The organism is Bosea sp. BIWAKO-01 (assembly GCF_001748145.1).
Taxonomy (GTDB): domain Bacteria; phylum Pseudomonadota; class Alphaproteobacteria; order Rhizobiales; family Beijerinckiaceae; genus Allobosea.
In genome coordinates this window covers 6,055,795-6,166,598 of the sequence record NZ_BCQA01000001.1, presented here as the reverse complement: position 1 = coordinate 6,166,598, position 110,804 = coordinate 6,055,795, and the positions used below count along the sequence as shown (strand labels likewise).

103 protein-coding genes, 6 pseudogenes and 1 riboswitch (1 of these 110 running past the window's edge) are annotated in these 110,804 nt (G+C 64.9%); of the genes and pseudogenes, 57 read left to right on the top strand and 52 right to left on the bottom strand.

The window, feature by feature from the left end:
- The 3 genes in view from BIWAKO_RS36885 to BIWAKO_RS28685 are tightly spaced (at most 30 nt apart) and all read left to right on the top strand, a layout consistent with a single transcriptional unit that may run on beyond the window.
- Positions 1-788, top strand: the 3' portion of a protein-coding gene (locus BIWAKO_RS36885) for a YdaU family protein (RefSeq protein ID WP_069881548.1). It extends 172 nt beyond the left edge of the window; 788 of the gene's 960 nt are visible here — the last part of the coding sequence; its start codon lies beyond the left edge, outside the window; the stop codon is at positions 786-788.
- Positions 785-1,072, top strand: coding sequence for a hypothetical protein (locus tag BIWAKO_RS28690; protein WP_069881547.1), 288 nt, complete (start codon positions 785-787; stop codon positions 1,070-1,072). The genes BIWAKO_RS36885 and BIWAKO_RS28690 overlap by 4 nt, the downstream gene beginning before the upstream one ends.
- Positions 1,073-1,102: 30 nt before the next feature.
- Complete coding sequence (locus BIWAKO_RS28685) at positions 1,103-1,723, top strand: WXG100 family type VII secretion target (RefSeq protein ID WP_069881546.1); 621 nt, start codon at positions 1,103-1,105, stop codon at positions 1,721-1,723.
- Positions 1,724-1,910: 187 nt separating this feature from the next.
- On the opposite strand, the gene BIWAKO_RS28680 is transcribed toward BIWAKO_RS28685, so the two are convergent.
- The 8 genes from BIWAKO_RS28680 to BIWAKO_RS28645 all read right to left on the bottom strand — a co-directional run bounded on the left by BIWAKO_RS28680 (position 1,911) and on the right by BIWAKO_RS28645 (position 9,486).
- Positions 1,911-2,192 (bottom strand): addiction module antidote protein, encoded by a 282-nt coding sequence (locus BIWAKO_RS28680; RefSeq protein WP_069881545.1) that lies wholly within the window; start codon positions 2,190-2,192, stop codon positions 1,911-1,913.
- Between the two features lie 3 nt (positions 2,193-2,195).
- Positions 2,196-2,486: a type II toxin-antitoxin system RelE/ParE family toxin gene (locus BIWAKO_RS28675; protein ID WP_069881544.1), complete on the bottom strand. Its 291-nt coding sequence runs from the start codon at positions 2,484-2,486 to the stop codon at positions 2,196-2,198.
- A 53-nt stretch (positions 2,487-2,539) separates the two neighbouring features.
- Positions 2,540-2,725, bottom strand: a complete 186-nt coding sequence (locus tag BIWAKO_RS28670) for a hypothetical protein (RefSeq protein ID WP_069881543.1) — start codon at positions 2,723-2,725, stop codon at positions 2,540-2,542.
- A gap of 41 nt (positions 2,726-2,766) precedes the next feature.
- Positions 2,767-3,024 (bottom strand): helix-turn-helix domain-containing protein, encoded by a 258-nt coding sequence (locus BIWAKO_RS28665; protein WP_069881542.1) that lies wholly within the window; start codon positions 3,022-3,024, stop codon positions 2,767-2,769.
- A gap of 205 nt (positions 3,025-3,229) precedes the next feature.
- The gene (locus BIWAKO_RS28660; RefSeq protein ID WP_069881541.1) at positions 3,230-4,723 is read right to left on the bottom strand and encodes a DASS family sodium-coupled anion symporter; all 1,494 of its coding nucleotides are present in this window, start codon (positions 4,721-4,723) and stop codon (positions 3,230-3,232) included.
- A gap of 167 nt (positions 4,724-4,890) precedes the next feature.
- Complete coding sequence (gene gltS, locus BIWAKO_RS28655; RefSeq protein ID WP_069881540.1) at positions 4,891-6,102, bottom strand: sodium/glutamate symporter; 1,212 nt, start codon at positions 6,100-6,102, stop codon at positions 4,891-4,893.
- A 463-nt stretch (positions 6,103-6,565) separates the two neighbouring features.
- On the bottom strand, positions 6,566-7,978 hold the full coding sequence (locus tag BIWAKO_RS28650; protein WP_069881539.1) for a DUF1254 domain-containing protein: 1,413 nt from the start codon (positions 7,976-7,978) through the stop codon (positions 6,566-6,568).
- 14 nt (positions 7,979-7,992) lie between these two features.
- Complete coding sequence (locus BIWAKO_RS28645) at positions 7,993-9,486, bottom strand: DUF1254 domain-containing protein (RefSeq protein ID WP_069881538.1); 1,494 nt, start codon at positions 9,484-9,486, stop codon at positions 7,993-7,995.
- Positions 9,487-9,724: 238 nt separating this feature from the next.
- On the opposite strand from BIWAKO_RS28645, the gene BIWAKO_RS28640 reads away from it, so the two are divergent.
- The 3 genes from BIWAKO_RS28640 (at position 9,725) to BIWAKO_RS28630 (ending at position 15,041) form a co-directional block, all read left to right on the top strand.
- A complete protein-coding gene (locus BIWAKO_RS28640) occupies positions 9,725-11,155 on the top strand; it encodes an IS1182 family transposase (RefSeq protein WP_069879486.1) in 1,431 nt (476 codons plus the stop codon).
- An 862-nt stretch (positions 11,156-12,017) separates the two neighbouring features.
- A complete protein-coding gene (locus tag BIWAKO_RS28635; protein ID WP_069882887.1) occupies positions 12,018-13,649 on the top strand; it encodes a Na+/H+ antiporter in 1,632 nt (543 codons plus the stop codon).
- 201 nt (positions 13,650-13,850) lie between these two features.
- Positions 13,851-15,041 (top strand): cupin domain-containing protein, encoded by a 1,191-nt coding sequence (locus tag BIWAKO_RS28630; protein ID WP_069881537.1) that lies wholly within the window; start codon positions 13,851-13,853, stop codon positions 15,039-15,041.
- Between the two features lie 72 nt (positions 15,042-15,113).
- Here the strand turns inward: BIWAKO_RS28630 and BIWAKO_RS28625 are convergent, their stop codons facing one another.
- The gene (locus tag BIWAKO_RS28625; RefSeq protein ID WP_069882886.1) at positions 15,114-16,211 is read right to left on the bottom strand and encodes a YeiH family protein; all 1,098 of its coding nucleotides are present in this window, start codon (positions 16,209-16,211) and stop codon (positions 15,114-15,116) included.
- A 143-nt stretch (positions 16,212-16,354) separates the two neighbouring features.
- On the opposite strand from BIWAKO_RS28625, the gene BIWAKO_RS28620 reads away from it, so the two are divergent.
- The 7 genes from BIWAKO_RS28620 (at position 16,355) to BIWAKO_RS28590 (ending at position 25,123) form a co-directional block, all read left to right on the top strand.
- Positions 16,355-17,269, top strand: coding sequence for a LysR family transcriptional regulator (locus tag BIWAKO_RS28620; protein ID WP_069881536.1), 915 nt, complete (start codon positions 16,355-16,357; stop codon positions 17,267-17,269).
- 74 nt (positions 17,270-17,343) lie between these two features.
- Positions 17,344-17,646 (top strand): hypothetical protein, encoded by a 303-nt coding sequence (locus BIWAKO_RS28615; protein WP_069881535.1) that lies wholly within the window; start codon positions 17,344-17,346, stop codon positions 17,644-17,646.
- 229 nt (positions 17,647-17,875) lie between these two features.
- The gene (locus BIWAKO_RS28610; RefSeq protein WP_201788661.1) at positions 17,876-18,346 is read left to right on the top strand and encodes a terminase small subunit-like protein; all 471 of its coding nucleotides are present in this window, start codon (positions 17,876-17,878) and stop codon (positions 18,344-18,346) included.
- Positions 18,309-19,619 (top strand): PBSX family phage terminase large subunit, encoded by a 1,311-nt coding sequence (locus BIWAKO_RS28605; RefSeq protein WP_069881534.1) that lies wholly within the window; start codon positions 18,309-18,311, stop codon positions 19,617-19,619. The genes BIWAKO_RS28610 and BIWAKO_RS28605 overlap by 38 nt, the downstream gene beginning before the upstream one ends.
- Entirely contained in the window at positions 19,616-21,877 is a 2,262-nt protein-coding gene (locus BIWAKO_RS28600; protein ID WP_176733427.1) for a portal protein, read from the top strand. Before BIWAKO_RS28605 ends, BIWAKO_RS28600 begins: the two co-directional genes overlap by 4 nt.
- Positions 21,878-22,151: 274 nt before the next feature.
- Positions 22,152-23,003 carry a HamA C-terminal domain-containing protein gene (locus BIWAKO_RS28595; protein ID WP_069881532.1) on the top strand — a complete coding sequence of 284 codons (852 nt, stop codon included), beginning with the start codon at positions 22,152-22,154 and terminating at the stop codon, positions 23,001-23,003.
- A complete protein-coding gene (locus BIWAKO_RS28590; protein WP_069881531.1) occupies positions 23,000-25,123 on the top strand; it encodes a DEAD/DEAH box helicase in 2,124 nt (707 codons plus the stop codon). The genes BIWAKO_RS28595 and BIWAKO_RS28590 overlap by 4 nt, the downstream gene beginning before the upstream one ends.
- A gap of 287 nt (positions 25,124-25,410) precedes the next feature.
- On the opposite strand, the gene BIWAKO_RS28585 is transcribed toward BIWAKO_RS28590, so the two are convergent.
- Entirely contained in the window at positions 25,411-25,839 is a 429-nt protein-coding gene (locus BIWAKO_RS28585; RefSeq protein ID WP_069881530.1) for a CBS domain-containing protein, read from the bottom strand.
- Positions 25,840-26,465: 626 nt separating this feature from the next.
- Positions 26,466-26,969 carry a GNAT family N-acetyltransferase gene (locus BIWAKO_RS28580; RefSeq protein WP_069881529.1) on the bottom strand — a complete coding sequence of 168 codons (504 nt, stop codon included), beginning with the start codon at positions 26,967-26,969 and terminating at the stop codon, positions 26,466-26,468.
- A gap of 242 nt (positions 26,970-27,211) precedes the next feature.
- Here BIWAKO_RS28580 and BIWAKO_RS28575 point away from each other — a divergent pair, with 242 nt between their 5' ends.
- Positions 27,212-27,790, top strand: a complete 579-nt coding sequence (locus tag BIWAKO_RS28575) for a cytochrome P460 family protein (protein ID WP_069882884.1) — start codon at positions 27,212-27,214, stop codon at positions 27,788-27,790.
- Here the strand turns inward: BIWAKO_RS28575 and BIWAKO_RS28570 are convergent.
- A complete protein-coding gene (locus tag BIWAKO_RS28570; protein WP_069881528.1) occupies positions 27,768-28,706 on the bottom strand; it encodes a glyoxalase superfamily protein in 939 nt (312 codons plus the stop codon). The genes BIWAKO_RS28575 and BIWAKO_RS28570 overlap by 23 nt on opposite strands.
- Before the next feature lie 297 nt (positions 28,707-29,003).
- Between BIWAKO_RS28570 and BIWAKO_RS28565 the strand changes: the two genes are divergently transcribed.
- From BIWAKO_RS28565 to BIWAKO_RS28550, 4 genes are all read left to right on the top strand, one after another.
- Positions 29,004-29,456 carry a GNAT family N-acetyltransferase gene (locus BIWAKO_RS28565; protein ID WP_069881527.1) on the top strand — a complete coding sequence of 151 codons (453 nt, stop codon included), beginning with the start codon at positions 29,004-29,006 and terminating at the stop codon, positions 29,454-29,456.
- A 4-nt stretch (positions 29,457-29,460) separates the two neighbouring features.
- A complete protein-coding gene (locus BIWAKO_RS28560; RefSeq protein WP_069881526.1) occupies positions 29,461-29,646 on the top strand; it encodes a hypothetical protein in 186 nt (61 codons plus the stop codon).
- Between the two features lie 131 nt (positions 29,647-29,777).
- Entirely contained in the window at positions 29,778-30,008 is a 231-nt protein-coding gene (locus BIWAKO_RS28555; protein WP_069881525.1) for a hypothetical protein, read from the top strand.
- Between the two features lie 156 nt (positions 30,009-30,164).
- Entirely contained in the window at positions 30,165-30,494 is a 330-nt protein-coding gene (locus BIWAKO_RS28550) for a hypothetical protein (RefSeq protein ID WP_069881524.1), read from the top strand.
- Between the two features lie 814 nt (positions 30,495-31,308).
- On the opposite strand, the gene BIWAKO_RS28540 is transcribed toward BIWAKO_RS28550, so the two are convergent.
- Together BIWAKO_RS28540 and BIWAKO_RS28535 are read right to left on the bottom strand one after the other, a co-directional pair.
- Complete coding sequence (locus BIWAKO_RS28540; protein ID WP_069881522.1) at positions 31,309-32,022, bottom strand: DJ-1/PfpI family protein; 714 nt, start codon at positions 32,020-32,022, stop codon at positions 31,309-31,311.
- 291 nt (positions 32,023-32,313) lie between these two features.
- Complete coding sequence (locus tag BIWAKO_RS28535) at positions 32,314-32,562, bottom strand: hypothetical protein (RefSeq protein WP_069881521.1); 249 nt, start codon at positions 32,560-32,562, stop codon at positions 32,314-32,316.
- Between the two features lie 231 nt (positions 32,563-32,793).
- Between BIWAKO_RS28535 and BIWAKO_RS28530 the strand changes: the two genes are divergently transcribed.
- The 5 genes from BIWAKO_RS28530 to BIWAKO_RS28510 all read left to right on the top strand — a co-directional run bounded on the left by BIWAKO_RS28530 (position 32,794) and on the right by BIWAKO_RS28510 (position 37,381).
- On the top strand, positions 32,794-33,654 hold the full coding sequence (locus tag BIWAKO_RS28530) for a hypothetical protein (protein WP_069881520.1): 861 nt from the start codon (positions 32,794-32,796) through the stop codon (positions 33,652-33,654).
- A 12-nt stretch (positions 33,655-33,666) separates the two neighbouring features.
- Positions 33,667-34,926: a P22 phage major capsid protein family protein gene (locus tag BIWAKO_RS28525; RefSeq protein WP_069881519.1), complete on the top strand. Its 1,260-nt coding sequence runs from the start codon at positions 33,667-33,669 to the stop codon at positions 34,924-34,926.
- A gap of 72 nt (positions 34,927-34,998) precedes the next feature.
- Positions 34,999-35,379, top strand: coding sequence for a hypothetical protein (locus BIWAKO_RS28520; RefSeq protein WP_069881518.1), 381 nt, complete (start codon positions 34,999-35,001; stop codon positions 35,377-35,379).
- A complete protein-coding gene (locus tag BIWAKO_RS28515; protein ID WP_069881517.1) occupies positions 35,379-36,755 on the top strand; it encodes a hypothetical protein in 1,377 nt (458 codons plus the stop codon). The genes BIWAKO_RS28520 and BIWAKO_RS28515 overlap by 1 nt, the downstream gene beginning before the upstream one ends.
- Positions 36,755-37,381, top strand: a complete 627-nt coding sequence (locus tag BIWAKO_RS28510; RefSeq protein ID WP_069881516.1) for a hypothetical protein — start codon at positions 36,755-36,757, stop codon at positions 37,379-37,381. The genes BIWAKO_RS28515 and BIWAKO_RS28510 overlap by 1 nt, the downstream gene beginning before the upstream one ends.
- 23 nt (positions 37,382-37,404) lie before the next feature.
- Here the strand turns inward: BIWAKO_RS28510 and BIWAKO_RS35610 are convergent.
- Together BIWAKO_RS35610 and BIWAKO_RS28500 are read right to left on the bottom strand one after the other, a co-directional pair.
- Positions 37,405-37,802 (bottom strand): annotated as a pseudogene (locus BIWAKO_RS35610) (transposase); the annotation flags it as partial.
- A gap of 28 nt (positions 37,803-37,830) precedes the next feature.
- Positions 37,831-38,610: a hypothetical protein gene (locus tag BIWAKO_RS28500; RefSeq protein WP_141740271.1), complete on the bottom strand. Its 780-nt coding sequence runs from the start codon at positions 38,608-38,610 to the stop codon at positions 37,831-37,833.
- A gap of 592 nt (positions 38,611-39,202) precedes the next feature.
- Here BIWAKO_RS28500 and BIWAKO_RS28495 point away from each other — a divergent pair.
- The 6 genes from BIWAKO_RS28495 (at position 39,203) to BIWAKO_RS28470 (ending at position 46,796) form a co-directional block, all read left to right on the top strand.
- A complete protein-coding gene (locus BIWAKO_RS28495) occupies positions 39,203-40,387 on the top strand; it encodes a MalY/PatB family protein (protein WP_069881514.1) in 1,185 nt (394 codons plus the stop codon).
- Positions 40,388-40,582: 195 nt separating this feature from the next.
- A complete protein-coding gene (locus tag BIWAKO_RS28490) occupies positions 40,583-40,975 on the top strand; it encodes a hypothetical protein (protein ID WP_069881513.1) in 393 nt (130 codons plus the stop codon).
- A gap of 619 nt (positions 40,976-41,594) precedes the next feature.
- Positions 41,595-44,414, top strand: a complete 2,820-nt coding sequence (locus BIWAKO_RS28485) for a coiled-coil domain-containing protein (protein ID WP_069881512.1) — start codon at positions 41,595-41,597, stop codon at positions 44,412-44,414.
- A 64-nt stretch (positions 44,415-44,478) separates the two neighbouring features.
- A complete protein-coding gene (locus tag BIWAKO_RS28480; RefSeq protein ID WP_141740270.1) occupies positions 44,479-45,519 on the top strand; it encodes a TAXI family TRAP transporter solute-binding subunit in 1,041 nt (346 codons plus the stop codon).
- The gene (locus tag BIWAKO_RS28475; RefSeq protein ID WP_074471625.1) at positions 45,516-46,172 is read left to right on the top strand and encodes a hypothetical protein; all 657 of its coding nucleotides are present in this window, start codon (positions 45,516-45,518) and stop codon (positions 46,170-46,172) included. The genes BIWAKO_RS28480 and BIWAKO_RS28475 overlap by 4 nt, the downstream gene beginning before the upstream one ends.
- Positions 46,173-46,295: 123 nt before the next feature.
- Complete coding sequence (locus BIWAKO_RS28470) at positions 46,296-46,796, top strand: DsrE family protein (protein ID WP_069882881.1); 501 nt, start codon at positions 46,296-46,298, stop codon at positions 46,794-46,796.
- Positions 46,797-47,025: 229 nt separating this feature from the next.
- Here the strand turns inward: BIWAKO_RS28470 and BIWAKO_RS28465 are convergent, their stop codons facing one another.
- Positions 47,026-47,766: a class I SAM-dependent methyltransferase gene (locus tag BIWAKO_RS28465; RefSeq protein ID WP_069882880.1), complete on the bottom strand. Its 741-nt coding sequence runs from the start codon at positions 47,764-47,766 to the stop codon at positions 47,026-47,028.
- Between the two features lie 391 nt (positions 47,767-48,157).
- Here BIWAKO_RS28465 and BIWAKO_RS28460 point away from each other — a divergent pair, with 391 nt between their 5' ends.
- Entirely contained in the window at positions 48,158-49,150 is a 993-nt protein-coding gene (locus tag BIWAKO_RS28460; RefSeq protein WP_069881511.1) for an Ldh family oxidoreductase, read from the top strand.
- On the opposite strand, the gene BIWAKO_RS28455 is transcribed toward BIWAKO_RS28460, so the two are convergent.
- The 5 genes from BIWAKO_RS28455 to BIWAKO_RS28435 form a co-directional block, all read right to left on the bottom strand.
- Positions 49,140-50,693, bottom strand: a complete 1,554-nt coding sequence (locus tag BIWAKO_RS28455) for a DHA2 family efflux MFS transporter permease subunit (protein ID WP_069881510.1) — start codon at positions 50,691-50,693, stop codon at positions 49,140-49,142. The genes BIWAKO_RS28460 and BIWAKO_RS28455 overlap by 11 nt on opposite strands.
- On the bottom strand, positions 50,686-51,936 hold the full coding sequence (locus tag BIWAKO_RS28450) for an HlyD family secretion protein (RefSeq protein ID WP_069881509.1): 1,251 nt from the start codon (positions 51,934-51,936) through the stop codon (positions 50,686-50,688). The genes BIWAKO_RS28455 and BIWAKO_RS28450 overlap by 8 nt, the downstream gene beginning before the upstream one ends.
- Complete coding sequence (locus BIWAKO_RS28445) at positions 51,929-52,429, bottom strand: MarR family winged helix-turn-helix transcriptional regulator (RefSeq protein WP_069881508.1); 501 nt, start codon at positions 52,427-52,429, stop codon at positions 51,929-51,931. Before BIWAKO_RS28445 ends, BIWAKO_RS28450 begins: the two co-directional genes overlap by 8 nt.
- Before the next feature lie 369 nt (positions 52,430-52,798).
- Positions 52,799-54,454, bottom strand: a complete 1,656-nt coding sequence (locus BIWAKO_RS28440; protein WP_069882879.1) for an arylsulfatase — start codon at positions 54,452-54,454, stop codon at positions 52,799-52,801.
- A gap of 285 nt (positions 54,455-54,739) precedes the next feature.
- Entirely contained in the window at positions 54,740-55,441 is a 702-nt protein-coding gene (locus BIWAKO_RS28435; RefSeq protein WP_084651952.1) for a helix-turn-helix transcriptional regulator, read from the bottom strand.
- Positions 55,442-55,520: 79 nt separating this feature from the next.
- Here BIWAKO_RS28435 and BIWAKO_RS28430 point away from each other — a divergent pair, with 79 nt between their 5' ends.
- On the top strand, positions 55,521-56,978 hold the full coding sequence (locus tag BIWAKO_RS28430) for an MFS transporter (protein WP_084651950.1): 1,458 nt from the start codon (positions 55,521-55,523) through the stop codon (positions 56,976-56,978).
- 146 nt (positions 56,979-57,124) lie between these two features.
- Positions 57,125-57,550 (top strand): two pore domain potassium channel family protein, encoded by a 426-nt coding sequence (locus BIWAKO_RS28425; protein ID WP_141740269.1) that lies wholly within the window; start codon positions 57,125-57,127, stop codon positions 57,548-57,550.
- A 181-nt stretch (positions 57,551-57,731) separates the two neighbouring features.
- Here the strand turns inward: BIWAKO_RS28425 and pdxR are convergent, their stop codons facing one another.
- A complete protein-coding gene (gene pdxR / locus BIWAKO_RS28420; RefSeq protein WP_069882877.1) occupies positions 57,732-59,153 on the bottom strand; it encodes a MocR-like pyridoxine biosynthesis transcription factor PdxR in 1,422 nt (473 codons plus the stop codon).
- Positions 59,154-59,230: 77 nt separating this feature from the next.
- Here pdxR and BIWAKO_RS28415 point away from each other — a divergent pair, with 77 nt between their 5' ends.
- The 5 genes from BIWAKO_RS28415 to BIWAKO_RS28395 all read left to right on the top strand — a co-directional run bounded on the left by BIWAKO_RS28415 (position 59,231) and on the right by BIWAKO_RS28395 (position 63,359).
- Positions 59,231-59,854 (top strand): FMN-binding negative transcriptional regulator, encoded by a 624-nt coding sequence (locus BIWAKO_RS28415; RefSeq protein WP_069881505.1) that lies wholly within the window; start codon positions 59,231-59,233, stop codon positions 59,852-59,854.
- A gap of 249 nt (positions 59,855-60,103) precedes the next feature.
- On the top strand, positions 60,104-60,259 hold the full coding sequence (locus BIWAKO_RS28410) for a hypothetical protein (protein ID WP_371332110.1): 156 nt from the start codon (positions 60,104-60,106) through the stop codon (positions 60,257-60,259).
- Between the two features lie 153 nt (positions 60,260-60,412).
- Positions 60,413-60,793 carry a hypothetical protein gene (locus BIWAKO_RS28405; RefSeq protein WP_069881503.1) on the top strand — a complete coding sequence of 127 codons (381 nt, stop codon included), beginning with the start codon at positions 60,413-60,415 and terminating at the stop codon, positions 60,791-60,793.
- 426 nt (positions 60,794-61,219) lie between these two features.
- On the top strand, positions 61,220-62,902 hold the full coding sequence (locus BIWAKO_RS28400; RefSeq protein ID WP_244523571.1) for a SulP family inorganic anion transporter: 1,683 nt from the start codon (positions 61,220-61,222) through the stop codon (positions 62,900-62,902).
- Positions 62,903-63,032: 130 nt separating this feature from the next.
- Positions 63,033-63,359, top strand: coding sequence for an ATPase inhibitor subunit zeta (locus tag BIWAKO_RS28395; RefSeq protein ID WP_069881501.1), 327 nt, complete (start codon positions 63,033-63,035; stop codon positions 63,357-63,359).
- A 144-nt stretch (positions 63,360-63,503) separates the two neighbouring features.
- On the opposite strand, the gene BIWAKO_RS28390 is transcribed toward BIWAKO_RS28395, so the two are convergent.
- The 10 genes from BIWAKO_RS28390 to BIWAKO_RS28345 form a co-directional block, all read right to left on the bottom strand.
- A complete protein-coding gene (locus BIWAKO_RS28390; protein WP_069881500.1) occupies positions 63,504-64,022 on the bottom strand; it encodes a chromate transporter in 519 nt (172 codons plus the stop codon).
- Positions 64,019-64,627: a chromate transporter gene (locus tag BIWAKO_RS28385; protein ID WP_141740268.1), complete on the bottom strand. Its 609-nt coding sequence runs from the start codon at positions 64,625-64,627 to the stop codon at positions 64,019-64,021. The genes BIWAKO_RS28390 and BIWAKO_RS28385 overlap by 4 nt, the downstream gene beginning before the upstream one ends.
- 8 nt (positions 64,628-64,635) lie before the next feature.
- Complete coding sequence (locus BIWAKO_RS28380) at positions 64,636-65,586, bottom strand: hypothetical protein (RefSeq protein WP_201788660.1); 951 nt, start codon at positions 65,584-65,586, stop codon at positions 64,636-64,638.
- Between the two features lie 66 nt (positions 65,587-65,652).
- The gene (locus BIWAKO_RS28375; protein ID WP_069881499.1) at positions 65,653-66,240 is read right to left on the bottom strand and encodes a hypothetical protein; all 588 of its coding nucleotides are present in this window, start codon (positions 66,238-66,240) and stop codon (positions 65,653-65,655) included.
- Positions 66,241-66,256: 16 nt separating this feature from the next.
- Positions 66,257-66,994 carry a carboxymuconolactone decarboxylase family protein gene (locus BIWAKO_RS28370; RefSeq protein WP_069882874.1) on the bottom strand — a complete coding sequence of 246 codons (738 nt, stop codon included), beginning with the start codon at positions 66,992-66,994 and terminating at the stop codon, positions 66,257-66,259.
- Between the two features lie 25 nt (positions 66,995-67,019).
- Complete coding sequence (locus BIWAKO_RS28365) at positions 67,020-67,445, bottom strand: VOC family protein (RefSeq protein ID WP_069881498.1); 426 nt, start codon at positions 67,443-67,445, stop codon at positions 67,020-67,022.
- An 83-nt stretch (positions 67,446-67,528) separates the two neighbouring features.
- Positions 67,529-68,698: a beta-keto acid cleavage family enzyme gene (locus tag BIWAKO_RS28360; RefSeq protein WP_176733425.1), complete on the bottom strand. Its 1,170-nt coding sequence runs from the start codon at positions 68,696-68,698 to the stop codon at positions 67,529-67,531.
- Positions 68,699-68,939: 241 nt separating this feature from the next.
- Positions 68,940-69,290, bottom strand: coding sequence for a hypothetical protein (locus tag BIWAKO_RS28355; protein ID WP_069881497.1), 351 nt, complete (start codon positions 69,288-69,290; stop codon positions 68,940-68,942).
- Positions 69,291-69,299: 9 nt separating this feature from the next.
- Positions 69,300-69,548, bottom strand: coding sequence for a hypothetical protein (locus tag BIWAKO_RS28350; protein WP_084651942.1), 249 nt, complete (start codon positions 69,546-69,548; stop codon positions 69,300-69,302).
- 368 nt (positions 69,549-69,916) lie between these two features.
- The gene (locus tag BIWAKO_RS28345) at positions 69,917-71,224 is read right to left on the bottom strand and encodes a TAXI family TRAP transporter solute-binding subunit (protein WP_069882871.1); all 1,308 of its coding nucleotides are present in this window, start codon (positions 71,222-71,224) and stop codon (positions 69,917-69,919) included.
- Between the two features lie 277 nt (positions 71,225-71,501).
- On the opposite strand from BIWAKO_RS28345, the gene BIWAKO_RS28340 reads away from it, so the two are divergent.
- From BIWAKO_RS28340 to BIWAKO_RS28330, 3 genes are all read left to right on the top strand, one after another.
- Entirely contained in the window at positions 71,502-73,307 is a 1,806-nt protein-coding gene (locus tag BIWAKO_RS28340) for an adenylate cyclase (RefSeq protein ID WP_069881496.1), read from the top strand.
- A gap of 395 nt (positions 73,308-73,702) precedes the next feature.
- The gene (locus BIWAKO_RS36880) at positions 73,703-74,713 is read left to right on the top strand and encodes a hypothetical protein (RefSeq protein WP_069881495.1); all 1,011 of its coding nucleotides are present in this window, start codon (positions 73,703-73,705) and stop codon (positions 74,711-74,713) included.
- Entirely contained in the window at positions 74,710-75,021 is a 312-nt protein-coding gene (locus tag BIWAKO_RS28330) for a response regulator transcription factor (RefSeq protein ID WP_069881494.1), read from the top strand. Before BIWAKO_RS36880 ends, BIWAKO_RS28330 begins: the two co-directional genes overlap by 4 nt.
- Positions 75,022-75,253: 232 nt before the next feature.
- Here the strand turns inward: BIWAKO_RS28330 and BIWAKO_RS28325 are convergent, their stop codons facing one another.
- Positions 75,254-75,757, bottom strand: a complete 504-nt coding sequence (locus BIWAKO_RS28325) for a MerR family transcriptional regulator (RefSeq protein WP_371332108.1) — start codon at positions 75,755-75,757, stop codon at positions 75,254-75,256.
- A 393-nt stretch (positions 75,758-76,150) separates the two neighbouring features.
- Between BIWAKO_RS28325 and BIWAKO_RS36875 the strand changes: the two genes are divergently transcribed.
- The gene (locus tag BIWAKO_RS36875; RefSeq protein ID WP_244523570.1) at positions 76,151-76,411 is read left to right on the top strand and encodes a GDCCVxC domain-containing (seleno)protein; all 261 of its coding nucleotides are present in this window, start codon (positions 76,151-76,153) and stop codon (positions 76,409-76,411) included.
- 797 nt (positions 76,412-77,208) lie between these two features.
- Here the strand turns inward: BIWAKO_RS36875 and BIWAKO_RS28315 are convergent.
- Positions 77,209-79,125, bottom strand: coding sequence for a diguanylate cyclase (locus BIWAKO_RS28315; RefSeq protein ID WP_069881492.1), 1,917 nt, complete (start codon positions 79,123-79,125; stop codon positions 77,209-77,211).
- Positions 79,116-79,412: pseudogene (locus BIWAKO_RS35020) on the bottom strand (efflux RND transporter permease subunit); the annotation flags it as partial. The gene BIWAKO_RS28315 and the pseudogene BIWAKO_RS35020, both read right to left, overlap by 10 nt.
- A gap of 560 nt (positions 79,413-79,972) precedes the next feature.
- On the opposite strand from BIWAKO_RS35020, the pseudogene BIWAKO_RS28300 reads away from it, so the two are divergent.
- Positions 79,973-81,036, top strand: a pseudogene (locus BIWAKO_RS28300) (class I SAM-dependent methyltransferase).
- Between the two features lie 29 nt (positions 81,037-81,065).
- Here the strand turns inward: BIWAKO_RS28300 and BIWAKO_RS28295 are convergent.
- Complete coding sequence (locus tag BIWAKO_RS28295; RefSeq protein ID WP_074471624.1) at positions 81,066-81,755, bottom strand: transposase; 690 nt, start codon at positions 81,753-81,755, stop codon at positions 81,066-81,068.
- A gap of 613 nt (positions 81,756-82,368) precedes the next feature.
- Here BIWAKO_RS28295 and BIWAKO_RS28290 point away from each other — a divergent pair.
- From BIWAKO_RS28290 to BIWAKO_RS28275, 5 genes and pseudogenes are all read left to right on the top strand, one after another.
- Positions 82,369-82,950: a lytic transglycosylase domain-containing protein gene (locus BIWAKO_RS28290; protein WP_069881488.1), complete on the top strand. Its 582-nt coding sequence runs from the start codon at positions 82,369-82,371 to the stop codon at positions 82,948-82,950.
- A gap of 104 nt (positions 82,951-83,054) precedes the next feature.
- Positions 83,055-83,183 (top strand): hypothetical protein, encoded by a 129-nt coding sequence (locus BIWAKO_RS37180; RefSeq protein ID WP_274533598.1) that lies wholly within the window; start codon positions 83,055-83,057, stop codon positions 83,181-83,183.
- A 152-nt stretch (positions 83,184-83,335) separates the two neighbouring features.
- Positions 83,336-83,935, top strand: a pseudogene (locus tag BIWAKO_RS28285) (transposase); the annotation flags it as partial.
- Positions 83,936-84,002: 67 nt separating this feature from the next.
- Complete coding sequence (locus BIWAKO_RS28280; protein ID WP_371332105.1) at positions 84,003-84,791, top strand: amidohydrolase family protein; 789 nt, start codon at positions 84,003-84,005, stop codon at positions 84,789-84,791.
- A gap of 190 nt (positions 84,792-84,981) precedes the next feature.
- Positions 84,982-86,412 carry an IS1182 family transposase gene (locus BIWAKO_RS28275; protein ID WP_069879486.1) on the top strand — a complete coding sequence of 477 codons (1,431 nt, stop codon included), beginning with the start codon at positions 84,982-84,984 and terminating at the stop codon, positions 86,410-86,412.
- Positions 86,413-86,641: 229 nt separating this feature from the next.
- Here the strand turns inward: BIWAKO_RS28275 and BIWAKO_RS28270 are convergent, their stop codons facing one another.
- Entirely contained in the window at positions 86,642-87,622 is a 981-nt protein-coding gene (locus BIWAKO_RS28270) for a LysR family transcriptional regulator (protein ID WP_069881486.1), read from the bottom strand.
- Positions 87,623-87,733: 111 nt separating this feature from the next.
- On the opposite strand from BIWAKO_RS28270, the gene BIWAKO_RS28265 reads away from it, so the two are divergent.
- Positions 87,734-88,129: a nuclear transport factor 2 family protein gene (locus BIWAKO_RS28265; RefSeq protein WP_069881485.1), complete on the top strand. Its 396-nt coding sequence runs from the start codon at positions 87,734-87,736 to the stop codon at positions 88,127-88,129.
- Positions 88,130-88,186: 57 nt separating this feature from the next.
- Here BIWAKO_RS28265 and BIWAKO_RS28260 read toward each other — a convergent pair.
- Positions 88,187-88,797: pseudogene (locus tag BIWAKO_RS28260) on the bottom strand (IS30 family transposase); the annotation flags it as partial.
- A gap of 226 nt (positions 88,798-89,023) precedes the next feature.
- Here BIWAKO_RS28260 and BIWAKO_RS28255 point away from each other — a divergent pair.
- Positions 89,024-89,410 carry a hypothetical protein gene (locus tag BIWAKO_RS28255; RefSeq protein ID WP_069881484.1) on the top strand — a complete coding sequence of 129 codons (387 nt, stop codon included), beginning with the start codon at positions 89,024-89,026 and terminating at the stop codon, positions 89,408-89,410.
- A 433-nt stretch (positions 89,411-89,843) separates the two neighbouring features.
- On the opposite strand, the gene BIWAKO_RS28250 is transcribed toward BIWAKO_RS28255, so the two are convergent.
- The 3 genes from BIWAKO_RS28250 to BIWAKO_RS28245 form a co-directional block, all read right to left on the bottom strand.
- Positions 89,844-90,233 carry a hypothetical protein gene (locus BIWAKO_RS28250; protein ID WP_069881483.1) on the bottom strand — a complete coding sequence of 130 codons (390 nt, stop codon included), beginning with the start codon at positions 90,231-90,233 and terminating at the stop codon, positions 89,844-89,846.
- A 317-nt stretch (positions 90,234-90,550) separates the two neighbouring features.
- On the bottom strand, positions 90,551-90,709 hold the full coding sequence (locus BIWAKO_RS36135; protein WP_176733424.1) for a hypothetical protein: 159 nt from the start codon (positions 90,707-90,709) through the stop codon (positions 90,551-90,553).
- A 124-nt stretch (positions 90,710-90,833) separates the two neighbouring features.
- On the bottom strand, positions 90,834-91,208 hold the full coding sequence (locus BIWAKO_RS28245) for a phasin family protein (protein WP_069881482.1): 375 nt from the start codon (positions 91,206-91,208) through the stop codon (positions 90,834-90,836).
- Between the two features lie 329 nt (positions 91,209-91,537).
- Here BIWAKO_RS28245 and BIWAKO_RS28240 point away from each other — a divergent pair, with 329 nt between their 5' ends.
- Positions 91,538-92,578 (top strand): DUF533 domain-containing protein, encoded by a 1,041-nt coding sequence (locus tag BIWAKO_RS28240; RefSeq protein ID WP_084651938.1) that lies wholly within the window; start codon positions 91,538-91,540, stop codon positions 92,576-92,578.
- A gap of 400 nt (positions 92,579-92,978) precedes the next feature.
- Here the strand turns inward: BIWAKO_RS28240 and BIWAKO_RS28235 are convergent, their stop codons facing one another.
- The 3 genes from BIWAKO_RS28235 to BIWAKO_RS28225 form a co-directional block, all read right to left on the bottom strand.
- Positions 92,979-93,377, bottom strand: a complete 399-nt coding sequence (locus BIWAKO_RS28235; protein WP_069881481.1) for a hypothetical protein — start codon at positions 93,375-93,377, stop codon at positions 92,979-92,981.
- 291 nt (positions 93,378-93,668) lie between these two features.
- Positions 93,669-95,192 (bottom strand): aldehyde dehydrogenase family protein, encoded by a 1,524-nt coding sequence (locus BIWAKO_RS28230; protein WP_201788659.1) that lies wholly within the window; start codon positions 95,190-95,192, stop codon positions 93,669-93,671.
- Between the two features lie 339 nt (positions 95,193-95,531).
- The gene (locus BIWAKO_RS28225) at positions 95,532-96,074 is read right to left on the bottom strand and encodes a hypothetical protein (RefSeq protein WP_069881480.1); all 543 of its coding nucleotides are present in this window, start codon (positions 96,072-96,074) and stop codon (positions 95,532-95,534) included.
- 475 nt (positions 96,075-96,549) lie between these two features.
- On the opposite strand from BIWAKO_RS28225, the gene motA reads away from it, so the two are divergent.
- Both motA and BIWAKO_RS28215 read left to right on the top strand, forming a co-directional pair.
- Positions 96,550-97,413, top strand: a complete 864-nt coding sequence (motA, locus tag BIWAKO_RS28220) for a flagellar motor stator protein MotA (RefSeq protein WP_069881479.1) — start codon at positions 96,550-96,552, stop codon at positions 97,411-97,413.
- 22 nt (positions 97,414-97,435) lie between these two features.
- Entirely contained in the window at positions 97,436-98,308 is an 873-nt protein-coding gene (locus BIWAKO_RS28215; RefSeq protein ID WP_069881478.1) for a flagellar motor protein MotB, read from the top strand.
- A 239-nt stretch (positions 98,309-98,547) separates the two neighbouring features.
- Here the strand turns inward: BIWAKO_RS28215 and BIWAKO_RS28210 are convergent, their stop codons facing one another.
- From BIWAKO_RS28210 to BIWAKO_RS28195, 3 genes are all read right to left on the bottom strand, one after another.
- Complete coding sequence (locus BIWAKO_RS28210) at positions 98,548-99,576, bottom strand: hypothetical protein (protein ID WP_141740263.1); 1,029 nt, start codon at positions 99,574-99,576, stop codon at positions 98,548-98,550.
- Positions 99,577-100,122: 546 nt separating this feature from the next.
- Positions 100,123-100,887, bottom strand: a complete 765-nt coding sequence (locus tag BIWAKO_RS28200) for a polysaccharide deacetylase family protein (protein ID WP_069881475.1) — start codon at positions 100,885-100,887, stop codon at positions 100,123-100,125.
- Entirely contained in the window at positions 100,884-101,729 is an 846-nt protein-coding gene (locus BIWAKO_RS28195; protein ID WP_069881474.1) for a polysaccharide deacetylase family protein, read from the bottom strand. The genes BIWAKO_RS28200 and BIWAKO_RS28195 overlap by 4 nt, the downstream gene beginning before the upstream one ends.
- Before the next feature lie 409 nt (positions 101,730-102,138).
- Here BIWAKO_RS28195 and BIWAKO_RS28190 point away from each other — a divergent pair, with 409 nt between their 5' ends.
- The 4 genes and pseudogenes from BIWAKO_RS28190 to crcB all read left to right on the top strand — a co-directional run bounded on the left by BIWAKO_RS28190 (position 102,139) and on the right by crcB (position 106,872).
- The gene (locus BIWAKO_RS28190; RefSeq protein ID WP_069881473.1) at positions 102,139-103,011 is read left to right on the top strand and encodes a PhzF family phenazine biosynthesis protein; all 873 of its coding nucleotides are present in this window, start codon (positions 102,139-102,141) and stop codon (positions 103,009-103,011) included.
- Positions 103,012-103,376: 365 nt separating this feature from the next.
- Entirely contained in the window at positions 103,377-105,812 is a 2,436-nt protein-coding gene (locus BIWAKO_RS28185) for an arylsulfatase (protein WP_069881472.1), read from the top strand.
- A gap of 24 nt (positions 105,813-105,836) precedes the next feature.
- Positions 105,837-106,164 (top strand): annotated as a pseudogene (locus BIWAKO_RS28180) (transposase family protein); the annotation flags it as partial.
- 128 nt (positions 106,165-106,292) lie between these two features.
- Positions 106,293-106,355: riboswitch (Fluoride riboswitch) on the top strand.
- 85 nt (positions 106,356-106,440) lie between these two features.
- Positions 106,441-106,872, top strand: a complete 432-nt coding sequence (gene crcB / locus BIWAKO_RS28175) for a fluoride efflux transporter CrcB (protein ID WP_069881471.1) — start codon at positions 106,441-106,443, stop codon at positions 106,870-106,872.
- 157 nt (positions 106,873-107,029) lie between these two features.
- Here the strand turns inward: crcB and BIWAKO_RS28170 are convergent, their stop codons facing one another.
- The 3 genes from BIWAKO_RS28170 to BIWAKO_RS28160 are packed head-to-tail and all read right to left on the bottom strand — an operon-like array spanning position 107,030 to position 110,128.
- Positions 107,030-108,589 (bottom strand): DHA2 family efflux MFS transporter permease subunit, encoded by a 1,560-nt coding sequence (locus BIWAKO_RS28170; RefSeq protein WP_069881470.1) that lies wholly within the window; start codon positions 108,587-108,589, stop codon positions 107,030-107,032.
- Positions 108,573-109,079 carry an isoprenylcysteine carboxyl methyltransferase family protein gene (locus tag BIWAKO_RS28165; RefSeq protein ID WP_069881469.1) on the bottom strand — a complete coding sequence of 169 codons (507 nt, stop codon included), beginning with the start codon at positions 109,077-109,079 and terminating at the stop codon, positions 108,573-108,575. The genes BIWAKO_RS28170 and BIWAKO_RS28165 overlap by 17 nt, the downstream gene beginning before the upstream one ends.
- Positions 109,076-110,128 (bottom strand): type III polyketide synthase, encoded by a 1,053-nt coding sequence (locus BIWAKO_RS28160; protein ID WP_069881468.1) that lies wholly within the window; start codon positions 110,126-110,128, stop codon positions 109,076-109,078. The genes BIWAKO_RS28165 and BIWAKO_RS28160 overlap by 4 nt, the downstream gene beginning before the upstream one ends.
- A gap of 167 nt (positions 110,129-110,295) precedes the next feature.
- Between BIWAKO_RS28160 and BIWAKO_RS28155 the strand changes: the two genes are divergently transcribed.
- A complete protein-coding gene (locus tag BIWAKO_RS28155) occupies positions 110,296-110,505 on the top strand; it encodes a hypothetical protein (protein ID WP_069881467.1) in 210 nt (69 codons plus the stop codon).
- Here the strand turns inward: BIWAKO_RS28155 and BIWAKO_RS28150 are convergent.
- The gene (locus BIWAKO_RS28150; protein ID WP_069881466.1) at positions 110,499-110,780 is read right to left on the bottom strand and encodes a hypothetical protein; all 282 of its coding nucleotides are present in this window, start codon (positions 110,778-110,780) and stop codon (positions 110,499-110,501) included. The genes BIWAKO_RS28155 and BIWAKO_RS28150 overlap by 7 nt on opposite strands.
- Positions 110,781-110,804 lie beyond the last annotated feature (24 nt).

The following is a 110,804-nucleotide window of genomic DNA, read 5'->3' as shown; positions in this document are numbered from 1 at the left end:
AGTGGGGCGAGAGCCGCGACGTGCTTGCCGACCTCTTCGCGGAGGGCTGGGTTCACAAGCGCATCGATGCCGAGCTGAAGGCCGCCGCCGAGGTCAGCGAGAAGGCGCGGGCCAAGGCCGTCCGGCGCTGGCAGGGCCAAGCGGCAGATGCAGGGGCAGATGCTGCAGCAGATGCCGGAGACGATGCTGCGCCTGATGCCGGGGCAATGCCGGGGCAGGTGCCGCAGCCATGCCAATCACAATCACAATCACAATCACAGTTACAATCAGAATTAGAGACCCTTGCAGGGTCGCTCGCACCTGCACCTCGACAATCACCCCCGGTCTCCCCGGGACCGGGGCGCGCCAGGGCGCCGGCCGAGCATCGGGAGATCGATGCTGCGCTGAGACGCGTGCTTTCGGAGGAGCGGGCGGCGGCCGTCATCGCCCATCGCCGGTCGCTGAAGAAGCCGCTGACGCTGCATGCCGCCAGGCTGCTGGCGAGCCAGCTCGCCTTGGCGGCCGAGCCGGACCGGGCCGCCGACCTGATGATTGTGCGGGGCTGGCAGGGCTTTGCGCCGGAATGGGGCGTCAATGCCGGGCTCGTGCTCGCCACCCCGCCGGTTCAGCCGGAAGGCGATGCCGCGCCCGGCGTCAGGATCTCGCCGATCGACGATCCCGAAGCCTGGGATGCGTGGCGGCAGGCGCGGGGCGGCAAGCCCCTTCCCACCGACAAGACAGGCTGGTGGACCGTGCCCACCCGTCTTCCCCCGACCACCACCCAACATGAGAGGGAGCAGGCAGCATGAAAGAGCGATCCCCCGTTGGCATACCCGACGAGGCCATCCTGAGCGGGCCGCAGCTCGACTGGCGCCATGTCGACGGCCCGGCGATGTGGTGGGACACGGATATCCACTGGCTCACCCGCTGGGAGTGCCTGAAGCTCTGGCTGCACCTGACCACCGCAGACGAACTCGCCTGCAGCTGGTGGCCGACATTGGCGCTGCGCCGCTTCGTGCTGCTGGCGCAGCGCGCAGCCGGCGAGGGCGCCCCGAACCCCGCAACCCCGAACACAAGCACCGGCGAAGCCTAAGCCAGGATCGCCGGCGTTTTGTCAGCGCGCGTGCCCGCCCGGCCGCGCGATGGCGGGCGGCTGCGCCGAAGTCCCGGCCAGCGGGCCTGCACCACCAAACCCAAAGCAGAGAAAGAAGACGAGATGGCACGCGCAGGACGCAAACCCCGCACGGATGTCGGCCGCTACAAGAACGGCCGGATCAGGAACGCGGAGCGGGGCGAACGCCCCGAGAAGATCATGGCGGTGGCGCTCGCGCAGCCGCACCGTCGGGGGAATGCCTCGCCCCTGGCCGGCTATGCCTTTGGCCGGATGTTCCTGGGCGGGATGATCGACCGGCGCCAGTTCGAGGCGGCCGAGACGGTGACGCGCCGCTTCGTGCGCTATCACCGCCACATCACCGACAGCCTGCCGCGGCTGCCGAGCATGGTCGCCGAGCTGGTGGCCGGCACGACCGGCGAGGCGGCCGAGCTCGACGTCGAGACGGTGGCCAAAATCCGCTCGGAGTATCGCGAGCTGCAGGATGCGCTCGCCGATGTCGGCCTGCACCATGACGGCAATGCGGTCCTGATGCGGGTCTGCGTGCTCGACCGCGACATCACCGACCACGCGACCATGGGCACCTTCCGCTGCGCGCTTAACGCCATCGCCCATCGGCTGCGGCTGAGCTGATACCGTAACTCGCGGCGGCGATATGCGCCCGGACCACACAGGGCCGGGCGCTTCTTCGTTCCGGCACGGCAAGGATGCCGCCGCTTCTCACGGAAGGCGCCCCGCAGGCGCAGGCTTCAACCCATGGCCATCCGCGACACGCTCATCGGGGGTGAGCCGATATCAGGCCCGGCCTCGTCGGCTCCGTTCACGCGGCAATCCGCAGCTTCAGCCCGAGCGCCTTCATCACGCCCATCAGGGTTGAAAGGCGGGGGTCTCCCTTCTCGCTCAGGGCACGATAAAGGGCTTCGCGGGTCACGCCCGCGTCCTTGGCCACCTGCGTCATGCCGCGCGCCCTCGCGACCTCGCCAAGAGCCTTGGCAAGAAACGCCGGGTCATCCTCATCGAGGGCAGCCTCGATATAGGCGACCTGCTGCTCAGGGGTTTTGAGATACTCCTGAATGTCGAATCTGGTCGTTTCGAGGGGCATGTCTCAGGCCTCCTGTGCCATGCGCTTGGCCTTGGCGATATCCGCCGATTGGGTGCTCTTGTCGCCGCCGCAGAGCAGGAGAACGATGGTCTTGCCCTGCTGCATGAAATAGGCTCGGTAACCCGGACCATAGTTGATCCGCATTTCGCTGACGCCTTCGCCGACCGGCTTCACGTCGCCGAAATTGCCGTCTTCCATCCGCTGGATGCGCGTCGCAATTCGCAACTGAGCGTTGGCGTCTCTGAGGCCGCCGAGCCAGCTGGAGAAGGCTCTGGTCTGGCGAACCTCGAACATACGTAACTTATAAGTTACGTACCATGCAGTGTCAATCGATCGTGAATTAAAAGTTACAAACCTGCCGCGCGTGAAGCGCCGGCGGTGCCTTTGGCCAGATGTTCCTGACCGGGATGATCGATCGGCGCCAGTGCGAGGCGGCCGAGACGGTGACGCGCCGCTTCGTGCGCCATCACCGCGACATCACCGACCACGCGACCATGGGCACGTTCCGCTGCGCGCTGAATACCATCGCCCATCGCCCATCGGCTGCGGCTGAGCTGATGCCGGAATTCGCGGTTCAGCCCCGGATCATCCAGGCGAGGTCGAGCGCATCCGAGCGCACCGAGGCCGCAGCCATCGTCGGGTTCTCCCTGCAGACGGCGCACTGCAGCGAAACGCGCTCCAGCGCCAGGGCGTGAACGGTGTTGACGTCCTCGTCATCTGCCCCCGTCTCGATCTCCTGCACGGCTCCCGGGCTCAGGCCGAACTCCAGGGCAAGATCGTCCTGGCTCAGCCCGCAGGCCTGGCGAAGGGCGGCGAACTCGGCACGGGTCATCGGGCAACCTCGCGTGGGGCGGCAGGTTCCGGGCTGCGTTGCAGCCGGGGAGGCGACGCCCGGCTAAAAGCAGCATACGAAAAAACCGACGATCCGTCAGGCGATCAAGCAGATCACGCGGAGCGACAGGAATGCGCGCTGGAGCGCGACAGGGCTTTTGCGCGCCGATGTCGGCCCCGCGCCCATCGCGGGGGGCTGGGCCAGATCACCAATAGCCCAGGAGCTTCCACCAGATGCCGCCGATGACGGCGAAGATGACCAGCTCGAACAGGCACATCACGAGGCCGACGGTCCACCAGCGGCCCATGCTGACATAGCCGCTGCCGAAGATGATCGGCGAGGTGCCGGTCGCATAATGGGTCAGCGTCATCATGATCGCCGAGGCCGCGATCATCATCAGCACGAAGAAGCCCTGATACGCGGGCGGGATCAGCGCGATGCCGACGGCCAGGAAAGCCAGCATCATTGCGCTGATATGCGCGGTGGTCGACGCGAAGGCGTAGTGGCTGAAGGTGAAGACCAGCACCAGAACCGCTGCGGTCAGCGCCCATCCGAGGCTCGCAGACGCGATCATGCCCTGCATCAGGCCGGAGAACCACGCGACAACGCCCAGGCTGTTCAATTGCCCGGCCAGCATGACGAGCGCCCCGAACCAGATCAGGGTGTCCCAGGCGCTGCGCTCGGCCAGGACGTCGTTCCAGCTGATCGTTCCGGAAATCAGCAGGACGAAGAGGCCGAGCAGCGCGACCGCCGTCGGATCGAGCTGGAAGGCCGGCCCGAGGATCATGGAAGGCACGTTCGCCCAGAGCAGCAGCAGCAGGGCGAAGGTCAGCAGCATCACGATCTCCTTCGGGTGCAGCGGCCCCATCGCGTGCAGTTCGCCCCGCGCGAAGGCGATCGCATCCGGCGTGTGCTTCAGCACGGGCGGCGAGACGAGGTAGATGACGAGCGGCATCAGGAGCAGGCAGACGAGCCCGGGCACCAGCATGGCGAGCGCCCACGCCCCCCAGGTGAGATCCACCGCGCCGCCGGTCGCCTCGGCCACGAAGCTGCGCACCAGCGGGTTCGGCGCGGTCGCAGTGATGAACATCGCCGAGGTGATCGGGTTGGCGTGATAATTGACCAGCGCCAGATAGGTGCCGACCTTGCCCTCGGTTCCTTTCTCAGGGTCTGAATCGAAGGCGCCGGCGATCGATTTCATGATCGGATGGATGATGCCGCCGCCCCGCGCGGTGTTGGACGGCGTCACCGGGGCAAGCATCAGCTCGCACAGGGCAAGCCCGTAGCCGATTCCGATCGTGCGCCTGCCGAGCGCCGCGATGAACATCATGCCGAGCCTGCGTCCCAGCCCCGTCGTCCGCAGGCCGATCGAGATCAGGATGGCGGTGACGATCAGCCAGATCAGCGGGCTGGAGAAGCTCGAGAGCGCGTCGGTGACCGCGCCGCTCGAATTCTCGGCGGTCACCTCCGAGAAGGTCAGGATGACCATGGCCATCAGGGCCATCACCCCGATCGGCATGACCTTCAGGATGATCGCGACGATGGTCGTGAGGAAGATGGCGAGCATCGCCTTGCCGTCGGGCGTGAGCCCCTGCGGCACCGGCAGGGCGAGCAGGATCACCAATACGGCGGTCGTGATGGCGGCCGGGACGATGCGGAACGGGATCGACTCCCGGAGATAGGCGAGGAAGTTCCCCATGCGCGTTCACGTCCGGTCCTGAGGGTCCCAATGCCAGGAATGCACCCGCCGCAACGCAGATTCAACGGGTGGTGGCAATGCCGCTGCGCATGCCACCGATGCGCGGGCGCAGGCGGCGCCCGGCGCCCCGGGACGTCAGGGCCTCAAGAACTCATCGTCCAAGGAACTCAGCGTCCAAGGAAGAACGTGATCGCGACGACGTTCACGAGGTCGACGAAAAACGCGGAGACCAGCGGCAGGATGATGAAGGCATTGGGCGAGGGCCCGTAATGCTTGGTCACCGCGGTCATGCTGGCGATCGCGGTCGGGGTCGCCCCGAGCGAAAGGCCGGTGAAGCCGGCGCTGAGCACGGCGGCCTGATAGTCGCGCCCGAGCAGCGGGAAGATCGCCAGCAGGATGAAGGCCACGGCGAGCACCGCCTGCATCGCGACGACGACGAGAAGCGGCCCGGCGATCTCCGCCAGCGTCCAGAGCTGCATGCTCATCAACGAGATCGCGAGGAAGATCGACAGCGCATAATCGGAGATCAGCGACAGCGAGGGCGAGCGCGCCGGCCAGGGCAGTTTCGGAAAGAGCAGGGGAATGGTGTTCGAAAGCACGATGCCCATGATCAGGCAGGGCACGAACAGAGGCAGCTTGATGCCCGTCGCCGTCAGGGGACCGTGAACGAGATAGCCGAGGATCACCGCGCTGTTCACCACCAGCAGGGACTGCATGATGCTGAACTTGTCGATCGGCGCCGCATCGGCCTCAGCGGCGATGCCGCCCTGGCCTGCATCGGTGGCCTCGGTGACGAGCTTGCCGCGTTCGATCAGGAATTTTGCGATCGGGCCGCCGAGCAGGCTGGCGGCGACCAGGCCAAGCGTCGCGACCGCGGTGCCGGTTTCCATGGCGGCCGGGAAGCCATGCTCGGCAGCAATCGCCGGCGCCCAGGCGATCGTCGTTCCGTGCCCGCCGACGAGCGCGACCGACCCCATGATCACGCCGGCGGCCGATGGCAGGCCAAACAGCGACGCGCCGAGCTGGCCCACCAGGTTCTGCAGGAACACGAAAAGCACCGTCAGCACGCACAGGATGATCAAGGTCCTGCCGCCGGCCAGCAGGTCCGACAGGCGCGCGTTGATGCCGACGGTGGCGAAGAAGATGACCAGCAGCCTGTCGCGCGTCACCATCTCGAAGATGAAATCGAAGCCGGTCGCCGCGTGGAGGGCCCAGATCGCGAGCGCGGCGAGGATGCCGCCGGTTACCGGCTCCGGAATGTTGTAGTCGCGCAGGAGCGCGACCCGGCGCGTCAGGAGCGCGCCGAGCAGGTAGACGACGATGCCAAGGGTCAGCGTCAGGAAATCCGGCGCCACGAGCGCGTGAGAGGTCTCTGTCATCGAGCGCGGCCTCCGCAGGGCGATTCAAGGCCGGGCATGCCTCGCGCGTGCTCCCTGCACAGCCCGGGACCTATCACCCGCGCGGCGGGAGGCAAAGGGGGCGGGGGCAAGGTCGGGGATGTTGACCGGAGCCGGACGCAAGCCGGCTGCAGCGTTAGGGATGGCCGCGAAGACCGCGCGGGTGCAGCGGCCGTAGCCTGTGGCGACGCGTCGACGCCCTCCGCGAAGGCACGTTTTCAGACCGTGCGACGGCCGGTCGCGACTGTCTGCGATGGGTGGGGAGCCGAAGTTCGCCGGCTCACTCGGTTTCTGCCGATCCGCGCCATTTGCGGACATAGGCGCATTGCCCAGAAGCAGATGCTCCGAGTGTGCTGGCCAGAGTTCCGCTCTCGACCCTTAGCCGCCGTTCGAGCAGCAGATGCGAATGTCCGAAAAGGTAGACACAAGCAGACACCGCCTCCGTCTACTGAACCTTTCGCATTTGCGGCAGTTGGTATGCTCCATTCAAGATGGCATCGCTGGGCTGATAGAGCCGCAGGATGACATAGAAGTTGCCTTTAGGGGCCGGAAGCCAATTCGCGGCAGCCGCCGCTTCCGGTTTCTCCGCCTGAACGGGGATCGTGATCGAACCATCGGAGGCCCGGACGAGGCCCTGCGTGTCGGTGCCGACCTTGTAGCGGGCGATCGGGTTCGCAACGAGCATCTTGTCGGCATCGTCGTACATAGTGAGGGACCAGAACGCGTTGACCGGCGGTTCGCGATCGAACTTGATGACGTACCGGTTGGCGCCGCTCAGCAGATTACCGTCCGCGTCCGTCGAGCGAAGCGGGTACATCGCTTCCTTCTCGCCGTTCCCGCCGAGATAGGAACCCGCAACCATTGCCCGCAACGGGTAGTTGAAGCCGAAGCTGTCGAGGCCCGTCGCCCAGGTCCAGCCGTTTCGGTTGACCGCCGTACTTGCGAGCGACGAGACAACAACGGCCGGCGCATCCTCCAGCGCACGCAGCAAGCCTTTGCGGGTTTGCTCCGACATCTTCGACGGATCGAAGCCCTTGGCCGTCAGGCCTATCCTGGCGAACTGCGCGAACAGGGCCTGATCGGCGGGCTTCACTGCGTTGTCCTTCAAGGCTGAGGCAAGGTGCGTGAAGAAGCCGAGGTCGTCACCCGAGATCGCAGGAAGCGGGGCCAATGAAGCCCCCTTGTCCTTTGCTGTCTCGCCGCCCAGCGGCTCAAGCCGGAACTGCTTCTGCAATGCCAGCACAGGGGCGGTTGGCTCGCCCTGAGCGATCCGCAGACGGCCCCATAGCCACACCTTGTCAGTCGTCACATCGAGACGCTTCACGCCCGCAGGGAGCTTTCCCTTCCATCCTGGGGGCACGATGGCGTAGCGACCCGCATTCGTTGAGGTCGTGCGCCGGCCAATATAGTGCTCAAGCTCCTGCCACATGTTGAAAACGTTCACGACATAATAGCGGTCGTGAGTGTCCGGCACTGACAGAATGTAGGGCCGATCCAACTTGACGACGGCGCTCATGTAGTAGGTGTCGTTATTGGCGGTCGGCATGTCCTTCGCGTCTGGCGTCGCGAGCTGCGATGCCCATCCGATCTGGTTCAGCGGGCCACGGTAGCTGGTTGCAGGCTTTGGCGACGGCACATCCGTGTATTGCCTGACCACGCGCTCCATGCGGACGAGCGGATAGCCCCACGCATATGCCGAGACGCCAAGCTGGTAGCCATCCGTTTCCTGCCCCTTCGCCATGACTCCCGGCGAGGTCGGTGTCGACAGAAGCGTATCTTCAAACGTCTCTGCTGCTGGGGCACCTTGGGCAAAGCATAGGGTCCAGAGCGCGGCGACAAGAACGGCAACGGACTTCATTCGGAACTCCGGGTTCAGGTAATCTCTTCAAAATCGGGCATGACGAATGTCTTGCGGTTGAGGGCTTCGGTGCCCCCGTAGAACCGCATCGTCGGCATCGGGCGCTTGCCCGAGGTCGGTATCCAGTTCGCCTCGAGACCCGCAGGCGGCTTCGGACCGACATAGATGGTCACGCCGCCGTCGGCGTTCTTCTTCAACTTGTCGAGATCGTAGGAGGACAGCGTCGTCCGATTGCTCTCGCTGTAGATGAAAGCGAAGGTCGCACGGTCATACACTGTGAGCGCCCAGAACTGCTTCACCGGCATGTTGGCGGGTACGTCCAGTTTATAGAGCTTTCCGGCCTCCAGCTTCATGCCGTCCTTGTCGGCCATCGCAATCAGATATTGCGTCGCAGGATCGTCGCTGAGCACCTTCGGCATATAGGTGCACCAGAAATACTCGGCGGCTCGCTCGATCAGGTCGATGCGGTCTTCATTCGTGAATGTGAAGGTGCGGTTCTGATCGGCTTGCAGCAGCGAAACGTAGTGTCGATCGGGCCAATAGGTCCGCCTTGCCAGGACCTCGTCAAACCACCCTTGCAGATAGAACCAGGCATCGATGGCGGCCTGCCGCATCGCTCTCTTGGTGACGCCATCAGGCGCGAACGGTTTGCCCTTCTCGATGCCGAGCGATAGCAGCATGCCCATCATGACCTTGTCTTGCTCCTTGACGGGCTCGACGCTGATGATGGCGTGCATGTCCTCGAAATGCCGCTCATCGTAGAACGGCAGCGTGGCGTAGCGCTTGTTGATCGGATCGATGAAGCGCTGCTGGGGCGGGCTGGCCGCTTCTGACAGCGAGTAGACGCGCAACCGCTTCGCGTAGGCATAGGCGTCTGCCACCGACTTACCCGTTGCTGGCACTGAGCGAAACGCGAAAGCGATGCGATAGTTGGGCGAAGCCACATGGATGTAGCCGTCAGGGATGGCTTCCTTGTAGCCGGGCGGCGTGAAAAGGAACCTGCCTCCCTTGCCTTGGTCGAGCCCGGCAGGACCGACATCGGCGATGGTGATCTGCCACGCATCGACGACCTGACCGTAGAGGCTGCCATCAGCGCCAGCCGGGGGGACATCAACGACCGTCGGTCCCTTCCGCAGGTCTGCGAACGCTGTAATGTAAGGCGTCGTACTGTTGGCCGTCAGTGCTTCGAGCTTAGGCGTTGCAGGCGCGGAATAAGCAATGACGTCGTGATCCTTGGCGCCCAGATCGTCGAATGCCGAGCGCCTGAACGAGTAGATCGCGATGGCCGGCATGTTCCACAGCACGGCTTCGAAGGCGCGCTGGTACTTGATCTGATAGTCGAAATCTTTGACCGAGGGCGCTGATCCAGGTGGCGGTCGCCCGCCGAGTGGTTCTTGGTTCGCCTGGGCCTGCACGTTTGAACCAGTGGCGACGGTAAGAATAGAACCGCTAAGCGTGCTGGCTACAATCCCTGCGGCAGTCGGTACGAGAAACTCTCGACGATTCATACTTCGCCTCCAGCAACTGGGTGCCGAAATCAGGTATTTCGTCTCAATTGAATTGGCTAAGTGCGCTTCGAACGGCTACCTGTGCGGCGGCGAATTGCTCCGCGAACCAACTGAGCATAGGTCCGTTTTGCTGGCAATTGCAGACCTTGCAATCGCATTCCCCCGCGTCCGCTATCCACCGAGGCTGTGTGGAAACGGGCTGATCTGGTAGGCTTTCTGGAGCGATCCGAGGGCTTGCATGGCGCGCTACATCGAAGGCGAGACCCGGCTGCAGAGACTGCTCCTGCCCGACTGTCTTGAGGACTACGTCAGCGAAGATAATCCGGTCCGGGTGGTGGATGTCTTCATCGACGAACTCGATCTGGGAACGATGGGCTTTGCCGGCCCGGCCTCGACGGGGCGGCCTGGATACCACCCCGCTACCCTTCTCAAGCTGTACCTCTACGGCTACCTCAACCAGGTTCAGTCGAGCCGCCGGCTGGAGCGCGAGGCCGGCCGCAACGTCGAGGTGATGTGGCTGACGGGCAAGCTTGCGCCCGACTTCAAGACCATCGCCGACTTTCGCCGTGACAATGGGGCTGCGATCCGGGCTGCCTGCGCGCAGTTCGTCGTGCTGTGCCGCCAACTCGGCCTTCTGGCAGGCGGCACCGTGGCCGTGGACGGCAGCCGGTTCAAGGCCGTCAACACGCGCGACAAGAACTTCACGCCCGGCGCGATCCGTCGCCGGATGGAGCAGGTGGAGGCAAGCATCGCACGCTATCTGTCGCTGCTCGATACGGCCGACCGGCAGGAGGATGACGTCGCGCAGATGCGCAGCATCCGCCTCAAGGACCGGCTTGATCGCCTGCGTCAGCAGATGCGTGACCTCCAGGCGATGGACCACGTCGTCGCGGTGGCGCCAGACCGTCAGGTCTCGCTGACCGATCCCGACGCCCGCGCCATGGCCACCAACGGCAAGGGCACTGGCCTCGTCGGCTACAACGTTCAGGCGGCGGTCGACGCCAAACATCATCTGATCGTGGCTCATGAGGTCACCAACATCGGCCACGACCGCAGCCAGCTCGCCAGCATGGGGCGTCAGGCAAAGGATGCGACAGGAGCCGGTGCGCTGACTGTGCTGGCCGATCGCGGCTACTTCTCAGGCGAGGAGGTCCTGGCCTGCGACGAGATCGGCATCTCCGCCATCGTCCCCAAGCCCCTGACATCAGGGGCCAAAGCCGACGGGCGCTGGGGCAAGCAGGACTTCACCTACGATGCTCCGAGCGACACCTATCGCTGTCCCGCCGGCGAGACGCTCACATGGCGCTTCTCATCGGTCGAGAAGGATCTGACACTCCATACCTACTGGGCCGACGGCTGCGGAGCCTGCCTGGTCAAAGACCAATGCACCACCGGCAAGCAGCGCCGCATCAAGCGCTGGGAGCACGAGGTGGTGATCGAGGCCATGCAGCGCCGGCTCGATCGCATGCCCGACGCCATGCGGATCCGAAGGCGCACGGTCGAGCACGTCTTCGGCACGATCAAGGACTGGATGGGCCGAAGTCACTTCCTGACCCGCCACCTCCCCAATGTCGGAACCGAGATGAGCCTCCATGTGCTGGCCTACAATCTCAAGCGGGCCATCGCCATCCTCGGCGCGGCGACGTTGATGAAGGCCATGAGAGCCTGACCCTCAGACCCTGTCGCATCGTCAGAGCACGACCCTGAAAGACGTTTCCACACGGCCTCCACCCGTTGCGGACATTTGGTGGGACCGCGACATTGCCCAGCACGTTGGAGCGCTGGCTGCAGCTTGACTTCTGATTGAAGTCGCGATCGAGCCGAAGTCCAAGGCTGACCAGGCGAAGCTGGGCCTCGTTCTGTCGACGCCCGATCCCAACGACCGCGGCCGGCTTCACCGCTGATCTGCCCTCGAAGGCGCGCGCGGCCGGGCCTTCCGCCCGACTTCATCAGGAGGCTGTCTACCCGAAGGTGAACACGACCCGACGCCGCCCGAATGTCGCGGTTCCGCCACTGCCTTTCCAGCCAGACGACACAAAGCTGAACGGAGCTCTGCGACCATCTTCGCAGTGGAGTGTGCCGGTGCCCTGCCGGAATGTCGTGTAAACGAATGTGCCACTGCACGCCGTCCTGTTGGACCGGACGGCAACATATCCCGTGTCGTTGAAGTTGCCGGTTGCCGTTCCAGCAAAGGTCTCGCCAGTGCCTTCGATCACGCCGTGGATCGGACGCGAAAGCGAGCAACCGCCAGCGGCGAGCAAAAGTGCAATTGCGGCGACTGATCTCATCTTAGCCTCCTCTTGCGCGACTGGAGCATTCTATCCCGCATGGCGGTCGGTCTCAGCCTGCCGCACGTCTCCGTCCAATGTCGGTCCCGCATGCGTGTTGGTGATCACCGCATGCTTTGCGGGCAAGCTTGATTTGCGACACTCGGATTGGCCAAGTCTTTGGCGCCAGCGGCCATGAGTCCGCCAACCTATCGCAGCACCGTCATCTGCGGCGGCTGGCCTAAAGGTTCGAGCGAGGACGTTGTGGAATCTGTTGTCACCATACTGACGTTGCTTTCGGCCGTGGTGGTGAGTGGATCACTGGCGCGTTGGACAAAGTTGCCGCTTCCGCTCGTTCAGATCGGGCTCGGAGCGATGATTGCGCTCTCCGTCGTGCCAACGGTCTATCTCGACCCGGATGTGTTCTTCCTGCTCTTCCTGCCGCCGTTGCTGTTTCTCGACGGATGGCGGATTCCGAAATCCGACCTGGTCCGAGACGGGCGCATCATCCTCGAACTGGCGCTGGGGCTTGTGCTGTTCACGGTCTTGGGGGTCGGGTTGTTGATCCACTGGCTCATCCCACCGATGCCCCTTGCCGTGGCCTTCGCGCTCGCAGCTATCGTCTCGCCCACCGATCCCATCGCCGTTTCAGCGATCGCGTCTCGCACCAGGATACCCAAGCGCCTGATGCATATCCTTGAAGGCGAAGCGCTGCTGAACGATGCCTCGGGACTTGTCTGCATGCGCTTTGCCGTTGCCGCGGTCCTGACGGGGGCATTTTCGCTTCAGGCCGCGCTCGTCACTTTCGCATGGCTCGCTATCGGTGGAATCCTCATCGGGGTCGGCCTGACCTGGGGCGTCTCGGCGGCAAAACTATGGATCACGCGCTTTGTCGGGGAGGACACGAGCTCGCAGATCCTGATCAGCCTGCTCATCCCGTTCGGCGCCTATCTCGTCGCGGAGCATTTCCACTGTTCCGGCATTCTGGCGGTCGTCGCGGCGGGAGTAACGATGAGCTTCATCGAAGGCACCGGCCAGGCCTTGGCTGTCACGCGCATTCGCCGGGCTGCCGTGTGGGACATGATTCAGTTCGCGGCCAACGGCGTCATCTTCGTTCTCCTGGGAGAGCAGATGCCGGGCATTTTTTCGGGCGCGGTCGAAGCCGTGAAAACGACCGGCCATCGCGAGCCCTGGCTGCTGACCTATTATGTTCTTGCGATCTCTCTCGCGCTTTGTGTGCTGCGCTTCATCTGGGTCTGGGTGTCGCTGCGCCTCACGATGTTCAGGGCGACGCGAAAGGGGGCTCCCGTTCCGCAAGTCGGATGGCGCCTCATCACGGCCACCTCCCTGGCTGGTGTCCGGGGCGCGATCACATTGGCTGGCGTGCTGACATTGCCATTTGCGCTTCGCGACGGCTCGCCATTTCCCGCGCGCGACCTGGCCATATTCCTGGCGGCAGGCGTCATCGTGGTTTCGCTGGTGCTCGCCAGTATCGCGCTCCCTCCGCTTTTGAAGGACCTGAAGCTTCCTCCCGAGGATTTCGATCAGGAGGAGATGGACAACGCGCGCGACAAGGCTGCCAGAGCCGCCATTCAGGCTATCGAGCAAACGCAGCATCAAATGGCGGCAGGGCGAGCGGACGCGGATCTGTTCGCGGAGGCGTCGTTGCGCGTGATGGAGGCTTACCGGCCGCGGCTCGAGGGGCGTCCCCAGAATGTCGAAGGCACCTTCCACGGACGGCGCCTGGAGGCGATCGAGCGGAAGCTTCGCATTGCCGCGCTGAGAGCTGAACGGAGCGAGATCTTCCGGCTGCGGCGACACCGGGAATTGAACGAGGAAGCCGCGCAAAGGCTGATCCGGGACATCGACCTGCTTGAGACGCGATATACGGGCTAGCGACGGCTGGAGACGCTATCGGCATGGCCCGGACACGGCGTCCGGGGCCCCTGTATCAGGCCGCTGCCGGCCGGCCTGATTAAGCCCGCATCATCCGGAGAGATGATGCCGGAAACCGCCGGTATGATAGAATTTCGAGGCACGGAACAGGAGGGACAGGCCGGCCGGCGGAGAGCCCGCTGGAAGCACAGGAGAGACGTCATGGATTCCATTTCACGTCGACAGATGCTCGCAGTGACCGCTGCGGGAGGCCTCCTGACGACAACGATCGCTGCGGACGCGCAGGCTCGCCTGGCGGCGTTCCAACCGGGGGATGGAGGATATGGGCGGCAGGCCGTCGAGCTGCCTCCGGGCGACAAGGTCGCCTATCACGATCCCAAGGACATCGGCGAGATGCCCGATTTCCGCTTCTCGCTCGACGGCAACACGCCCAAGGTGACGTCCGGTGGCTGGGCGAAGGAGGCGACCGTCCACCAGTTCCCGATCAGCAAGGGGATTGCCGGCGTGCACATGTTCCTCGAGCCCGGCGCCTCGCGCGAGCTGCACTGGCACGCGATCGCCGCCGAATGGGCCTATGTCATCGATGGCCGCTGCCAGACGGTGCTTCTCGACCCATCGGGAGCGAGCGAGATCAATAATTTCGAGCCGGGCGACCTCTGGTTCTTCCCGAAGGGCCATGGTCACGCGATCCAGACCATCGGCGACAAGCCCTGCCACTTCATCCTGTCCTTCGACAATGGCGCCTTTTCCGAGCACGGCACCTTCTCGATCACGGACTGGATCGACGTGACGCCCAAGGATTTTCTGGCGCTCAATTTCGGCGTGCCGAAGGATCTGTTCGACGCCTTTCCCAAGGGCGAGACCTATATCCAGGCGGGCCCCGTACTGCCGGTGGCAGACGCGCTCGATGCGCCCTGGCCGAAGGATTCGACGCATAAATTCGCCCTGCTGCGCGACAACCGGGCGGTGCGCGACTTCGACGGTGGCAGCTTCCGACTTGCGACGGTCGACGAATGGCCCGTCTCGAAGGCCATGTCGGGCGGCGTGCTGACCATCAAGCCCGGCGCCATGCGCAAGCTGCACTGGAACGTGAACGCGAACGAGTGGCACTACTACCTGCGCGGCAAGGGCCAGGTGGCGCTCTTCGGCTCCGGCGGGCGCGGCAAGGTGGCCGAGTTCAAGCCGGGCGACGTCGCCTATATCCCGCAGGGCTTCGGGCACGCGGTCAAGAATATCGGCGACGAGGATCTTGAGATCGTGATGACCTGGGACAATGGCAAGTTCGAGGAGATCGACCTCGACCGCTGGGTGCAGTCCAGCCCGCGCTATCTCCTGGCCAACAACTTCGCCGGGGTTCCCGCGGCAACGATCACCAAGCTGAAGCAGCGCTGAGCGGCGCTCCCGCCGCCAGGGTCCTGAACCCGCAAGCGGCCGAGCGCGGGCCACGACAGACGTCACGGCGCCTCACGGCACCCCGATCAGGTGGATGAGGCCAAGCGAGATCGCCCCGAGCGCCAGCAGCGAGAGGATGACCGCGGCTGCGACGCGGGGGCCGGCCCTGACGACGGAGCGAATGTCGACGCCGAGCCCGAGCGCCGCCATCGAGACGATGGTCAAAAGGTTCGCGATGGTGGCGAGCGGCGCAAGCAGGACCGCCGGAATCAGCCCGGCCGAGCGCAGCGCCGCCAGCACCAGGAAGCCGAGGATGAACCAGGGCACGATATGATGCGGCGCAATCCTGTGCGGGGCAGGGCGATCGCCAGCCGTCACATGGGGGGCGGGCGCGTCCGTTTGCGCGCGCAGCCGGCCAGACAGCAGCGAGAGCACGAGGATGACGGGGCCGAGCATCAGCACGCGCACCAGCTTGACCAGGGTCCCGAGCTGGATCGCCGCCTGGCCGGCCGGCGCGGTGGCCGCGATGACCTGGGGCACGGCATAGACCGTCAGGCCGGAGAGGATTCCGAACTGGTGGACGCTGAGGCCGAGCGCCGGGATCAGGAGCGGCAGGCACAGCACGACCGCGACCCCGAGCACCGCGGTAAACGCGATCGAAGCGGCGACGTCCTCGCCATCGGCGCCGATGACCGGCGCGGTGGCCGCGATGGCTGAATTTCCGCAGATCGAATTGCCGCAGGCGACGAGGATGGCCATGCGCTGCGGCAGCCCGAGCAGCCGGCCGATGCCGTAGCTCAGCCCGATCGCGACGAAGACCACGGCGGCGATGCCAAGCAGAAGCGGTGCGCCGGCGGAGGCGATCGTGGCGGCGCTCAGCGAGGCCCCGAGCAGCACGACCGCGACCTCCAGCAGCGTCTTCGCCGAGAACGAGATGCCGGCGCGCCAGCGGCTGGCGGGGCTCCAGAGCGACCGGACCAGGGTTCCGATGAGGATGGCCAGGACGAGCGCCTCGAGCCAGGCGCGCTGGAAGAGGGCGGTCTCCAGATGCTCGACGGCGAGAGCCGCTCCCGACACGGCCAGGCAGAGCAGAAGGCCAGGTCCAAGGCGCTTCAGGCTGCCGGGGATCCTGCTGGCCGAGCTCGTTTGATAATGGCTTTGCAGCGTCATGGCGGCACCTGGCAGTTCGATGCGCCGTGTCTGGGCTCTTTCGTCCGAGCAATCCAACATGTTGTTTGTCTCGTTTCGATCGATTAAATCGATCAATCCTGCCGCGGGCTCCTTTCGGGCCCCGCGCAACCCCCTGACGGCTCATGACGCTCGAACAGCTTCGCATCTTCGTCGCGGTCGCCGAGCGCGAGCACGTCACGCGCGCAGCCACGGAGCTGAACCTCACGCAATCGGCGGCGAGCGCCGCGATCGCGGCCCTCGAACATCGCCATGCCGTCAAACTGTTCGACCGTGTCGGACGCCGGATCGCGCTGACCGATGCAGGCCGGCTGTTCCTGGGCGAGGCGCGCGCGATCCTGGCGCGCTCCGCCGCGGGCGAGCAGGTCCTGGCGGATCTGGCCGGGTTGAAGCGCGGGCGGCTGTCGATCGCGGCGAGCCAGACCATCGGCAATTACTGGCTGCCGCGGCGGCTCGTGGCGTTTCGCGCCCGGCATCCCGGCATCGAGACGCCACTAGTGATCGGCAATACCGAGACGGTCGCTGCCGCCATCCACGACGGGCTTGCCGATATCGGCCTTGTCGAGGGCGAGATCGACGATCCGCATTTGGCGCAGGAGGTCGTTGCGGTGGACGAGATGACGATCGTCGTCGCGCCCGGTCATCCCTGGGCGGGGCGGGGCCGCGTCGACGCGGCGGCGCTCAGCGAAAGTGCCTGGGTCCTGCGCGAGCCGGGTTCAGGCACAAGGCAGCTTCTGGAGACCGTTCTCGCAGGCGCCGGACGCGCACTCGCCGAGATCGAGATCGTGCTGGAGCTGCCCGCCAACGAGGCCGTGCGCGCGGCCGTCGAAGCGGGCTCCGGCGCCAGCCTGATGTCGCGGCTCGTCGTCTCCAATGCCCTGCAATCGGGCGCGCTCGTTGAAGTCGCGGCGGAGATTCCCTCCCGCCGCTTCATCATGCTGCGGCACAAGGAGCGTTATTCCGGCCGGGCCGCGCAGGCCTTCCGCGCGCTTCTCGCAGAGGAGCCCGCCGCAACCGGGCGCGCGCAGCCGCAGGGATGACGGGGGGCCGAACCAGGGCGCCCGTTGAAAGCCCCTGCGGCCTATGCTCTGACTGGCGCAGCAGGGAGGGTTTCATGCTTCGCCATGGCGTAATCATCGTCTCGCTCGCACTCGCCGGGTGCCAGGCCGCGCGCGAGGCTTCGCCGGGGCCGCAGCGCCCCGCTCTCCGGCCGGGCGGCGGCAATGCGACGCTCGAGGCGCTGGCGAACAGGGACGCCGCCGCCTGCATCCGCGAATCCAACACGGCGAGCCTGTCGGCGAAACCGCTCGGTGGGGCGGGGGGCACAGACCAGGCGACCGCCCGCCGGAGCGACGCCGCGAAGGCCGTCTATGACGGCTGCATGGCCAGGCGCGGCCACGCCACGCCGCCGGCGTGACCGGAGCAGCCCGGTCGCTTTCCGGTGGCTCAGGCCGAAGGTGATACACAAAAATCGCATGTAGGGGGTTTACATGCGTTTTTTGTGCATGTATGCCTTTATTCAAGGTGGTGATTTGCGCCCGGGCCAGGGATGGCCGGGCGCTTCTGCGTTTCAGGGGCGCAGTTTCGGTCAACCACAGGCCAAACCCCTCACCATCTCCCACCCCGCGCCCCGAACGGGGTTTTTCATGTCCGGACCCGCTGCGATGGCGCGCTCCTGCCTGTTCACCCAAAAGCTTGCGGACCTGATCTGCGAGCGCATTGCCGATGGGCAGAGCCTGCGCGCGATCTGCGCGGAGGCCGGCATGCCGGCGACCGGCACGGTGTTCCGCTGGCTGGAGGCCCATGAGGATTTTCGCGGCCAATATGCCAGGGCGCGCGAGTTCCGGGCCGATACGCTGTTCGACGAGATCCTCGAGATTTCCGACATGCCCGCCGAGGCCGAGGCGGTGAGGGCCGGCAAGGCCGGCTCTGAGGCCGCCAAGAGCGTCGACCAGCGCAAGCTGCAGATCGAAACCCGCAAATGGATGGCCGCAAGGCTCCAGCCGCAGAAATACAGCGACAAGCCGCCGCCTGCCGCTGCCCCCGGCGCGGAGGGCGCCCGCATCGAGGCCATTCGCCGTGTCATCGTCGATCCATCTGGAGATTCCGACAGCTAGGGTCTTTGCCCCGCTGCTGGAACCGGCCCGCTACAAGGGCGCCCATGGCGGGCGCGGCTCCGGCAAATCGCATTTCTTCGCCGGCCTCCTGGTCGAGGACAGCCTGCGCGAGCGCGGGCTGCTTTCGGTCTGCATCCGCGAGGTCCAGAAGACGCTGAAACAGAGCGCCAAGCGCCTGATCGAGACAAAACTCGCGGAATTCGGGCTCGGCCCGGCCGAGGGCTTCAAGGTCTTTCGCGATACGATCCAGACCCCGGGCGACGGCGCCATCATCTTCCAGGGCATGCAGGACCACACGGCGGAATCGATCAAATCGCTGGAAGGGTTCAAGCGCGCCTGGATCGAGGAGGCGCAGACGATCTCGGCCCGCTCGCTCAGCCTGCTGCGCCCGACGCTCCGCGCGGAAGGCTCGGAGATCTGGTGCGGCTGGAACCCGCGCCGCCGGCAGGACCCGATCGACGGGATGTTGCGCGGCCCGGCTTTGCCAACCGGCGCCGTCGTCGTCCAGGCCAATTGGAGGCACAACCCATGGTTTCCGAGCCTGCTTGAGCGGGAGCGGCAGGACTGCCTGCGCGACAATGCCGAGCACTACGACCATATCTGGGAAGGCGGCTATGCCAGCGTCACCGTTGGCGCCTATTACGCGACGCAGCTCGCGGACATGCGGCGGCAGGGCAGGGTGGGCGCTGTCGGCCCCGACCCGCTGATGACGATCCGCGCGATCTGGGACATTGGCGGCACCGGCGCCAAGGCCGATGCCTGCGCCATCTGGATCATGCAGTTCGTCGGCCGCGAAATCCGCGTGCTGAACTATTACGAGGCGCAAGGCCAGCCGCTCGCCAGCCATGTCGCCTGGCTGCGCGCGAACGGCTACGCCAGCGCGCTCTGCATCCTGCCCCATGACGGGGCGAGCAACGACAAGGTCTACGACGTCTCCTATGAAAGCGCGCTCAGGGAAGCCGGTTTCGAGGTCACCGTCGTGCCGAACCAGGGCAAGGGGGCGGCCATGCAGCGCATCGAGGCCGCACGGCGCCTGTTCCCGGTGATCTGGGTCAACGAGGCGACGACCTTGGCCGGGCTCGAGGCGCTCGGCGCCTATCACCCCCGCAAGCACGAGGCGCGCGATATCGATCTCGGCCCCGAACATGACTGGGCCTCGCACGCGGCCGATGCTTTTGGGCTCGCCTGCGTCGTCTATGAGGAGCCGCGGATGGCGAAGCGCGACCGCAAGCTCAGGCTGGCCGGCAAGCCCGGCGGATGGATGGCGGCATGAGCATGAGCAGGGACAAGGCCGGGATCGGCCGGGATAGCGATCAGCAAGACGGCGACGAGATGGCCATCGACGACAAGGGCGCCGCGATGACGGCGGCCGACGACAAGGCCAGGATCGTGCGCGATGCGCTGAAGGTTTATGACGACTGGATGGAGCGCGAGCGGGCCAATATCGAGGCCGGCTATGACGATCTCGAATTCCGCGCCGGCAACCAGTGGCCTCCCGAGATCGAGGCCGCGCGCATCGAGGAAGGGCGCCCGGTCCAGACCATCAACCAGATCCCGCAATATGTCCGCCAGGTCACCGGCGACATGCGGCAGATGCGGCCGGCGATCAAGGTCATCCCCGTCGACGACCATGGCGACGAGGAGAAGGCCGACGCGCTCGCCGGCGTGATCCGCTATATCGAGAACCGCTCCGATGCGCCCGGCGTCTATTTTCAAGGCGCCGACAGCCAGGTCACCTGCGGCCTCGGCGCCTGGCGCGTGAAGACCGAATATGCCGGCGAGAGCACCTTCAACCAGGAAATCCGCATCGCGCCGATCGAGGATGCGCTGGGCGTGATGTTCGATATCGACGCGGTGCTGCCGACGCGCGAGGACGCGGTGAAATGCCTCGTGCCCTTCGACATGTCGCGCGAAAAGTTCAAGGCGCTCTATCCGCACGCGACGCTGACCGATTTCGCGCCTTCCGGGGCGGGACGCGCGGCGCGTGGCGACTGGATCGCGGCGGACACGATCCGCGTCGGCGAATACTGGTGCAAGACGCCGGTCAGGAAGACGCTGGCGCTGCTGGATGACGGCGCGATCGAGGATGTCTCGGGGGACGAGGCCCGCGCCGAGGCGCTGAAGGGGAGCGGCGTCCGCGTCGAAAAGCGCGAATCCTACAGGCTCCATCGCTCGCTCGTCACCGCCCATGAGGTGGTCGAGGGGCCGGAGCTCTGGCCGGGCTTGCATATCCCGATCGTCCCGGTGATCGGCGAGGAGGTCCGCATCGGCCGGCGCATCATGCGCCATGGCGTGGTGCGCTTCGCCAAGGACCCGCAGCGCAGCTACAACTACCTCTCATCGGCGCAGACCGAGGTGACGGCGCTGCAGCCAAAAGCGCCCTTCATCGGCACCGAGAAGAATTTTGAGCAGTACCAGGATGTCTGGGAGACGGCGAACCGCCGCAACCACGCCTATCTGCCCTATACGCCCGACGGCGCCAATGGCAGCATTCCGCCGCAGCGCGTGCAGCCGGCGGTCTCCTCGCAGGGGATTGCCGAGGGCATCGAGCGGGCGGCGCGCGACATGCAATCGGTCATCGGCATCTATAATTCTTCGCTCGGCGCGCGCTCGAACGAGACCAGCGGCAAGGCGATCCTGGCGCGCCAGCGCGAGGGCGATACCGGCACTTACGTCTATATCGACAACTGGGCCCGCGCGATCCGCCATACCGGCAAGATCCTGGTCGACCTGATCCCAAAAATCTACGACACGGCCCGCGTGCTGCGCATCATCGGCGAGGACGGCAAGACCGAGGAAATCCGCATCAACCAGCTCGGCGGCGTCGCCGCCGACGGCATGACGCCGCGGCTCTCGAACGACGTGACGACCGGGGCCTATGATGTCGCGCTGCAGATGGGGCCGAGCTATGCGACCAAGCGCGAGGAGGTCCGCGACGGCATGACGGCCTTCATCCAGGCGGCGCCGCAGACCGCGCCGCTGATCCTCGACCTCGTCGCAAAAGCCCAGGACTGGCAGCTCGCCGACGAGATCGGCGAGCGGCTGGAAACGGTGCTGCCACCCGAGATCCGCGCGCTGAAGGCGCAGAAGGCGGGCAAGCCGCTGCCGCTACAGATGCAGCCGCCACCGCCCGATCCGGCGCAGGACGCGGCCAGGCAAATGGAACTGGCGACGCGCGAGGCGGAGCTGGCTGGAAAGCAGGCCGAGGCCCGCCGCAAGCAGGCTGAAGCCGGCAAGGCCGAGCTCGAGCTTGAAGCCGCGATGGTCGCGCAGATGGTTTCGCGCGGAGCGGCGGGGCAGGCGGGCGAGCCGCAGGCCGACCCGGCGCTTGCGGGAATGGCGCAGGCGATCGTCGAGCTGCAGGGCGTGGTTGGCGAGATCATGCAGGCGTTGCAGGGACCTGCTGGGGAGGTGTTGCCGGAGGAGGCGCAGGGTTTTGGTGGGCCTGGGCCTCTTGTTGATCAGATGGCGGGCTTGATGGACCCGGTGCCGCCCGCCGAGCCGGGTTCTCCGGACCGAGCTAAGGGATAAGGCGATTGGCGCAACGATATTCGAGTGGGTGGGTAGTGGATCTTCGCTAAGGTCGCGCAGTGGACCCAAATCCGCTATAATCGGGCGTACTCTAACCTAGGGTAGTTTGGCGTCCAGTGCGGGAGTGCCAAAGGTTCGATGCCATCGCGAGCGAAACGTTTCACCCGAGCAAGACGTTTCACCTACAGTTTGAAATTGCAATTAGCTGCGATCTTGCGCAGTCTCTCAACGACCGTGGTTCCACCGCGGGTTGCCGTTGAGTGATTGACCTAAATTGAGCTCGTACGCCTCCAAGCCCAAGCGTCTTCTGACGCAAATCTCCTATACTACCCAAACTGTTCCTGCGGCCGGTTCTTACTGCGCCGGCTTCGAGCTCACGGTCTGGCGCTGCAATGCGCTCGCCGATCACCTGATCGAGTGGATCGCAGACTATGCGCTGCACGAGGACGAACTGCGCGTCCACCACGGCAACATGTATGTCCGGCTTCGCGAGGCGGCGGCGCGCATCTACACGAGCACCGAATACACTAAGCGCGGCGAAATCGGAGAGATCGTGCTTCACGCGATCTGTCGCGATTTCTTTGGTACTACCCCGTTCGCTCCGCGTGTCTTCTATCTCACTTCATCCAACGACGTGGTTAAGTCCTTTGACCTGGTCCACGTGCGCTATCCGGAAAGCGGCCCTGAGTTGTGGCTCGGCGAGGCAAAATTCTTCACTGATGGTGTCGAGGGGGCAAGGGCAGCTGTGAGGTCGCTGAATAGCCACCTCGACCAAGGCTTCCTGAGGCGCGAAAAGCTCATCCTCGGCCCGCAAGTATCGCGTTCAGTGCCGCGCTATCAAGAGATCCGCGACCTCCTCTCTGACCAGACGTCGCTTGACGAACTCTTTCGCACCGCAATCTTCCCGGTCGGCATCGTATGCGAGAGTGCGGCCGTCGCCACCACTGCCTCGATTTGCACTCAGTACACGTCGGCGTTGGAGGCGGAGTTCGCCCAGCTTTCGCAGGTGATCGCTGCTTCCGGCCTCCCGCAACGGGTTAGGCTAGTGCTGCTCCACCTCCCGCTTGGATCGAAACAGGAGCTCGCCGACAAATTCGACGCTCGGCTTCGAGGGCTCACACCATGACGATGGCAGAGATCAACTGGGATACGCTGGGCCGCATGTCCGGTCCCGAGCTGCTCCCAGCGGTGTTCCGCATTATGCAGGATGCATCGCTCGCCATCAACGCAGGGGAGCCGGACGACCCTCGACTGCTGCAGGTCATCCCGCGTCTAGCTGATTTGATTCCAGCGCGCGCCGAACTGAAACCGCTGCTTGAGCCGTTCAGCGCGCTCGCTCGTGCGACAGGCCTGTGGAACTACATCGACCGACAGTACGCTGACGAGGCGGACAGACTAGTTGCGGAGGCGGTGACCGCGCCGGAACTTGGTGGCATCACCTTTCACCGCGAGCAAATCACCGCGCTTAGCAAACTGCTGGCGGGGGAGAACCTGATCCTCAGCGCCCCCACAAGTTTCGGCAAGAGCCTACTAATTGACGCGCTGCTCGCGTCCGGAAAGTACGAGCGCGTGGCCGTTGTCCTTCCTACGATCGCGTTGCTCGATGAGTTCCGCCGCCGTCTCAAACGCCGCTTCTCAGAGCGTTTCGAGATACTTATGCACCCGACCGATACGGCGACGGGATCTCGGATAATTTTCCTTGGCACGCAGGAGCGGCTAATTGGCCGCGACGACCTCGGCTCGCTCGATCTGACGGTGGTGGATGAGTTTTACAAGCTCGACCCGAGCCGGCGGGACGAGCGGCACGTGACGCTGAACGCCGCCGTCTACCGCTTACTGCGCAGATCACGGCAATTCTTCTTCCTCGGCCCCAACATCGACAACGTGCACGTCGATGTCGAGGGCAGGTGGAACTTCCACTTCCTTAAAACGCGCTTCTCGACCGTGGCTGTTGACACGTTTGACTTGCGCCGTGTCGAGGACAAGGAGGAGCGGCTCATGGAAGAGCTCGGAGAAGAAAGGAACTGGCCAGCGCTCGTTTTCGTCTCCTCGCCAGATCGGGCAAACAAGTTGTCCGATGACGCTTCAAACAAGATGGCTGTGTCGGAAGAGACGGCAGATTTCGCCGCCTGGCTGCAGAACAACGTTGGGAAAGGTTGGCCTCTGGTGAAGTCGGTGGAGCAGGGCTTCGGAGTACACCACGCCCGCGTGCCACGCGCGATCGCATCGCATATGGTCCGCATGTTTAACCGGTCCGAACTACCGGTCCTCTTCTGCACGTCAACGCTGATTGAGGGCGTAAACACGGCTGCGCGGACGGTTCTCATCTACGACAAGAAGATCAGCCGGAAGGACTACGATTTCTTCACCTTCGCGAATATCCGCGGGCGCGCTGGCCGTTTAGGGCAGCATCATGTCGGCCAAGTCTACCTCTTCAACGAGCCTCCGGTGATAGAGGACACAGAGGTTTCGCCCACGCTCTTTGGAGATGACGAAGCCGCCTCCGACGACTACGTCGTCCACTTAGAGGAGGACGACACAAGCGCTGCCATCGACGACCGGGTGGCTGCATTGCGGCGCTCCCTCGACCTCTCAACGGCGCAGTTGCGGGTCGCGTCAGCGATAGGCCTGGACACTGCGCTCGCAATTAAGCAACACGTCCATGCCGCGTTGCGGACGAGCCACGGACTAGTTTGGGCTGGCTTACCCGACTTCAACGCGACGCTCGCCACCGTGGAGGTGATTTGCAAGGTAAAGCGCTCGCGCGAGTTCGGCGCATTCTCGGAGAGGCAACTCGCCTACCTCATCGGCAATCTGCGCAATGCTCGGACGCTGAAGGCGTTCTTACTAGAGCACGATCAAAATTTCCGCGGCGATAAGGCCGCCTATGACAATATCTTTAAGTTCCTCCGAAGCTGCGAGTACGGCCTGCCGCAGCTGTTCGCGATGGTCGAGATCTTCGTCGGGAAGCGCTTGCCAGGCGCGGACTATAGCTATTTCGTCAGAGAGTTGAGCCGATGGTTCCGTAACGAAGCATTGCGCAACCTCGACGAGGAAGGAATTCCCATCCAAATCTCGGAGCGCTTTCTCCAAGCGGGTGACAACCGTATCGGCCTCGCGCGCAGATTGACGCAGGCCGCGTTGACGGGCCATCCGCTGCTTACGCCATTCGAGCGGTCTTGGCTGCTCTCGGCACTGGATATCGACGAGGCGGGCCGCACCTTGTCTCCCAATGGCACCACTTAGGGCGCGTCCAAATTCCACACTTGGCTCAAGTGGCGTCCCTAAACAGCCCCAAGATCCAGCGCCATCAGAACACTGTCGCGATAGAGACCCTCGCGCGTCCAGTCGCGCCGGCGCCGTCCCTCGATCTGGAAGCCGAGCCGTTCATAGCGGGCGCGCGCTGGCTCGTTGTCGTGGAGAAACCAGGTTGTGAGCCGATGGCCCGCGTCGGGCGCTGGCTATAGCGAGGCACGGCGCTGAGAAGGGCCCTCTCAGGGGCCCTTGCTCGTTTCGCTGCGGCACCGATTGCGTCAGGCCGCGTGGGCGTGTCCGGGCACGACTACCGCAGACAGCGCGAGGCCGATGGCTTCCGGGTCGTCCTTCAGCGCGCCATCGGCCAGCGAGACGACGCCGACGAGGCGCTTGTCGCGGTTGACCACCGGCAGGCGCCGCACCTGGAGCTCGCCCATGTTCTGCGTGACATCGTCCATGTTCTCGTCGTCGAAGCAGTATTTCACGTCGCGCGTCATGATCTCGCGCACGAGCGTGTCATGGCCCCGCCCCTCGGCGACGGCGCGGATGACGATGTCGCGGTCGGTGATCATGCCGACCAGATGGTCGTTGTCACCGACAGGCATGAAACCGATATCTCCGGCTGCCATGCGTCGGGCCACCTGCAGCAAGGTTTCGTCCGGCCGGGCGATCTGGGCGCCCCTGGTCATCACATCCGATACGATCATGGTCTTAAACCTCCATTCCTTCCGGGATAGCGCCTTAAGGCCTCGGGTTGGCCGTTCGGCTGATCCTGATTGCGGGCGATGGCGCGGCGGGAACGAGGACAGGACGGGTTGCGAAGGCGATCCGCTTTGCGCATGTCCTGCTCCGGCGGCACTCCCCAAGCCAACGAAGAACGCGGGCGAGTGTTCCCGATGACGCCGTTAGAATATCGCGCAAGGAGATGGCCGCCTGAGCTGCCGCGTGCTTCTTGGCCGCGCTCCCCTGGCCGCGCTCCTTTGGCCGCGATGGCTTGCGGGCGGGCCATGCCGGGGCTCAGGAGTTGAAGCGACCCCGATAGACCTTGCGCGTCTCCTCGTGACCTGGCTGTGCAGCCGTGGCGCGAGAACGTCTCGCGAACCTGCGCTCGGCAACCGGAACAAAGCGAGAAACGGGGCTGCAGACGCCGACAAACGTCGCACGAATTAGGCGAGAAAGGGCCCGCCGGAGGGGGAATAGCGGGGAAGGAATGGCGAACAGGCCGCGATGTCTGGCCGCGAGACTGCCGGCGCCTCAAGCCGCGGAACCCGCGCGACGCCAGGGCGCCGCTGCATCTGCCCCCATCAGTCCCGCTGTCCGCCTGCGGCGAACCTCACCCTTGGCCGGCGCCGAGATCCAGCGCCATCAGGATGCTGTCGCGATAGACGCCGTCCCGCTTCCAGTCGCGCCGGCGCCGCCCTTCGATCTGGAAACCGAGCCGCTCATAGAGCGCGCGCGCCGGCTCGTTGTCGTGGAGAACCGAGAGCTCAATGCGCTCGAGGCCGCGCTGACGCGCCCGGTCGAGCGCGAGCGTGAGCAGGCGCCGGCCGAGCCCAAACGCGCGATAACTGGCGAGCAGGCCCATGCCGAGGTTGCCGACATGGGCGCGGACGGGCGAGGCATCGGGGGCGATGTCGCACCAGCCGACCACCTCGCGATCGACCGCCACGACCTGAGGCGCATTGGCCTCGCGCAGGCCGGCGACGAAGGCCGCGTAGCGCTCGATCGGCGGCGCGCTCAATCGTGAGAGCCAGCGCCCCTCGCGGGCGACGTCATCAAGACAGCGGTGACAGACGGCGAGATCGCTCGGCAAGGCATCGCGCAGTTCGATACTCATCCCGGTCCTCAAGCCCCCGCCCGCACGCGGCGAAAGTCTAGCGCCTCTGCCGCTAGGGAAGAAGGGCTGCGAACGCGCGCGTGGGCCTGCTCAATGGGACGGTTTCGAGCGTCTGTCATCATGGGGCGGTGCGCGCGGTGCAGCCGGGTCGAGGAAGGCTGGATCAAGGCAGGTTGGATCAAGGCAGGCATGGTATGGTGCACGCCGCGCATCGCTCCGAGCGCCTTCATCAGGAGGGAGCCATGTTTGAACAGCCTCGCTCGCCGTCCCGCACTCTGCCGCTCGCGTCCGCCGTCGCCTTTGGCGCGACGCTCGCCGTCCTTGGCGGCGTGGCGCTCGCCCAACAGGACAAATACGCGCTGAGAGTGCCGGGCGGCCTCGCGTTCTCCGAGTTCAGGGGATACGAAAGCTGGCAGGTCGTTGCCACCAGCCAGAACGACAAGCTGGTCGCCGTGATCCTCGCCAATCCCGTGATGATCGAGGCCTACCTGGCCGGCATTCCCGGAAACGGCAAACCCTTCCCCGATGGCGCAAAGATGGCGAAGATTCACTGGAACCCGGCAAAGAACCAGTATTTCCCGGACACAACGGTGCCGGGCACGCTCCATGACGTCGATTTCATGGTGAAGGACAGCACCAGGTTCGCAGATAGCGGCGGATGGGGATGGGCCGTGTTCAACCATGACGCCGCGGCCAACGTGTTCACACCTGGCACCCTGGCCGACCAGCCGCCGCAGGGGAACGACGCCAAGTGCGGGTTCTCTTGCCACACCGGAGTGAAAGCACGGGATTACGTTTTCACGGAGTATGGCAAGCGCTGAGGGGCGCAGGGTGAATGGACCCGATCAGGCTCAGCGATGGATGAGGACACGGGAGCTCCGTCTCCTGCGTGAGCGGCCAGCTCAACAGTTTGAGGAACTTTCCGCAACGACCGAATGGACGGGGCGAAAGCGGGCGCCCCGGTGACTGGCACAGACGAACGCGGCGGCCTCGGTGATGGAGAGCGACAATGCGCCCTCCATCGCCTGAGCGGCTAGCCTTTCCGGCCCTGCTGGAAGCGCAGATTGACCGGCTCCGGGGCAGGGCCCGCCTGGGCTTTACCGGGGTAATCTCGGTGGTCGGCAGCGCGGCATCGACCGGCTCCAGATCGAAGATGCGGGCGCGCATCTGCCCGTGTCCCTTCAGGAAGAAGCCGTAATGCACGCTCGCGGCTTCCGCGGGAATATCGAGAACGATCGTGCGGCTGATCCACTCGGTGGTGCCCGAGATCGGGCCGTCGCTCGTCCGCTCCAGCATGTTGTCGAAGCGTAGGACGGTGCCCGCGCCGTTGTCGACCCGCAGCCAAAGCGAGCCGAGCCCGGCTTCCTCGCCCCGGATCTGGGCCGAGAGTTTCAGCCTCTGCCCGCGATAGCGCTCGGCCGAGACGCTTTGCATCAGGCAACCGAACATCTCGGCCGCCCGAGCGTCCAGCGCCGGATCGGCCAGGCATTCGATCAGGGCGACGCCCGGGGAGCGCGGGTCGAGCCCCATCCTGAATTTGGTCGGATCGGTCATCCCGGTCGGGTGCCATCCATCCGCCGCCGGGAGCGGCTGCCGCCTCTCATCGATCCGGGTGATCAGCGCCGAGAGCGTATTCCAATCGGCCAATCCGAACTGCCTTGCGACGAGTTCGAGACAGGCGCCATGCGAGAGCACATGGCCTTTGGCTGCCAGGGCCTGCCTGAGGTCCCTCGCCATGGATTTCGAGTCCTGAAAACTGCGCATTGTTCAAGCCTTTCCGGGCGGAACGACAGGTCAGGGCTCGCATTGCTGACACACCACCCAGAAGGGGCAAGCCGAAAGGCCGGTTGCGCTTTCACCTTTCCCGGACGGGAGCGAGCGGCAGGCTGCGCAGGCCTTGGTGTCTGATTATCATGAGTCGGGCCTCCGTCCAGCGGGCGGCGAGGGCGCTTGGGCCAGTTGTCGAAAGGGGACGTTGGCCGCAAGCCGGATCGGCTGGTAGGTCTGGCCTTCCAGTGTTCGGAGAGGCGAGCGATGAGCATCCATATTCGCCCTGCGCGGCCGGACGACGCTGAGGCAATCAGCGCGGTGATCCTCGCCGCGCTGCGCGAGACCAATGCCAGGGACTACTCTCGCGACGTCATCGAGCGGGTGGAACGAAGCTTTGGCCCCGCTGCCGTGGCGGAGTTGCTGGCCAGGCGCACCGTGTTCGTTGCCATGGCCGCAGGAGAGCTTGTCGGCACGGCAAGCCTGGATGGGCGGGTGGTACGGAGCGTCTTCGTGCGCCCTGACCTTCAAGGCCAGGGTGTCAGCAAGCGTCTGATGGCTCAGATCGAACAGACGACCCGCGACAGGGGCGTCGCGGTCCTGGCCGTTCCGTCCTCCGTCACCGCGGAGCCATTTTATGCCAGGCTCGGCTTCACGGCGGTTCGCGACAGCTATCATGGCGAGGAACGCACCATCGTCATGGAGCGGAGCCTGGGCTGAAGAGATGAAGGGCGTTCTGGCGACCGTGGTGAGATGGGCGGCCATTGCCGCGCTCAAGCTGGCGATAGCGCTGGTCTTGCTCACCACCGTTGGAGGCTGGTGGGGCATCGTGATCATCATCGCGATCGCGACGATCTTGTATCTTACCGTGGACCCTCGACGCCCCCAGCGTGACGGGCTGAAGTTCTGATGCGGTCCTGACGGCGGCCCCGCTCCAGCGGGTTTTCGCGTGCAAATGGCGCTGCGCCTGCCATCAGATGTTCTTGCAGGTCTCACCGGAATATGGCCCCTTGAGGCACTACTCCCGGCTCAGGCTCAGCGATGTTCGGTCCCTTTCAGTTCTTGCAGGTGATCGCGTCGTTCGCCGGTGAGTACCTGCTTGATCGCCATCAGCTGGTCAGGCAGGAAGCCGGCGCGCTGATCAAGCGGGCAGGCCCTTCCGCCTTCGAGACCGCGCAGCAGATCGCCTTGCTTGCCCGGCAGCGCGGTGACAAGCGGGCCACGAAGCTGTGGCTGGATGTGGCCCGGGAGATTGCGCGCCGGGAGCGCTGAGGGGCGGCGGCGCTCCGGCCGCCATGCCCTGCCGCTTCGCGTGGCCGGCCAGTCCCGCCTTGAAAGACGGGCGACACAGGTGCAACCTGACGCTGCGGCCGGTCAGTCCCGCCGCCTTTGGCTAAAGCCAGAAACCGATTGGCTGGGAGTTTTGCGATGCGCCAGCACGTCCTCGCCGCTGCCGGATGCCTGATCGCCACGATGGCTGCTGCGCAGCAGGATGCGAAACAGGCGGTCGATAAATGGCGCGCCTGCGCGGATGCGACAGCGGCGCGATATGCCAAGAGCACGGAAAGCGCGCTGGTGGTCGCACGCCTGGCAGCACTCGCCTGCGCGCCTGAACGGAAACAGGCCGCACAGGCCGTGGCGATGCAGGATGGCGAGTCCTTTGCGGAGCAATATGTCGAGACGGTCGAGAAGTATTATGTCGACCGCCTCGCCGTGAAGGTCATCGAGATGCGCTTGCAAAGCCCGGAAAAGCGCTGAGCGTTCCAGCCGCAGGAGCGCCCCTGTGACATCCGCCCGCGCCGAAGACGCCGATTTTCGAGCGGCAGGAGTAGCGGACGCTTTATCGATCGGATTAACGCGGCAGCCATCAGCCTGTTGTAGATTCCTCGATGGTCTCGGCAGGGGTGGGAAATGTCGGAAGATAACATCAAAAGCGTTCACCCCCTGAAGCGCATAGATGACGCGGTTGGACGGTTTACCCGGCATGATGAGAAATACAGCGCCGTCGCTTGGTTGCTGAATCTGCCAATACTCTTGTTTCTGGTCTATTTGGCTATAGACGTCGTAACGTTTTCAGTTTGGATCTGCGCCATTCTGATTTTGGGTATCGGGACTACGACCCAGATCATGATAGCGCGATGGCTTCAGCGCAGGGCCTTGGAGCGAGACGGTGCCCGGCGTGAAGGTTGACGTTGGTGATCACCCGCAACGGCCTTGAAGGCGATGCGCGGAGCTGAAGCGCCTGGTGCGTTTCGAGTTCGAAGAAGCGCGGGTCAAAGATCGCGTTGGCAGCAGGGGGCAGGCGCTTGGTGCGATGAGGGGCTCAGTGGGCCGGAAACGCGGACGGTGCCCAAGTCACGATGGTATTGTCTGCAATCTCGCTGCAGGCTGACGCCGATGCGCCAGCTTTGGAATGAGTTTCTCGAAAACCCTATCTGGCTCGGTCTGCTCGCCATTACGGCTATCGGCGTCCTCATCATGGCGAGCTACGTCTGCGATGCTGCCTGGCGTATCTGGCACCGGATGCTTGGCATAAGGGACGACTAAGAGGAAACACGGCGCCCGCCGCAGCCTATGTCCCGATGACGTGGTCAGCGGAACCCTCCGCTCTCTCGCGCAGGCGGGCGGCGGCCTGTTCGGTCGCTAACCGCCGCCGGTCGATGAAGGGCGCGATCTTCTGGCGCGTTGCCTCGACCAGCGCGGCTGAGGCCGAACGCGGCGATCCGCCGTCGAAGGGGGGCTTTGGGTCATATTCCATCTGCAGCTGGATCTCCCGGGCGATATCCTCTCCCAGGAGATCGGCGACGACGGTGAGCGCAAAATCGATTCCCGACGTGACGCCCGCGCCGGTGATGCGGTTGCGGTCCTTCACGACACGCTCCGCGACCGGGATGGCGCCCAGCAAGGCAAGCTGGTCGATCGAGGACCAGTGCGAGGTCGCCCTGTAGCCATCGAGCAGGCCTGCAGCACCGAGCACCAGTGAACCGGTGCAGACCGAGGTCACCAGCTGACAGCCGGCTGCGATCCGCCTGAGAAAGCCAAGGGTCTCCTCGTCGCTCATCAGATCGATCTGGCCGGGGCCGCCGGGCACGCAGATCAGATCGAGCGCGGGGCAATCGTCAAAGCGCATCGTCGGCAGAATCGACAGTCCACGGTCGGAGGTAACCGGCTCCGTCGTCTTCCAAAGCAGATGCACCGTGGCCCCGGGCATGCGGTAAAACACCTCGGCCGGGCCCGTCAGGTCGAGTTGCGTCAATTTTGGAAAGAGAACCAAACCAATCTGCATCTCGTGATCCCTGCCGACGAATGGGGCCGCACTTATAGCGTGCAATGCGGCGAGCGCCACGGGCCGCGAGCTGACCAGCGGCTAGCTGACAGTGACGCCAGGGTTGGACCGATTGCGACCAAGTGGGGCGGTCTGTTCGCTACGAGCCATGCCTGCAGACTGCACGGAAGCCCCGAAAGTCCGGGGGGTGACGGCCTGGCTGGCCGATGTCCGCGCTGGCGCGCGAGCGCCTGCCAAGTCTCTGGCATCTCGCCCCGGGAGACCAGAGCTGCCGCAGCTCGCGCGCGTCGCTCAATGGGACGGTTTCGAGAGCCCGCGCGTGTCGTCATGGGCCAGATAGCTCAGCACGCTGACGATCGGCTGAAGCACCGAGATGCTGGCCGCGTTGCCCTTGGCATTCGCCAGGAGCTGGTCGTAGCGGGCCACGACCTCGCCGCGTTGAACAAGGCCCTTGTCGATCAACAGGTCGATCAGGGTTGTGACGATCAGGATCTGGCTGCTGCTCAGGTCTGCCAGGATGTCAGCGTCATCTTCGTGCATCGCTGCGTCTCCCTCGTGAGCGATCAGCTGAACACTTTGAGGACCCTGCCGCAACGACCGAGTGGATGAGACGGCTCCGCCTCGTCCGGTTTGGCCGGCGGCCTTTCCATTCCTGAGCTGCGGGGCCAACGCCCGCCGTTCCCACCGCTTCGGGCAGGCCTTCGCGTGAGGCGGAGGCCGCTGCGATGACCGCGCCGCCCCTGACCGGGCGGCTTTTTTCATGAGCAGAGCATGAGCGAGGATTTCAACCAGGCTGGCCCGGAGGCCGCGGACGGCGCGCTGTCGGAGACCTGGGACAAGGCTGCCCTTCCAGGGGCGGCGCCCGAGACGCAAGCGACCGAGACGGCCCTGCCGGAAGGCGAGGCAGGCGAGGGCGATGACGACGAGGGCCAGGAGGGCCAGGAGGGGCCAGAGAACGGCGACCAGAACCGGCCGCGCAAGAAATCGCGGTCCGAGCGCCTGAGACGGCAGAACGAGCGATTGCAGGCAGAGCTTGCCGCGCTGAAATCCGGGTCGGCTGCTGCAGCCGTACAGGATCAGGCCGGTTTCGAGGCCGCGGTCGCCCGCAAGGTCGGAGAGCCGCCGCGCGAGGCCGATTATGGCGGGGACTGGTTCGCCTATGAGCGCGCCATGACCGCCTATGAGGCCGACAGGCGGCAGGTCTCGCGGCAGGTGCTGGAAAGCGTGGAGCAGCATCACCACGCCGAACAGGCCCGCGTCTCCGAGATGCTCGACGATTATGTCGACCATTGCGAGGAGGTAGCGAAATCGATCCCCGACTTCAAGACGGTCGTGACCTCGCCGAGTTTCATGACCACCGACCTGGTCAAGCGTCTCATCCTCGATGCCGGCGATAAGGCCCCGCTGGTCGCCTATAACCTCGCGCAGAACCCCAAGCTTTGCGCCCGCATCAACGCGATGTCTCCGCTCGAGGCGGCGCGCGAGATCGGCCGCATCGAGGGGCGGGTTCTGCTCCCCCGCAACAATGCCACGCGCGCTGGCCCTCCGCTTTCGGCGGTCCGGGGCAGCGCTTCCCCCGCAATCCGCCTCGGCACGTCGATGAGCGACTACGAGCGCTGGCGCAATTCATAAGGAAAAGCCGCAATGGCCAATGATCTGAAGGTCCAGGACATCATCGTCCGGGAAGCGCAGTACCAGCTCAAGAACGCGCTGGTGCTCGGCAATCTCGTCTCCCGCGTCCATGAGGGCGAGTTCGCCTCCGATATCGACGGCTGGAAGAAGGGCGACAAGGTGCGCGTCAAGCGCCCCGAAAACTTCATCCCGGGCGAGGGCGCGACGCTCTCGGTCGCCGAGGCCGAGGAGGCGACGATGGATGTCGTCGTCGACACCCAGCTGAACAAGGGCCTGTCCTTCACCTCGAAGGAGCTGACCCTGTTCCTCTCGGGCCCCAAGGGCGCAAGGCGCATCGGCGAGGAGAAGATCAAGCCGCTGATGCATGCCTTCGCCAACCGGATCGATTCCGATCTCGCCGGGCTCTATCGCCATGTCCCGAACTATGTCGGCACGCCCGGCCTGACGATCGACGCCTATCCCGACTATCTCAAGGGCACCGAGCGCCTGAACGAGCTCGCCGTGCCGATGGATGCGCGCTACGGCCTGCTCAGCCCCGCCGATGACGCCGGCCTGAAGGGCGCCTTCAACAACTACCATGACGCGACGGTGGCGCGGAACGCCCTGCAGAAGGCCAAGCTGCCGATGCTGGATGGGTCCGACGTCTACATGTCGCAGAACGTCAAGACGCATGTCGTCGGTGTCGCTACCGGTACGCCGCTGGTCCAGGGCGCCGGCCAGGCCGTGACCTATGCGGCCTCCAAGGCGAGCTATACCCAGACCCTGAACACCGATGGATGGACGAATTCCACCACCGGCATCCTCCGGGGCGGCGACGTCTTCACCATTGCCGGCGTCTATGCGGTCAACCCGGTCGATGGCGACGTGCTGCCCTTCCTGCGCCAGTTCGTGGTCAGGGCCGACGCGGATTCCGGCGCCTCGACCGGCCCGGCGGCGCTGACGATCTCGCCGCCGATCATCACGTCGGGCCCCTACAAGACGGTGAGCGCGGCGCCTGCCGACAATGCGCCGATTACCGTGCTCGGCACCGGCGGCACCGGCTATCGCCAGCCGATGATCTTCCACAAGGACGCCTTCCATCTCGCGGTCGTGCCGATGGAGATGCCGGAGGGCGCGGCCTTCAAGGCGCGGATCAACGAGGATGGCATCTCGGTGCGCGTCGTCTCCGGCTACGGCATCACCGACGATATCAGCACCTGGCGCTTCGACGTGCTCTACGGCGTGACCCCGGTGCGGCCGAACCTCGCGGTCCGCCTGAACGGCACCGCCTGAGCCTCAACAGCATCACGACAACGACAGGGGCGGCTCGCACGGGCCGCCCCTTTTCCATTCCGAGGGCGCATCATGAGCCAGACCAAAGCCGATCTCGTCCGCGAGGTGCTGGGCGAGCTGTTCTCGCTTGCCTCCGGGCAAGCGCCCAATGCCGAGGACACAGCCTGGGTCGAGCAGCGGATCGAGCCGGCGCTTGCCCTGCTGGCGCGGAAGAACGTGATCTATATCGCCGATGCCGGCGCGATCGCAGACGAGGCCTTCGATCCGCTGGTCGCCTATCTCGCGCAGGTTTGCGGCCCGAAATTCGGGCGGCCGCGCGATTTTGCGGCGCGACAGGCGGCGGAGGAGGAGTTGCGGCTGGTCCAGCGCATCGGCACCGGCACGGGCGCGCTTCTGACCGTCGATCCGGGCCTGCGCCGGCGCCACCCGCGCTCCCTGACGGGGCAGATCTGATGGCGCCGCAACCCCTGCCTTTCCCGCAATCCTCGGCGCCGGGCGCACGGCCGGGCGAGGGCGAAGGCCGCTACATGAACTGCTATTCCGTGACCGAGGGCGGCCGCTCCTATGTCCGCCGCGTGCCGGGCCTGGCGCGGCTCGCTGCGACCGGCAAATCCGGCATTCGCGGCATGCTGGATGTGAACGGCGTCATCTATATCGTCTGGGAGGGGGCGGTCACGACCGTCTCCGGGGCGGTTGTGACGACGCTTTCAGGCACGGTTCCCGGCAGTGACGGCGTCACGCTGGCGCGCAACAACAAGGTCGCTGCGGGTGCGTCCGCGCCGGATGTCGTCGCGGTGCGCGAGAGCGGCGGGGCCTTCATCCTGAGTGCGACCACGGTCAGCGCCTATCCCGATGCGGACCTGCCGACGACGGTGAATTCCGTCGATTTTCTCGGGGGTTACTTCCTGTTCTCGAATCCGGATGGCAGGTTCTTCGCGAGCGAGTTGAACAGCACGGCGGTGAATGCGCTCTCCTTCACCTCGGCCGAAGCGCGGGCCGACGGCCTGCGCCGCGTCGTGGTTTCGGGCAGCCTGGCCTATGCGCTTGGCGGCAGCACGATCGAGCCCTATCAGAATGTCGGAACCTCGCCGTTCCCGCTGCAGCGCGCGCCGACCGTGCCGCCGGTCGGGCTGCTCACCACCATGGCGATCGCCGGCCATGAGGAGGCCTGGAACCACCCGCTCTATTTCGTCGCCTCCGACAAGACGGTGAAGGCCTTGAGCGGCTTTCGCGCCGAGACGGTCTCGACCGCCGATGTCGACCGCTTCATCGCGGCCTCGAGCGTCGCAACCATCGAGGCGCTGGTCTTCGTCGATGACGGCAGGCCCTATTTCGCCGTTTCCAGCGACGCCGGCACCTGGGTGCTCGATGTCGCGGCCAATGCCTGGAACGAGCGCCAGAGCACGGGCGCCACGCGCTGGCGGGCCTCGCGCTCGATCTATTCCGGCGATCGCTGGGTCTTTGGCGACAGGCTGAGCGGCGATCTGCTGGGGCTGTCCGATGTGCTGAAGGAGAATGGCGCCGATCTCGGCGGCTTCATCCAGTCCGGGCCGCTGAAGGCCTTTCCGGTGCGGGTGGCGACGAGCCTGCTCGCGGATTTTACAGAAGCCGATCTGACGATCCATGTCTCCTGGAGCCATGATGGCGGCAAGACCTGGTCGGCCGAGCTGCAGCGTTCGTTGGCCCGAGCCGATCGCTGGCCGCTCTGCGTCTCCAATACCGGGCTCTCCACCCAGCATGGCCTGATCGTCCGCTTCCGTTGGAGCGGGGAGGCGGATTTCTCATTCAGCGGCGCCTCGGTCGAGCGCCTCGATGCGAGGCTGAGCTGATGGCCGATTTCGACCCGCTGACCATTCCCGCGCCGCTGCCCGAAAGCGTGCCGCGCGTCGAGACGAACGGCCATCCGACGATCGAGCAGATGCAGCAGGAGATCGCCCAGACCGCCTGGATGCAATCGAATGTCGCAAGCACGAATACCCGGCTGAACCTCGTCACCGACGCGGTCGGCAGCGTCTCGGCTGCGGTCGAGACCGAGGCGGCGACAAGGGCGACCGCCGATACCGCGCTCGCGAGCACGATGACCACGGTCGAAGCCAAGACGAATGCCGCAACGGCGTCGGGCCAAGTCTACCTCGCCGCCAAGGCGGCGCCCAGCGGGGCGACCGCGGCCTATGGCTGGTATCTCACCGCGGGCGACGCCTATGCGGGGATGCAGGCCATGGCGCTGAGCGGCGGCGGCTCGGCCATCGGCTTTACCGCCAACCAGTTCTATTTCACCGATGCCGGCACCGCGCAGGCCGTGTTCAGCTATATCGGCGGCGGCAGATGGGTGCTGAACGGCGCGATGATCATCCGCTCCGGAGCGAGCGGCGAACGCGTCGAAATCACCAACCGGGGCGTCTACTGCTATGACGGCAACGGCGTGCTGCGTGTCGAAGTCGGGTTCCTGACATGACGGTCGGTTTTCGCGTGCGCGATGCCGGCGGAAACCTGCTGGTCGATACGCCGATGCTGCCCCAGGACCCGGCACGCCAGCCGCTCCGACACGCCAAACTTCATGATGGCGTGGTCGATGCAGCGTCGGCGGCGGGAGGGGCTCAGAAGTTTCCCGAGGCAGCCTCCTTGAGAATGAGCTTCTCAAGCGTCAGATCCGAGACAGCCTTCCGTAGCCGCTCGTTTTCCTTCTCCAGATCCTTGAGCCGTTTCACCTGGTCGGACTTCAGGCCGCCAAACTCCTTGCGCCAACGGTAATAGGTGAACGCCGTCACACTGATCGTTCGGATCGCTTCCGCGACTGGGCGCCCCTGGGACAACAGCACGTCGACCTGACGTAGCTTCGCGACGATCTCTTCAGGCTTATGTTTCTTCTGCGGCATCACGGGCATCCTCCAAAGGCTCGAAAGCCTACTTCAGGGAGGGCCACTTTTCAGGGGGCAGACCAGTGCTGCCGCTCGGGATCCGCGCGCCCGAGGCCGGATTGGCATCGGCGGCCGAGGTCGCGCTGGAACTGATCGTCGCGCCTGTCAGGGAAATCGACCCGCCCAGCTCCGCCCGCGCCGGGTTGCCGTTCACACCGCCCGTCGTGATCGCCGCGTTCTCGAACGTGATGCTGCTGCCGGTGCCCGATGCGAAAAGCGCGTGATTGTTCTGGCCCGTGGCGCCACCGAGCATCCGGACATTGGTATTGACGAGCGCAACCGTTCCGCCAGCGATCGCGTTGGCTCCGATCATGTTGCTGGCAACCGTGGTTCCGTTCGGCGGTCCGAGCGTCAGGCTGGCCCCCGTCGCACTCACCCGGCTGCCGCTGCCGCTGGCCTGGAGGCCGATTTGACCGGCCGATGTCGCGGTCGTGATTGCCGTGGTCGCAAGCGTGCTGCCGTCGAAGCTGATCGTTGCGCCGGCCAGGGCGCGTGCGCCGATCGTCGTGGCGGCGGCGAGATTGACGGTGATGCCGTTGGCGGTGATCGCGCCGCCCGGATTGGAGGCGTTCAGTCCGATCGCATTGGCGGGCGTGACGGTGACGATTGATCCGGGTGGGACCGTGCATGCCGTCCCCACCACGACAGCGGGCGTTGGACACACCTGGGAGAAGGCTGGGCTGCCAGGTCCCAGCACGGCCGCCCCTGCAAGCAGGCTCGGACCCCAGGGCCAGGATTGGGAAAGTCTCGCTTTCGATGCCGCCATCGCCCCCTCCCGTCACAGCGGCCGTTCGCCGGCCGCCTCATTGCGCCCGGTTTCGGGCGCATCAGGATTCAGATCAGTGCTCGCAGAAGTCCGGGCCTGGAGACGGCCGTGAAAGCCCGGATCCATGCCGCAATGCCGCTTTGCGTCCCGAGACGCGGTATCAAAAGGAAAAGTGGCTGCCGCCTCGCGCAGGAGGTCACAGCAATCATCGTCGTCATCCACACCCTCCGCCAGGGACCGTGAATACAGACGTCAGGCGCTGCTTGGCGCCACCGCGTCATGCTTCCCCGATTCGATGTTCCTGTCGAGCTTTGGTGCGTAACTTTCTGAATTCGATGGCGGGCGTGTCTAATAAGGCACAAGATCAAGGTTCAAATTTTGCTAGATGACTTTACGGAAATTTGTCGATACTGACTGACGCGCTCCTTGTTCAAGATGTCGACGCCGGAGCGTTGCCGGGATCTTTGCCGCAGCACGCACGCGCGCCGCGCTGGCATGGATTGCGCGCGTTCTGCTGGCGCTGGGCGCTCCGACGCGGCATTGCTTCTCCTTGAAACGGCCTCTCCGAATCGGCCCTTCATCGAGGACCCTGATGAACATCGCTCAGACATTCGACCAGTGGATCGACCGCCGCGGCACGCATTGCGCGAAATGGGACACGATGGAGACCCATTACGGGGTTTCGCCGTCCGGCGGGCTGGCCATGTGGGTGGCCGACATGGATTTCCGCCCGCCTGCCTGCGTGCAGGACGCGGTCGAGGCCATGGCCGCGCATGGCATCTACGGCTATTTCGGCGATGAGCAGGCCAGCAACGACGCCATCCGCTGGTGGATGAAGCACCGCCATGGCTGGGAATTCGATGAGAAGGCGATCTTCACCACGCATGGGCTGGTGAACGGCACGGCGCTCTGCGTCGATGCCTATACCAAGCCCGGTGACGGCGTCATCGTGATGACCCCGGTCTACCACGCCTTCGCCCGCATCATTAAGGCGGCGGGCCGGCAGGTCGTGGAATGCCGGCTTGCGAATGTCGACGGCCGCTATCTGCTCGATATCGCCGGCTGGGACGCGCAGATGACCGGCAACGAGCGCATGCTGCTGCTCTGCTCGCCGCATAATCCCGGCGGCCGGGTCTGGACCCGCGACGAGCTTCGGGAGATCGCGCAGTTCTGCGTGCGCCACGACCTGATCCTTGTCTCCGACGAGATCCACCATGACCTCGTCATGCCGGGCCACAAGCACCTGGCCATGCCCGTGGCGGCGCCGGAGATCAGCGACCGGCTGGTGATGATGACGGCGACGACCAAGACCTTCAACATCGCCGGCTGCCATTCCGGCAATGTCATCATTCCCGATGAGGCGCTGCGCGCTCCGTTCCGGGCGCGGATGAACGCGCTCGGCATCTCGCCGAATTCCTTCGGCATGGCGATGGCGACCGCCGCCTACAGCCCCGAGGGCGCGGCCTGGGTCGACGATCTCGTCTCCTATCTCGACGGCAATCGCCGGCTCTTCGACGAGGGCGTCGACAGCATCCCCGGTCTGCGCTCGATGCCGCTGGAGGCGACCTATCTCGCCTGGGTCGATTTCTCCGGCACCGGCATGGAGCCGGCCGAGTTCATCGCGCGGGTCGAGAAACAGGCGAAGATCGCGGCAAGCCATGGCGCGACCTTCGGCTCCGGCGGCGCGAGCTTCCTGCGCTTCAACCTGGCGACGCAGCGCGCCAATGTCGTGGAAGCCGTCTCACGCCTGAAGGATGCCTTCGCCGATATGCAGTAGCCGCTTCCCCCGGGGCCATGGCGCCGCGATGACCGGGCTGGTCATCGCGGCGCCCCGGCGCCGCTTCAGTCCTGCGGGCCGGGGATGTGGGGTTGCGCCAGCCGCGCTTTGAAAGCCGCAAGGGCTGGTCCATGGTTCGCCTCGCGCTGGGGAACGTCCAGGCGCGCAATCCCATCCGGGGCGGAGGAAAGACCGATGAAGCAATGTTCTTTGGCGGGGCTGGTGGTGTCCATCGGCCTGGCGCTGGCCGGCTGCCAGTCGACCACTGACGTCGTTCAGAACAAGGAAGACATGCTGTCGGCGGCGGGCTTCGTTCCCCAGCCGGCCAATACGCCGGAACGCCAGGCGACCTTGCGCAAGTTTCCGCCCAACAAGTTCGTCCAGCAGGTCAGCAACAACCAGATGGTCTATGTCTATGCCGACCCGATCGTCTGCCAATGCGTCTATTTCGGTAATCAGGCGGCCTATGCCCAGTTCCGCCAGATGGTCTTCGCCAAGAAGCTGGCCGACGAACGCCAGATGACCGCGGCAATGGCGCAGGATGCCTTCGATTTCGGACCGTGGGGCGGCCCGGGCTTCATGTTCTGAGCCAAGGCATCGGCCCGAAAAGTGGATTGCGGTTTTCGGGCAGGCCGATGCAAGCGAAGAAGATGAGCATCGGCCCGAAAAGTGGATTGCGGTTTTCGGGGCAAAGCCGATGCAAATACAGATGCTTAGATCATCGGGCCGGATGTGATATGCGGTCCGATGATCTAGGGGGGAGGGCGCCGATCTCCGTGCCGCCCTGTCGCTGACCGAAGCCGGGGTGCGGGCTCGCCCTGCGCCGCAATCAGCCGCTGCTGCCCCTGCGGGAAAGGGCATGCTCCGGGATGCTGGCCCCCTCCGTCCGATCCCGCCCCGCGGCCCGCGCCATGGCTGCGACGTGGCTCAGCGCCCGCTTCAGTCCGATGGGGCCCCTGCCATCGCACCGACCTGTATCGGTATCGTGAGGGTCGCGCCCGGTCCCGATGATGCGCAAACGCAGAAAAGAATTTTACGCGCAATACGTGCAAATACTGTCGGATTGCCCCCAGTGCCGGCACCTTGTGGCCTAGCTCCACAATATTGTGTAACCTTCGTGCAACCTGCCGGGGTGGATTGGCGTTTCCCTGCAGGTGAAGTCGAGACGTAATGGTCCGCTAAGACCGCCTGAACAGGCGTCTATTGAATGCGCAACGCGATCGAAACCGCACCGAAGGACGGGACATTCGTCATCCTCGAGGATGATTCGAGTGGAACCTATGACGTTGCTCACTGGCTGTCGGCGACAGGCCAGTGGATCGGCAAGGATAACGCGCCGATCACGATTACGCCGACGCATTGGCACCCGCTGGCCCATGACAATTACTTCCTTCTCGAAGACGAAGGACAAGATGATCGCGCCACGGAGCACCGGGCGAGGCGACGCCGCTATCTGCCGATCGCCGCCGCCGCGCTCATCGCTGCGGCGCTGCTGTTTTTCTATTGGATCGGCGGCCTGGTTCAGCGTGACGATGGCGGCAAGTCCGGGCCGCAGGTCGCGACGCGCGCCCCGTCGCCGGACCGGAACGCGGCGAGCCCGCCTCCAGCGCCGCGAACGGGCGAATCCAGCCGGGCCAGCGCGCCGGCTGACATCCGGCAGCTGACCACGGCGCCGGCGCCCGATGCGCAGAAGTCCCCGAATTCCGGTCAGCCTGAAACCAGGGTGGAAGATCCAGTCGAGGCCGGACGGGCCCTCGAACAGCTGGACGTGCTGCAATTGCGGGCGCAGGCGGCGAAAAGCACGGAAGCGCTCCGACGGGAGCGTGAACAGGCTGCAAATCTGACGCAACAGGTCGCTGCTGCGCGGCAGGAACTCACCGACAGCACTGCGCAATATCGTCAGGCCCTCGAAGGCGAACGGGCCCGCAGCGCCGCACTGGCGGGCGAACTGGCGAAGGCGCAGCGCGACGCCGGGATGCAGGCCGAGCAGATGCGCAGGGCCGGCGAAGACGCCGCGCAGCTGAAGCAGGCGGAGGTCGCAAGGGCCGCGGCCTCGCTTGGACAGGAGCGCGAGCAGGCGGCTGCGCTGGCGCGCGAGGTTGCCGCAGCGCGGGAGGCACTGAGCGCGGACACCGCGCAGCAGCGCCAGGCGCTCGAGGCGGAACATGCCCGCAGCAGCGCCTTGGCCGACGAGCTGGCGTCGGCGCAGCGCAATCTGGAGATGCAGGCGGCGCAGTTGCGCAAGGCGGGCGAAGAGGCCGAGCAGCTGAAGCTGGAGCGCGAGCGGGCGGCCGCACTCGCAGGTGAAGTCGCCGCGGTTCGGCAGGAGTTCGCTGCCGGCACGGCGCAGCATCGGCAGGCGCTCAACGAGGAGCGCGCCCGCAGCGCTGCGCTCACGGGCGCGTTGGCGAGGGCGCAGCGCGAGGCGCAATCGCAAGCAGCCGAGTTGCGCAAGGCGAGCGAGGAGGCAGCAGGGCTCAGGCAGGCAGAGGCTGCGAGGGCCGCCGATGCGGCCAGGACTGCGGATGCGCTGAAGCAGGAGCGTGAGCAGGCGGCCACTCTCTCCCAGCAGGTCGCCGCGGTTCGGCAGGAGTTCACTGCCGGCACGGCGCAGCAGCGCCAGGCGCTCGACGAGGAACGCGCCCGCAGCGCCGCGCTCGCGGGCGAGCTGGCGAAGTCGCGGCGCGAAACCGAGTTGCAGATCGCAGAGCTGACCAAGGCGAGCGACGAAGCGGCCAAGCTCAGGCAGGCAGAGGCGGCCCGGACTGCGGATGCCGCCAAGGCTGCGGACGCGCTGGAGCGGGAGCGTGAGCAGGCAGCCGCTCTCGTGCAGCAGGTGGCGGCGGCGCGGCAGGAACTTTCTGCCGGCACGGCGCAGCAGCGCCAGGCGCTCGACGAGGAACGCGCCCGCAGCGCCGCGCTCTCCGGCGAACTGGCGAAGGCGCAGCGCGAAATCGAAACGCAGGCGGCGCAGCTGAGCAAGGCGAACGCGGACGCCGTGCAGCTCAGGCAGGTCCATGCCGAAACCAATGCGGATGCGCAGGGACAGGAACGCGGGCAGGCGGCGGCGCTTGCAGTCGAGGTTGCAACTGCGCGCGAGGCCCTGGCCACGAGCACGGCGCAGCAGCGCCAGGCGCTGGAGGAGGAGCGCGCCCGCAGCGCCGCACTCGCGGGCGAACTGGCGAAGGCGCAACGCGAAGCCGGACTGCAGCTGGCGGAACTGCGCAAGGCGAACGAGGAGGCCGCAGGGCTCAGGCAGGCGGAGGCCGCCAGGACGGCAGACGCCTCCAAGACTGCGGACGCGCTGAGGCAGGAGCATGAGAGGGCGGCAGCTCTGGCGCTTCAGATCACGGCGGCCCGCGAGACATTGGCCACGAGCACGGCGCAGCAGCGCCAGGCGCTGGAGGAGGAGCGCGCCCGCAGCGCCGCACTCGCGGGCGAGCTGGCGAAGGCGCAGCGCGACGCCGGGGGGCAGGTCGCGGAGCTGCGCAAGGCGGGCGAGGAGGCGGGAAAGCTGAGGCAGGCGGCGGAGAGCACCGCGACGGAACTGCGCCAGGCGCTGCAGGACGAGCGCGGCAGGGCGGCTGCGCTGGCGCGGGATCTCGAGGCGGCGCGGCGCGCGGCGGTGGCGCGCGCCACGCCCGAGCCGGCCAATCAGGCCTCCAGCCAGGCCGCGAACCAGCTCACCAGGCCGGTCCCGTTGGCCGAGCCCGTTGCACCGCCCGCGCCGCCGCAGTCACCGCCGGTCGCCGGTGAGGCAGAGGCGGCACGGCTGATCGCGCGCGCCAGCGTCCTGATCGGGCAGGGCGATATCGCCTCGGCGCGGAGCGTGCTCGAGCGCGTCGCGGAAACCGGCAGCGCCCGGGCGTTCTTCATGCTCGCGGAAACCTATGACCCCGCCATCCTCTCGACCTGGCGGACCTATGGCATACGGGGCGAAGCGGCGAGGGCGCGCGAGCTTTATGCGAAGGCGCAGGCCGGCGGCATCCAGGAGGCGAAGGAGCGCTTGAACGGCTTGCGTCAGTAAAACGCCCGGGCGGGGGCGGAGACGGCCGAATGGCCGAATGGGGATGCCAAAGGGGAGTTCGGGAATGACGCTGTTTCCAGGACGATGCCTGTGCCTGCTCGCCGCCTTGACCCTGTTTGTCCCGGCGCTCCCGCCTGGCGACCTGCAGGCGCAGACCCCACGGCTGGAGGCCGTGCGCGGGGCTGCGCCGCGGCGTGCGCCTAGCTATGAGGCGGAAAAGGAGCGGATGAATGCCTGGACCGTCGGCCTCGCCGGTGGACTGATCGAGGGGGCGCCGCTGCGCTTCGCGGCCGAGATGGCGCGTGTCGTCGATGACGGGCCGAACCTGCATGTCCTGCCGATCGTGACCCGGGGCCCCACCGAGAACCTGAATTCGCTGCTCTATCTGCGCGGGATCGACACCGCGATCATCAATTCCGACGCGCTGGACGAATACCGGAACCAGATGCCGCAGATCCGGCGGCAGATCACCTATGTGCTCAATCTCTTCCCCTCCGAGCTGCACATCTTTGTCCGGCCGGAGATCCAGAGCCTGCAGGACCTCGCCGGCAAGAAGGTGAATTTCAACACGCTGGGCACGGCTGCCGCCTATTCCGGCCCGCTGATCTTCAGCCGCCTCGGCATCAATGCCGAGAAGACCTTCATCCCGCACCCGATCGCGCTGGAGCAGATGCGCAAGGGCGAGATGGCGGCGGTCGTCTTCATCACCTCGAAGCCGGTCGATGCCTTCGTGCGCGGCCGTTTCGAGCCGGGGTTCAAGTTCCTTTCCGTTCCCTATGACAGCAAGTTCGAGGATTATTATCTGCCGGCCGTGCTGGAGGCGGGCGAATATCCCGGACTGATCAAGGCCGGCGAGCGCGTCCCGACCATTTCGGTGCCGACTGCGCTCGTCGCCTTCAACTGGCAGCCCCAGACCAACCGCTATCAGCGCGTCGCCCGTTTCGTCGACACGCTGTTCAACCGGATCGACCAGCTCCAGGCGCCGGGCTTCGACCCGAAATGGAAGTCGATCAACCTGGCCGCGACCGTGCCCGGGCTCGACCGGTTCTCGGCGGCGCAGCAATGGCTCGATCGTCAGGCGCGCGCCCCGCGGGCGCTGCAATGAAGGCCTTCGCCCTCTCCGTCGCCTTGGCGGTCGCGAGCGGGGCCGCCCTGGCGCAAACCACGCCCGGTCCCACGCCCGCCCCTGCGCCCGATCCGATGACGCATCTGCGCTCCTGCTCCCTGATGGGCCCGGCCGAGCGGCTGGAATGCCTGGACAAGCTCTCGCGGCGTCTGGAGCCGGCGGCGGAGCGACCGGCGCCGGGCGGCGACAACTGGATCCTCAGCGAAACCACCTCGCCGGTGAACTATAGCCCGATCGTCACCGCCACCGCCTCGGCCCGCGGCGGTTCCGACGGCGCGCTGAGCCAGCTCGCCATCCATTGCCGCGGCGGCCGCACCGAGCTCGTCGTCACAGGCCCGGCGCTCGCCAAGGGCGGCACCGACTACACCATCTCCTACCGCGTCAATGACGGCCAGTCGGTGCAAGTGGCGGCCGCGCAGCCCTCGTTCGGCAGCGGCGTCTCCTTCCGGGGCGATGTCGCGCAGCTGCTGCTGGCGCTGCCCGATGAGGGTGACCTCGCCATTCGCCTTTCCGCGCGTGTCGGCCCCGCCCTTGACGGCTCCTTTGCGCTCGGCGGGCTGAAGCGGGTGCGGGAGAAGGTTGCCTCAGCCTGCAACTGGCCGGGCGCTATCGCCAGGCCACGGAGCCCTTAGTCCTCGCCCAAGCCCCTTTGCCCAAGCCCCTTTGCCCAAGCCCCTTTTGCCCAAGCCTTCTTGCCCAAGCCTTCTCGCCCAAGCCGTCGCCGAACTCGTCGCAAACCACGGGAGATGAAGACCATGACTGGATATGCCAAGGCCATGAGGGTCTCGCTGGCCGGCCTCGCAGCGTTGCTGATCGTGGTGCCGCCGGCGCTGGCGCAGCCGAAGAAGCAGGTGACGGCGCAGGCTGCAAAGCCCGCGGCGGAAAAGAAACCGCACCAGCTCATCCTGCAGGTCAACACCAACGAGCCGGCGACGATGAATCTCGCGCTCAACAACGCGACGAACGTGGCGCAATACTACAAGGACCTCGGCGAGAAGGTGGAGATCGAGATCGTCACCTTCGGCCCCGGCCTGCACATGCTGCGTGAGGATACTTCGCCGGTGAAGGCGCGGATCAAGGCGATCACGGCGAGCACGCCGTCGATCTCATTCAAGGCCTGCGGCAACACGCAGGAGAACATGAGCAAGACGGAAAACAAGGAGATCGGCCTGATCCCCGAGGCGACGCTCGTCAAATCCGGCGTGGTGCGGGTCATGGAGCTGCAGGAGAAGGGCTGGACCTATGTCAGGCCGTAGCGCGGCGCGCTAGAGCATCGGCCCGAAACGTGGATTGCGGTTTTTGATAAAAAGCCGACGCAAAGACAAAGGGTTAGATCATCGGACGGGTTTCGATATCCGGTCCGATGATCTGCCGGCCGGGCGCAATCGCGCATGGCTCGGTGCTGGACGCTCCCCGCATTCGTGACCATGTCCGCAACGGACTTCGCCCGGTGCGGACATGGTTTTGGCGGATGGCTGTTGCCGATCAGTCGCTCGCCGATCGCTCTGCCGAGATCAGCAGCATCATCGGCCGCTCGCATTCCTCCGCCAGACCAGGGTTCTCGTGGATCTGCTCCGCCGTGGGAGCGAATTCTTCGACATGGCGGATCGAGAAGCCTGCAGCGATCAGGCTATTGAGCGTCGTCGCGAGCGTCCGGTGATATTTGAGCACGCCGTCGGTGAACCAGTTGGTCCGGCGCTCGCCCTCGATCGCGTAGCGGTTCACAGGCCAGGTCTTGCGGCCGTCCTCGTCCGTCCACCAGCGTGGATGCGCAGCCGCCATGTAGATCGGGTGTTCGATCGTGAACACGAACTGCGAGCCTGGCGCAAGCGAGCGATGCACCATGCGCAGCAGGTGCCCGAAATCCGCGATATAGTGGAAGGTCAGTGCGCTGAAGGCGAAGTCGAATGCAGCCGGGGGCAGGTCGAGCAACTCGAGATCGGCGATGCGGTATGCGACGCCCGAGTCGGAGGTATCCGCGATCGCCCGGGCGATCATCTTCTCCGAGACGTCCAGCCCGAGCACCGATCTGGCGCCGTGCTCGCGCGCCCACCGGGAAAACCAGCCGAAGCCGCATCCCAGATCGACGACGCGCTTGCCCGTCAGGTCCGGCAGCATGGCGCGGATCGCGGGCCATTCCGGCGCGCCGGCGAGGCCATGGACCTGCCGGGGAAGCTGGCTGTAGCCGGCGAAGAATTCGGGGTTGTCATAGATGTTCTGTGCCAATGCATTCACTCCATCAACGTTCGATGGGACGAGGCACAGGCATGACAAAGGCCCCGTCCGTTTCCGGCGAGGCTGCAGGCGCGCGATACGCGTGAGTTAACGCGGCGATCGGCTGTCCTGCATCCCGCCTGTTGGGATGCCGGCAGCCCGGGCAACGATATGGGTATCCGTCTCGACCATGCCGGATTTATCGGGAACGGTGGGATTCCTGTCAATGTCGCAGCGCATTTCATGGGATGTCCGAAAGCCGGGAGCCTCACGCCGGTGCATTGTGCGGCAGCCATTTCAGTCCGGAGATCGTCCGCTCCAGTCGTTGACGTAACGCAAGGCTGGACTTAACCCCGCTCTTCCCCGGGATGGGGCCACAGCTTTTGCGGGGGCGGGGAGAGCGATGAGATTGACGATAGACGGCGCGCGCGAGATGGCGCGCCGGGCCGTTCTGGCCGCTGGAGGCAGCGACGCTGTCGCGGCAGCGCTCGCGGATGCGACGATTGCTGCGGAATTGTCGGGTCGTTCCTCTGTCGGGTTCGCGCATCTCCTGGACTATCTCGATGGCCTCGCGGCCGGACGGATCACGGGCTCCGCCACCCCGGAGATCAGCTTTCCGACCCCGGCCTCGATCCGGATCGAGGCCGGGGGAGGCATCGCCCAGCTCGGTTTCGATCTCGCCTTTGCCGAATTGCAGGCACGCGCCGGGCTCTACGGCCTCGCGCTGCTGATCCAGGCGAACAGCTACACGGTCGGCGAACTCGGCTACTACACCCGCCGTCTCGCCGAAGCGGGATTGATCGGGCTTGCCCTTGCCAATGGGCCGGCGCTGGTGGCGGTGGGCAAGAGCCAGCAGGCCGTCTACGGCACCAATCCGCTCTCCTTTGCCGCGCCCGTCGCCGGCGGCCAGCCTTTGGTCATCGACCAGTCCACGAGCGCGACGGCCTTCGTCACGATCAGGCAGGCCGCCGAAACCGGCGAGGCGATACCGCCGGGCTGGGCCGTGGATGGGGCCGGGCGCCCGACCACCGATCCGCGCGCGGCGCTCACCGGCGCGCTTCTCGCCTTCGGCGGCGAGCGCGGCGCCAATATCGCGCTGATCGTGGAAACCCTGGCAGCCGGCGTCACCGGCGCGAACTGGTCGCTCGATGCGCCGTCCTTCGCCGGAGGCAGCCGGTCCCCCGGCGTCGGGCTCCTGGTCGTCGCGCTGAAGCCGGAGCTCTTCGCTCCGGATTTTTCAGCCCGGCTGGTAGCCCATCTCGCGCGCCTGGCGGCGAAGGGCGTCCATATTCCCGGGCAAAGGCCGGCTCGCCAGGAGATCGAGCTGCCTGAGGCGCTGCTGGAGGCGATCGCGCGCTACTCCCGCGGGCAGAGCCAGCAGCGCGCTACTCCATGACCATCGGATGGTCATCCGACGGCGCCTTCTCCTGCTTCGGCGTGACCAGCAGGGCGAGGAACGGCATGGCCGCGAGGCACAGGATCATCAGCAGCTTGAAATCGTCGATATAGGCGATGATCATCGCCTGGCGGGTGATGACCTCGTCGAGTGCGGCGCGGCCGGCCAGCGTCAGCGGATCCCAGGCCTCCTTGATCGCTGGCATCTCGAAGATGCGGTTGAACGGCGTGACGTAGGTCGCGATCTCGGCGTGGTTCACCTGGACATTGCGGGTGAGCAGATAGCTCACGATCGAGATGCCGACGCTGGAGCCGATATTGCGTGACAGGTTGTAAAGGCCGGTGGCATCGCCGCGATCCTGCGGCTGCAGCGTGGCGAAGGTCACAGTGGTCAGCGGCACGAAGAGCAGGCCCAGGCCCGCACCTTGGATGAAGCCGGTGACGATGATCGTCTGCTGCGAGACGTCCGGGGTCCAGCCGGCCATGTCGTACATCGCCCAGGCGCTGACGGCCAGGCCGGCGCCGAGCAGGATGCGGATGTCCACCTTGCCGATCAGCCGCCCGACCAGGAACATGCAGAGCATCGTGCCCATGCCGCGCGGGCCCATGACGATGCCGGCGGTGACGACGGGATAGCCCATCAGCGTCTGCAGATAGGGCGTCATCAACGCCAGCGAAGCGAGATAGGTGATGCCGACGATGAAGATGAAGATCATGCCGACGCTGAAGTTGCGGTCGAGGAACAGGCGCGGCTTGATGAAGGAGTTCTCTGCCGTGAGGGTGTGGACCACAAGGATGTAGATCGCCGCGACGCAGACCGTCGCCTCGATGATGATCTCGAGCGACGAGAACCAGTCGAGCTGGGCGCCGCGGTCGAGGAAGAGCTGGAGCGAGGCGATGGCGAGGCTGAGCGCGCCGAAGCCGAGCCAGTCGAGCCTGGCCAGGGCGTTCGATTTCGTCTCGGTGACGAAGATCCCGACGCCCGCCAGGGCCAACGCGCCGAGCGGCAGGTTGATGTAGAAGACCCAGCGCCAGGAGATGTTCTCGGTCAGCCAGCCGCCGATGACGGGGCCGAGCACGGGGCCGACCATGACCGAGACGCCAAACAGCGCCATCGCCGAGCCACGCTCCTCCGGCGTGTAGATGTCGAGCAGGATGCTCTGGGACACCGGCACCAGGGCTGCGCCGAAGAAGCCCTGGAGCAGGCGGAAGCCGACGATCTGAGTCAGCGACTGCGCGGCGCCGCACAGCATCGAGGCGACGACGAAGCCGATGATCGCGACCGAGAGCACGCGCTTCCTGCCGAAGCGGGCGGCAAGGAAGCCCGATGGCGGCGTCATGATCGCGGCTGCGACGATATAGGAGGTCAGGACCCAGTTGATCTGGTCGGCGCTGGCCGAGACGCTGCCCTGGATATAGGGCAGCGCGACATTCGCGATCGTCGTGTCGAGAGCCTGCATGATCACGGCGAGGATCACGCAGACGGTGATGGCGCCGCGATTGGCGACCACGGGGGGCGCCGCCGTGGCGTCACCATCAGCCATTGTGGGTCTCGGTCTTGCCGAAGAGGTCCGAGACGAAGCTGGGCAGGCCGCGGGCGCGGCCGGTATCGACATCGAGCACGACGCTCATGCCGGCGCGCAAAAGCGGCTTGCCGGCGGGCGTGTCGATTTTGACGCGCATGGCGATGCGCTGGACGACCTTGACCCAGTTGCCGCTGGTGTTCTGGGCCGGCAGCAGCGAAAAGCTCGCCGCTGAGGCCGGGCTGATGCTGTCGACCGTGCCGGTCCATTCGGTGCCGGGATAGGTGTCGACATAGACCCTGGCCTTCTGTCCCGGGCGGACCCAGGTCAATTCGGTCTCCTTGGGGTTCGCCTGGATCCAGACATGGTCGGCCGAGACCAGGCTGAAGCCGACTGTCGCGTCGGCGAGGTACTGCCCCTTCTGCAGCGAGGGCACATTGGTGACGATGCCGTCCATCGGCGCCTTGACCACGGTGTGACCGAGTTGGCGGGCAGCCTCTGCCCGGGCCGCGACGCTGTCCTTGTAGCGAGGGTGGTCCTCGATCGGCGCATCGGGGTTGCCGTTCAGGCTGGCGGCAATCGCGATGAGCTGGCTCTGGAGCTGCGCGAGCTTCTGCACGGCGCTATCGAGATCGTGCCTGGCTGAATCATAGGTCACCTGCGAGGCGACCGCCTTGGTCGCGAGGTCCTGCTGACGCTTGAAGGCGGTGGTGTAGTAATCGATATCGGTCCTGGCCTGGGCGATCTGGCTCTGCATCGCCTTGTAGTTCGCCTTCTGCGCTTCAAGATCGTTGCGGACCACCCCGATCTGCGCGTTCGCCCGGTCGAGGGCGAAGCGGAACTGCGCGTCGTCGAGTTTGAACAGAACGTCCCCAGCCTTGACCTGCTGGTTGTCGCGCACGTCGATTTCGCCAACGATGCCGGCGACGTCGGTCGAGATGCCGACGATGTCGGCTTGCACATAGGCGTTGTCGGTCGACATGACCTGCCCGCCGACGACATACCAGTAGCTGGCCGCGGCAAGCGCGACGGGCAGCAATGCGAAGAGGATGGGGCGCTTCAGATTGCGCGGCCTGGCGCCGGGAGCGGCGCCGGCAGGGGCAATCGGCGCCTGCGCCGTGGTCTCGGGAGCCTTAGCGACAGGTACGGGCTGAGCCGAAGGCGTCCTCTGCTCCGGGCGGCGGATTTCGGTCACGTTGCTGGCCGGAGAAGGATCCGAGCCGTCGTTCCCGACGGGTTCGGGGTGTCTCGCTGCGTCATCCATCGGTCTTGCGTCCTTCGGCTGGCGGCATCGCACAGGCCGCCGAGAGGTTCCCACGCATCGTCGTGAGGAGGGCGAGGAGCGCCTCGCGCTCGGTTTCGGAGATTTCGGCGAAGGCCTCGGCGCGGGTAATCTCGCCGAGCTCGCGCATGGTCGCGAGGATCGGCCCTGCCTTTTCGGTAAGGGAGAGCCGCCAGACGCGCCGGTCCGTGGCGTCGTGCCGGCGCTCGATCAGCCCGCAGCTTTCGAGCTTGTCGAGGATGCGGCCAAGCGTGATCGGCTCGACCTCGAGCAACTCGGCGAGGCCGCCCTGCCGGATGCCCTCGTTCTTGTCGAGATAGGCCAGCACCTGCCATTGCGACCTGGTCAACTCCAATCCAAACCCGCGGGCATTCTGCTCGAAGCGCTTGCGCAGCAGTCGCGCGACATCGTGCAGGAGGAAGCCGACAGTGCGCGAGGGCTGCTCTTTGGTCAGGGTTTTAGGCGTGCTGTTCATAAGCACCCATATATTATTTTAGCTTAGGTTCTGCAATGCGCCCCCCGGCCCGGCGGGGCCGTTTCGATGCCGCGTTCGCCGCGCTGGGGCATCGATATGCGACCGCAGCTCAGCCTCGGATCAACGGGATTGACGGCTCTGAGGGGGGGGCATTCGGGAGCTGGCTGCAGAGAGCCACGGGAAGTCAGCGCCCCTCGCAGCGGCGATCGTCACCGCCTGATGCGCTGACGCATCGCCTCGATGGGGCAGGCGCCCCGAGCGGGCTGATACCTGTGCCTTCGCGCTCAGCCCCGCGGGAATGCCGGCATACAAGGCGGGCTTGCGCTGCCCTGGCGACGGACGCCGGGACAGCGCGAACCATGGGGTGTCTCAACGAGGCCGGAGCGCTTCCAGCTCCTTGAGGCGCTTCATCGCGGCCTGCTGGTTGAGCAGCCCGTAGTTGATGCCGCCGGCATTGAGCGAACTGCCGGACTGGTATGGATACTGGTCGAAGTCGGAGAAAAACTCCTTGATCTTCCCCTGTATGGGCACGAGCAGCCACATGTTCTGGGCCAGGAACTTCATGGCTTCGCCGCCTTCCTCGAGGCCGCGCTCATAAGGGTCCATGCGCAGGTTGGTGATCATCGCCCAGGCCGTGACCTCGCGTGTGCCGGTCGCGATATTGCCCTTCGCCTGGGCAAAGCTGAGCTTCCAGTCGTTCCAGCGGATCGCGTTGAGATTTCCGCCCTGATCGAAATACATCAAGGATTCGCGCGGGCCGGTTTTGACCTCGCCCCTGAAATAGGGCCCGAAATCAAAGCCATCGAGATGGACCTTGAAGGTCTTGGTTCCCGTGGTGAAGCCGGCCTTCATCTTTTCCTTGATATCTCCGGCCCCAGCGGCGGCGCAGAGTGTCGGGAACCAGTCGATCAGTGAAATGGTGTCGTTGTATTGCGTGCCGGGTTTGATCACGCCTGGCCAGCGCACCATCATGGGAATGCGCATGCCGCCTTCCCATGTCGTGCCCTTCTCGCTCTTGAACGGCGTCATCGCGCCGTCCGGCCAGAGCGCGATCTCGGCGCCGTTATCGGTGGTGTAGACCACGATCGTATTGTCGGCGATGCGCAGGTCGTCGAGCTGCTTCAGGAGCTCGCCGACCATGCCGTCATGCTCGACCATGCCGTCGGCATGAATGCCCTTGCCGGTCTTGCCCAGCGATTCCTTCTTCAAATGGGTGAAGACATGCATCCGCGTCGAATTGAACCAGAGGAAGAAGGGGCGGTTCGCCTTCACCTGCCGGTCGACGAAATCCTTGGCGCCGGCCAGGAATTCCTCGTCGACGGTTTCCATGCGCTTGGTGTTGAGCGGCCCGGTATCCTCGATCTTGCCATCGGCGGAGGACTTGATCACGCCGCGCGGGCCGAACTTGCGCTTGAACTCCGGGTCCTTCGGATAAAAGTAGCCCTCGGGCTCCTCCTCGGCATTGAGGTGGTAGAGATTGCCGAAGAACTCGTCGAAACCGTGCCGTGTCGGCAGGTGCTCGTCGCGGTCGCCGAGATGGTTCTTCCCGAATTGCCCGGTCGCGTAGCCTTGCGTCTTCATCACGTCGGCAATGGTCGGCATCCAGTCCTGGATGCCGTGCGGGTCGCCCGGCATACCGATGGTCAGAAGGCCGGTGCGGAACGGCTCCTGGCCGAGGATGAAGGAGGCGCGGCCGGCGGTGCAGCTCTGCTGGCCATAGCTGTCGGTGAAGATCGCGCCTTCCTGTGCGATGCGGTCGATATTGGGGGTGCGGTAGCCCATCATGCCCATGGTGTAGGCGCTGATCTGGGGAATGCCGATATCGTCGCCGAAGATCACGACGATGTTGGGCTTGCGCCCTGCGGAGCCCGCCGGTGCCGCGGGCGCCGGCTGCGCCTGGGCGATCGCGGCCGAGCCAGACAACCCCGCCGCGGCGAGCGCTGTGCCCCCGAGCAGGATGCTGCGGCGATCGACGATTTTTTCAGTATTTCCTGGGATTTCGACGGATGGCGCCTTCGGAGTCATAGCAAAACCCTTCATATCCAGCAGAAACGGCGGAAGGAGATGGCGTAGTCCAAGCAAAGGCACTGTGCCCGCAGGCCACTTCATGCGCAAGGAGGGGAGCCATTGCTCGTCCTGCGGAGGGTGAATACCAGCTGCGCTATCGCAGTGAGCGCGGCCGTGCCGGCGGAAGAATCCGGGGCCTCCACTCCTTTAGGGCAATCCGCGCCGCTGCGGCAGGAGCGTTGCCTCGCTTCGGGGCGCGCTGCCGTTCCGCCGGACTCGGGGCCGACAGAGAACCGGCCAGATTCAGGCCTGGATCAAGCGGACCCGATAGGCGCAGCGGCGGGCACCCGCCGGGATATGCTCGATGCGCTCGACCTCGACATCGGCCCCGAGAACGGCGCGGAAGATCGCCAGCTCCGACCGGCACAGGCCCTGGCAGGCGCTCGCCGCCGCGCAGATCGGGCAGTGGTTCTCGATGAACAGGAAGCGGCCGGGCTCCTCCTCGACAATCCCGGCCATATAGCCTTCGCGGCTGCGGATTTCGGCGAGCGCGTCCAGTTTGCGCCGAAGGGGACTGCCGTCACCGACATGCTCGCGATAGGCGGAGAGGCAGGCCTGTTCGCGGTGGGCGATCAACTGCTGCAGCCCGGGCTCGCCAAAGACAGTCCGGACGGACTGCAGCAGGTCGAGCGTCAGGTCGGAGTGACGGTCGGGAAACCGGTCATGTCCCTGCCGCGAGAGCTCCCAGTATTTCTTCGGCCGGCCACGCCCTTCCTGTCGGTCATGGCTGGTCACCAGGCCGTCCGCTTCAAGCTTCAGCAGATGCTGCCTTGCGCCGGCCGGCGTCATGTCGAGCCGCTCCGCGATCGCGGCCCCCATCTGCGCGCCGCGCGTCTTCAGATGGAACAGCATCCGCTCCCGGCTGCGCTCGTCGCCCTGGCCGTTCTTGCCGGGACTGTCCTGGCCGGCATTGTTCTGGCCTTGGCTGTCGCTGTCTTGACTCATGGCTCTCAATTTAGATAGCGATTGGTTTCTAAATTAAAGCGCCTTGCGAGTCGGCGCAAGGCCTGGCTCGGTGGAAGACATGGCGCGCCGCAGGCGGGGACAGACGAGCATGGAGCGGGACGCGTCTGCCACGCAATGGAGGGATCTTCTGGACTGGGCATGGCTGCCGACGCTCGCGATCCTGATGAGCGGCGTGCTGCTGCAGTCGATGAACTCCCTGCTGCTGACGACGGTGCTGCCTTCGATCGCCGCCGAACTCGGCGGCGCCGGCATGCTGAGCCTGCCCGCGACCGCCTATGTCGGCGCCTCGATCGTTGCGGCGAGCGGGGCGGGCCTGCTGACGACCCGATACGGCGTCCGGGACACATTATGCGTCGGGGTGGTGATCTTTGGCCTGGGAGCGCTGGTCTGTTCGTTCGCGGCGAGCATGGAATGGGTCGTCGGCGGGCGCCTTGTCCAGGGTTTTGGCGGCGGCCTCGAGGTCGGGGCGGCCTATACCGCGGTCCGGGCGATCTTCCCGCCAAGACTCTGGCCGCGGGTCATCGCGCTGATGGCGACGAGCTGGACGATTTCCGTCTTCGCCGGGCCGCTCATCGGCGGCTTGTTCGCACGCGCGGGACAGTGGCGCGGTGCCCTCATCGTGACGGTGGTCCTCTCGGCCATCCTGGCCGTCGCTGCCGGGCTCGTGCTGCCTGCGAACCGATCGGCCGAGCGCTCCGGCGGGACGCGCCTTCCGGCCGGGCGCATCGGGCTGATCTGTCTGGCCATCACGGCGATGTCGTCGGCATCGCTCGTCCAGGCGGCCAGCGCCAAGGCGGGCCTCATCCTCGTGGCGGTCGCAGCCCTGGCCCTGATGCTGCGGTTCGACCGCGAAGCATCGGTGCGCCTCCTGCCGCGCGATGCGTTCTCGTTCAGGACGCAGACCGGCATCGGCCTCTGGCTCGTCCTGCTGCTCTGCATCGCCTTCAGCCCGCTGCACATCTATCTGCCCATTTTCCTGCAAAGGCTGCGCGGCTTCGATCCGCTCGAAGCCGGGTTCATGGTTGCAAGCGGCTCGCTGGCCTGGACGATCGCCTCCGTGCTGGTCTCGGGCCTGACCGGCCCCTGGCCGAAGCGCCTGCTGCTCTCAGGCCCGGTCCTCATGGCCGGTGGCCTGATCGCGCTCGGCCTGCTCCTGCAGAGCCCGGCGCCGAGCTATGCCCTGATCCCCGCCGTCGTCCTGCTCGGTATCGGGATCGGCCAGGCCTGGCCCTTTGTCGGCCCGACGATCATGAACGGCGCGAAGCCGGGGGACGAGGCGGCGGCTGCCTCCGCCGTCCCGACCATCCAGCAGACCGGCCTGGCCCTTGGCGCGGCCTTGGCGGGCGTGGTCGCGAATGCCAGCGGCTTTGCCTCGGCCGTCTCCGAGGCCGAGATCGGGAATGCGGCCTTCTGGGTTCCGGCCTGTTTCGCCATCGCCGCCGGTCTTGCATGGCTGGCGAGCGTCCGTCTTTACCGGCAGCCGTGCGCCCGTGTCGGCTCGGGGGGCGGGTCGTAGAGCAGTCCTTGAGGCTGCGTTCCTCCTGGGGCGTGGAGCGGCATAACGGCTCAAGGCTCCGCCCGGCCGCCGCGATGTCACGCTGGAGCCGCATTTGGCCAACACAACCCGATGCGCAAGCGTACCTGCCAGGTCAGGACATCGTCATGTACTTGTTCTCCTTAGCTGCGGCCCTCTGCGCCATCGGCTGTATACTTGTCCATTACGAGTGCCTGCGTTTGATATCGGGCAGCGCGGCGCATCTTTCCGTCGCGCCAAGGCAGAGAATTGTCTACGTTGTTGCCGGAAGCCTGGTCAGTCATATCATCCAGATCCTGATCTTTGCACTGTTGCTTTGGCTACTCTCCGTCTCCGTGAACGAAGAGGTGTTCGGCACCGGCATTCCCGTGTCGTTCCAGCAATCGCTCTATGTCTCCTTTGAATCCTACGCCTCTCTCGGCAGCAGTAACGCACTGCCCTTCGGCCCCTTGCGGATCTTCATCGGCGTCGAGGGCCTGTCCGGGCTGGTGGTGATCGGCTGGACCTCCGCCTTCACCTATTGGTGCATGACGCAGTACTGGAACGACCACTGAACCCGGCCTTGTCGCCTGGCCGGCAAGGGCGATGACGCGGAGTCCGGTCCGATTTGGAAAGCCTCATCCTGGCAACGGCTTGGGCGGCCTGATTCGCGTGACACATGACATCCGGCCTGGTCGGGCGCTATCCGGGGCGGGCCTGGCGGCCTGACCGGGCGCGCTCGCCGTTGCCCGCGTCTCAGCGCTGTCCGGCCAGGAGAGGCGCCAGCAGCGCGATGCCCTTCTTCACGGCGTCGAGGTCGAGGCTGGCATAGCCCAGAATGAACCCGGCTTCGCGGGGCCGGGGGCCGGCTGGATCATAGAGCGGCGAGACCGGATAGAGCCCGACGCCAGCGGCGCGTGCGGCCGCGATGATCCCTGGCTCCCGCTCGGCCGCGACATCCCTGAGCCAGGCGACGACATGCAGGCCGGTATCGGCGCCTTCGACGCTCACCATCGGCCCGAGCTCCTCGGCGAGCGCCTGGAGCAGCACGGCCCGACGCGCGGCATTGGTCCTGCGGATGCTCCGGACATGGCGCTCATAAGCGCCCTCGCTCAGGAGTTCGGCCAGTGCTTCCTGCTCGAGCAGCGGCGTGTGCCGGTCGGTCAGGCGCTTCGCCTCGACAAAGGCGGGGGCGAGCGATGGCGGGACGACGAGATAGCCGAGGCGCAGCGCCGGCGAGAGCGTCTTGGAGAATGTCCCGACATAGATCACCGCCTCCGGGTCAAGCGTTTGCAAGGGCGGGATCGGCGCGACGTCATGCCGATACTCGCCGTCGTAATCATCCTCGATGATCGTGGCGCCGGTCTCTGTCGCCCAGGCCAGCAGCGCGCGCCTGCGCGTCGCCGAGAGAACGCTGCCGAGCGGAAACTGGTGCGAGGGCGTGACATAGGCGAGCCGTGCCGGGGGCAGGGCATCGGTCATGAGCCCGTCCCTGTCGACCGGAACGGGGCGGGCGACGCCGCCGGCTGCCGCGAAGGCGTGGCGGGCGAGCAGGTAGCCGGGGTTTTCGATCACGAAGGCGTCGCCGGGGTCGAGCAGCAGCCGCGCGCAGAGATCGAGCCCCTGCTGCGAGCCGCTGACGATGATGATCTGCTGCGCCGAGCAGGTGATGCCGCGGGCCCGCCAGAGATAGCCCTGCAGCGCAGCGCGAAGCGCGGGCGCTCCTTGCGGGTCGCCGTAGCGCAGCCGCTTCTTGCGTTGCAGGCTGACCCTGTTCACGGCCCGGCGCCAGGCGAGCACGGGAAAATCGGCGCCGGAAAGGTCGCCATAGCGAAAATCCGCGATCTGGGCCGGCTGCATCGCGGCCGGTCGGGGCAGGGCGAGCAAGCGCTGCGCGAAGCCTGAGAGATGCCGCGGCGGGGAGGCCTGTGACGGCGCGGGCACCGCCGCGCCAAGTCCCTTGGCCACGATCGGCCGCGCGCCGGCCCGGCTGATCAGGTAGCCCTCGGCGATCAGCTGGCCATAGGCGACCGTGACCGTCGTGCGCGACGCGCCCCATTCGGACGCAAAAGTCCGCGTCGACGGCAAGCGGTCGCCCGGCTGGTAGGCGCCGGCATGGATCTGCTCCTTGATTGCCGCGATGATCCGGCGCGCGACGCCATCAGTGAACTGGACCACATCAAATCCTTGGAACTGGCCGTTTCCAGAAAGCCAGATTGGGCGCATCTCTGCCGCCGACACAAGGAGTTCCAGAGATGTATACCCCGCCCGCCTTCCGCGACGACGACAGGGACAGCCTGCGGGCGACGATCCGCGCCGCCAGGCTCGCCACGCTCGTCACGGCCACAGCCGACGGCGTGCTGGCGACGCCCCTGCCGCTCATTCTCGATGAGAGCGAGGGCGAGCACGGCGTGCTCTATGGCCATCTTGCCAGGGCCAACGGCCAGGGCCGGGTCGCGGCGCTGGGCGAGGCGCTGGCGATCTTCATGGGCCCGGATGCCTATGTCACGCCCTCCTGGTACGAGACGAAGCAGGAGACCGGCAAGGTCGTGCCGACCTGGAACTATGTCGCGGTCCATGCCTACGGCCCGGTCGAGTTCTTCGACGATGCTACGCGCCTTCTCGCGGTCGTGACCCGCCTGACCAATCTCTACGAGGGCGAGCGCGCCAAGCCCTGGGCGGTGTCGGATGCTCCGCCCGATTTCGTGCAGGCGCAGCTGCGCGGCATCATTGGCCTGCGCCTGCCGATCACGAGGCTGGAGGGCAAGCGCAAGCTCAGCCAGAACCGCAGCCCGGCCGACCGCGCCAATGTCGCGGCTGGCCTGGCGGCAAGCGAGCGCGCCACGGACCGCGAGATCGCCGCGCTGATCCCGCTCTGAGGGGCGCCAGGCACGGCTTACGGCCCGAATTCGGGTACGCTGCTAGAGTGAAACGGACGCTTGGTACCCGCCCGAAATCGTCCTCACAGCGCGGGGAAGAGCGGTGCGGCCCTGCCCGATTGCGGACGTTCGGAAGGTCAAGGGCGGGTGGTCAGCGGATCATCGGGCCCGTCAAAGCGATCTCCAACATTCCCGCTGGTGCGGAGCGAGTTCACGAACCGGAAAACGCGTCTCGCGGCCGGCACCCGGATGCCGCAGATCAAGGACAATCTCGAAACTCGGCTCCTGCTGCTCCGCCGTCGGCTTGAAGAAAAACAGGCTGCCATCGGCATCGTTCGGGTCAGCCGGGGACGCGTTCGCCTGGAGACGGACGGATCGCTCGGACTCGATGCCGCACGGGAGTGACCTGATTGGCCTGAATGCGGCCTTATCCGCGGCGGCCAGGGCCCTTCACCTCGCGGCAAAAATTCCGTCCTATGACCTTGCGGAAGAGGTGCGCGGAATCCGCCGTCGCGCTTCAATGCTTGACAGAAGCAATGCCAGCCGGAGTGAACGGGAATGCTGCCACGCGGTGAATATGTCGCCTTGCCGGAAGAACACCCGACCGCGAACGAAACGATCGAGAAGATCGACATACCCCTGGGGCGGCCGATCGAGATCTCGGGCCATATCAAGGCTGCCGACACCATCAACTATCTCTTTCCGGCCGTGTCCTACGACACGGTGTGGATTTCCCTTTCGGCCAGCAGCAAGCGCTGCGCCTTCAACGTCTACAGCCCGGATGGCGAGGCCATCTATAATGGTTGGGCTGACGGGCCCGAATGGGGTGACAACCTCCATCGCACAGGCGAATTCCGGATCGAGGTCTATATCGGCTTCAAATCCGAGCGTGGCGAAGAGGCGTCCTTCACGCTGCGGATAGAGCGATCCGACGACTGAACACCTGCTCCGGCAGCCGGCGGCCGTTGCACCACTTGCCAAGCGAAACCCGCGCGGGAGGGCCGCGCGCGTCCGCTCGTGGGGGAGAATCCAACGCCTGGTAGCCGCCGCGACCGTTCTTCTCGCTCGCGGAAGGTCAGAGGCCTTACCCTTCGGCAGACGTTCCGCAGGTCGCAGGAGGGGGGCTTCCAGAGGTCGTGCGCATCGACACGGCCAGGCCCGGATCGCACCCGGAAGTGGAATTTGAGACCGTACCCGGACGCAGGCGTAAGCGGCTGGGCTGCCTGGCGTCCTGACCGGCCCAGTTCGGCCCTCCGTTCGTATGACTGGCCGGAGGCGGCTTTTGTCAGGAGACGTATCGCCCCCTTTGCATAGGCGGGGCCTCCGAGCTTACGTTCGGTGGCTGTGTCAATGCAGGCTGGTTCAATGCACGCGAACGACCAGAATGCCGGTGGGCTCCGCTTTGACGTCGTCGCGGGGCTTACGGCGGCCGCCGTCGTGCTGCCCAAGGCCATGGCATACGCCACTGTGGCGGGCCTGCCGGTGCAGGTTGGCCTCTACACCTCGCTTGTGCCAATGGCCGTCTACGGATTGCTCGGCTCCTCCTGCGTGCTCAGCGTCAGTTCCACCACCACGCTTGCAATCCTGACTGGCGCCCAGCTCGGTTCAGTCGTCCCGGACGGCGACCCGGCCAAGCTGCTCACGGCGACGGCGACGCTGACGGCCCTGGTTGGCGTCTTGTTGCTGCTCGCCAGGGTCCTGCGCCTGGGCTTCGTCGCCAATTTCATCTCGGCGCCGGTACTCACCGGCTTCAAGGCCGGCATCGGCCTCGTCATCCTGCTGGACCAGGCCCCCAAGCTCTTCGGAGTGCACATCACAAAACAGTCCTTCTTTGCAGACGTTCTGAGCGTCGTGCGCGCGCTTCCGGAGACGTCGCTGCTCACTGCCGCAGTGGCGGCGGCGACCGCGATCGTCCTGATCGGGATGGAGCGTCTCAAGCCGCATTCACCCGCCCCCCTCATCGCAGTGGCCGCCGCCATCGCAGCGTCATGGATCTTTCACCTGCGCGCGCAGGGTGTCTCGACCGTAGGGCATATACCGCAGGGCCTTCCGTCAGTGACGCTCCCCGATCTTGCGTTGGTGCAGCAACTGCTGCCGGGAGCGCTCGGGATTGCCCTGATGAGTTTCACCGAAACCATTGCGGCAGGCCGAGCTTTCGTTCGTCCTCGCGATCCTCCGATCGATGCCAATCGCGAGTTGGTGGCGACAGGCGCAGCCAACATTGCCGGCTCCTTGCTCGGCGCGATGCCGGGCGGCGGCGGCACGTCGCAAACGGGCGTTGTTCGCGCAGCGGGCGGGCGAACCCAGGCGGCCTCGCTGGTGACAGCGGCTGCGGCCCTTGCAACCATGCTCCTGTTCGCGCCTTTGCTCGGGCTCCTGCCGAATGCCACGCTGGCAGCCATCGTCATCGTCTACTCCATTCCGCTCATCCAGCCGGCGGAGTTCAACGCCATTCGCAAGGTGCGCAGGATGGAGTTCCGCTGGGCGATCGTCGCAACCATTGGCGTCCTGATCTTTGGAACCCTTCAGGGCATTGTCATCGCAATCATCCTGTCCCTGATTGGACTAGCCAGCCAGACTTTCCATCCCCACGTTGCGGTCATCGGCCGCCAGCGTGGATCGGATCTGCTCCGCCCTCTCGATCCTGAAAACCCTGATGACGAAACCTTCGAGGGGTTGTTGATCGTGCGGCCTGAAGGGCGGCTCTTCTTCGTCAATGCCCAGGATGTGGCTGACCAGATCTCCGTTCTTGTTGGTCAGCATAAGCCGCGGGTCCTCGCGCTCGACCTCAGCCGAATTGCAGACATCGAGTACTCGGCCCTCCAGATGCTGCTGGAAGGCGAGAAGCGCATGACAGAACGGGGTATCACGGTCTGGTTCGTGGACCTCAATCCTGGTCCGCTTGAGGTCATTCGCCATGCAGGTCTGGACACATTGCTCGGCCCGGACCGGTTACTCTCCAGCACACGCGCTGCCATCGAACGCTACACGGCGTTGAACGCGCTATCCGCAAACGCAACCGGATTGGGTCCTGACCAGAAAACGTGAGAGGCCGATTTCCAACTGGCTTTGTTGAGATACCATCCTGAACCTGCACCTGTTCCGATGATGCAATCCATCGGGACACGGAGCCAGTTGAGAAAGGCGCATTCAACGGCCGGCGATCGGAGGATTTTGAATGACCAGTTCAAACGATGTGCAGAGGACAATCATCCGCAACAAGCTCCTCGGCCGGTGGGCCGCTGAGAAATTGGCACTCACGGGCCGGGATGCCGATGCCTATGCAGACGACCTCGCCAGGGGCACGGTCGATCCCGAACGCAGTGACGTGTTCAGCAAGATCCGCGAGGACTTTGACGCCGCGGGCGTGGCCCAATCGGACGAGCAAATCCTGCGCGTCATGACCGAATTCATGCTCAAAGCCGGGAACGTCATGCCGACGACGCGGGGAGGTTCGGGCGATGCCGCAGCGGTGATGCTCGCGCGCAATCTCCTGTCGCGCTGAGGCCGGCTGTCGATTGCACGTATAGAGCGCTACCGGATGCGAGCGAGGTGAACGGAAGGGCGTGCCGACTGCGGGCCACTGAGCGCTTATGGCCAGGGCCAGCGAGATCCGTCAGGCGTTTCGGCATGGGCCGGCGCGGGTGCTTCAAAACGAAAGCAGCCCGACCAATGCCCCTCCCAGAACCAGCAGCGCCGGATTGACCTTGTATTGCAGAAGCATCAGGAGGACTCCGACAGCGATCGCTGCGGTCTCGAGCCCGAAGATCGCGCCCTTCGCCATGGTGAAGCATCCGGCCAGAAGTAGCCCGATCGAGACCGGCGCAAGTCCCTGCTGGATGGACCTCCGCCAGGGCCAGTTTTCGAGTTTCGCCCACCCGCGCCCGACGACGAAGGTGAGGAGGGAAGTCGGGCCGAAGAAGGCAAGGACCACCAGGATGGCCCCGAGTGGGCCGGCGGCCCAATCCCCGATGGGAACGATCATCATCATGTTGGGGCCGGGGGCCAATTGTCCCACGCTGTAGAGATGGACCAGCTGCGGGAAGGTGAGCCAGGCATGGACATCGACGGTCAGGTCCTTCAGCTCGGGAAAGGCGGCCATGCCGCCGCCGACCGTCAGGAGCGACAGATACGCAAACACGCGAAGGAGCGCCGGAATCTGGTTCATCGCGTCTCTCCATCTCTCCGGTCGCCCGAGGGCCGATGCCAGAGCACCGCCAGCAGGCCGACACCGATCAGCGCCCATGGCACCGGGATGTGAAGGCGGTTGACGGCAATCACGGTCAGGGCGACGAAGACGAAATCGATCCGCTGAACCAGCGACGTCCTGCCGAGCTGCACCACGGTGGAGAGCACCAGCCCGACCGACGCGGCGGCGACGCCCTTCAGCGCGGACGTGGCCCAGGCATGGTCGCCATGGGCCCGGTAGACGATTCCGACGATGAACATCAGGATGCCGCCAGGCAGGCAGATCCCGACCACGGCGGCGATGGCACCCCCGATTCCGCGCAGCTTTTGCCCCACCAGAATAGCCATGTTGGTGGCATTCAGGCCGGGCAGGGTCTGGCTGATCGACAGGAGCTCGACGAACTCCTTGTCGCCGAGCCATTTTCGCCGGGTGACGAGATGCTCGCGGAGATAGGGCACGACACCGCCGAAGCTGGTCGCACCGATGATCAGGAACGCCCAAAATATCGCGCCGAGCGAAACGACGCCCACGGCTGGGGCCGTGCCCTCAGGCTGCGATACCGGCTTTGCGACCATTTCGCTCATGGCCAACCTCACTCATGACTTTGTGGGCCGGCCCCTCGGAGCCGGTAGACCATCGCAGTCTTGGTCACGCCGAGAGCCAGCCAGTCCTCGACCTCTTCCTGCAACGCAAGATAGAATTCGGCCGCGCGCTTCTTCTGATGCTTGGCAACGTCTTCCTTGCGGTCGAACTTGAGCTGAAACGCAAACTCCCCGACGAGCGGCAGGTGTTCGCCACGGGTGCGCCAAAGGCCGATGTCGCATTTGCCGACCAGGCCCTTGCCGAAATCGAGCAGGCCGAGCGGTAGCAGCACCTCCTCGACAATGCCTTCGTTCACGAGCTTGATCTGCTCGTCGGCAGCGCGATCCAGCGTCTCCAGGGCCGGGAAGACCCGGCCCAGCGTCGCCATCGATGTCCTGTCCTGTTCATGGGCCTGGCTCAGGCCGAACTGGCAATTATGGGAGTAGAGAATGCGGTAGCCGCCGACCTTGTCCTTCAGCGGCAGCGCCTCCGCCTTGAACTTGATGCGGTGGTCGCCGGCAATCTTCGGACGCATGTCCAACGCGGCCGCCTGCTTCTCGTCCGGGTGCCGGAACTTGAACACGATCTCTGGATCGCCGACCGCGAAACCGTCGACATAGCTGACCCGCCGCCGCAGGATGAAGGCATTGCTGTAGAGTGCGAAATCGGGGGTATCGAGAAAGATGATCTCCCGGATCTGGGGGGCGAGATCGGCCTCCTCGCTCTTGGTGAAGCCGACACCGACCTGCTTTGCCGTGCGCCGCACGATCTTGCCGAACTCGCGAAAGCTGTCGACGGACGTGAACCGGTCCGGCTTGAGGATCAGCTTCGCCTCGAGATACTGCACGCGGTCGAATGGCTTGCTGTCGGCGTAGGCCTGCTGCGGCCCGGGCGTTCCGTCCTCGGGCTGGTCGACCGTCTTGGCGGCGCCTTTGTCCCTCTTCTCTGTCTTGTCGACCATGATCGGCTCCTGTTGGCAAAGAGCTCCTCGGCGTGGTGCGAGGACGACGACTGGAAGCGTGTGTCGCTACGGTTCCGTGGCGTTCCCCGCGGAGGCCCCGAAGAGCAGGGCGTTCATCCGGCCGGGGCCGAGCACCCGGCTGAAATTCCTGAAGGCGAAATAGGGGATCAGCGCGAAGAACAGGATCACCGCGACGCAGACCAGCCCGATGAAGCCGCCGCCGCCGATCGCGGGCACGCTGGCGCGCACGGTTTCGCCCTTGATCAGCCCGACGATCATGTCCTCGATCACGTGGAAGACGATGAAGAGGGCGGTGAAGAGCAGGGAGCCGTGAAGGATCGGCAGGATCAGCGGGCGTCGCTCCAGCCAGCGCCCGAGGTTCAGGTCTTCGGCCACCAGCATCACTTTCGCCAGGACGAGCGCGTTGAACAGGGCAAAGCCCTGCCCGGAAAAACCGATCCCCCTTTGATCAAGGATGATGCGCTCGTTGAGGACGAACAGGCCGAGCAGGACCCAGAGGTAGAGAAACAACACGAGGAACCGGCGCAGCTCGTCGAGCGCTCGCTGCTTCAGGCTGTGCGCGGGACGGCCGCCGGGATGGATGCCCTGCGCGGAGATCGATGGTTCTGGCTGCCTCGGGTCGAGATTGGTCATGGCCGGAACTCTGATTTCAGGTCGTCGAACGCTCCGCGAGTTCCTCCGCGAGGATCGGCACGGCGAGGTTGCAGGCCTGCACGCCCTGCGCCACGCAGAGCTTCAGAACCTCCATGATCTCTTCGACCGACGCCCCGAGCTTCAGCGCGGCCCGGATGTGCCGGCGCGTGCCCGGCGCGTACATATGCGTAAAGGACACGTCGAAGGCGATCGAGAGAAGCTCGACCAGCCTTGGCTCCATGAGCCCGCTGCCGTAGATATCGGCGCCTGCGGCCATGAACGCGTCGGTCCAGACCGGATCGAGCTCAAAAAACGGGTTCCAGGCCTCGTTCCATTGCCCGAGCGCGCGGATCTTGTCGCAGGCTGGCGTCGGCGTCGCCGCCCCGCGCCGCATTGCGGGCTTCACGCCGGCGTTCCCGGCTTCCTCGAGCAGGATGGGCGCGCCGAGGCTGCAGCTATGGATCGACAGGAGCGACGCCATCTTCACGACGGTCAGGATTTCGTCGCGGCTCGCCCCGGCTGCGAGCGCGGCGCGGATATGGCGCCGCGTCCCCTCCGGGTTGAGGTTCGTGCAGGCGGCGTTCAAGGCGACGCCGATCAGCTCGACGGTCTTGCGGGGAAGGACGCCCGACCTCCATGGATTCGTGGCCATTCTCCTGGACGCCTCGGCCCAGCCGGGGTCCCATCGCCGCAATCGTGCGAAGGCCTGCCCCCAGGGCCCGGCCTCGCGCGACCGATTAAGGGTTTCGGACATGGTCATGCTCCGGACAAGCGGTTCATCAGTCCGGCTCCGGTGGCGGAAACGCCAGCGCATCCGGCTGCCATATCGCAAAGAGGTTGCCGGCGGGGTCGGCGAGCACAGCATACCAGGCCGTCCGGGGAACCGCCGTCTTCTCCCGCAGGATCGTCGCGCCCATGCGTTCCGCGGTCGCGATCGTCTCGTCGAGCGAGGCGACATTGACATAGTGCAGCCAGGCGCGCGGCTCCAGGCCAGGCGGCCGCGCCAAGCCGCCGATGGCATGGCCATTCCGGGGCTCGCCGGCATCCTTGGCCTCGCCGGCATCCTGGGCCTCATCAGGATGGATCCGCCAGTAATCGACGCCTTCGGCGCGCTCGATCCGCCAGCCGAAGATCGCGCCGTAGAAGGCCGCAAGGTCTTCCGGCTGGTCGCCATAGATTTCGAAATGGGTTGCACGACCTGACACGTTCAGCTCCCGAATGACTGGCAAGAGCGGCCGGAACGAGGGGGGGGGCCCCGCCGGGAAGGACGGGGCCACGACGCAAGGGTCTAGGCTCTCGCGGCGGCGGTTGCAGCCGCGGCCAGAGCCGCTGCCGCAGGCGGGACCATGCAATAGGCCATGGGATGGGAATCCCCGGCTGTCTTGGCGATCGTCTTCCGGCCATCGGTCTCCCAGACCAGGAATCCGGGCTGGCCGTCCGCACGGTTCGGGGGCAGGCCGAGATGGTGCAGCGTCTCCTCGACGCTGTCGTACCAGACGCCGATCTTCATGATCGCGCGCGCTTCTTCGGCCGTCGCGACCTTGCGCCCGAACTCCCGGGACAGGCGCACCGCGCCTTCGATCTGCTGCACGGTGGTCCGGCGCTTCTTGTCCGGCCCCCACAGATTGTCCTCGTTGCCGACGCGCACATGCTGGCCAAGAACGATCGCCATCGCAGACAGCGAGATCAGCCCCCGCATGCTCGACCAGAATGTCGCTACGGCGCCCTGCGGCACGCGGCGAACCATATCCATCCAGTCGAACGGGTTCCGGCCAAGCGTGCCGCCGCCATAGCCGGCAATGGCGAGGTTCATCGGGCCCTTATAGACACCCGCGCGGATCAGCCGCTCGATGAGCTCGAGCTGATGGACATGGCCCGGAACGAAATAGGGCTGGATGCGATTCTTGCTCAGCCGCTTCAGGTGCTCGAGATAGAAGGCCGGTCCGGCATCGACCCACATGCCGGCCCAGGCGGCCTGGACCTTGGCGTCGTTTTCAAGATGGGTGCCCTTGATGTCGTCCGCAGACAACATCGACATGATGTCCCACTGGCCGGTCCCGACCGCGACGGTCACGCAATCCGGCTTCGGATCGAGCTCCGTCAGCATGTGCCGCGTGTCGTAGTCCAGCCATTTCGCCTTGGCGTCGGCCGATTTAGGCGAGAACGAGATCGATCCGCCCACCTGCAGGATCATCTTCGGCACGGCCTGCCTGAGCCGCCCGATGAAATAGTTGTACTGCTCGAAATCCACGGAGCCATGGCCCGTGGCGGGGTCGCGCACATGCACATGCAGCACGGTCGCGCCGGCATTGTAGCAATCCACCGCGGCTTGAACCTGCTCATCCCAGGTCACCGGGATGTCGGCGTCGCCCGGCAACCATTGCGGGCCGAATGGCGCTGCCGTGATGATCAGAGGCGCCATGTTCTCGGGAAGGATCGAGTCGTCTGTGTAATACATGGATTCCGCGCTCCCGTGCTGATGGAGCCGGCGGGTTTCGCCGGGCTCTCCCTTCTTCTTCGTCGGTCTTGCAAGGGTGCTGCGGGCGCGCCTTCGCCCGGATGCAAGATGTCATCTAAGAATTGAACGGTTGAGCCTGAAATAGATTTGTCGATATGGTCGATACTGTTCGATTGCGACCGACGTTATCCTGACGAATATTTGCGTTGACTCAGTCGACTGAAATTCACGACGACTCTTCTCAGGGGCGCGGCTGCAATCGGCGCGGACGAGAGTGTGCCGGGCTATTGGCGGCATACATCTCCAGGCAGGCAAGCAGTTCGACATAGCTCGGCGACCCGGCGATCCGTGTCTGTTCCGCGCAGATCTGGCGTTGCTGGCCATCGGCCGCTGCCCAGGTGGCAGGGAGCTGCGCCTGTGCGCCCGTCTCGTCCTGCACGCACCCGGCATAGGGATCGGTATCTTCAGCGCTCAGTGCCCGGGCCTGCCGGCAGCTCTTCTCAATGTCGATGCGCGGGATCTCCTGGGCAATAGCGGCCGAATACCAGAGCGCGGCTGCGACAAGTCCGAATTCCAACCAGGCGAGCCTCATGATGGCCTCCTATCGGTATGGCGGTCGCTCGAGCGCGGCCCTGATTTCCTCGGCCAGATCCGCCACCAGTGCGCGATACTCGCTGCATCGCGCCTCCCGGTCCGATGACGGCGAACAATCCCATCCGTTCAGGGCAACCTCTGCGTCGAAGAGATCGGCGCAAAGGGCCCGAAAATTCTCGTCCGCGCCGGCGAGCTCCGCGATGGCCCGTGATTGGTCCGGAAACCGGGCAATGGCAGCAAGCAGGCTCTGGTCCATGGCACTCACCCGGTGTGAGGGTGCGGAGTTAATGCCTTTCGTCGAACGAGGTTTGCCGATCGAGGGGTAACAGGGAAGTTGGATACGGTAGCAGAACGGCTGTTACCCCCTCTCGCGAGGGCAGGACAGGCGAGGGCAGGCGAGGGCAGGACAGGCGAGGGGAGGACAAGCGAGGCGAGGGCGGGCGGGAGAGCCTGGATTCTGCCGGTCGTCGGGAGGCCGTTCCGGCGCCGCATGCGGCTCGGCCCGGCAATGTCCCGGGCGCATAAACGCTGTCGGAGAGCGGTGAATTACGCGATGCGCTCCGGGTGCCCCTGCCGGCACCGCTGCGATCGCCCTCACGCTACCGAAGCCGTCAGGCGGGCTCGCTACACCGGCGCGGAAGACGGCATCGGGCTGCGCGCGCCAGGGGAACCCAGCACGGCCCGGCGTGCCGTTATCGAATAGCGGGCGTGGTTGATCGCGAGAACCATCGTGGAATGGTCCTCGGAATGGCCGGCGGACGCGACGGCCTCCTCGATCAGGTGATGAAGCGAGCGATTGAGCCCCTCCAGGGTCTCGGCATCGGCTTCCTGGGCCTGGGCGGCGATCTGGATGAACTGCCCGATCCGCTTCTGCTCCTGGCGCATCCGTCCGGTCTTCGCACGCCCCATGATGACTGTTGCGATCGAGCCCAGGATGCTGAGGACGGCGGCCGCCAGATAAAAATAGCCCTGCAGGGCATCGAAGAAGCTCTGTTCGCCGTTGCTGAGATAGTTGGCGACGCCGGGATGGATCGGCAGGACCGGGTTCTTTGCGTCGGGGTCCGGGGCTTCGATCTGGCTTGCCAGGGGCGTGAGCGCCGTCAGCTTGGTTTTCGACGTGAACAGGGTCCGGCCGACCGCTCCGGCGACGAGATTGAGCATGGTGTCGGGCGCAACCAGCCGATAGGTCACGGAAAGCGTGGTGACCGTGTCGTCGGGGGTCGCCGGGCGAGACCTGAAGGCACCTTCGGGCACATCATAGGACTCGAACGCCGGAAAGCGCCGATTGAAGGCATCCGCATCGGAAAATGCCAGGATCGTCGGCGTCCCCGACGTGCCCTTGGCCATGGCCGAGACCGCGCCGACGACTTCGCCGGGCCCGACCGGCCCCACGGCCAGGATCGCGGCGACATGGTGCTGGCGGACCGCCGCGACCATGTCGTCGGGCAGGAGGAACAGCCGCTTCACCTCATGCGGCGCGACATTGTAGTAACCCAGGATGACATCGAGCAACGCGGCGTTGACATCCTGCAGGCGCCCTTGCGGAATGGCGATCGTCTTGCCGGCAAGCTTGCCGATGCTGTCGATCGGCGATTTCGGCGGCAGCACGAAGGCGACGACATCGCGGCGCAGGATCGCGATGGTCTGGCCATTGGTCGGTGGCGACACGTCGCTGCGGATCAGGGCGAGATCGGCCGTGCCGGTCTCGAGCGCCTTTGAGCTGGCGGCCAGGTCGTTGACCTGAACCGGTTGCAGCCTGACGCGCGGATGATCCTGGGCGACCTCGGTGATCAGCGCGCCGATCAGGCGCTGGGCGTCCGTGCCGAAGGGGCCCGTCGTCACCCGCAAGGTCGCGTGCGGTGACCAGTAATGGATGGCGGCCGCCAGAGCGGCGACGACGAGGAGAGCCCCTGCCCAAAGGGCAAATCGCATCATCGTGTTCCCCGTCTTCGGCCCGCCGGGCCGGCGCTATCCTCTGCTGCCGGTGCGGGCTGAGCGGGGCGCCTGAGCCTTTTGGGGCAGCGCATCTCACTCATTTCAGAAGGATTTCGCTGTTTCGAATACTCACGCGCCGGAGCAGCGCCCCGCGCCGCGACAGATACAATCTTGTCATCTTCATTGCCTGGCGGAAATGTTGCCAGTATTTTACGGTTTCGAATAGTCCGATACGGTCCCGGCCTCACTCCGAATTCATCCTGCGAGGGTCGTCATGGCAGATGCGGGAGTCGAGTTGACGGCTGCCGAGGCCGACGCGCCCTCTGCGAGCGAGGTCCTGGCGCAGCTCGACAGGATCCTGTCGCACCCGGAGTTCTCCCGCTCGGCGCGCGGCTGCGAATTCCTGCGCTACATCGTCGAAGAGGCCCTCGCCGGGCGGGCCGACCGCATCAAGGCCTACTCGGTTGCGCTGGCGGTGTTCGGCCGTGGCGAGACCTTCGATCCGCAAGCCGACCCGCTGGTACGGATCGAGGCGGGCAGGCTGCGCCGGGCCGTGGAACGCTATTACCTCGTCGCCGGCCAATTGGACCCGTGCATCATTTCCATCCCGAAGGGAGGATATGTGCCGCGGTTCGAACGGAACATCCTGCACGCCGCAGGGGCATCCGCGCCGGCCGCTGCGCCCGCTGAACGTCCGGTCGCGGCGCCGGCTCCCCGGCGATGGCTTGCCCGGCTCGGCGCTGGCGCGGCTGTCCTGGCTGTGGCGCTCGGCGGCCTCGCCCTGTGGCAAGGCCTGCCCGGCCCGTTCAGGCGTGCCATTCCTGAACCGGCGGCGCCGACCCTGGTCGTCATGCCGTTCGTGAATCTGGGCGATATGCCCGAAGCGAAGATCTATGCCGACGGATTGACCGAGGAGGTCGTGAGCCAGCTTGCCCGCTTCAGGGAACTCTCCGTGCTTGGACGCGAGACCTCACGGAGCATCCGGCCGGGCGCGGATCTCGCCCGGATCCACCGGGAGCTCGGTGTCGGCTACCTCCTGGAGGGCAGCGTCCAGGCCGCAGCGAACCAGCTGCGCGTGACCGGCCGCCTGCTCGATGCGCAATCGGGCGCCGTGCTCTGGTCCCATACCTATGACAATGATCTGCGGGTTCGCGACCTCGTCACGATCCAGGACGATGTCGCACAGAAGGTCGCGACCGCCGTGGCGCAGCCCTATGGCATCATCTTCCGGGCCGGCGAGAGACGCGCCGGCTCCACGCCGCCCGATGATCTCGAGGCCTATGCCTGCACGTTGCGGTTCTACACCTATCGCTCCGCACCCTCGGCCGAGAGCCATGCGGCGATCCGCACCTGCCTCGAGCGCGCGGTCGCGACCTTTTCAAACTACGCGACCGCCTGGGCGATGCTGTCGATCCTGTATCTCGACGAGGATCGGTTCGAGTTCAATCCAAAGGGCGGCCCTCCGACCGCGATCCAGCGTTCCATCGAAGCCGCCCGCCGCGCGATCCGGCTCGATCCGGAGAATGTGCGCGCGCTCCAGGCGCTGATGATGGCCTTGTTCTTCTCGCAAAGGCCGGCGGAAGCGCTCGAGATCGGCGAACGGGCGGTGGCCTTGAACCCGAACGACACCGAGCTGCTCGCCGAATTCGGCATTCGCGTCGGCCAGGTCGGGGCCTGGGCGCGTGGCACCGCATTGCTGGAGCAGGCGCTCGCCCGCAACCCCGCGCACACTGATTTCTACAATGGAGCACTGGCGATTCACGCCTATATGCAGCGCGACTATCGCCGCGCCGAAGCCCTGATCAGCCAGGTCGATCTGGAGAAGTTCCCGCTCTACCATTTCATTGCCGCCATCATCTATGCCCAGCTCGACATGAAGCCGGAGACGGCGCAGGAGCGGGACCAGTTTCTGCGGATGCGGCCACGCTTCTTCGACAACTGGGATCAGGAGGCGGCCAAGCGCAATTACCGGCGCGAAGACGCCATCCATCTCGCGGACGGCGCGCGCAAGGCCGGCTTCCCCGTGCCGGACAGGACGGCGGCGGAAGCGGCTCCGACGGCGGATCTCCCGCAGCGCTGAACGCGGCTCTGTCGAGCCCACGACGACGTCGCAAGACTTTCGGCGGTTCCGATCGCGAAACGGGCGCCTCGTCGGCAACCCGACGCTCAGGACCACATCGGGCCATTCCTGCCAGTCACAATGACGCTTCAGGCGGCCGAGCCATCACGCTCGAGCAGTCAACGGGCGAAGGGATGCGGGCTTTCCCTCAAATGTAGAAAAAGGTCGTCAGCCAAATGTCAGCTTCATCGGCGTAGGGTCCGCCCGCTGTGGCATCTGGAACGCCACAACATCCTTGTAGTGGAGCGGTCTCCATACCGCTGTGCGGTCACCCAAGTCGAATTTGATCTTGGATGGAAATGACACCCTGTTTCGGGTGGGGCTGTCGATCGGCCAAAATTCCAGGGAGGATTACCATGTCTCCTCAACGTTATTTACCGTTTCTTTCTGTATCTCGGGCGATGATGCTTGCCGCCCTGCCGCTTAGTCTGGCGGCAGGCGGAGCCAATGCCGCATCGTCGGCCGGGTGCGAGGGGGGCGGGTTCTCGGTGCTCGGACGCACCCAGAATGCCACGATCCCCGCCAGCGCCCTTGGCACGAGTTTTCGCGTACAGGGCAAATATGCCCAGTTCGATGTCGACGCGGCGACCCTGGGCATTCGCAACTTCACGATGACCGGCGCGCCAAACCCGCTCGACATCACGGGCGGAGTGCCGACGCCAGTCTTCGCCAGCAAGCTCCCCGACCATCGCGGGCTGACACTGACAAGCTCACTCACCGTTGAGATCAAGGAAACCGAGATCGAGATCGGCCGCACGGGCAGCAACCTTGCCATGAAGATCCAGGCCAAGGACTGCGCCAATGGCGGCATCTTCCAGATGGAGGTGGAGCGCCAGGACGGCACGCCGACGCTGTTCACACACATCCTGGCGGAGGGACCCAACCCCCAACTGAAGGCGTTCTATTTCGACAATCGCAACTTCCGGAACCGGGAAGGCGACGAGGTTCCCTACAAGGACATCACGGTCATCGTCCCGGCCCGCGTCAATTTCGGCAATGACTTTTCCCGCAAGTTCGTCGGCAGGGACAGCCCACAGGTTGCCACGCGCCGGGCGGAGCCGGGCTGCGTGAACGAGATCGCCACCCGCGTTCCCAACAGCCCCGCGACCGTGCGTCATTGCGGCGGCGTCTCCCGCTGGGACGTGGCGAGTGGCGGCCGCATGGGCCAGGTGATGGGCGAGGATGCGGTCGAGGTCGCTCCGCCAGCCACGGAATGCGTCCAGAATTGCCAGGCGCAGAACCGGGTTCGCGGCCGGTCAACGGTCCTTGGCTTCCCCTTCCCGGTGAATGGGGCAGACCGACTCCAGCCGCGCTTCCCGCCACAGTCGACCGCCTCGTTGGGATCTGTCGCGAGCAATCCCCGATGAGCACCGCTTCGAACCTAACAGGGCCGCTCGGTGACAGACTCAGCGTCCGGGAGGAGCAGATCGTCAGGCTCCTGCTGCGCGGGAAGCGGAACAGCGAGATCGCCGACGAGTTGTCGCTCAGCGCCAAGACCGTCAAGGGCTACATGACCACCCTGATGGCCAAGCTGAATGTGCGCAATCGCCTGGAAGTGGTCCTTGCGGCGCTGACTTCAACAGCCGATCGAGCGCCACAAGCCGATGAGCGTGCCCCTGCACCCGTAGGGCTCCGCTCCTCTCACCGGTTGCGCTGTCGGCTCAGGAAAGGTTGAGCCGCGTGGCGTAATCCGCCGGTCGGCCTCCCAGTCGGCCGGTGCCTTTGCGGTGGTACACTCGCTTCTGGCGTTTCGGTCAGGTGGGGCCTCAAGCGTCGGCGGAGAACCTTTCGCGTAGCGCAGCACCAGATGCCGTTGCGCTCTCAAGGTCGAGGCCAACTCGGCCGGCGCCTGATTTTCCGAAGTCTCGTGTCCTGCGCGCACACAGAAGGCACAAGCTGTATCTTCGCTAGGGTTCAAGCATATCGAGCACCGGGCAATGCGCCGTTGGCTCGCTCGTGCAACGTGAGATCGTCGCGTCGAGAATACTCTCAAGCCTGGCGAGGTCGGCGATCTTGCTACGCACCTGCATCAAGTGCTTGAGCGCGATTTCCTTCACCTGCGCGCAAGCGGTGTGTTCCGGGTTGGTCAAGGCCAACAGCGCGCGAACATCCTCGATGGTGAAGCCCAGTTCGCGCGCCCGCCGAATGAAGGCAAGCCGTTTGGTATGGGCTTCATCATAGGAGCGGTGACCGCCTCGCGTGCGGGGTGGCTCAGGCATGAGCCCAATGTTTTCGTAGTAGCGGATCGTTTCGAGATTCACGCCGGCGGCTTTGGCTAGCTGGCCGGCGGTGATGCCTCGCATCGTCGTGGGCATTTTTCGCTTGATCCCGTAGTAGCTACGGGTGGCAGGGTGCCATGGATCGCGATGGAGGACTACCTTGACCAGCACGAAACTCGGAGCCTCGGCCACGCCGGAGCCCCTTTCGGCTCCGTCCGCGAGGCTGCTGGCAAGTGCTGGTGCCGTCATTGGGTTTGGCGCACTTGTCGCGTCCTCGTGTTGTGTCTTGCCAATGGCCCTCGCTGGGCTCGGCGTCACGGGGGCGGTCTTCAGCGGTTTGGCATTTCTTGCTGACATGCGCCTCCCGCTGCTCGGCGGAGCAACAATCATGTTGGCCTTGGGCTGGGGGGCATTCCTCTGGCAGAGGCGCAAACCCGTTTGTGACCGTGGTGGCGCTTGCGCCACGCCCCCTGAGTCAGCGCGTACCACGACCATGCTCGGGCTTGGCTCGGTTTTCGTCGGGCTGGCGTTCGCGTGGGGGCCCTATGCCGAACCGATCCTCCTCAAACTGATGCGATAGTGCAGATGCAACTTCAATCGACAATCACGTGCCCGCACTGTGCTCATGCTGTGACGGAAACGATGCCCACCGACGCTTGCCAGTATTTCTACGAATGCAAAGGATGCGGCGCGCTCCTGAGGCCGCTGGAAGGTGATTGCTGCGTGTACTGTTCCTATGGGTCCACGCCATGCCCACCAATCCAGGCCGCCGCGTGTGGCTCTCTCGAGGCAACTGGTTGCTGCGCTCCTTCGACCTCGCCGGGGCCGAGACGGGCGCTTCCTTGAAGACTTCCGCCTTCGAACCGCGAGGCTGGCACAGGAGGCGCTTCAGAGGCGGCTCGCCGATGCGGCGGTGCGGCCGCGTCGCGGTGATGAGCCGAAACATTCGATCGCCACCGCCAACGGGCCGGGGGGCGACCTCCCAGCACAAGCCGTCGGTCAACGCCGCAACATTCACTTGAGGGGCGGTCGGCGCGATTTGGCATAGGGACGCGACGCCAACACCATGGCGCGCCATGGCGCTCAGGTCCCGTTCGGCCCGCCGCTCTTGACCTCCCATGTCAGGATGGCGAGAGCCAGATTCTCCAGCTCAACCTCAGCCATCGGGTGGCGATCGGCTGCATGGAGTTCACAGGCACGTGCACAGGCTCGGATATAGTCCGTCTCCGAACTCAGCATGACGGAGCGCCGGCTTGGATACGCTGGCGCCCGGTTTCGCCTACGGTCTGGACGTTCTTCACGCATGCCAGGCTACCTTGCGTTGTGCGTCGGCTGATCTGTGCGATGGATTGCGAAGCCAAAATCGTCAAGCAAATCGCCGAGGGGGAAGCCTGGCATCGAAGCCGCGATGATGAGCAATCCCATCATGTCGCCCCCCAAGGAACGGAGGCGATATTGCTGCTCACGGTCGCCATCTTGGATAGCGGCAAAGGTCTCAGATCTTGACCCCTCTTTAGTATGGGTCAGGGCGTGATCTCATCCATCGGCATCAGCCAGAACGGAGAGAACCGACAGCTTGTCGGTCCAGGTTCGGGGGAATGCGCCGTACACCCAGTGTCCAGCGATCGCCGCTTTGCAATGCTTCATGCACTCTTGGCGCCCGACCAGCGCATCACCTTTCCTGCCATGATCAAGCGGTTTCGACCACCATTTTTGGCAGAATAGAGCGCTCGATCGGCCGCTTCGACCAATGAAGCGTGGTTGGTCGCGGTGGCGGCATTCGGCCAGATCGTTGCGCCGCCGAGACTTGCCGTGATGCGCCAGGCGGCGACACTCCCGTCTTCAGTCTGGATTTCACGCAGTGCTTCAAGAACCCTGGTCCCGACCTGCTCACAGCCGTCAGAATCCGTGTGGGGTAGGAGAAGCGCGAACTCTTCTCCGCCATATCGTGCGGCAAGATCGGCCGGTCTCAGGGCCTGGTCCGCAAGTACGCTCGCGATCGTCCGCAGGCAGCTATCGCCCGCTTGATGTCCGAACTGGTCATTGAACATCTTGAAATGGTCGATGTCGATCATCAGCAGGGAAATAGGGATGCCTTCCCTTCGTGACCTCGCCCATTCATGCTCAAGGCGTTCATCAAAACAGCGGCGGTTGGCGAGGCCAGTCAGCCCGTCGGAAGCGGCGAGAACGGCGAGTTTCGCCTCAAGATCCTTGTGCCGCGTCATATCGCGGGAGAGAGCGACGAAACCGTCGATAAGCCCTGTGTCGGGCTTCCTGGTTGCGCGCATTGTCGTCTCGACCCAGATCTCGGACTTCTCACGATGGCGATTGCGATAGAGGATTCGCGCTTCGTCGATCTCGCCACGCTTCAGCGTTGCAAGCGTTTGCTCGACGCGGGGTCGATCCTCCTGGTGCACGCCTGCCAAAGCCGGCGTTCCCACAAGTTTCTCGGCCGCCCAACCGAGTACCCGCGCTGAGGCCGGAGATGCATAGAGAATGCGTTCGTCGAAATCGATGCGGGTCACCAGGTCGCTGGACTCTTCTGCAAGGAGGCGAAAGTCGGCCTCTTTGGCCGCGATCGCGGCGTTCAGACGCTGGCGCGTGACGAGTTGGCGGACGAGATGCACGCCAAGGAGGGCTATGAACAGCGCCAGGCCAACAACGAAGGCTATCCTGGTGATGAGCCCCTCGCGCCAGCGTGCAAGCACATCGTGCTCCGCTTGTGTTGCGAGCAGAACGAACGGAAAGCGATCACTGACCTTGTAGAAGCTCAGCCGCGGCAATCCGTCCAGGGGCGAGCGAAAGTAGTAGATTCCCGATGACGCACGAGGAAGCTGGTCGCGAATGAGCTGGGTCGCGGACATGTCGCGGCCCACGTAGCTGCCATCGCCGGCACTTCGCGCAATCAGTATTCCATCGGTGCTGAGAAGTGACACGGCCCCGCTCGGTCCAATATCGAACTGCCGATAAAACGCCGCGAAGTAGTCGACGTCGATTGTCGCAAGGACTACGCCGGCAAAGCTGCCATCACTATGATTGAAGCGGCGCGACACCGTAACGATCCATTGACCGCCCGATCGGCTCTGCACGGGGTGACCCAAAAAGGCGCGGCGGTCATCGACGTCGCGATGATGTTGGAAATAGACGCGGTCGCTATTGTTGAGTCCGGATAGGTTGATGCTTTCCGTGGTCGCAAGCCACTGGCCGGTCTCGTCGTAAACAAAGAGACCGCGGATGCGGCCGAGCGTGGATCGACGATCGTTCAGGAAGCTCTGGAGGCCCGCAACCGCAGCGGGGCCGACGCCAGTAGTTTCCAGTCTGTTGGCCAGGCCCAGGAGCGCCGCGTCAGCGATCTCGACCGAATCTTCAGCATGCTGCGTAAGAGACCGCGCGAGATTGGCCATGTCGATCTCGGCGTTCTGGAGCGCTGCTTCGCGCGCGCTCCATTCCCGCCAACCGCTGAGTGTCAGAATGGCGAGACAGGCAACAGCAACGAAGCCGCCAGCCCAGAGTGGGAGGCGAGAACGGTTCGCGCGATGCGTATCGACGTCTACCCCCATGGTGGCGGGCCTCCAGGTGGCGACAGCCTCGCACGGACGCAGCGAATTGGCCACGGCGCGCCCGGTTTCTCCTGCGGCGGCAGCAGGCAAGCTGCGACCGAGCCGGAAATCACCGGAATGACAAGCAAGGTCAACATGGTCGAGGAGACCATGCCGCCGATCATGGTCATGGTGATGCGCTGCATCAGCTCCGAGCCGGTGCCGGTGTTCCATAAGATCGGCAAGGGACCGGCCATGATTGCGATCATGGTCATGATCTTAGCCCTCACACGCTCGACCCTGGCGATTGCGGCGTTGCCCAGCAGCAAACCTCGTCAGCGCCAGCTAAGGGCACCTCGTGCCCATCGGCCGGCGCGCCAACCAGACTGCCCGGAAACAGCCCTGTCTAGCCCGAACGCGGGCCTGGATCCTGTTCGTCGACGAAGCGGCGCGCGATCCGCACCGGAGCGGACAGGCTGCCGACGCGAACCCAATGCCAGGTGCCCGTCCACGACCATCATTCTGGTTGCTGAAGCCGCCGGGGCCTTTCCCATGAGCCATCATTGCGATCGTCGCGGGGAGGGTGGAGGCGGACGTTTTCGGCAGCAGTCCGGCTCTGGCGCAGCAAGCGCAGCAAGATTTGACGGTATGCAGGGGAGAGTTCAGCAAGGCGCAGCTTACAGCACCGGTGATCTACGCTACCCAGCTCATGACGGATGTTTATGTCGGGTGCCTGGCCCGGAGAGGCTACGTCCTCACCCCAAAGCAGTGATGGATCAAGGTCCGAACGGGCACTCATGGCCCATTGCCGTCAGCGCTGTGCCCTGTCTGTTCACAGGACAGAGCATTTCCACTAGTATTCCGGCCTATGCCAAAGAGCGATACTCAACGCGATCTTTCGGCTATGGAAGGAGACGGGTTCTACAACCGTCATTCCAGTATGCAGGCCGCTGGTATCTCGTTGCTGTCGTCTTTGTGGCAGATGGCTTGCCAAACCGTGACGATCGACGACGGGCCATTGACGATCGTCGACTATGGGTCTTCGCAAGGGCGGAACTCGATGGCTCCGCTACGCATGGCGATCGAGGTGCTGCGTGACAGGGCGGGCTCGAACGTCCCGATCGAAGTCATTCACACTGACCTGCCTTCAAATGATTTCTCCGCTCTTTTCGATGCCCTAGAAAACGAGCCGAACAGCTATTTGGCCGGCACCGCGAATGTCTTTCCGGCCGCCATCGGGCGATCATTCTTTCACCCGCTTCTCCCCCCGGTCGAATTCACCTGGGCTGGACGACCTGGGCCTTGCAATGGATGAGCCGCAGTCCCGCGCAGGCAAGCGACCATATTCTGGCGGGTATGAGCGAGTCGCCCGAGGTTATGGATGCGGTGAGGCAGCAACAAGCTGCCGACTGGCGTCGCTTCCTTCAGGTCCGATCCAGCGAAATGCGGCCCGGTGCCAAATTGCTGACCGGCTTCACCGCGAGAACGGCAACTGAGTCGGGCTGGGAGTGGCTCCTGGGCGAATTGTGGTCAACCGTTGAAGACATGGGCCGCGAAGGGCTTTTGTCGAAGGAGGAGCAGCGTCGCATCACTATCCCGATCGGTCTTCGATCGTCTGAAGACGTTCAAGCGCCATTTATGGAAGGCGGCAGCTTTGCAGAATTGGTCGTCGAGCGGATCGAGATTCTGAAGGTGGCAGATCCTTGCTGGGATGACTTTCAGCGGACAGGTGACCGATTATCGTTTGCGCAGCGTCATGCCGATATGACGCAAGCTTGGTCCGGTCCGACGATCGCGAGACTGATCGATTCGTCTCGCGATCGGACGAGATTAGTGGATGAATTGTTCGCGCGCTTTGCGCAGCGTCTCGCCACGGACCCAAGACAGCACGAGCCCTACATGGCCGTCGCACTTCTTGCCAAGGCGCCTTGATTTTCCGATGTCGGCGCGGCCTCGGAGGCTTACCAAAGCTTGGCCTCGTCTTGTCGCCAGCATCCGATCTGTTGCTGGAGATCGTCGAACAGGCTCAATTCGAGCTGCTGCTCCACGGTTGACGCGAAGTGTGGCGGGACCGTTCGCGAAGATTGCGACAACAAGCGCCGAAGAGCCTGAAAGAAAACCGCATCGCTGCACGGGGCAGCAAGATTGTCGAGAGCGGCCAGGAAACGCTCGTAGCGTGCCCGATAGATCGCCTGCCCTGGTTTCGGCGGAGACGAGCACTCTGGCAGCGGGACCCGGATTTCGAAATATGGCCAGGCCTCCGGAGGCGGAGTATCGGCATGGCCTTCCTCCGCCGCGAGCCCTGCGGCGATTTTGCCCTTCAGATGACAGGCCGTCCGGATGGAGATGCCGAGAATTCGCCCGAGCTTTTGCAAACTCAGGCGTTGGCCGCTCGACATCAGCAGGTAAAGCCCCTGCAACCAGACATGGAGCGGAATGTGGCTGTTGTGAAAGATCGTGCCGTGCTTCACCGAGAAAGGCTTTCGGCAATGATAGCATTTCCAGGTGCCAATCGAACTGCTTGGCCCACTGAGGCGGCCAAGGCGGGACCTTTCCCCACAATGCGGGCAAACCGGTCCATCGCGCCAGATCAAGACCTCGACAGCGCGAAAGGCGGCTCGTTCGTCGTGCAAGCGGATAGCATCCGGCATGGTGAGCCTCTGGAGCGCGGCAGGATGTCCCTGGCTCGTCTGAGCCGAGCGGCGAAGGCCAGCTCAGGCAGGCTTCGTGACAGGGCCAGGCCGCAGCTTTCTGGGTACCCGTCCAGCCCGACACACACCGGGCGCCGACCCCGGTGCAGGCATCCATGCTCTTGCAGGCGAGCGTCGACAGGCCGGGGCCGATGAGGGATTCAAACATCCATCGCGGTTGGTCACTTTGAGTTAAATCAAAATGCGCTGACTTTTGGGAGGAAGCTGAGAAGGTTGGCTGGCACCGGCTGCTCTGGATGAAGCGGTTGGCAAAGGGCCACATCTCGACCGTCGGACAGTGCACCGCGAATGTCTGCGTTGGGTCGATTTTAGCCCTTCGATCTCGGTCCGGAAGCAGACGCTCGATGAGGCGGTAGTACATGCGCCCTGGCAAGCCGAGGCTACGTCTCATCGCGACCCAAGCAAGTCACTCGAATCCCTATTGTGTCGCGGCCGAACTTGGCCTTTCCTCCTGAAGCTCGCCCAGTCATCCATTCGTACCTTCCATAATTTGCAGGTGCCGCGGATGGGTTGAGCCCAGAGTTGGCGTCCCCGTGAGCAGATTCATCAGCTGATGGAGGCCAGATTGCCGTGGCAAAGACGTCTCGTTGCAGCCGGTATCACCTTGCTGTCTGCCGGGGTTGGAGGATGCATCGTTCCGGACGACACGTTCGCGGAGGCAGCGAAACCGCTTCCTTACTCCGGCGAACAGTCAGTTGATCCTCGGTCACCAGGCGGCCCGGCGCGCGCAGGCATCGACCGGATCATCGAACAGCAGTCAGCGCATTACGAACTTCCCTCGGATTTGGTCCGGCGAATCGTCAAGCGCGAGAGCAACTTTCGCCCAACCGCCCAGAACGGTGGTCATTTTGGATTGATGCAGATCAAGCACGCAACGGCGCGCAGCATGGGTTACACCGGCCCGGCAGTGGGGTTGCTCGATCCCGAGGTCAATCTCACCTATGGGCTCAAATATCTGCGGGGAGCCTGGCTCGTGGCCGATCGCGACCAGAACCGCGCCGACCGCTACTATCGGAGCGGGTACTATTACGATGCCAAGCGGAAGGGGCTTCTCGAAGCGACCGGCCTCGGCAAGGACCGTACGCGGTTAGCCAAACCCCGCCACGCGTCGGACAGTATTCCTCCAACGCGCTAGACCAGATGTCCGCCTGAGATAGGGGCGCCCCGTCTCACAGTATGCAGGTTGCGAGGGTTGCGCTGGGTGGTCCGGCACCGAGCCTCTTGCATAGGTGACGGGGCATGGAGAAGCCTATCACCTATGTCAGCCTTAATGTGCACAAGGAGACGATCGCGGTGGCACTGGCCGAGGCGGGCAAGTGGATTGATCGGAACGGAGGAGTCCTGCTTGGGATTCCGTGCATCGGATGATCTGCGATACTGCCGGATGCGGACAGGTATCAGCATCGCCTTCACGGCATCGGACATGCCCATCAGCGGGCGTGCCGAAGGTCCCAAGAGGGTGGAGGCTGTGTGGAAACGGGCTGATCTGGTAGGCTTTCTGGAGCGATCCGAGGGCTTGCATGGCGCGCTACATCGAAGGCGAGACCCGGCTGCAGAGACTGCTCCTGCCCGACTGTCTTGAGGACTACGTCAGCGAAGATAATCCGGTCCGGGTGGTGGATGTCTTCATCGACGAACTCGATCTGGGAACGATGGGCTTTGCCGGCCCGGCCTCGACGGGGCGGCCTGGATACCACCCCGCTACCCTTCTCAAGCTGTACCTCTACGGCTACCTCAACCAGGTTCAGTCGAGCCGCCGGCTGGAGCGCGAGGCCGGCCGCAACGTCGAGGTGATGTGGCTGACGGGCAAGCTTGCGCCCGACTTCAAGACCATCGCCGACTTTCGCCGTGACAATGGGGCTGCGATCCGGGCTGCCTGCGCGCAGTTCGTCGTGCTGTGCCGCCAACTCGGCCTTCTGGCAGGCGGCACCGTGGCCGTGGACGGCAGCCGGTTCAAGGCCGTCAACACGCGCGACAAGAACTTCACGCCCGGCGCGATCCGTCGCCGGATGGAGCAGGTGGAGGCAAGCATCGCACGCTATCTGTCGCTGCTCGATACGGCCGACCGGCAGGAGGATGACGTCGCGCAGATGCGCAGCATCCGCCTCAAGGACCAAATTCTGTGTCGAGAACGAAGTGCCTATCATGGCGCACTGCGGCTACTCGAATGGCCCGACCGACGCGGCCATGCAACAAGCGCGACCGAAGTTCTGGAAGGACGTTCTCGACCTGCCCAACATGTCCACGCTGCGCCTCAACCTTGCCCATGCCGGCGGCCTTTGGAATTTTCACGATAAAGGGGGCGCAAACGTCTGGACCGCGGAAGTGGCTGCGATGCTCGCCGATGCCGACCGGCGCTATCCCAATCTTTATGCCGATGTTGGCGACGTCGCCAACTTTCTCGAAGGCACCGATGACCCGGAGACGAGAAGCCTCGTCGAGAAGATGCGCAGGCTGCCCCGCGCCGCCAAGGCGCGATTGATGTACGGAACGGATTGGACGTTCCTCGGCCGGCTGCCGGGTGCGCGAAAATACCGGGCGTCGTTCGAGAAGGTGATGACGGACGTTCTCGGGCGCGATTATTTGCCCGGTTTCTTTTACCAGAACGCGGCCGCATTCCTCGGCCTCGCACCGGGGGCGGGCACCCGCCGTCGCCTCGATGCCTTCTACATCGACAACGGGCGACAGCCCCCCCCGACTTTCTCGATGCGTTCTCAAGGCCGCCGCCCGCGCCCGCCGCATAGACATCACGGCGGCGCACTCCGCACTCGCCGACTTTATTTCCCGTTCGCCGATTCCCGCGATGCGCTACTGCTAAGGGGTGCGTGGTCCTCCCGCAGCAAGGTCTTCGAAAAATGGTCAGGACCTGACCAAGCGGGGCAAAGCCGCGAGCGTGGACTATGGGTCGAGAGCGGTGATCAGGTGTTCGCTCGAAACCTGACATTGGCGAGCTTGCCGCAAAGCGGACTTCGCTAGGGTCTGAGAAGGGGCGGGAACGGAAGTCAGGCGAGCGGATTGGCAATGTCTGCTTCGGGGTAAGACGCCAATGTCTGCAACTGGCGCGATCAGGTCGTTTGCGGCGGCGGTCGCGACGTTCAGCTATCCACCGAGGCTGTGTGGAAACGGGCTGATCTGGTAGGCTTTCTGGAGCGATCCGAGGGCTTGCATGGCGCGCTACATCGAAGGCGAGACCCGGCTGCAGAGACTGCTCCTGCCCGACTGTCTTGAGGACTACGTCAGCGAAGATAATCCGGTCCGGGTGGTGGATGTCTTCATCGACGAACTCGATCTGGGAACGATGGGCTTTGCCGGCCCGGCCTCGACGGGGCGGCCTGGATACCACCCCGCTACCCTTCTCAAGCTGTACCTCTACGGCTACCTCAACCAGGTTCAGTCGAGCCGCCGGCTGGAGCGCGAGGCCGGCCGCAACGTCGAGGTGATGTGGCTGACGGGCAAGCTTGCGCCCGACTTCAAGACCATCGCCGACTTTCGCCGTGACAATGGGGCTGCGATCCGGGCTGCCTGCGCGCAGTTCGTCGTGCTGTGCCGCCAACTCGGCCTTCTGGCAGGCGGCACCGTGGCCGTGGACGGCAGCCGGTTCAAGGCCGTCAACACGCGCGACAAGAACTTCACGCCCGGCGCGATCCGTCGCCGGATGGAGCAGGTGGAGGCAAGCATCGCACGCTATCTGTCGCTGCTCGATACGGCCGACCGGCAGGAGGATGACGTCGCGCAGATGCGCAGCATCCGCCTCAAGGACCGGCTTGATCGCCTGCGTCAGCAGATGCGTGACCTCCAGGCGATGGACCACGTCGTCGCGGTGGCGCCAGACCGTCAGGTCTCGCTGACCGATCCCGACGCCCGCGCCATGGCCACCAACGGCAAGGGCACTGGCCTCGTCGGCTACAACGTTCAGGCGGCGGTCGACGCCAAACATCATCTGATCGTGGCTCATGAGGTCACCAACATCGGCCACGACCGCAGCCAGCTCGCCAGCATGGGGCGTCAGGCAAAGGATGCGACAGGAGCCGGTGCGCTGACTGTGCTGGCCGATCGCGGCTACTTCTCAGGCGAGGAGGTCCTGGCCTGCGACGAGATCGGCATCTCCGCCATCGTCCCCAAGCCCCTGACATCAGGGGCCAAAGCCGACGGGCGCTGGGGCAAGCAGGACTTCACCTACGATGCTCCGAGCGACACCTATCGCTGTCCCGCCGGCGAGACGCTCACATGGCGCTTCTCATCGGTCGAGAAGGATCTGACACTCCATACCTACTGGGCCGACGGCTGCGGAGCCTGCCTGGTCAAAGACCAATGCACCACCGGCAAGCAGCGCCGCATCAAGCGCTGGGAGCACGAGGTGGTGATCGAGGCCATGCAGCGCCGGCTCGATCGCATGCCCGACGCCATGCGGATCCGAAGGCGCACGGTCGAGCACGTCTTCGGCACGATCAAGGACTGGATGGGCCGAAGTCACTTCCTGACCCGCCACCTCCCCAATGTCGGAACCGAGATGAGCCTCCATGTGCTGGCCTACAATCTCAAGCGGGCCATCGCCATCCTCGGCGCGGCGACGTTGATGAAGGCCATGAGAGCCTGACCCTCAGACCCTGTCGCATCGTCAGAGCACGACCCTGAAAGACGTTTCCACACGGCCTCCACCCATTGCAGATGTAGCGGTTCGCCACTGCAAACCTTCTCGGACGCCCGAGGCGCTCCAACCGTCAGCGACACGACAATCTCCCGGCGGTCACGCGGCCGGAAAAGCAATGAGCCCCGGCGAGGTTTAAAAACTCTTGTTGATGCGCCTGGCGACGGTGCGCCTCGCGTTACTGGTGTGGGCGCAGACCTCGGGGGACAGCCGCGCCGATCGCCGCCGCCGTCTCCACGCCGTTACTCTCGCGCGAGCCGCCGCGGATGGCGTCGATCACGGCGCGAAGCGGCGGCGCCATCTGCCGTTGGGCGGGATAGCAGAGGTAGTAACCGGGAAAGGGAGCCGACCAGGTCTCGAGCAGCGCGACAAGGCGGCCCTCAGCAATGTGGGGTGCGATCAGCTGCTGGCTGGCGAATGCGACGCCGACCCCGTCGACCGCCGCCTGCACCCCGAAGTCCTTCATGTTGGAGATCAGGGGGCCGTCGATGGCGACCTCGAACCACTTGCCGTCTTCCATGAACTCCCACTTGTACGGCGTCTTTTGCCCCGGCCATCGCCAGCCGATGCAGCGATGGGTGAGAAGGTCGCGCGGATGGGCCGGCGTCCCGTGCCGGGCGAGATAGTCGGGCGAGGCGACCGCGGTCTGGCGTAGGTCCGGGCCGAGTTTCACCGCAATGAGGTCCTTGTCGATCACCTCCCCGAGGCGGATGGCGGCGTCATAGCCCTCGGCCACGATGTCCACGATGGCGTCGTCGAGGGTGACGTCGAGTACGACCTGCGGATAGGCCTCGCTGAAGTCACGGAGGATCGGCGTCAGGTAGAGCTCCGCCGCCGCCCGGAAACAGTGCAACCGCACGGTCCCCGCGGGATGGGCGCGGCGCTCGCGGGTCTCGCCCAGCGCCTCCGCCAGCTCCGCGACGGCGGGCTGGACCCGTTCGAACAGCTTGGCCCCCGCCTCGGTCAGGGAGACGCTGCGGGTGGTGCGGTTGAACAGGCTGACCCCGACCTGCTCCTCGAGCGCTCGGACCATCTGGCTGAGCGCCGAGGATGACACACCGAGGTTCTCGGCCGCCCGGCTGAAGTTCAGCGAACCGGCGACGGCCACGAAGGCGCGGAGCTGGTTGAAGCCTCCGGCAGACAGAAGAGAAGTTTTCATGAACGCCTTCGATTGCTTAGCTCAGCTTACAAGGCTGATTAGCGCGCGCAGATTAAAGTTTGCCGCCGCGTCTTTATACTCTGCTGGACGCTGAATTTGAAGGGAAACACCATGACACAGCAGGACACGCCCTCGACGGGAAACATAGATGGATTGGTCGCCCTGGCGAAAACCTACTTCGACGCCGCCTACGCGATGGACGCCGACAGGTTCGCGAGCATCTTCGACCCTGTCGCCCTGGTCACCCGGCGCGGCGATGGCAACAGCGTGGTGGTTACCCCTGTCGCGGCCTGGCTCGACGCGGTCAGGAACCTGACCTCACCGCAGGATGCCGGCGCCGTGCGCGCCGACCAGATCCTCTCCATCGCCATGACCCGTGACATGGCGCTGCTCAAGCTCCGCCTGCGGATCCCGCCCCGCGAAGTGACAGACCTGCTGTCGTGCTTTTACCTCAACGGGCGCTGGCAGATCGTCCAGAAGGTGTTCGCCGCCGAAGCCCTGCCCTGAAAGCTCCGCGATCGCCCCCCGCCCCGCGAAGCCGGAAACGCGTGCGAAATCCGCAGCTCAGTTGCTGCGACTTGAGGCGATGGATGGGAGTGTCAGCTCACCACGGTGGGCTGAACTGATCGCTGCAACACACTCTGCGAATGTCTCCGCTGGGGTTCGATAGAGCAAGGTTTTTCTTGGCCGTTGGTTGAGCTGTCGGGCGATGGCGCTGGCTGGGCCTGGCTTTGCAGGGACAGGTCGGTCCCGTGAGGTAGGTACTGTCGCAGCAGCCGATTGGCGTTTTCGTTGGAGCCGCGTTGCCAGGGTGACCTGGGATCGCAGAAGTAGGCCTCGACGTTCGAGGCGAGAGCCAGGCGTTTGTGATCGGCGAGCTCTTTGCCCCGATCCCAGGTCAGGGACTGATAGAGTTCGCCGGGCAGTTTCCGGGACTGTTTGATCAGGGCGGAGACGACGCTCTCGGTGTCCTTGTTGGCGATCTTGACCAGCATCACGTCGCGCGAGTGACGCTCGACCAGCGTGGCGACGTAGCTGTTCCGGGCCACGCCGATCAGATCGCCTTCCCAATGGCCGGGCACGGCGCGATCCTCGGCGGATGCGGGCCGTTCGCTGATGGAGACCGCATCCTTGATCTGGCCGAGGCCGTTCCGCTTCCTGCGGCACGATCGAGCAAGCTTTTGGCCGATAATGACAAGACCGCGAGCGGGCCGGTCGGCTAGCGCTTCCCCTGCGCCGCAAGCCTGTGCGCGACGGTCCAGGCCGCTGGTGCTTGGCCTCTCTGCCGCGCATCACCCAGCGAACGGGCCGGCCTCATGCCGCCGATGGCGTGGCTGTCCGCATCTGTCGTGCGGCGCGGCCCTGACTGGGACGACAGGCCGGCTGGACAGACGATCACCCATGAAACGCATCAGTTTTGCAAGCGCACTCGTCGCGCTCTCCTTAGCCCCAGCCGCATTGGCGCAGGATACGCTCTTCACCCAATCATGGGCCGAGATCATCAAGCCATTCTCCTGTGTCGGCGTCGATCTCGACGCTGCTGCGCCAGAGATTCCGAAAAAGCTGAAACTCGGTGAACTCAATCCGCTCATCGAGCGGCTGATTACCTACCGTCTCTGCCGCGCCGGGGCTCACCTGCCCGCGAATCCGAGTGCCGAGGACAAGCGTGCCGCAGCGCGGCTCGCAGCCGATGGGGCATGCCACGACATGCTGCGCGCAACGATTGCTGCGACCGGCTATCCGATGCTCGGCAGCATCGAGCATTCCTGTGAGGCGAAGCGCCCATAGCCCTTCCTGTTCACGAACATGCTGTCAATCTCGGCGGTCGGCAGCGGACCTGGCCGGGACCGGATGAACGGCGCAGCGTCGCAATCCGGGTTTCCCTTGCTGCCTGATCAAGCCACCCGAGATCGCAGTGCTGATCCGGCTGCACGATCCCGACCGGGCTGTGAGGAAGCAGCAGGATCGTCTGGCCGCCGCTTGAGCACGGCTCGGAAATGAAAGTCCCGAGAATTGACTCAAGCTCTGATCGAACCACGAGCCACACGGCACGACGCGCGTGGACGTTGCGGACCATGACGAAGATCGATCGGACGCGAATACACAGTATGGCGTTGTCACATTGAAGCGGCCGCTGGGCCTGTCCCGTTAGAGCAATTGGCATGAGCCAACCGCCCGCCAGCAACAAGCGCCGTCCGAACTTTGGATTCAGTCGTCCTGGTTAGAGGACAACCCAAGATGCCACTGCGATGGATGTCGCAACCATCGCAGCCCATTCGATCCGGTTGAAACCCAGCCCCACCGGGGAATGGCTTTCTTCAAAATTCAACGCCTGTTCCATATCCGCGATCCGAGCCCCGTAAATCAGCCCGAGTCGAGCCAGAAACTGCGCTGCCATCTCCTGGTCAGTATCACCGACCAGAGTCCAGATATTCGGCCCAATCGGCAAAAAGCCGTTTTGCAGGCACAGCTCGGCATTAAGATCGAGACCTTCGATCTCGACCACCTTCGGCTCTCTCAGGTAGGGGTGTCCTTGAACGGCGAGGACCACGCGCGCACCGCAGTCCATCTCAGCGAAACCGAACATGACATCGTGTGGGCGGTAGGCCATCGCAACTCCCCCTCAACACAACTCACAAAATTCTAGCCGTAAACATTTGGACTTCAAGTTCCGCAAATGTGCAGGGCGATATGCTGAGGATGCAATCAGTGTTGCCAACAATGTCGATCGAAATTCCAAGTACATTGTTATCAACAAAGCTTACGCATTCGACTTCCGTCAAAGCCGCCTTGGCTCCCGTCTCGCCCGCGCGTCGCGATCAACGTCCTTCTGCACACCGCAAGAGCCGCGATCCAGCAGGCTCACATCGGAACGGTCGAGTAGAACCGCTGGAGGGCGTGAGGTGCAACGTCCTCTCCTGGCAGCACCTAGAAAAGCGCCCGAATGATGCGAGCGAGCCATTCTTTCCTGCTCGCCTCGTTGCCCACGACAATCAATCCGTTTCGCTCGATCTGGACCCAGGCCATGTCGAACGCCGCACGCTCGTCAGCGCTCGCAAGGATCTCAGCGACAGCGTTCGCTCGCATGGAGGATCTCTCCTCTTCCTCGGAAACTCGGCGTCTGCCGCCCCGGCCGCCACCTCGCGTCATCGCCGGGCCCGGTCCGAAACCCGCCACGGACCGGACGATGACAGCGTGTTCCGGGAGCCGCTCAGGCCGCCTTTCTTGGAGACTGCGCCGGCAAGGGCAGCGCCGGCTGGCCGATGACATCCTCAGTCAACCTGCCGCACTCGGCCAAGATACCGTCGCCGAGGTCAGCCAGCGCCTTGCCATCAGCGATCAGCTTCTCCGACAGGCTCATCGCCGCCTCAATCTGGCCGGACTGGAAAGCCAGCAGGTCCTGGGCATCCCTAATTTCCGCAGCTGCCCTCAGGCGCGCAAACCCCAGGTCCATGCTGGCACGCATCATGTCCAGCTGCTGCTCGCCCAGCTTCCGCACATTGTCGAGGGCGAGCCTGTGTGTCTTGACGGCCGCGGTCAGAGACAGTTTCCACGGTTCCATCAGGCTTTTCGGCAGGTCATGCATAGTCGCGTTTCCTCTCAATGCCTCGGTCGCCGGTATTGACGGTTGGCGCTGCGAAGCAGTGCCTTCGACGCCCCAACATGGACTCCTGCATATGACGTTTGGACGACACCGCCGCGTCGAAGGCTGCGCTCCGAATTGGGCGACCTGGCACTTGTCCCCCAGGCCAGCATCATGCCTGCAGGCACTGCCCGGTCCCGGACCGGGCCCGCTCCAGGGAATATCAGACCAACGCTATCCGAGCCTCGCGTAGTTGACTCTTTCGAAGGTCGCGGTCCTAACTCGGATAATCGCCAGGCCGTAAATCAATCTGCACCGCTGCGGAGGAGGCCATGAGCCTCGTTGGGACGCTTGCAAAGCTTGCGATCGGCGTCGTCGCCGCCAAGGGCGTCGGCTACATGCTGGGCCAGAAGGGAAAAGACGGGGCCGCGACGCCAGGCGGCGGCGCACAGACCAGCATGAACGATATGCTCGGCTCGCTCCTCGGCGGATCGGCAGGTCCGAACGCTCCAGCCGCCCCGAGCCCCGATAACCAAGGCTCTGTTGGCCAGTACGGTGGCTCTGGCAGAGCATCGGCGCCCGATCCTGGCTCCTCCGGCACGCAACCAAGCCTCGGCGACATGATCGGTTCGATCCTGGGCGCCGGCGCGGGCGGCACCACCGCTCCGCAACGCGGGGGGCCTGCCGGCGCGAGCGCGGCCCAGCCAGGCCTGCAGGACATACTGGGCTCCATCCTTGGCAGCAGTGCAGGCGGGCCGGGTTTGCCGAACGGTCTGGGCGGGCTGCTCGAACAACTCGCTGGAGCGTCCACGGGCGCCGCGCGTCCGGGCGCAGGCCCTGCGTCGGGCGGAACCGGGCTCGATGCCATCATCGGGGGCCTCGCCTCGGCGTTGGGTGGGGCTGCCGCCGGATCCGGTGGCGCCAAAGCTGAGCCGGCCGGGACGGGCGGGTCGTTCGGGGATGTGCTCAATCAATCCCTGCAGAATGCCGGGGAGCCCAATGTCGCGCCCAAGCCGCAGCAGGAGGCCGCCGCGGGGCTCATGCTCAAAGCCATGCTGCAGGCGGCGAAGTGCGACGGCGAACTCGATGATGGCGAAAGGCAGAAGATCATGGAAGCGCTTGGCGACGCCTCGCCGCAGGACATTGACTTCGTGAACCGCGAGCTTGCCGCGCCGGTCGACGTGGCGGGCCTCGTGAAGCAGGTGCCGAAGGGCCTTGAGCAGCAAGTCTATACGGTCTCTGTTCTCGGCATTGACCTCGACAGCCAGGCGGAGGCCGAGTACCTCGCGAGCCTCGGCCAGGCGCTCGGGCTCCAGCCTGCCCAGATGAATGCGCTCCATGCAAAGCTCAGCGTACCCGCCCTTTTCGGCTGATCGCGACGCGATTGCTTACGCAATTCGCCAGCGGGCTCCGCGGACGCCGACTAACGGTGACGTGGTCCCGCGGCAGTTTGCGACCGCGTCCCCAAGGTCGGATCAGGCACAGGACCGGCCAAGAGCCGATTTTTCCGGAATCTGCTCGGGGCCAGCTTTGGGTCATGCTGCCGGTCGTGGTTCGGCGCGCTTTTTGTCCCCTGATCGGCGCCGGTTCCTCGCCCCGTCCGATCGACAAATATTTTTGGATATCAATAAGTTGTGAGGTCGTGCCGAAGTTATTATTTAGCGCCGATCAGGGGCGAATGGCGTGCCGGACGACAGCGCTGGCGAAGGCGACCCGATGAACGGTCTGAGCCGAACGACGAATGTCGGCTCAGACAGGTTTCCGGGTAGACGCCTAGGCTGCGGCTTTCGTGCCCGTCCAGCCCGACACATACTGGGCGCCGACCCCGGTCCAGGCATCCATGTTCCTGCGGGCGAGCGTCGACAGTCTCTCGGCCTCGTCGGTATAGGCGCCGCTGACTCCCTTGGCGAAATCCTGCTGGGCGTCGACCGCCTGGGCGATCTCCCTGCAGTCGCCGAGCCTGGCGCAGAATTCGGCCTGGGCTTGCATTCGGCGCCCCATGAAGGCCAGAATTTCCGAGACCATCGCGAACTGGGTTTCCCAGATGCTCTGTGGCAGCACCCTGGCCGAGGCAAGCTGCGCCTTGACGATCCGCATGCCTTCGTCGACCAGGGCGGTTGCTCCGATCTGGTCCGGAGCTGGCGAGGTGGAGACAGGCTTCGTTGCAGGCATGTGACCTCCTGAATTGTCTCAGCCGCCTGAGTTGCGGCAGTGGCGAGTTTCCTCGCGGTGCGTCGTCCGGTCGTTGACACAACGCAAATTCAGGCACCGACGGACCTTCTGGGCGCGGGCGAAAAGCCGGGCGAAGAGGTCAGGTCATCGGACCGGATATCGTATCCGGTCCGATGACCTGACCTCCTGTGTTGGCATCGGCTTTTCCCGAGAACCGCAATCCATTTTTCGGGCCGATGCTCTTTCGGATCACCTTGCCGTACAGGCTCAGGATGGCCAGCCCGATCCGCCTCAGCGTGGCGGCGGCGGGAGCGCCAGGTTGACGTTGATCGTCTTCGTCTCGGTGAAGCTGTCGAGCATGCCTTCGAGCGACATCTCGCGCCCGATCCCGCTTTCCTTGACACCGCCGTAAGACTGGCCGAGCAGCTGGCCGCCGCCCTGGTTCACCTGGACCCAGCCCGCCTCGACCGCGTGCGCGGTGCGCAGCGCCTGGCCGATGTCGCGCGACCAGACATAGGCGGCCAGCCCGTAGTGGCTCTCGTTCGCCATGCGGATCGCGTCGGCTTCGTCGCGCCAGGGGATCGCGACCAGGACCGGCCCGAAGATCTCCTCCCGGGCGAGCCGCCAGTCGTTCGACGCATCGGCAAAGATCGTCGGAATCGCGAAGTACCCGGTCGCGAGCGGACCTTCGCGCGGCGGCAATCCACCGGTCACGAGGCGTGCGTCGGGCCGGAGGAGGCCTTCCTCGATGTAGCCGCAGACCTTCGTGAACTGGCGCTCGTTGATGATCGAGCCGATGTCGGTCGCCTCGTCGAGCGGATCGCCGATCTTCAGGGACTTCACTTTGGCGGCGAGCTTGTCGAGGAACGGCTCGAAGATGTCGGCGTGCAGGAACAGCCGCGATCCCGCCGTGCAGGACTGGCTCTGGCGCGTAAAGCGCATCGAAGCGATGATGCCCTCGACGACCCAGTCCTCGTCCGCATCGGGAAAGACGATGGAGGGGCTCTTTCCGCCGAGCTCAAGCGAGACAGGGACCACCCGGTCGGCCGCCGACCGCATGATCGCCTTTCCGACCGCGGTCGAGCCCGTGAAGCTCAGCTTGCGGATGCGGGGATGGGTGGTGAGCGGCCCGCCGCACTCCGCACCGTAGCCCGTGAGGACGTTGACCACCCCCGGCGGGAGGTGCGCCTGACAGATCTCCGCGATCATGAGCACGGCAAGCGGCGCATCCTCGGCGGCCTTGAGCACGAGGGTGTTGCCCGCGCAGATCGCGGGCGCGATCTTGAGCGACGCGAGCTGGGCCGGGGCATTCCACGGCACGATCGCGCCGACGATGCCGATTGGCTCGCGTCGCGTGTAGCTTAGCATCGATTCGCCGAGCGGGACGGTCATGCCCTTCAACTCGCTCGCGAGGCCGCCGAAATAGCGGAACACATCGGCGACCCACTTGGCCTCGCCGCGCGCCTGCGTGCGAAGAGCGTTGCCGGTCTCGCTGGCGATGAGCCGCGCCAGCTCCTCCTCGCGGGCTTCCAGATCCTCGGAGATGGCCAGGCACGCCCGCCCGCGGTCCCGCGCCGAAATCCGCGCCCAGGCCGGGCCTGCGGCGCCAGCCGCCGCGACCGCGAGATCGACGTCCACGGCCCCACCGCGCGGCACGTCCCCGAGCGGCTCCTTTCGGCCCGGGTTCTCGACGACGATCGTCTGGCCTGAGGCAGCGTCGCGCCACTCTCCGCCGATCAGCATCTGCCGTCTGAGATAGCCCGAATCCGGTCCCGTCGAATCGTTTCCGCCGGTGTGCTCCGGGCGGCCGTCCAACGATGGGTCTTCGCGATGAAGCGTGGTCATCGGAACAGACTCCTGCGTTCCCAATTAGACGGCGAGGAGGCCAGCTCGCCCTCGATCATACGCCCCTTCCAGAGCCGAAGGAATGTGAGCACATCATGCTTGGGTCGGAGGTCATTGCGCGGGAATTGACCGAAGCAGGCGGAAGGTCGCCTGCTCCGGGCCCCATCGCTCGCGCTTCTCGAACGCGCCCTTTGCGGGTATTGGCGTATTGCCCAGAAGCAGACCGCCACACCACTCCCCGCTTGCGAAGAAGCAGGGGCGCCCGAGGCCCCAATGCCGCGTGCGGGGTGAAATCACGATCGCGAATGGCTACTCGACAATGCCAACGGCTTTTAGTGCCTGCACAAGTTCTGGGTGCATCTCAAATTTCCAATTCACGCGCTCTGTCTGAGTCCCGCTAACTTCATTGGCGAGAGCGCTGATCAGAAAATCCGATCCATCATGGTCCATTTTCTTGAAGGTCAGCGAAAGCGCCTCGCCGACCTTTCGACCCAACTTGCCGTAATGGAGATTCGCCGTCCCGTAATCCGACCATCCAGCTGCGCAAGCAAGCTCGCCTGCCGTTTTGATTCCGGCTGCGTTCTCCGCCAGCATCGCACGCTCGTACTGCTTTAGAAGCTGGGTGCGAAGGTACGTTTCATACTGCTCGGCGGTTGCGATGTGGGTTTCGCGTCGGCCCTGCTTTACAGCAGCAAAGGACAGATCAACCCAGGTACGGGCTGCGATAAAGGCGTCGTCCATTGTATCGCCTGTGGCGATGTGATGCCGCTTGTCGCCCAGATTGATCGCAACCTCGCATTTCTTGCGAAGCGTGCTCCCCTTGAGCTCGAAGCCCTTATATTTTTCGGACATTATTTGTTTGATCCCCCCATTTATTTTTGGGGCAAACCATACAGATCGGCGAGTCTAACGCCAGTACGATAGGCGTGCCGATGGAGACGACTTTTGTCGGATACCCAATCGTCACCGTCTGGTTCCGTCACTGAGATCTCCGTCGCTTGTACGAGATCTTGCTCGGCGGTCGCTAAGGATGATGCGCCCGCGTCATCCTCAGCCCCGCCGCGCCACGGCAACGCGGCGCAGCGTAGATGATCCCGGGAAACGGTCTCCTATTGGACGCCGATCACCAGGATTGGCGGAGACTCATTGCACCCCGATTTTCTCCCCTGGGCTACCGCCCCAAGCCTCAACCCGTGGCCGGAGGACGACGCTTACAAACCTGTGGGCAAATGGCTGTAAACTCGCCCTTAACCTCGATCGTTCATTTCGCTGGACTAGTAGTGAATGAGCGCGGGCTGCACCTGCTGCGGCGCAGGGAAGCAGATCTATGCGGCTGATCGTCGGCACAATCATCGTCCTTGTCTGCGTCTTCGGCGGCTATGCGGCGATGGGCGGCAAACTCCTCGTCCTTTGGCAGCCGTTCGAATTTGTCATCATCCTCGGTGCAGCGGTCGGTGCCTTCATCATCGGCAACACCGGGCCGGTGCTCAAGGCCGTGCCCGCCATGTTCGGCACGCTCATGAAGGGCTCCAAGTACAAGCCGGAAGCCTATGTCGAACTGCTGGCGATGCAGTATTCCCTGTACAAGCTTGCGAAGCAGAAGGGCCTGCTCGCGGTCGAGCAGCACATTGAAGATCCGAGCGAGTCGACGCTGTTCAACGCCTTCCCGACTTTTGCCGCGAACCATCATGCGGTCGAGTTCGTCTGCGACTACATGCGCATGTTGACGATGGGCGCCGACAACGTCCACGAGATAGACGCTCTCATGGACGAGGAACTGGAGACGCACCACCAGGAGCAGGAGCGCATCGTTGCGGCCATGCAGTCGATCGCCGACGGAACACCGGCGCTCGGCATCGTCGCCGCCGTGCTCGGCGTGATCAAGACGATGGGGTCGATCAGCGAGCCGCCGGAGGTGCTGGGACATCTGATCGGCGGCGCGCTCGTCGGCACCTTCTTCGGCGTCTTCGTCGCCTACGGCTTCTTCGGGCCCATGGCGCAGTCGCTCAGGAGCATCTTCGAGGCGGAATCCAAGTACTACCTTTCACTCAAGGCGGGCCTCCTTGCCCATATCAGCGGCCAGCCGCCGGTGATGGCGGTAGAATTTGCTCGCAAGGCTCTGATGAGCGACGTCCGCCCGACCTTCAGCGAAGTGGAAGCGGCAACCGCCGATCTGCCCGCCAACATCTGACCCAATCTCCAGTGGGGACTCGATGGCCAAGCCCGACCAGCCGATTATCATCAAGAAGGTCAAGAAGGCCGCTCATGCGCACCATGGCGGGGCCTGGAAGATCGCCTATGCGGACTTCGTGACCGCCATGATGGCGTTCTTTCTGCTGATGTGGCTGATCAGCATGACGACGCAGGAGCAGAAGATCGGCCTGGCGGAATACTTCGCGCCGGGGTCTGTGAGTGCCAGCACCAGTGGCGCTGGCGGCGTCCTGATGGGGACCGCCGTGGACAAGTCGGGCAACAAGTCGTCGGCGTCCCGCGACACGGCGAGGGGCATCACCGAGCAGGAGGACGGAGCGCGCCGGACCAGCTCGAGCCGCGCCAGCGACCGCGAAGTCAGCCGCCCGGCCGCCGGCGCGCAGGCCAACCACAGCGCCGCAGCCAGCCTCCGGCAGGCGCTCCAGAACATGCCCGAAATAGCCGAGCTGTCGCGCAACATCGTGATCGAGCCGGCCAAGGAGGGCTTGAACGTTTCCCTCGTGGACGAGCTCGGCCGTTCCATGTTCCCCGAAGGCTCGGTCGAACCGCACGAGCGCACCCGCCGCGTGCTGGTGGCGCTCGCGCCCACCCTGCGCCGACTGCCCAACCAACTGTCCGTCACGGGCCACACGGCCGCCGCGCGCCCGGGCTCGGTGCGGGCCGTCGATTCCTGGAGCCTCTCCGCCGGGCGCGCGCTCGCCGTGCGCGGAATCCTGTCGGGTGCCGGGCTCCCCAACGACCGCTTCGCTTCCGTGGTGGGACGCGCCGACAACGAGCCGGTATTTCCCGACAATCCCTATATCGCGCCGAACCAACGGGTGACGATCACGCTGCTCAGTGCGGAGCCGTCGCTGCCCCCGAACGGCTTTCGCTGACGACAAGGCGCCTCGTCCGCCTGAGAGTCCGGTTGAGATTGAGCTCAGTGGCTGACACGACGTAACGCGGCGGCGGAAATGCGTCGCGTCGGTCAGCCCCTCCGCGAGCGGCAATTCGACCATGCCCGCCCCGCCATGCTCTGCGAGCGGGTAGGGCGCCTCATCGTCGCGGAAACTCGAATCGTAGCGATAGCCGAGCCGATGCAGGATCGGGATCGTGCGGTCCGACAGCATCCCGATCAGTCAGTCATCCCGATCAAAGACCGAGCGGTAACGGAAGCGGACTGGAGCGCCCTTTCTCGTTCCTTTGCTAACTCGCCTTTTGGGGCAGCGAGGAAGGCGGCACGAGCGGCCTTTTCTATCTCTGGCCGACAAAGCTCCAGCATTGCTTCATACAGCTTGCGCTGTTCTACGAACGCCCCCTCGCGCGCCTTCGCCATCGTTGACAGGCAAGTGTAGACCTCGCGATCCCCATCGACCGTCGCTGTACTGGAAGGAGTAATGGGTTGACTGTGGGTAGGCGTTGCCCTGCCGGCCTTCAATGTAACGGCGCCCGTGACAACACTCTCACGAACGGTTGTTCGGAAGCCTTCGCGGATTATCCCTTCATTGGGCTGCCGGCTATCAGCACGCATGGCTGCGAGCCGCGCTTCGATCGCGTCGTCGATTTCCCGCCTGCAGATGGTCATTGCGGCAGTTGCCAGCACCTCTGCGCTTTCAGCTGAACCGACGAGCTTTTCCAACTGGCCATCCGTGCAGGCATAGATTCGATCGCGAAGGGTGAGAGCGGCCCGATCAAGGCGTTCGACTTCAGTTTTCCGCTTCGCCTCCCGTTCGGCCTGCTCGGCCTTAACGGCAGTTTCCCATTCGATCTCGGCAGTCACCCGCCGATCAAGCTCGCCTTTAATCCGCGAAAGAACCGCGCGAGGCAGATCGGTGCGATACGATCCCGTTACAAATGGAACCCCTGATCCAGGTCCGTGTAGTGCATCGTGCTGGGTCACGACCTCCACCAGAAACCCGGAGCACGCCTTCCAAGCTTCATCAATGACGATGTGAAGTGTGTTCGAGCGGTAGCTGGAAACGACGGAGACATTGCCCAGCGTCTGCTTGGCGATGCAGTCGGTGGCTGAGCGGATGAAAGGCAACAAGGCCTTCCGCTTTTGAGCATCGTTCAACTGCGACAACGCCGGACTGGCAGTCATCGCCAGAAATATTGCAGCAATCACGCAAGGCAGACGCATCACTATTTTACCCCAGCTTTCCATGACTAAAGCTGAGCAGCGAGCGTTGCGCAATTGCTGGTGCGCTTGACGTTGCCCCTTGGCGTCGCTCTGCGGCGCAACAAGCCGTGGGTTGCGCGCTTCATTGCGGAGAGCCTCATCGCCAAAGGCATGATCCCCGAATTCGTCAGGTCGATCGTTACGACGAGAAGCGCCAAGGCTGCTTCAGCCCAACCCTCTGATCGTGGGTGGCAGGAGGCAATCATGAGCAAGGTCTGGTTGACCGCGGACAGGCGAGCATGACGGTGCCTTCGAGCCGGCAGACTGCCCGAAATTGGACATTGCCAGAGTCGGCTTAGGGCCAGCTCCAGTCGCCGGATGCCGATCTCCGCATATCCGCCGTGGGGCGATCTTGCAGCTTCGCCTCCCGGTCCGGAACCAGACCTGCGATCAGGCGGTAAAGCTCAGGCGAGCGCTGGGGTCGCCATGCCATCGCGGCCGGGCGGCGGCGCTCAGGCCGCCCGCCGGGTGAAACGCCTCGTTCCCGCTCGGATGTCCGGAGTCAGCCCTGTCTACGTGACCTCTTCGGCTTCAGCCGCCCCATTCCTTCAGGATGCGGCCCGCAAGCGCATCGCATCGGATGGGTTGTGCACCGCGTTTTGCGGCGAGATCGGTCAGGCGCTTCAGCATCGGCAGGCGCGCGGCGCGGCCGATGCCGATATCGGCGCGCGGATGGACGGTGAGGCAGGCATAGCCCTCGACCGCGAGCAGGGCGGTGAGCTCCTCGCCGAGCAGCGCTTCGGCCCGGTCCTGCGTGACGCGGCGGCGGAAATGCGTCGCGTCGGTCAAGCCCTCCGCGAGCGGCAATTCGACCATGCCCGCGCCGCCATGCTCCGCGAGCGGGTAGGGCGCATCATCGTCGAGGAAGCTTGAATCGTAGCGATAGCCGAGCCGGTGCAGGATCGGGATCGTGCGCTCCGACAAGGTCCCGGTCGGCGAACGGAAGCCGATCGGCGCCGTGCCGGTCAGGCGGGCAAGCGTCTCATGGGCCTCCTCGAGGACGGCGTCCTCCTCGGTGCCGAGCGTGGCGTGATCCTCGAAGGCGCGGCCATGGCAGGCGATCTCGTGGCCCTCACCGAGGCAGCGTTCCAGCAGGGCCGGCATGCGCCTGGCCTCGCTGGAGGGCCAGAAGAAGGTCGCCGGGAGGCCGTATTCGTCGAGCGCATCGAGCACGCGACTAAGGCCGATGCGGGCGGTGTAGCGGCCATGCGCATCGCGCCCGAACAACTCGGCCTCGGGCATGGTTGCGGCCTCCGGCCCGATGCCGTGGACATTGACGGTGAGGAGAAGGCTCATGGCTGGGTCTCCCGCAGGGCTGCGCGCGGCTCCAGCCAGGTCGCGGGGGCGGCGAGGCAATGATCCGCGATCTCGTTGCAGGTCATGAAGCGAACGCCCGGCGTCGCCCTGGCATAGGCGAGGAAGCGATCGACCGCGGCGGCGCGGGCCGGCGTCCCCGAGCCGCCGCCGGCCTTGGGATGGATCGTCAGATGGACATAGCCGTCACGGTCGAGGATCGCGTCGAATTCCTGGATGAAGTTGCGTTCGACCTCCGATGCGAGGGCGCCACCGCTGTGGTAGAGCGGAAAATCGTCGAGCGAGACGGTGTTGTTGGGCACCACGGCAAACCCGTCATCGATGAGATAGGGCAGGTCCTCGTCCTTCTCGCTCGCATCGTAGCGATAGCCGAGGCGGCGCAGGGTCGGCAGGGTCAGCGCGCTCTTGCGTCCCGAGGGCGAGCACCAGCCGACAGGGGCCTCGCCGACAACCTCGGTCAGGATGCGATGCGTCTTCTCCAGCAGCTCCGGCTCGCGCGCGCCGAGATCGAAGCCCTCATGCTGATAGCCATGGGCCGCGATCTCATGGCCGGCGCGATGCATCCGGCGAAAAGGCTCCGGCCAATGCTCGGCGTCATAGCCGCAGCAGAAGAAGGTCGCCTTGATCTGGTGGCGCTCCAGCATCTCGAGATAGCGGTCGATGCCGCGCCGCAGCGCATAATTGCCGCGGCTGTTGATGCCGAGGGCATTCTGGCCGCGTCCGGCTTCGACGGCCGGTCCATCGACATGGATGGTGACGCAGATCACGGCGCGTACGCCGTCCGGCCAGAGCGCCCGCGAGGGGCGAAGCATCGTCGAAGCCATCGTTACTCCAGGCCCTTCCGGGATCGGCCCCCGGGTGATCGGCGCTGTCCTCAAAGCGCGTGCCGATTCCCGTGGCTCAGATCGTCGCAAATATTGGCGCCAATCTGTGTCAGAGTCCGGCATCGCTGGCAACCGGCAAGGCCGGCTATCCTTGGCGTCCGCCTGCAGGCGGACGCGTCGGCCCGAAGAGTCGATTCCGGTTGGGGAAGGGCGATGCAAACGCGAAAAGGGCCAGATCTTCAGCCCGGATCGGATATCCCGGCCGATGATCCAGCGATCGGCGCGTTCGGGGCTTGAGGACGAGGCCAGTCGCGACGGCCGGGCCACCCGGCCCGCCGAACCCCGGGCTCGCAAGTCCCTTGACGATCGGCTATCCCCATCGCTGCCGTCTCGATCGCGAGGACATGCCATGGCCCGGGCCTATAAAGTCGTCGATGCGTTCTCCGCCAAGCCGCTGCTCGGCAATCCGGTCGCCGTGATCCTCGATGGTGCAGGGCTGAGCGACGCCGCGATGCAGTCGATCGCGCACTGGACCAATCTCTCCGAGACCACTTTCGTGCTGCCGCCGACACGCAGCGACGCCGATTACCGGCTGCGGATCTTTACGCCCGGAAGCGAGCTGCCCTTCGCCGGTCACCCGACGCTTGGCAGCGCGCATGCGGTCATCGAGGCCGGGCTCGTCACTCCGAGCGGTGGCAGGCTGGTGCAGGAATGCGGGGTTGGTCTCGTCGCGATCACGGTCGAAGGCGAGGGCGCCGAGCGCCGGCTGACGCTGGCCCTGCCGCCGGCGACCGTCACGACCCTGTCGGACAGCGACGTCGCCGAGATGGAGGCCATCCTCGGCAATGGCATCGTCCGCGAGGCGAGCCCCGCCATCGTCAATGTCGGCGCGGTCTGGATCGTCGCGCAGGTTGCCAGCGCCGAGGCGCTGCTCGCGCTGAAACCCGATTTCGCGCGCTCGGCGGCCTTCGAGCGCCGCCTCGGCGTCACCGGCATCACCCTCTTCGCCAGGCGCGAGGGCAGCGGGCCCGAGATCGAGGTCCGCTCCTTCGCGCCCTCCTGCGGGGTCAACGAGGACCCGGTCTGCGGCAGCGGCAATGGCAGTGTCGCGGTCTTCCGGTCCACGCGCGGGCTCTTGCCCGCCGGCGGGGCGCGTTACGAGGCGGCGCAGGGCCGCTGCCTCGGACGCGACGGCATGATCGCGCTTTCGGTCGATGCAGGCGGCAAGGTCCAGGTCGGCGGCGCCTGCGTCACGACGGTGAACGGCACGCTCCTGCTCTGAGCGCTAGCGCCCTGCACGGACGCAGAGGGGCGCTGACGACCGACGGCACTGTGCCTCTGAGCCATCGCCTCGGCGGGGCCGGGGGCATGGCGGATCGGGGCCTGCGCGACCTCTCGCGAGGTGGTTTCGATGGGTCTGGAGCCATCCGGTCTGCGTGAGCCGCAACCGCGCGATCGATGGCAATTGCTGCAATATCGGCTTATTATGGCGGTCGGCTGCAATCATTCCTGCGCCGCTCCGTCCGGGCAAAGAACGCCCGCGACGACCCAAGCCTGCAAATCTCAAACGTTGCTGCTCACGCTTCCGACAAATGGACCTCCTCGCCGAGGCCCGACCCACTTCGGAATAAGCCAATGAGGCACGCCATGATTTCGCACCCGCTTCTCGCTTCATTTTTGATTTCAACGAGCCTTTGCATTGCCAGTGTCCCGGCAGGCGCCCAGCAGACCACCGGCACGCCGGGCTCGCCCGACGCCACCACGACGATCGATGGAAAATACCTTCCGCCGCCGCCGCCCACCTTTGGGGGCGTCGTCAACCTTGAGGCGTCGAAGTCCAAACCCTATTGGCCGCCGCAAGTGGTGCCGCCCAAAGGGGCCCCCAACATCCTCCTGATCATGACCGACGATCAGGGCTATGGCGTTTCCGGCACATTCGGCGGCGTCGTTCCGACGCCGGCGATGGACCGCATCGCGCAGATGGGGCTGCGCTACACCCAGTTCCACTCGACCGCGCTGTGCTCGCCGACGCGGGCGGCGCTGATCACCGGACGCAACCACCACTCGGTGGGCTTCGGCATCATCTCGGAGCAATCGACTGGCTATCCCGGATACGATTCCGTGATCGGCGTCGAAAACGCCACCATCGGCAACATCCTGAAGCAGAACGGCTACGCGACATCCTGGTTCGGCAAGAACCACAACACGCCCAGCTATCAGTACAGCGCGGCCGGTCCATTCGATCAGTGGCCGATCGGCATGGGCTTCGACTATTTCTACGGCTTCCTGGGCGGCGAGACCGACCAGTGGACCCCGTATCTGTTTCAGAACATGACCCCGATTTCCCCGTGGCTCGGCAAGCCCGGCTACAACCTCACCACCGATCTGGCGGACGAGGCCATCGACCATATGCGGCGCCTCAACGCCGCCGCGCCCGACAAGCCGTTCTTCGTCTATTACGTGCCCGGCGGCACCCATTCGCCGCACCAGCCGAAGAAGGAGTGGATCGACAAGTTCAAGGGCAAGTTCGACATGGGCTGGAACGCGCTGCGCGACCAGATCTTCGCCAATCAGAAGCGGCTTGGCGTCATCCCCGCCAACACGCAGCTCACGGCCTGGCCGGACGATCTGCAGAAATGGGAGACCTTGACGGCTGACGAGAAGAAGCTGTTTGCAAGACAGGCTGAAGTCTACGCCGGTTATGTCGCCTATACCGACAACGAAATCGGGCGGGTCATTCAGGAGGTTCAGGACGAAGGCAAGCTCGACAACACGCTGATCATCTATATCAGCGGTGACAACGGCACGAGTCCGGAAGGCACCACGCGCGGAACGCCGAACCAGTATACCGCCTATAACGGCATCCTGGATCTTCCGATCGCCGAGCAGTTGAAGGCGTATGACGCCTGGGGCTCGGCTGCCACATACCCGCACATGGCGGTGGCCTGGTCATGGGCCTTCGACACGCCGTTCAAGTGGACGAAGCAGGTCGCGTCGCATTTCGGTGGCACCCGCCAGGGCATGGCAATCTGCTGGCCGAACCGGATCAAGGACGCGGGCGGCATCCGCACCCAGTTCCACCATATGATCGACATCGTGCCGACCATCCTCGAGGCCACCGGCATTCCCGCGCCGCTGATGCTCAACGGCATCGCCCAAAAGCCGATTGAAGGTGTCAGCATGACCTACACCTTCGACAAGTCGAGCGCCAACGTTCCGTCCACGCGAACGACGCAGTATTTCGAGATGTTCGCCAACCGCGCGATCTATCAGGACGGCTGGATCGCGGCGACAACGCCACCTGCGGCACCCTGGCTCCTGGGCACCGCCAAGCTGCCCGAAGACGTCGTCAACGGCTACAAGTGGGAGCTTTACAACATTGTCGACGACTACTCGGAAAGCAACGACCTCGCCGCCAAGATGCCTGACAAGCTGCGCGAGCTGCAGGAACTCTTCCTCGTGGAGGCGACCAAGTACAATGTCTTCCCGCTCGACAACTCCGTCCTGCCGCGCATCATCGCTCCGCGACCGAGCGCCACCGCCGGCAGGACTGTCTTCACCTATTCCGGCGAACTGCCGGGCATTCCCGAGAGCGACGCGCCGAGCATCCTGAACAAGTCCTACACCATCACCGCCGCGGTGGAGATTCCGCAGGGCGGCGCCGAGGGCATGCTCGTCACCTTGGGCGGGCGCTTCGGCGGTTACGGCCTCTACGTGCTCAAGGGCAAGCCGGTATTCCTCTACAATATGCTGGATCTGGAACGCTTCCGCTGGGACGGCCAGCAGGCGCTCACGCCGGGCAAGCACACCATCGTGTTCGATTTCAAATATGATGGACCCGGCTTCGGCAAGGGCGGCACCGGCGTGCTCAAGGTCGACGACAAGGAGGTCGCCAATCAGAAGGTCGCGCACACGATCCCATTCCTGATGTCGATCGATGAATCCTTCGACGTGGGCGTCGACACCCGCACACCCGTTGAGGACAAAGACTACCAGCTGCCGTTCCGATTCTCCGGGAAGCTCGACAAGCTCACCTTCCAGCTCGGACCGGTGCAACTGACGAGCGAGGCCCGCGCGCGCTGACCAAAGCCAAGGGACGACAGATGCATGGGGCGTTCGCGCGGTGGACTGACCACCAAGATCCACGCACTGGTCGATGCGTGCGGCCTGCCGATCGCGCCTACGACAGTGATACCTTGCGCCTCGAGATGGCCGCGCGCGGCGCATGGGCCAACATCAAGCCGATGCCCGGCCGCAAACGCCGCCCGCCGTTCAACGCCTTCCTCTATCGGTGCCGTAACTTCGTCGAACGTTTCTTCAGCAAGTTCAAGCACTTCCGTGCCGTCGCCACCCGCTTTGAAAAGCACGTCGAAGACTATCTTGCTCTCGTCAAGCTCGCTTCAGCCAAATCTGGATGCGCTTCATGAGTCGGTGACCTGGACGAACAACCGATCTGGACGCGGCGGACCCGCTCGTCGAGGGGGCTCGCCGCTGCGTCCGGTTCGGATCCGTGCCCCCACGGCGTCTGCCGGGTCTTGTCACCTCGCGCCGGTTTGCTACTCTGGCGGGGATAGGGATGGGGTTCCCCTGAAACCGCCTGTGAGGGCTGATGACTCCTACCGCGCTTAACCAGCGGTAGGACTGCGTCTGGATGCAGCCTGCCACTTCGGCGGGCTTTTTTGTGCCCGCGCCATGTGAAGGGGCCTTGAGCATGTCATTTGCCACCTGCGTGATCATCATGATCGGCGGCGCGATCGGGACGCTGGCACGTTACCTGATCTCGGTCTGGGCCTTGCCGATCAGCCGGGACCTGCCCTGGGGCACGATCCTGATCAATGTCACGGGCTCGTTCGTGATCGGCCTGTTCGGCACCTTGACCCTGGCGAGCGGTCGTTTCCCGGTCTCTGACAATGTCCGGCTCTTCGTGATGGTCGGCCTCTGCGGCGGCTACACCACATTCTCGTCCTTCAGCCTGCAGACGCTCGACCTGATGCGCTCCGGCGCGATGCTGCGCGCCACGGCGAATATCGCTCTCTCCGTGCTGCTCTGCGTCGGCGCGGTCGCGCTCGGCCATCTCGCCGCCGCGCAATTCGGCGACCAGGAGCTGCAGATCGCCCAGACGGCGATCGAGGAGGAGGGCTAGCGTCTGCGGTGATCGAGGCCGGGCTCGTCAGCCCGCGCGACGGCAGGCTGGTTCAGGAATGCGGCGTCGGCCTCGTCGCGATCACGGTCGCAGGTTCGTTTCCCGCGGTTTGGGAGCCCGTCCGGGCTGGTGACATGACAGGGGCGGCACTTGCCGCTCAGGCGCGAACCTCATCGCCGATTGGCACCTTCCTGGCGAAGGGAACGAACGCCATGGCTGCGATCGTGAGGGCGGCAACCAGTCCCCAGGCCTCGTTGATCGACAGGACCAGAGCTGCCTTCTCGACCAGTGGCTGAAGCAGCGCCTGGGCCTGTGCGTCGAGCGGCCCTGGTGGGCGCATTGCCATGAGTTCCAGGGGCACGCCGATGAACTTCGCCGTCTCGACCTCGCCTCTTTGCAGCCGCTCCATGATCGCCGTGCCGTGCACGGGCGAGCGGCTGTAGATGACGGTGTCGATCAGGGCGAGACCGATCGCGCCGCCTAGGTTTCGCATCAGGTTGAACAGGCCGCTGGCGTCGGGAACGCGCATCGCAGGAAGCTGCCCCAATGCGAGGCGCGTCGGTGGCAGAAGGCAAAACATGATGGCCAGGCCACGGACCACCTGCGGCCAGAACATCGCGTCATAGTCGGTCTGCGGGGTCTGGAGGGCACTCAGGCCCAGGCCGAGGGCGAAGAGGGTAAAGCCGATGCCGGTCAACAGGCGGACATCGACACGACGCTCCAGGGCGACGGCGACCGGCGCGATGGCAAGCTGGGCGGCGCCGGTCACCAGCATGATCCGACCGATCTCGAGCGCATTGTGATCACGCACGAAGGCCAGGAAGACCGGCATCAGATAGACGGATCCAAACAGCCCGATGCCGAGAACAAAGCTGAGGATGCTGCCGATCATGAAATTTCGGTCCGCAAAGCTTCTCAGATCAACGATCGGATTGTCGGCTTGCAATGTCCTCCTGATGAAGCCGAAACCGCTCCCCAGGCTCAGCGCGATGAGCCCCAGGATCAGGCCCGAGATCCAGCCGCGCTGAGGCGCCTCCTTCAGTGCGATCTCTATCGCTGCCAGCGCGATCGCCATCAGCACCAGGGACAGGGCATCGAGCTTGCGCGCTTCGATGAGACTTGGCGCGTCACGTGGCAGGAGGAAAGCGGCAAGTGCTGCCGAGACGATGCCGGGAATGACGTTGATCAGGAACAGCCAATGCCAGGAATAAGTCTGCGTGATCCAGCCGCCGACGATCGGCCCGACCGTTGGCGCGAGCACGGCAAAAACGCCGGCCAGCGTCGTCGCGATGGGCTGCCTGCTCGGCGGGAACAGCAGAAAGACAGCCGAAAAAACCGCGGGAATCAGGGTGCCGCCTGAAAACCCCTGGAGGACGCGCCAGGCGATCAGGGCGGGGAACGACTGGCTCGCCGCACAGCCGATGGAGGCTGCGGTAAAGACGGAGAGCGCCACGACGAACAGCCAGCGCATCGAGAGAAAGCGCGTCAGGAAACCCGTCAGCGGAATCGCGATGACCTCGGCGATGAGATAGGCGGTCTGGACCCAGCTCATCTGGTCGGGCGGAATGTCCAGTGCGCTCTGGATCGTCGGCAGGGACGTGACGACGACCTGCACGTCGAGGATCGCCATGAACATGCCGATGCACATGGCGGCAAAGCCGATCCATGTCGCAGCGGTGACGCGCCTTTCGCCGATCGCATCAGCCAGTGGCGGCATGGCGAGCCTCTTCAAGCGCAGCATTCTCGGCGCGAATGCGGATCGTCAGGACGAGACCGTTGACGATCGAAAAGACAAGCGCGAACCATGGCAGGCCAAGGCACAGCGGCAAGACAGCGATCTCGCCAATGACGACGATATAATTCGGGTGCGACACGAACCGATAAGGGCCTCTGGCCACCAGCCTCTCGCCCGGTGCGACGATGATGCGGGTCGTCCAACGCCGGCCCAGCGTCACCAGCACCCAAAGGCGCAGCCCCTGAAGCAGGCAGAAAACCGCGAGCCAGCCGAGATGGATCGCTTGTGCCCAACCGAGCAGCCAAAGTCCGATCAGCCAGGTCGCGTGCAGCAGGACGATCGCCGGATAGTGGCCGGCAGCCTTCTCCACGGCGCCCCTGGCGAGCAGGGCAGACGTGTTTCTGTTCGCGAGCCAGAGTTCCCCGATCCGCTCGGCCGTCACCAGGGCCAGCAAGACGATCGCCGGCGTCATGTCCCTTGCCGCAGCAAGGCGCAGCTCACGGTGAAGCCCGGCCCCATCGCCACCAGCAGCGTGCGCGAGGGCAAGCCTGCCGCGATCGCACGCTGGAGGACGAAGAGGGCGGTGGGAGCCGACATGTTGCCATAGTCGGACAGGACTGAGCGTTCGTGGTCGAGCGTTCCTTGCCCGAGTGACAACGCGCTTTCCAGGGCCTCGATCACCTTCTTCCCGCCGGGATGACAGGCAAACAGATCGACGTCGGACAGCGATAGCCCTTCACGCTCGAGGATCCCTGCAAGGGCGGGGTTGAACCGCTCCTCCGCGAAGGGCGGGATCGCCCGGTCGAAGATCACGCCAAAGCCCTGGGGATCGACAGTCCAGCCCATGATATCCAGCGTGTCGGGCCACATGTGCTGCCCGGTCATCTCGACCGTGGCGATGCCATCCAGCCCGGCCTTCAGGATGCAGGCTGCGGCGCCATCGCCGAACAAGGCGGTCGCAACGATGTTGGCCTTCGTCAGGACATCGAGCCGGAAAGCCAGCGTGCAGATCTCGACGGCCACGAGCAGGATTGTCGAACCAGGGCGGGACGCGGCCAGGCGAGAGGCGATCGAGAAACCCGATACGCCGCCGGCACATCCCAGACCGAAGACCGGGACACGTTCGACGTCGCTTCTCAAACCAAGTCTCTCGGCGACGCGGGCATCGAGGCTGGGAGTCGCTATGCCCGTCGACGAGACCGTCACGATCGTATCGATCTCGGACGCCTGAAGGCCGGCAGTGCCCAGCGCCTTCGTCGTTGCATCCACGAACAGGTCGCAAGCGCCGGCGATATAGGCGGCGCTGCGCTCGGGCCATCCCAATGGCTGCAGATACCATTCGATCGGCCGGACGGCATATCGGCGGCTGATGCCCGAATTCTCGAAGACGCGCGCAAGCTGCTCGAAATCGGGATAGCGGCCGGCAAAGCTCCGATGGGCGGCTGCTGCCACATCGCGCTGGCGAAACTCATGGGGCGGGACAGCCGTCGCGACGGAAACGAGCTTGACCGGGTGAGGCATAGCCACTTCCAGGCATGGCGGGCGGTGCCGCCCGATGCGGGCGGACCTGCAGCGCCATGCCAACTATGCTTCAGCGAGCCCTCAAGTTCCAGAGGCGCCCGCTGCCATTCAGGTCTCATCCCATTGAAGTAGGCGCGCCGGATCGGCGCGCCTCGCGAAGCTCCTGAATGGTGCTGTCGGAAAATCTCGATTTCACCGTCACGAAGCTGAAGCAGATGATCATCAGTGGCGACGCCGGTGAAGGCGCTGTGGTTTTCCCCGAAACGGATACCGAGGCCACACTCGACCTGCTGAAAGGGCTCGACGTCTCGGCCGCTGTGGAGGTGGTTCTCGTCAAAGCTGCCGCCGTTTACGCGAAGCATCACCCCGTTCAGTGACCCTGCAGGTCAGAAGAGCAGCGGCACGTGCCCGTCGCATCCGGGAGCTTCCGAGGATCCAGGGCAAAAGCCTCGGCAAAGGCGCGGGCGAAACGCTCCTCTGCGAAGCGGATCACGATGCCGGACTCAATGACCGCCTTCATCTCATGGATAACGTCCCAATGCGTGAGCCATGCATCGATCTCTTCAAGCCGAGAGAGAAACCCTGGTCCCCCGATCGGGATCAGGATCTCGTGTGTCCAGGGGCGGGAGCCCTCAACCGGGAAAACGCTCATCGCAATGCCAAGCTGCCATTGTCG

Coding starts and splice junctions, on each gene's coding strand:
- BIWAKO_RS28690 (WP_069881547.1), top strand. CDS start 785: ATGAAAGAGCGATCCCCCGTTGGCATACCCGACGAGGCCATCCTGAGC.
- BIWAKO_RS28680 (WP_069881545.1), bottom strand. CDS start 2,192: ATGCCCCTCGAAACGACCAGATTCGACATTCAGGAGTATCTCAAAACC.
- BIWAKO_RS28675 (WP_069881544.1), bottom strand. CDS start 2,486: ATGTTCGAGGTTCGCCAGACCAGAGCCTTCTCCAGCTGGCTCGGCGGC.
- BIWAKO_RS28670 (WP_069881543.1), bottom strand. CDS start 2,725: ATGGGCGATGGTATTCAGCGCGCAGCGGAACGTGCCCATGGTCGCGTG.
- BIWAKO_RS28665 (WP_069881542.1), bottom strand. CDS start 3,024: ATGACCCGTGCCGAGTTCGCCGCCCTTCGCCAGGCCTGCGGGCTGAGC.
- BIWAKO_RS28660 (WP_069881541.1), bottom strand. CDS start 4,723: ATGGGGAACTTCCTCGCCTATCTCCGGGAGTCGATCCCGTTCCGCATC.
- gltS (WP_069881540.1), bottom strand. CDS start 6,102: ATGACAGAGACCTCTCACGCGCTCGTGGCGCCGGATTTCCTGACGCTG.
- BIWAKO_RS28650 (WP_069881539.1), bottom strand. CDS start 7,978: ATGAAGTCCGTTGCCGTTCTTGTCGCCGCGCTCTGGACCCTATGCTTT.
- BIWAKO_RS28645 (WP_069881538.1), bottom strand. CDS start 9,486: ATGAATCGTCGAGAGTTTCTCGTACCGACTGCCGCAGGGATTGTAGCC.
- BIWAKO_RS28640 (WP_069879486.1), top strand. CDS start 9,725: ATGGCGCGCTACATCGAAGGCGAGACCCGGCTGCAGAGACTGCTCCTG.
- BIWAKO_RS28630 (WP_069881537.1), top strand. CDS start 13,851: ATGGATTCCATTTCACGTCGACAGATGCTCGCAGTGACCGCTGCGGGA.
- BIWAKO_RS28625 (WP_069882886.1), bottom strand. CDS start 16,211: ATGACGCTGCAAAGCCATTATCAAACGAGCTCGGCCAGCAGGATCCCC.
- BIWAKO_RS28620 (WP_069881536.1), top strand. CDS start 16,355: ATGACGCTCGAACAGCTTCGCATCTTCGTCGCGGTCGCCGAGCGCGAG.
- BIWAKO_RS28615 (WP_069881535.1), top strand. CDS start 17,344: ATGCTTCGCCATGGCGTAATCATCGTCTCGCTCGCACTCGCCGGGTGC.
- BIWAKO_RS28610 (WP_201788661.1), top strand. CDS start 17,876: ATGTCCGGACCCGCTGCGATGGCGCGCTCCTGCCTGTTCACCCAAAAG.
- BIWAKO_RS28600 (WP_176733427.1), top strand. CDS start 19,616: ATGAGCATGAGCAGGGACAAGGCCGGGATCGGCCGGGATAGCGATCAG.
- BIWAKO_RS28590 (WP_069881531.1), top strand. CDS start 23,000: ATGACGATGGCAGAGATCAACTGGGATACGCTGGGCCGCATGTCCGGT.
- BIWAKO_RS28585 (WP_069881530.1), bottom strand. CDS start 25,839: ATGATCGTATCGGATGTGATGACCAGGGGCGCCCAGATCGCCCGGCCG.
- BIWAKO_RS28580 (WP_069881529.1), bottom strand. CDS start 26,969: ATGAGTATCGAACTGCGCGATGCCTTGCCGAGCGATCTCGCCGTCTGT.
- BIWAKO_RS28575 (WP_069882884.1), top strand. CDS start 27,212: ATGTTTGAACAGCCTCGCTCGCCGTCCCGCACTCTGCCGCTCGCGTCC.
- BIWAKO_RS28570 (WP_069881528.1), bottom strand. CDS start 28,706: ATGGCGAGGGACCTCAGGCAGGCCCTGGCAGCCAAAGGCCATGTGCTC.
- BIWAKO_RS28565 (WP_069881527.1), top strand. CDS start 29,004: ATGAGCATCCATATTCGCCCTGCGCGGCCGGACGACGCTGAGGCAATC.
- BIWAKO_RS28560 (WP_069881526.1), top strand. CDS start 29,461: ATGAAGGGCGTTCTGGCGACCGTGGTGAGATGGGCGGCCATTGCCGCG.
- BIWAKO_RS28555 (WP_069881525.1), top strand. CDS start 29,778: ATGTTCGGTCCCTTTCAGTTCTTGCAGGTGATCGCGTCGTTCGCCGGT.
- BIWAKO_RS28550 (WP_069881524.1), top strand. CDS start 30,165: ATGCGCCAGCACGTCCTCGCCGCTGCCGGATGCCTGATCGCCACGATG.
- BIWAKO_RS28540 (WP_069881522.1), bottom strand. CDS start 32,022: ATGCAGATTGGTTTGGTTCTCTTTCCAAAATTGACGCAACTCGACCTG.
- BIWAKO_RS28535 (WP_069881521.1), bottom strand. CDS start 32,562: ATGCACGAAGATGACGCTGACATCCTGGCAGACCTGAGCAGCAGCCAG.
- BIWAKO_RS28530 (WP_069881520.1), top strand. CDS start 32,794: ATGAGCGAGGATTTCAACCAGGCTGGCCCGGAGGCCGCGGACGGCGCG.
- BIWAKO_RS28525 (WP_069881519.1), top strand. CDS start 33,667: ATGGCCAATGATCTGAAGGTCCAGGACATCATCGTCCGGGAAGCGCAG.
- BIWAKO_RS28520 (WP_069881518.1), top strand. CDS start 34,999: ATGAGCCAGACCAAAGCCGATCTCGTCCGCGAGGTGCTGGGCGAGCTG.
- BIWAKO_RS28515 (WP_069881517.1), top strand. CDS start 35,379: ATGGCGCCGCAACCCCTGCCTTTCCCGCAATCCTCGGCGCCGGGCGCA.
- BIWAKO_RS28510 (WP_069881516.1), top strand. CDS start 36,755: ATGGCCGATTTCGACCCGCTGACCATTCCCGCGCCGCTGCCCGAAAGC.
- BIWAKO_RS28500 (WP_141740271.1), bottom strand. CDS start 38,610: ATGGCGGCATCGAAAGCGAGACTTTCCCAATCCTGGCCCTGGGGTCCG.
- BIWAKO_RS28495 (WP_069881514.1), top strand. CDS start 39,203: ATGAACATCGCTCAGACATTCGACCAGTGGATCGACCGCCGCGGCACG.
- BIWAKO_RS28490 (WP_069881513.1), top strand. CDS start 40,583: ATGAAGCAATGTTCTTTGGCGGGGCTGGTGGTGTCCATCGGCCTGGCG.
- BIWAKO_RS28485 (WP_069881512.1), top strand. CDS start 41,595: ATGCGCAACGCGATCGAAACCGCACCGAAGGACGGGACATTCGTCATC.
- BIWAKO_RS28480 (WP_141740270.1), top strand. CDS start 44,479: ATGACGCTGTTTCCAGGACGATGCCTGTGCCTGCTCGCCGCCTTGACC.
- BIWAKO_RS28475 (WP_074471625.1), top strand. CDS start 45,516: ATGAAGGCCTTCGCCCTCTCCGTCGCCTTGGCGGTCGCGAGCGGGGCC.
- BIWAKO_RS28470 (WP_069882881.1), top strand. CDS start 46,296: ATGACTGGATATGCCAAGGCCATGAGGGTCTCGCTGGCCGGCCTCGCA.
- BIWAKO_RS28460 (WP_069881511.1), top strand. CDS start 48,158: ATGAGATTGACGATAGACGGCGCGCGCGAGATGGCGCGCCGGGCCGTT.
- BIWAKO_RS28455 (WP_069881510.1), bottom strand. CDS start 50,693: ATGGCTGATGGTGACGCCACGGCGGCGCCCCCCGTGGTCGCCAATCGC.
- BIWAKO_RS28450 (WP_069881509.1), bottom strand. CDS start 51,936: ATGGATGACGCAGCGAGACACCCCGAACCCGTCGGGAACGACGGCTCG.
- BIWAKO_RS28445 (WP_069881508.1), bottom strand. CDS start 52,429: ATGAACAGCACGCCTAAAACCCTGACCAAAGAGCAGCCCTCGCGCACT.
- BIWAKO_RS28440 (WP_069882879.1), bottom strand. CDS start 54,454: ATGACTCCGAAGGCGCCATCCGTCGAAATCCCAGGAAATACTGAAAAA.
- BIWAKO_RS28435 (WP_084651952.1), bottom strand. CDS start 55,441: ATGAGTCAAGACAGCGACAGCCAAGGCCAGAACAATGCCGGCCAGGAC.
- BIWAKO_RS28430 (WP_084651950.1), top strand. CDS start 55,521: ATGGCGCGCCGCAGGCGGGGACAGACGAGCATGGAGCGGGACGCGTCT.
- BIWAKO_RS28425 (WP_141740269.1), top strand. CDS start 57,125: ATGTACTTGTTCTCCTTAGCTGCGGCCCTCTGCGCCATCGGCTGTATA.
- BIWAKO_RS28415 (WP_069881505.1), top strand. CDS start 59,231: ATGTATACCCCGCCCGCCTTCCGCGACGACGACAGGGACAGCCTGCGG.
- BIWAKO_RS28410 (WP_371332110.1), top strand. CDS start 60,104: ATGCCGCAGATCAAGGACAATCTCGAAACTCGGCTCCTGCTGCTCCGC.
- BIWAKO_RS28405 (WP_069881503.1), top strand. CDS start 60,413: ATGCTGCCACGCGGTGAATATGTCGCCTTGCCGGAAGAACACCCGACC.
- BIWAKO_RS28400 (WP_244523571.1), top strand. CDS start 61,220: ATGCACGCGAACGACCAGAATGCCGGTGGGCTCCGCTTTGACGTCGTC.
- BIWAKO_RS28395 (WP_069881501.1), top strand. CDS start 63,033: ATGACCAGTTCAAACGATGTGCAGAGGACAATCATCCGCAACAAGCTC.
- BIWAKO_RS28390 (WP_069881500.1), bottom strand. CDS start 64,022: ATGAACCAGATTCCGGCGCTCCTTCGCGTGTTTGCGTATCTGTCGCTC.
- BIWAKO_RS28385 (WP_141740268.1), bottom strand. CDS start 64,627: ATGAGCGAAATGGTCGCAAAGCCGGTATCGCAGCCTGAGGGCACGGCC.
- BIWAKO_RS28380 (WP_201788660.1), bottom strand. CDS start 65,586: ATGGTCGACAAGACAGAGAAGAGGGACAAAGGCGCCGCCAAGACGGTC.
- BIWAKO_RS28375 (WP_069881499.1), bottom strand. CDS start 66,240: ATGACCAATCTCGACCCGAGGCAGCCAGAACCATCGATCTCCGCGCAG.
- BIWAKO_RS28370 (WP_069882874.1), bottom strand. CDS start 66,994: ATGTCCGAAACCCTTAATCGGTCGCGCGAGGCCGGGCCCTGGGGGCAG.
- BIWAKO_RS28360 (WP_176733425.1), bottom strand. CDS start 68,698: ATGTATTACACAGACGACTCGATCCTTCCCGAGAACATGGCGCCTCTG.
- BIWAKO_RS28355 (WP_069881497.1), bottom strand. CDS start 69,290: ATGAGGCTCGCCTGGTTGGAATTCGGACTTGTCGCAGCCGCGCTCTGG.
- BIWAKO_RS28350 (WP_084651942.1), bottom strand. CDS start 69,548: ATGGACCAGAGCCTGCTTGCTGCCATTGCCCGGTTTCCGGACCAATCA.
- BIWAKO_RS28345 (WP_069882871.1), bottom strand. CDS start 71,224: ATGCGATTTGCCCTTTGGGCAGGGGCTCTCCTCGTCGTCGCCGCTCTG.
- BIWAKO_RS28340 (WP_069881496.1), top strand. CDS start 71,502: ATGGCAGATGCGGGAGTCGAGTTGACGGCTGCCGAGGCCGACGCGCCC.
- BIWAKO_RS36880 (WP_069881495.1), top strand. CDS start 73,703: ATGTCTCCTCAACGTTATTTACCGTTTCTTTCTGTATCTCGGGCGATG.
- BIWAKO_RS28330 (WP_069881494.1), top strand. CDS start 74,710: ATGAGCACCGCTTCGAACCTAACAGGGCCGCTCGGTGACAGACTCAGC.
- BIWAKO_RS36875 (WP_244523570.1), top strand. CDS start 76,151: ATGCAACTTCAATCGACAATCACGTGCCCGCACTGTGCTCATGCTGTG.
- BIWAKO_RS28315 (WP_069881492.1), bottom strand. CDS start 79,125: ATGGGGGTAGACGTCGATACGCATCGCGCGAACCGTTCTCGCCTCCCA.
- BIWAKO_RS28295 (WP_074471624.1), bottom strand. CDS start 81,755: ATGCCGGATGCTATCCGCTTGCACGACGAACGAGCCGCCTTTCGCGCT.
- BIWAKO_RS28290 (WP_069881488.1), top strand. CDS start 82,369: ATGGAGGCCAGATTGCCGTGGCAAAGACGTCTCGTTGCAGCCGGTATC.
- BIWAKO_RS37180 (WP_274533598.1), top strand. CDS start 83,055: ATGGAGAAGCCTATCACCTATGTCAGCCTTAATGTGCACAAGGAGACG.
- BIWAKO_RS28280 (WP_371332105.1), top strand. CDS start 84,003: ATGCAACAAGCGCGACCGAAGTTCTGGAAGGACGTTCTCGACCTGCCC.
- BIWAKO_RS28275 (WP_069879486.1), top strand. CDS start 84,982: ATGGCGCGCTACATCGAAGGCGAGACCCGGCTGCAGAGACTGCTCCTG.
- BIWAKO_RS28270 (WP_069881486.1), bottom strand. CDS start 87,622: ATGAAAACTTCTCTTCTGTCTGCCGGAGGCTTCAACCAGCTCCGCGCC.
- BIWAKO_RS28265 (WP_069881485.1), top strand. CDS start 87,734: ATGACACAGCAGGACACGCCCTCGACGGGAAACATAGATGGATTGGTC.
- BIWAKO_RS28255 (WP_069881484.1), top strand. CDS start 89,024: ATGAAACGCATCAGTTTTGCAAGCGCACTCGTCGCGCTCTCCTTAGCC.
- BIWAKO_RS28250 (WP_069881483.1), bottom strand. CDS start 90,233: ATGGCCTACCGCCCACACGATGTCATGTTCGGTTTCGCTGAGATGGAC.
- BIWAKO_RS36135 (WP_176733424.1), bottom strand. CDS start 90,709: ATGCGAGCGAACGCTGTCGCTGAGATCCTTGCGAGCGCTGACGAGCGT.
- BIWAKO_RS28245 (WP_069881482.1), bottom strand. CDS start 91,208: ATGCATGACCTGCCGAAAAGCCTGATGGAACCGTGGAAACTGTCTCTG.
- BIWAKO_RS28240 (WP_084651938.1), top strand. CDS start 91,538: ATGAGCCTCGTTGGGACGCTTGCAAAGCTTGCGATCGGCGTCGTCGCC.
- BIWAKO_RS28235 (WP_069881481.1), bottom strand. CDS start 93,377: ATGCCTGCAACGAAGCCTGTCTCCACCTCGCCAGCTCCGGACCAGATC.
- BIWAKO_RS28225 (WP_069881480.1), bottom strand. CDS start 96,074: ATGTCCGAAAAATATAAGGGCTTCGAGCTCAAGGGGAGCACGCTTCGC.
- motA (WP_069881479.1), top strand. CDS start 96,550: ATGCGGCTGATCGTCGGCACAATCATCGTCCTTGTCTGCGTCTTCGGC.
- BIWAKO_RS28215 (WP_069881478.1), top strand. CDS start 97,436: ATGGCCAAGCCCGACCAGCCGATTATCATCAAGAAGGTCAAGAAGGCC.
- BIWAKO_RS28210 (WP_141740263.1), bottom strand. CDS start 99,576: ATGGAAAGCTGGGGTAAAATAGTGATGCGTCTGCCTTGCGTGATTGCT.
- BIWAKO_RS28200 (WP_069881475.1), bottom strand. CDS start 100,887: ATGAGCCTTCTCCTCACCGTCAATGTCCACGGCATCGGGCCGGAGGCC.
- BIWAKO_RS28195 (WP_069881474.1), bottom strand. CDS start 101,729: ATGGCTTCGACGATGCTTCGCCCCTCGCGGGCGCTCTGGCCGGACGGC.
- BIWAKO_RS28190 (WP_069881473.1), top strand. CDS start 102,139: ATGGCCCGGGCCTATAAAGTCGTCGATGCGTTCTCCGCCAAGCCGCTG.
- BIWAKO_RS28185 (WP_069881472.1), top strand. CDS start 103,377: ATGATTTCGCACCCGCTTCTCGCTTCATTTTTGATTTCAACGAGCCTT.
- crcB (WP_069881471.1), top strand. CDS start 106,441: ATGTCATTTGCCACCTGCGTGATCATCATGATCGGCGGCGCGATCGGG.
- BIWAKO_RS28170 (WP_069881470.1), bottom strand. CDS start 108,589: ATGCCGCCACTGGCTGATGCGATCGGCGAAAGGCGCGTCACCGCTGCG.
- BIWAKO_RS28165 (WP_069881469.1), bottom strand. CDS start 109,079: ATGACGCCGGCGATCGTCTTGCTGGCCCTGGTGACGGCCGAGCGGATC.
- BIWAKO_RS28160 (WP_069881468.1), bottom strand. CDS start 110,128: ATGCCTCACCCGGTCAAGCTCGTTTCCGTCGCGACGGCTGTCCCGCCC.
- BIWAKO_RS28155 (WP_069881467.1), top strand. CDS start 110,296: ATGGTGCTGTCGGAAAATCTCGATTTCACCGTCACGAAGCTGAAGCAG.
- BIWAKO_RS28150 (WP_069881466.1), bottom strand. CDS start 110,780: ATGAGCGTTTTCCCGGTTGAGGGCTCCCGCCCCTGGACACACGAGATC.